This window comes from Leeuwenhoekiella blandensis MED217, assembly GCF_000152985.1.
Taxonomy (GTDB): Bacteria; Bacteroidota; Bacteroidia; order Flavobacteriales; family Flavobacteriaceae; genus Leeuwenhoekiella; species Leeuwenhoekiella blandensis.
Map to the genome: position 1 here is coordinate 400,863 of NZ_CH672395.1, position 115,343 is coordinate 516,205.

The 115,343-nt window shown below is 39.7% G+C and carries 107 protein-coding genes, 2 tRNA genes and 2 riboswitches (2 of these 111 cut by a window edge); of the genes, 63 read left to right on the forward strand and 46 right to left on the reverse strand.

Going from position 1 to position 115,343, the window contains the following annotated elements; genetic code table 11:
• Window positions 1-1,392, reverse strand: partial view of a zinc-dependent metalloprotease gene (locus MED217_RS01690; protein ID WP_009778741.1) — the 5' portion only. It extends 1,044 nt beyond the left edge of the window; only the first 1,392 of its 2,436 coding nucleotides appear in the window; the start codon lies at window positions 1,390-1,392; its stop codon lies off the left edge, out of view.
• A 121-nt stretch (window positions 1,393-1,513) separates the two neighbouring features.
• Here MED217_RS01690 and MED217_RS01700 point away from each other — a divergent pair.
• Window positions 1,514-2,751, forward strand: a protein-coding gene (locus MED217_RS01700; RefSeq protein ID WP_230199225.1) for an IS3 family transposase whose coding sequence is annotated in 2 segments (ribosomal slippage) — window positions 1,514-1,856 and window positions 1,856-2,751 — 1,239 coding nt in all. Because the reading frame shifts where the segments join, the coding sequence is not laid out codon by codon here.
• 37 nt (window positions 2,752-2,788) lie between these two features.
• Here the strand turns inward: MED217_RS01700 and MED217_RS01705 are convergent.
• From MED217_RS01705 to mutS, 4 genes are all read right to left on the reverse strand, one after another.
• A complete protein-coding gene (locus MED217_RS01705; RefSeq protein ID WP_009778744.1) occupies window positions 2,789-3,385 on the reverse strand; it encodes a hypothetical protein in 597 nt (198 codons plus the stop codon).
• Window positions 3,386-3,673: 288 nt separating this feature from the next.
• A tRNA-Leu gene (locus tag MED217_RS01710) sits at window positions 3,674-3,757 on the reverse strand.
• 47 nt (window positions 3,758-3,804) lie between these two features.
• A tRNA-Gly gene (locus MED217_RS01715) sits at window positions 3,805-3,876 on the reverse strand.
• Between the two features lie 91 nt (window positions 3,877-3,967).
• Window positions 3,968-6,595, reverse strand: a complete 2,628-nt coding sequence (gene mutS / locus MED217_RS01720) for a DNA mismatch repair protein MutS (RefSeq protein ID WP_009778745.1) — start codon at window positions 6,593-6,595, stop codon at window positions 3,968-3,970.
• A gap of 236 nt (window positions 6,596-6,831) precedes the next feature.
• Between mutS and MED217_RS01725 the strand changes: the two genes are divergently transcribed.
• Together MED217_RS01725 and MED217_RS19300 are read left to right on the forward strand one after the other, a co-directional pair.
• Complete coding sequence (locus MED217_RS01725) at window positions 6,832-7,371, forward strand: TrmH family RNA methyltransferase (RefSeq protein WP_009778746.1); 540 nt, start codon at window positions 6,832-6,834, stop codon at window positions 7,369-7,371.
• A gap of 128 nt (window positions 7,372-7,499) precedes the next feature.
• Window positions 7,500-7,634, forward strand: a complete 135-nt coding sequence (locus tag MED217_RS19300) for a hypothetical protein (RefSeq protein WP_262494745.1) — start codon at window positions 7,500-7,502, stop codon at window positions 7,632-7,634.
• Here MED217_RS19300 and folK read toward each other — a convergent pair.
• A complete protein-coding gene (folK, locus tag MED217_RS01735; RefSeq protein WP_040532509.1) occupies window positions 7,627-8,760 on the reverse strand; it encodes a 2-amino-4-hydroxy-6-hydroxymethyldihydropteridine diphosphokinase in 1,134 nt (377 codons plus the stop codon). The two genes, MED217_RS19300 and folK, sit on opposite strands and share 8 nt — an antisense overlap.
• 110 nt (window positions 8,761-8,870) lie before the next feature.
• On the opposite strand from folK, the gene MED217_RS01740 reads away from it, so the two are divergent.
• Window positions 8,871-9,590 carry a queuosine precursor transporter gene (locus MED217_RS01740; protein WP_009778749.1) on the forward strand — a complete coding sequence of 240 codons (720 nt, stop codon included), beginning with the start codon at window positions 8,871-8,873 and terminating at the stop codon, window positions 9,588-9,590.
• Window positions 9,591-9,599: 9 nt separating this feature from the next.
• Window positions 9,600-12,275: an AsmA-like C-terminal region-containing protein gene (locus MED217_RS01745; protein WP_009778750.1), complete on the forward strand. Its 2,676-nt coding sequence runs from the start codon at window positions 9,600-9,602 to the stop codon at window positions 12,273-12,275.
• Window positions 12,276-12,437: 162 nt separating this feature from the next.
• Here the strand turns inward: MED217_RS01745 and MED217_RS01750 are convergent, their stop codons facing one another.
• Window positions 12,438-14,399: an OmpA family protein gene (locus tag MED217_RS01750; protein ID WP_009778751.1), complete on the reverse strand. Its 1,962-nt coding sequence runs from the start codon at window positions 14,397-14,399 to the stop codon at window positions 12,438-12,440.
• 261 nt (window positions 14,400-14,660) lie between these two features.
• Here MED217_RS01750 and MED217_RS01755 point away from each other — a divergent pair, with 261 nt between their 5' ends.
• On the forward strand, window positions 14,661-15,227 hold the full coding sequence (locus MED217_RS01755; RefSeq protein WP_272985506.1) for a nitroreductase family protein: 567 nt from the start codon (window positions 14,661-14,663) through the stop codon (window positions 15,225-15,227).
• A 24-nt stretch (window positions 15,228-15,251) separates the two neighbouring features.
• On the opposite strand, the gene MED217_RS01760 is transcribed toward MED217_RS01755, so the two are convergent.
• Both MED217_RS01760 and MED217_RS01765 read right to left on the reverse strand, forming a co-directional pair.
• Complete coding sequence (locus MED217_RS01760) at window positions 15,252-16,523, reverse strand: metal-dependent hydrolase family protein (RefSeq protein WP_009778753.1); 1,272 nt, start codon at window positions 16,521-16,523, stop codon at window positions 15,252-15,254.
• Between the two features lie 12 nt (window positions 16,524-16,535).
• Entirely contained in the window at window positions 16,536-17,669 is a 1,134-nt protein-coding gene (locus MED217_RS01765; protein ID WP_009778754.1) for a DegT/DnrJ/EryC1/StrS family aminotransferase, read from the reverse strand.
• Between the two features lie 208 nt (window positions 17,670-17,877).
• Here MED217_RS01765 and MED217_RS01775 point away from each other — a divergent pair, with 208 nt between their 5' ends.
• Window positions 17,878-19,068: a 3-deoxy-D-manno-octulosonic acid transferase gene (locus MED217_RS01775; protein ID WP_230199226.1), complete on the forward strand. Its 1,191-nt coding sequence runs from the start codon at window positions 17,878-17,880 to the stop codon at window positions 19,066-19,068.
• On the opposite strand, the gene MED217_RS01780 is transcribed toward MED217_RS01775, so the two are convergent.
• Entirely contained in the window at window positions 19,050-19,706 is a 657-nt protein-coding gene (locus MED217_RS01780; RefSeq protein ID WP_009778757.1) for a DUF2461 domain-containing protein, read from the reverse strand. The two genes, MED217_RS01775 and MED217_RS01780, sit on opposite strands and share 19 nt — an antisense overlap.
• Before the next feature lie 154 nt (window positions 19,707-19,860).
• On the opposite strand from MED217_RS01780, the gene MED217_RS01785 reads away from it, so the two are divergent.
• Together MED217_RS01785 and MED217_RS01790 are read left to right on the forward strand one after the other, a co-directional pair.
• Window positions 19,861-20,076: a hypothetical protein gene (locus MED217_RS01785; protein WP_009778758.1), complete on the forward strand. Its 216-nt coding sequence runs from the start codon at window positions 19,861-19,863 to the stop codon at window positions 20,074-20,076.
• A 6-nt stretch (window positions 20,077-20,082) separates the two neighbouring features.
• The gene (locus MED217_RS01790; protein WP_009778759.1) at window positions 20,083-20,319 is read left to right on the forward strand and encodes a hypothetical protein; all 237 of its coding nucleotides are present in this window, start codon (window positions 20,083-20,085) and stop codon (window positions 20,317-20,319) included.
• Window positions 20,320-20,442: 123 nt separating this feature from the next.
• Here MED217_RS01790 and MED217_RS01795 read toward each other — a convergent pair whose 3' ends face one another.
• Complete coding sequence (locus tag MED217_RS01795) at window positions 20,443-21,213, reverse strand: LexA family transcriptional regulator (protein ID WP_009778760.1); 771 nt, start codon at window positions 21,211-21,213, stop codon at window positions 20,443-20,445.
• Window positions 21,214-21,309: 96 nt separating this feature from the next.
• Between MED217_RS01795 and MED217_RS01800 the strand changes: the two genes are divergently transcribed.
• From MED217_RS01800 to MED217_RS01815, 4 genes are all read left to right on the forward strand, one after another.
• Window positions 21,310-22,569, forward strand: a complete 1,260-nt coding sequence (locus tag MED217_RS01800) for a putative DNA modification/repair radical SAM protein (protein ID WP_009778761.1) — start codon at window positions 21,310-21,312, stop codon at window positions 22,567-22,569.
• 1 nt (window position 22,570) lies between these two features.
• Window positions 22,571-23,317, forward strand: a complete 747-nt coding sequence (locus MED217_RS01805) for a TIGR03915 family putative DNA repair protein (protein WP_009778762.1) — start codon at window positions 22,571-22,573, stop codon at window positions 23,315-23,317.
• A gap of 45 nt (window positions 23,318-23,362) precedes the next feature.
• Window positions 23,363-23,566 carry a hypothetical protein gene (locus tag MED217_RS01810; protein ID WP_040533129.1) on the forward strand — a complete coding sequence of 68 codons (204 nt, stop codon included), beginning with the start codon at window positions 23,363-23,365 and terminating at the stop codon, window positions 23,564-23,566.
• Window positions 23,567-23,975: 409 nt separating this feature from the next.
• Window positions 23,976-24,212 (forward strand): hypothetical protein, encoded by a 237-nt coding sequence (locus tag MED217_RS01815; RefSeq protein ID WP_009778764.1) that lies wholly within the window; start codon window positions 23,976-23,978, stop codon window positions 24,210-24,212.
• Window positions 24,213-24,287: 75 nt separating this feature from the next.
• Here the strand turns inward: MED217_RS01815 and fabD are convergent, their stop codons facing one another.
• Window positions 24,288-25,169, reverse strand: a complete 882-nt coding sequence (gene fabD / locus MED217_RS01820) for an ACP S-malonyltransferase (RefSeq protein ID WP_009778765.1) — start codon at window positions 25,167-25,169, stop codon at window positions 24,288-24,290.
• A gap of 127 nt (window positions 25,170-25,296) precedes the next feature.
• Between fabD and MED217_RS01825 the strand changes: the two genes are divergently transcribed.
• Window positions 25,297-25,686, forward strand: a complete 390-nt coding sequence (locus MED217_RS01825) for a hypothetical protein (protein ID WP_154648889.1) — start codon at window positions 25,297-25,299, stop codon at window positions 25,684-25,686.
• Here MED217_RS01825 and MED217_RS01830 read toward each other — a convergent pair.
• From MED217_RS01830 to MED217_RS19165, 3 genes are read right to left on the reverse strand one after another with little or no spacing between them, the layout of a single operon-like run.
• Window positions 25,683-26,531, reverse strand: a complete 849-nt coding sequence (locus MED217_RS01830; protein WP_009778767.1) for a fructosamine kinase family protein — start codon at window positions 26,529-26,531, stop codon at window positions 25,683-25,685. The two genes, MED217_RS01825 and MED217_RS01830, sit on opposite strands and share 4 nt — an antisense overlap.
• Window positions 26,518-27,006: a dihydrofolate reductase gene (locus MED217_RS19160; RefSeq protein ID WP_009778768.1), complete on the reverse strand. Its 489-nt coding sequence runs from the start codon at window positions 27,004-27,006 to the stop codon at window positions 26,518-26,520. Before MED217_RS19160 ends, MED217_RS01830 begins: the two co-directional genes overlap by 14 nt.
• Window positions 27,007-27,009: 3 nt before the next feature.
• Complete coding sequence (locus tag MED217_RS19165; RefSeq protein ID WP_009778769.1) at window positions 27,010-27,438, reverse strand: 2TM domain-containing protein; 429 nt, start codon at window positions 27,436-27,438, stop codon at window positions 27,010-27,012.
• 58 nt (window positions 27,439-27,496) lie between these two features.
• Between MED217_RS19165 and MED217_RS01845 the strand changes: the two genes are divergently transcribed.
• The gene (locus tag MED217_RS01845; RefSeq protein ID WP_009778770.1) at window positions 27,497-28,567 is read left to right on the forward strand and encodes an aminotransferase class V-fold PLP-dependent enzyme; all 1,071 of its coding nucleotides are present in this window, start codon (window positions 27,497-27,499) and stop codon (window positions 28,565-28,567) included.
• A 189-nt stretch (window positions 28,568-28,756) separates the two neighbouring features.
• A complete protein-coding gene (locus MED217_RS01850) occupies window positions 28,757-29,047 on the forward strand; it encodes an isoamylase early set domain-containing protein (RefSeq protein WP_009778771.1) in 291 nt (96 codons plus the stop codon).
• A gap of 21 nt (window positions 29,048-29,068) precedes the next feature.
• On the opposite strand, the gene egtD is transcribed toward MED217_RS01850, so the two are convergent.
• The 4 genes from egtD to MED217_RS01870 form a co-directional block, all read right to left on the reverse strand.
• The gene (egtD, locus tag MED217_RS01855; RefSeq protein ID WP_009778772.1) at window positions 29,069-30,046 is read right to left on the reverse strand and encodes an L-histidine N(alpha)-methyltransferase; all 978 of its coding nucleotides are present in this window, start codon (window positions 30,044-30,046) and stop codon (window positions 29,069-29,071) included.
• A 7-nt stretch (window positions 30,047-30,053) separates the two neighbouring features.
• Window positions 30,054-31,220 carry an ergothioneine biosynthesis protein EgtB gene (egtB, locus tag MED217_RS01860; protein WP_009778773.1) on the reverse strand — a complete coding sequence of 389 codons (1,167 nt, stop codon included), beginning with the start codon at window positions 31,218-31,220 and terminating at the stop codon, window positions 30,054-30,056.
• Between the two features lie 82 nt (window positions 31,221-31,302).
• The gene (locus MED217_RS01865; RefSeq protein ID WP_009778774.1) at window positions 31,303-31,716 is read right to left on the reverse strand and encodes an energy transducer TonB; all 414 of its coding nucleotides are present in this window, start codon (window positions 31,714-31,716) and stop codon (window positions 31,303-31,305) included.
• A gap of 25 nt (window positions 31,717-31,741) precedes the next feature.
• Window positions 31,742-32,593 carry a thymidylate synthase gene (locus MED217_RS01870; protein ID WP_009778775.1) on the reverse strand — a complete coding sequence of 284 codons (852 nt, stop codon included), beginning with the start codon at window positions 32,591-32,593 and terminating at the stop codon, window positions 31,742-31,744.
• Window positions 32,594-32,726: 133 nt separating this feature from the next.
• On the opposite strand from MED217_RS01870, the gene MED217_RS01875 reads away from it, so the two are divergent.
• Window positions 32,727-33,095 carry a hypothetical protein gene (locus MED217_RS01875; RefSeq protein ID WP_009778776.1) on the forward strand — a complete coding sequence of 123 codons (369 nt, stop codon included), beginning with the start codon at window positions 32,727-32,729 and terminating at the stop codon, window positions 33,093-33,095.
• 6 nt (window positions 33,096-33,101) lie between these two features.
• Here the strand turns inward: MED217_RS01875 and MED217_RS01880 are convergent, their stop codons facing one another.
• From MED217_RS01880 to MED217_RS01895, 4 genes are all read right to left on the reverse strand, one after another.
• On the reverse strand, window positions 33,102-34,517 hold the full coding sequence (locus tag MED217_RS01880) for a NupC/NupG family nucleoside CNT transporter (RefSeq protein WP_009778777.1): 1,416 nt from the start codon (window positions 34,515-34,517) through the stop codon (window positions 33,102-33,104).
• A 5-nt stretch (window positions 34,518-34,522) separates the two neighbouring features.
• Window positions 34,523-35,152: a bifunctional nuclease family protein gene (locus MED217_RS01885; RefSeq protein ID WP_009778778.1), complete on the reverse strand. Its 630-nt coding sequence runs from the start codon at window positions 35,150-35,152 to the stop codon at window positions 34,523-34,525.
• 85 nt (window positions 35,153-35,237) lie between these two features.
• Window positions 35,238-36,206, reverse strand: coding sequence for an electron transfer flavoprotein subunit alpha/FixB family protein (locus MED217_RS01890; RefSeq protein ID WP_009778779.1), 969 nt, complete (start codon window positions 36,204-36,206; stop codon window positions 35,238-35,240).
• A gap of 59 nt (window positions 36,207-36,265) precedes the next feature.
• Window positions 36,266-37,012 carry an electron transfer flavoprotein subunit beta/FixA family protein gene (locus MED217_RS01895; protein WP_009778780.1) on the reverse strand — a complete coding sequence of 249 codons (747 nt, stop codon included), beginning with the start codon at window positions 37,010-37,012 and terminating at the stop codon, window positions 36,266-36,268.
• A gap of 196 nt (window positions 37,013-37,208) precedes the next feature.
• Here MED217_RS01895 and MED217_RS01900 point away from each other — a divergent pair, with 196 nt between their 5' ends.
• The 5 genes from MED217_RS01900 to MED217_RS01920 all read left to right on the forward strand — a co-directional run bounded on the left by MED217_RS01900 (window position 37,209) and on the right by MED217_RS01920 (window position 45,175).
• On the forward strand, window positions 37,209-38,186 hold the full coding sequence (locus MED217_RS01900) for a pyruvate dehydrogenase complex E1 component subunit beta (RefSeq protein ID WP_040532517.1): 978 nt from the start codon (window positions 37,209-37,211) through the stop codon (window positions 38,184-38,186).
• Between the two features lie 171 nt (window positions 38,187-38,357).
• Window positions 38,358-40,850: a DUF5686 family protein gene (locus MED217_RS01905; protein WP_040532520.1), complete on the forward strand. Its 2,493-nt coding sequence runs from the start codon at window positions 38,358-38,360 to the stop codon at window positions 40,848-40,850.
• Between the two features lie 171 nt (window positions 40,851-41,021).
• Window positions 41,022-41,549, forward strand: coding sequence for an inorganic diphosphatase (locus MED217_RS01910; RefSeq protein WP_009778783.1), 528 nt, complete (start codon window positions 41,022-41,024; stop codon window positions 41,547-41,549).
• Between the two features lie 138 nt (window positions 41,550-41,687).
• Window positions 41,688-44,078 (forward strand): sodium-translocating pyrophosphatase, encoded by a 2,391-nt coding sequence (locus MED217_RS01915; RefSeq protein WP_009778784.1) that lies wholly within the window; start codon window positions 41,688-41,690, stop codon window positions 44,076-44,078.
• Between the two features lie 68 nt (window positions 44,079-44,146).
• Window positions 44,147-45,175 carry an App1 family protein phosphatidate phosphatase gene (locus tag MED217_RS01920; RefSeq protein WP_009778785.1) on the forward strand — a complete coding sequence of 343 codons (1,029 nt, stop codon included), beginning with the start codon at window positions 44,147-44,149 and terminating at the stop codon, window positions 45,173-45,175.
• Between the two features lie 3 nt (window positions 45,176-45,178).
• Here MED217_RS01920 and MED217_RS01925 read toward each other — a convergent pair whose 3' ends face one another.
• The 8 genes from MED217_RS01925 to MED217_RS01955 form a co-directional block, all read right to left on the reverse strand.
• On the reverse strand, window positions 45,179-46,081 hold the full coding sequence (locus MED217_RS01925) for a M14 family metallopeptidase (RefSeq protein ID WP_009778786.1): 903 nt from the start codon (window positions 46,079-46,081) through the stop codon (window positions 45,179-45,181).
• A 9-nt stretch (window positions 46,082-46,090) separates the two neighbouring features.
• Window positions 46,091-47,143, reverse strand: a complete 1,053-nt coding sequence (locus MED217_RS01930) for an ATP-grasp domain-containing protein (RefSeq protein ID WP_009778787.1) — start codon at window positions 47,141-47,143, stop codon at window positions 46,091-46,093.
• Between the two features lie 2 nt (window positions 47,144-47,145).
• Window positions 47,146-48,969: a peptidase MATCAP family protein gene (locus MED217_RS01935; protein WP_009778788.1), complete on the reverse strand. Its 1,824-nt coding sequence runs from the start codon at window positions 48,967-48,969 to the stop codon at window positions 47,146-47,148.
• A gap of 162 nt (window positions 48,970-49,131) precedes the next feature.
• Window positions 49,132-49,746, reverse strand: coding sequence for a deoxynucleoside kinase (locus MED217_RS01940; protein WP_009778789.1), 615 nt, complete (start codon window positions 49,744-49,746; stop codon window positions 49,132-49,134).
• A gap of 4 nt (window positions 49,747-49,750) precedes the next feature.
• The gene (locus MED217_RS01945; RefSeq protein WP_009778790.1) at window positions 49,751-50,545 is read right to left on the reverse strand and encodes a hypothetical protein; all 795 of its coding nucleotides are present in this window, start codon (window positions 50,543-50,545) and stop codon (window positions 49,751-49,753) included.
• Window positions 50,546-50,596: 51 nt separating this feature from the next.
• Window positions 50,597-50,752 (reverse strand): winged helix-turn-helix domain-containing protein, encoded by a 156-nt coding sequence (locus MED217_RS18690; RefSeq protein WP_394330433.1) that lies wholly within the window; start codon window positions 50,750-50,752, stop codon window positions 50,597-50,599.
• A 48-nt stretch (window positions 50,753-50,800) separates the two neighbouring features.
• Window positions 50,801-51,484, reverse strand: a complete 684-nt coding sequence (locus tag MED217_RS01950) for a response regulator transcription factor (RefSeq protein WP_009778791.1) — start codon at window positions 51,482-51,484, stop codon at window positions 50,801-50,803.
• Complete coding sequence (locus MED217_RS01955; RefSeq protein ID WP_009778792.1) at window positions 51,477-52,964, reverse strand: sensor histidine kinase; 1,488 nt, start codon at window positions 52,962-52,964, stop codon at window positions 51,477-51,479. Before MED217_RS01955 ends, MED217_RS01950 begins: the two co-directional genes overlap by 8 nt.
• A gap of 119 nt (window positions 52,965-53,083) precedes the next feature.
• On the opposite strand from MED217_RS01955, the gene MED217_RS01960 reads away from it, so the two are divergent.
• The 4 genes from MED217_RS01960 (at window position 53,084) to MED217_RS01975 (ending at window position 57,963) form a co-directional block, all read left to right on the forward strand.
• Window positions 53,084-53,473, forward strand: a complete 390-nt coding sequence (locus MED217_RS01960; protein WP_009778793.1) for a hypothetical protein — start codon at window positions 53,084-53,086, stop codon at window positions 53,471-53,473.
• Between the two features lie 21 nt (window positions 53,474-53,494).
• Window positions 53,495-54,316: a GLPGLI family protein gene (locus tag MED217_RS01965; RefSeq protein WP_009778794.1), complete on the forward strand. Its 822-nt coding sequence runs from the start codon at window positions 53,495-53,497 to the stop codon at window positions 54,314-54,316.
• Between the two features lie 64 nt (window positions 54,317-54,380).
• On the forward strand, window positions 54,381-55,217 hold the full coding sequence (locus MED217_RS01970; RefSeq protein ID WP_009778795.1) for a GLPGLI family protein: 837 nt from the start codon (window positions 54,381-54,383) through the stop codon (window positions 55,215-55,217).
• Between the two features lie 46 nt (window positions 55,218-55,263).
• Window positions 55,264-57,963, forward strand: a complete 2,700-nt coding sequence (locus MED217_RS01975; RefSeq protein WP_009778796.1) for a carboxypeptidase-like regulatory domain-containing protein — start codon at window positions 55,264-55,266, stop codon at window positions 57,961-57,963.
• Between the two features lie 75 nt (window positions 57,964-58,038).
• Here MED217_RS01975 and MED217_RS01980 read toward each other — a convergent pair whose 3' ends face one another.
• From MED217_RS01980 to MED217_RS01990, 3 genes are all read right to left on the reverse strand, one after another.
• Window positions 58,039-60,621: a DUF3857 domain-containing protein gene (locus MED217_RS01980; RefSeq protein WP_009778797.1), complete on the reverse strand. Its 2,583-nt coding sequence runs from the start codon at window positions 60,619-60,621 to the stop codon at window positions 58,039-58,041.
• Between the two features lie 181 nt (window positions 60,622-60,802).
• Complete coding sequence (locus MED217_RS01985; protein ID WP_009778798.1) at window positions 60,803-61,045, reverse strand: hypothetical protein; 243 nt, start codon at window positions 61,043-61,045, stop codon at window positions 60,803-60,805.
• Between the two features lie 119 nt (window positions 61,046-61,164).
• On the reverse strand, window positions 61,165-62,091 hold the full coding sequence (locus MED217_RS01990) for a 2-hydroxyacid dehydrogenase (protein ID WP_009778799.1): 927 nt from the start codon (window positions 62,089-62,091) through the stop codon (window positions 61,165-61,167).
• A 96-nt stretch (window positions 62,092-62,187) separates the two neighbouring features.
• Here MED217_RS01990 and MED217_RS01995 point away from each other — a divergent pair, with 96 nt between their 5' ends.
• On the forward strand, window positions 62,188-62,823 hold the full coding sequence (locus tag MED217_RS01995; RefSeq protein ID WP_083777973.1) for a TMEM175 family protein: 636 nt from the start codon (window positions 62,188-62,190) through the stop codon (window positions 62,821-62,823).
• 29 nt (window positions 62,824-62,852) lie between these two features.
• On the opposite strand, the gene metK is transcribed toward MED217_RS01995, so the two are convergent.
• Window positions 62,853-64,106, reverse strand: a complete 1,254-nt coding sequence (gene metK / locus MED217_RS02000) for a methionine adenosyltransferase (protein WP_009778801.1) — start codon at window positions 64,104-64,106, stop codon at window positions 62,853-62,855.
• A gap of 308 nt (window positions 64,107-64,414) precedes the next feature.
• Window positions 64,415-64,519: riboswitch (SAM riboswitch) on the forward strand.
• Window positions 64,520-64,591: 72 nt separating this feature from the next.
• Between metK and thrA the strand changes: the two genes are divergently transcribed.
• The 9 genes from thrA (at window position 64,592) to MED217_RS02045 (ending at window position 75,571) form a co-directional block, all read left to right on the forward strand.
• A complete protein-coding gene (gene thrA / locus MED217_RS02005) occupies window positions 64,592-67,975 on the forward strand; it encodes a bifunctional aspartate kinase/homoserine dehydrogenase I (protein ID WP_009778802.1) in 3,384 nt (1,127 codons plus the stop codon).
• 16 nt (window positions 67,976-67,991) lie between these two features.
• Complete coding sequence (locus tag MED217_RS02010; RefSeq protein WP_009778803.1) at window positions 67,992-68,414, forward strand: OsmC family protein; 423 nt, start codon at window positions 67,992-67,994, stop codon at window positions 68,412-68,414.
• 184 nt (window positions 68,415-68,598) lie between these two features.
• The gene (locus tag MED217_RS02015; RefSeq protein WP_009778804.1) at window positions 68,599-69,765 is read left to right on the forward strand and encodes a trans-sulfuration enzyme family protein; all 1,167 of its coding nucleotides are present in this window, start codon (window positions 68,599-68,601) and stop codon (window positions 69,763-69,765) included.
• Window positions 69,766-69,794: 29 nt separating this feature from the next.
• The gene (locus MED217_RS02020; RefSeq protein WP_009778805.1) at window positions 69,795-70,208 is read left to right on the forward strand and encodes an RrF2 family transcriptional regulator; all 414 of its coding nucleotides are present in this window, start codon (window positions 69,795-69,797) and stop codon (window positions 70,206-70,208) included.
• 135 nt (window positions 70,209-70,343) lie between these two features.
• Entirely contained in the window at window positions 70,344-70,973 is a 630-nt protein-coding gene (locus MED217_RS02025) for a phosphoadenosine phosphosulfate reductase domain-containing protein (RefSeq protein ID WP_009778806.1), read from the forward strand.
• Window positions 70,974-71,041: 68 nt separating this feature from the next.
• A complete protein-coding gene (locus MED217_RS02030; RefSeq protein ID WP_009778807.1) occupies window positions 71,042-73,138 on the forward strand; it encodes a nitrite/sulfite reductase in 2,097 nt (698 codons plus the stop codon).
• On the forward strand, window positions 73,128-73,889 hold the full coding sequence (gene cobA / locus MED217_RS02035; RefSeq protein WP_009778808.1) for a uroporphyrinogen-III C-methyltransferase: 762 nt from the start codon (window positions 73,128-73,130) through the stop codon (window positions 73,887-73,889). The genes MED217_RS02030 and cobA overlap by 11 nt, the downstream gene beginning before the upstream one ends.
• Before the next feature lies 1 nt (window position 73,890).
• Window positions 73,891-74,475, forward strand: a complete 585-nt coding sequence (locus tag MED217_RS02040; protein WP_009778809.1) for a precorrin-2 dehydrogenase/sirohydrochlorin ferrochelatase family protein — start codon at window positions 73,891-73,893, stop codon at window positions 74,473-74,475.
• 43 nt (window positions 74,476-74,518) lie between these two features.
• On the forward strand, window positions 74,519-75,571 hold the full coding sequence (locus MED217_RS02045) for an NAD(P)/FAD-dependent oxidoreductase (protein ID WP_009778810.1): 1,053 nt from the start codon (window positions 74,519-74,521) through the stop codon (window positions 75,569-75,571).
• On the opposite strand, the gene MED217_RS02050 is transcribed toward MED217_RS02045, so the two are convergent.
• Genes MED217_RS02050 through MED217_RS02060 form a run of 3 tightly spaced genes read right to left on the reverse strand, consistent with a single transcriptional unit; the run spans window position 75,568 to window position 77,398 of the window.
• Window positions 75,568-75,951 carry a response regulator gene (locus MED217_RS02050; RefSeq protein WP_009778811.1) on the reverse strand — a complete coding sequence of 128 codons (384 nt, stop codon included), beginning with the start codon at window positions 75,949-75,951 and terminating at the stop codon, window positions 75,568-75,570. The genes MED217_RS02045 and MED217_RS02050 overlap by 4 nt on opposite strands.
• The gene (locus MED217_RS02055) at window positions 75,948-76,799 is read right to left on the reverse strand and encodes a histidine kinase dimerization/phospho-acceptor domain-containing protein (protein WP_009778812.1); all 852 of its coding nucleotides are present in this window, start codon (window positions 76,797-76,799) and stop codon (window positions 75,948-75,950) included. The genes MED217_RS02050 and MED217_RS02055 overlap by 4 nt, the downstream gene beginning before the upstream one ends.
• An 11-nt stretch (window positions 76,800-76,810) precedes the next feature.
• Window positions 76,811-77,398, reverse strand: a complete 588-nt coding sequence (locus MED217_RS02060; protein ID WP_009778813.1) for a carboxymuconolactone decarboxylase family protein — start codon at window positions 77,396-77,398, stop codon at window positions 76,811-76,813.
• A 243-nt stretch (window positions 77,399-77,641) separates the two neighbouring features.
• Window positions 77,642-77,745, forward strand: a riboswitch (SAM riboswitch).
• 107 nt (window positions 77,746-77,852) lie between these two features.
• Here MED217_RS02060 and MED217_RS02065 point away from each other — a divergent pair.
• The 4 genes from MED217_RS02065 (at window position 77,853) to MED217_RS02080 (ending at window position 83,779) form a co-directional block, all read left to right on the forward strand.
• Complete coding sequence (locus MED217_RS02065; RefSeq protein ID WP_050759312.1) at window positions 77,853-78,875, forward strand: homocysteine S-methyltransferase family protein; 1,023 nt, start codon at window positions 77,853-77,855, stop codon at window positions 78,873-78,875.
• 10 nt (window positions 78,876-78,885) lie between these two features.
• The gene (gene metH / locus MED217_RS02070; RefSeq protein ID WP_009778815.1) at window positions 78,886-81,618 is read left to right on the forward strand and encodes a methionine synthase; all 2,733 of its coding nucleotides are present in this window, start codon (window positions 78,886-78,888) and stop codon (window positions 81,616-81,618) included.
• A gap of 67 nt (window positions 81,619-81,685) precedes the next feature.
• The gene (gene metF, locus MED217_RS02075) at window positions 81,686-82,639 is read left to right on the forward strand and encodes a methylenetetrahydrofolate reductase [NAD(P)H] (RefSeq protein ID WP_009778816.1); all 954 of its coding nucleotides are present in this window, start codon (window positions 81,686-81,688) and stop codon (window positions 82,637-82,639) included.
• 48 nt (window positions 82,640-82,687) lie between these two features.
• Window positions 82,688-83,779: an acyloxyacyl hydrolase gene (locus MED217_RS02080; protein WP_009778817.1), complete on the forward strand. Its 1,092-nt coding sequence runs from the start codon at window positions 82,688-82,690 to the stop codon at window positions 83,777-83,779.
• Here MED217_RS02080 and MED217_RS02085 read toward each other — a convergent pair.
• Window positions 83,776-85,404, reverse strand: coding sequence for an ArnT family glycosyltransferase (locus MED217_RS02085; protein ID WP_040532523.1), 1,629 nt, complete (start codon window positions 85,402-85,404; stop codon window positions 83,776-83,778). The genes MED217_RS02080 and MED217_RS02085 overlap by 4 nt on opposite strands.
• A 138-nt stretch (window positions 85,405-85,542) precedes the next feature.
• Here MED217_RS02085 and MED217_RS02090 point away from each other — a divergent pair, with 138 nt between their 5' ends.
• From MED217_RS02090 to MED217_RS02100, 3 genes are all read left to right on the forward strand, one after another.
• On the forward strand, window positions 85,543-86,295 hold the full coding sequence (locus MED217_RS02090; protein WP_009778819.1) for a head GIN domain-containing protein: 753 nt from the start codon (window positions 85,543-85,545) through the stop codon (window positions 86,293-86,295).
• Between the two features lie 7 nt (window positions 86,296-86,302).
• On the forward strand, window positions 86,303-87,409 hold the full coding sequence (locus tag MED217_RS02095; RefSeq protein ID WP_040532525.1) for an acyloxyacyl hydrolase: 1,107 nt from the start codon (window positions 86,303-86,305) through the stop codon (window positions 87,407-87,409).
• Window positions 87,410-87,474: 65 nt separating this feature from the next.
• Complete coding sequence (locus tag MED217_RS02100) at window positions 87,475-87,954, forward strand: hypothetical protein (RefSeq protein ID WP_009778821.1); 480 nt, start codon at window positions 87,475-87,477, stop codon at window positions 87,952-87,954.
• On the opposite strand, the gene MED217_RS02105 is transcribed toward MED217_RS02100, so the two are convergent.
• The gene (locus MED217_RS02105; protein ID WP_009778822.1) at window positions 87,955-89,058 is read right to left on the reverse strand and encodes a glycosyltransferase family 2 protein; all 1,104 of its coding nucleotides are present in this window, start codon (window positions 89,056-89,058) and stop codon (window positions 87,955-87,957) included.
• Window positions 89,059-89,110: 52 nt separating this feature from the next.
• Between MED217_RS02105 and ruvC the strand changes: the two genes are divergently transcribed.
• From ruvC to MED217_RS02165, 12 genes are all read left to right on the forward strand, one after another.
• A complete protein-coding gene (ruvC, locus tag MED217_RS02110; RefSeq protein ID WP_009778823.1) occupies window positions 89,111-89,665 on the forward strand; it encodes a crossover junction endodeoxyribonuclease RuvC in 555 nt (184 codons plus the stop codon).
• Between the two features lie 12 nt (window positions 89,666-89,677).
• On the forward strand, window positions 89,678-90,808 hold the full coding sequence (gene hemW / locus MED217_RS02115) for a radical SAM family heme chaperone HemW (RefSeq protein ID WP_040532527.1): 1,131 nt from the start codon (window positions 89,678-89,680) through the stop codon (window positions 90,806-90,808).
• A 62-nt stretch (window positions 90,809-90,870) separates the two neighbouring features.
• The gene (locus MED217_RS02120; protein WP_009778825.1) at window positions 90,871-91,620 is read left to right on the forward strand and encodes a cyclase family protein; all 750 of its coding nucleotides are present in this window, start codon (window positions 90,871-90,873) and stop codon (window positions 91,618-91,620) included.
• Window positions 91,621-91,622: 2 nt separating this feature from the next.
• Window positions 91,623-91,973: a DUF4260 domain-containing protein gene (locus MED217_RS02125; RefSeq protein WP_009778826.1), complete on the forward strand. Its 351-nt coding sequence runs from the start codon at window positions 91,623-91,625 to the stop codon at window positions 91,971-91,973.
• A 15-nt stretch (window positions 91,974-91,988) separates the two neighbouring features.
• Window positions 91,989-92,618, forward strand: coding sequence for a DUF4230 domain-containing protein (locus MED217_RS02130; RefSeq protein WP_009778827.1), 630 nt, complete (start codon window positions 91,989-91,991; stop codon window positions 92,616-92,618).
• The gene (locus tag MED217_RS02135) at window positions 92,599-93,123 is read left to right on the forward strand and encodes a GNAT family N-acetyltransferase (RefSeq protein WP_009778828.1); all 525 of its coding nucleotides are present in this window, start codon (window positions 92,599-92,601) and stop codon (window positions 93,121-93,123) included. The genes MED217_RS02130 and MED217_RS02135 overlap by 20 nt, the downstream gene beginning before the upstream one ends.
• A 9-nt stretch (window positions 93,124-93,132) precedes the next feature.
• The gene (locus tag MED217_RS02140) at window positions 93,133-93,753 is read left to right on the forward strand and encodes a hypothetical protein (RefSeq protein WP_009778829.1); all 621 of its coding nucleotides are present in this window, start codon (window positions 93,133-93,135) and stop codon (window positions 93,751-93,753) included.
• Between the two features lie 12 nt (window positions 93,754-93,765).
• Window positions 93,766-94,137, forward strand: coding sequence for an MmcQ/YjbR family DNA-binding protein (locus MED217_RS02145; RefSeq protein WP_009778830.1), 372 nt, complete (start codon window positions 93,766-93,768; stop codon window positions 94,135-94,137).
• Window positions 94,138-94,181: 44 nt separating this feature from the next.
• Entirely contained in the window at window positions 94,182-95,957 is a 1,776-nt protein-coding gene (locus tag MED217_RS02150) for a MutS-related protein (RefSeq protein WP_009778831.1), read from the forward strand.
• Complete coding sequence (locus MED217_RS02155; RefSeq protein ID WP_009778832.1) at window positions 95,958-96,959, forward strand: metal-dependent hydrolase; 1,002 nt, start codon at window positions 95,958-95,960, stop codon at window positions 96,957-96,959.
• Window positions 96,960-96,998: 39 nt separating this feature from the next.
• Window positions 96,999-97,316, forward strand: coding sequence for a cupin domain-containing protein (locus tag MED217_RS02160; RefSeq protein WP_009778833.1), 318 nt, complete (start codon window positions 96,999-97,001; stop codon window positions 97,314-97,316).
• 78 nt (window positions 97,317-97,394) lie between these two features.
• Window positions 97,395-98,180 carry an SDR family oxidoreductase gene (locus tag MED217_RS02165; protein ID WP_009778834.1) on the forward strand — a complete coding sequence of 262 codons (786 nt, stop codon included), beginning with the start codon at window positions 97,395-97,397 and terminating at the stop codon, window positions 98,178-98,180.
• Here MED217_RS02165 and MED217_RS18980 read toward each other — a convergent pair.
• Both MED217_RS18980 and MED217_RS02170 read right to left on the reverse strand, forming a co-directional pair.
• Window positions 98,177-98,344 (reverse strand): hypothetical protein, encoded by a 168-nt coding sequence (locus MED217_RS18980; RefSeq protein ID WP_009778835.1) that lies wholly within the window; start codon window positions 98,342-98,344, stop codon window positions 98,177-98,179. The genes MED217_RS02165 and MED217_RS18980 overlap by 4 nt on opposite strands.
• Before the next feature lie 51 nt (window positions 98,345-98,395).
• Window positions 98,396-99,247, reverse strand: a complete 852-nt coding sequence (locus MED217_RS02170; RefSeq protein WP_009778836.1) for a helix-turn-helix transcriptional regulator — start codon at window positions 99,245-99,247, stop codon at window positions 98,396-98,398.
• A 133-nt stretch (window positions 99,248-99,380) separates the two neighbouring features.
• Between MED217_RS02170 and MED217_RS02175 the strand changes: the two genes are divergently transcribed.
• The 6 genes from MED217_RS02175 to MED217_RS02200 all read left to right on the forward strand — a co-directional run bounded on the left by MED217_RS02175 (window position 99,381) and on the right by MED217_RS02200 (window position 108,646).
• Complete coding sequence (locus MED217_RS02175; RefSeq protein WP_009778837.1) at window positions 99,381-100,316, forward strand: dihydrodipicolinate synthase family protein; 936 nt, start codon at window positions 99,381-99,383, stop codon at window positions 100,314-100,316.
• A gap of 279 nt (window positions 100,317-100,595) precedes the next feature.
• On the forward strand, window positions 100,596-102,173 hold the full coding sequence (locus MED217_RS02180; RefSeq protein ID WP_009778838.1) for an aldehyde dehydrogenase (NADP(+)): 1,578 nt from the start codon (window positions 100,596-100,598) through the stop codon (window positions 102,171-102,173).
• Between the two features lie 83 nt (window positions 102,174-102,256).
• The gene (locus MED217_RS02185; protein WP_009778839.1) at window positions 102,257-103,981 is read left to right on the forward strand and encodes a DUF885 domain-containing protein; all 1,725 of its coding nucleotides are present in this window, start codon (window positions 102,257-102,259) and stop codon (window positions 103,979-103,981) included.
• Between the two features lie 24 nt (window positions 103,982-104,005).
• The gene (locus MED217_RS02190) at window positions 104,006-105,013 is read left to right on the forward strand and encodes a 4-hydroxyproline epimerase (RefSeq protein ID WP_009778840.1); all 1,008 of its coding nucleotides are present in this window, start codon (window positions 104,006-104,008) and stop codon (window positions 105,011-105,013) included.
• A 103-nt stretch (window positions 105,014-105,116) separates the two neighbouring features.
• Window positions 105,117-107,393 (forward strand): S9 family peptidase, encoded by a 2,277-nt coding sequence (locus MED217_RS02195; protein ID WP_009778841.1) that lies wholly within the window; start codon window positions 105,117-105,119, stop codon window positions 107,391-107,393.
• Window positions 107,394-107,395: 2 nt separating this feature from the next.
• Window positions 107,396-108,646, forward strand: coding sequence for an NAD(P)/FAD-dependent oxidoreductase (locus MED217_RS02200; protein ID WP_009778842.1), 1,251 nt, complete (start codon window positions 107,396-107,398; stop codon window positions 108,644-108,646).
• Between the two features lie 111 nt (window positions 108,647-108,757).
• Here the strand turns inward: MED217_RS02200 and MED217_RS02205 are convergent, their stop codons facing one another.
• The 4 genes from MED217_RS02205 to MED217_RS02220 form a co-directional block, all read right to left on the reverse strand.
• The gene (locus MED217_RS02205) at window positions 108,758-109,858 is read right to left on the reverse strand and encodes a DUF4407 domain-containing protein (protein ID WP_009778843.1); all 1,101 of its coding nucleotides are present in this window, start codon (window positions 109,856-109,858) and stop codon (window positions 108,758-108,760) included.
• A gap of 209 nt (window positions 109,859-110,067) precedes the next feature.
• Window positions 110,068-112,518 carry a M56 family metallopeptidase gene (locus tag MED217_RS18415; protein WP_009778844.1) on the reverse strand — a complete coding sequence of 817 codons (2,451 nt, stop codon included), beginning with the start codon at window positions 112,516-112,518 and terminating at the stop codon, window positions 110,068-110,070.
• Window positions 112,518-112,886, reverse strand: coding sequence for a BlaI/MecI/CopY family transcriptional regulator (locus MED217_RS02215; protein WP_009778845.1), 369 nt, complete (start codon window positions 112,884-112,886; stop codon window positions 112,518-112,520). Before MED217_RS02215 ends, MED217_RS18415 begins: the two co-directional genes overlap by 1 nt.
• A gap of 183 nt (window positions 112,887-113,069) precedes the next feature.
• On the reverse strand, window positions 113,070-114,314 hold the full coding sequence (locus MED217_RS02220; protein ID WP_009778846.1) for a DoxX family protein: 1,245 nt from the start codon (window positions 114,312-114,314) through the stop codon (window positions 113,070-113,072).
• Between the two features lie 123 nt (window positions 114,315-114,437).
• Between MED217_RS02220 and MED217_RS02225 the strand changes: the two genes are divergently transcribed.
• On the forward strand, window positions 114,438-115,019 hold the full coding sequence (locus MED217_RS02225; protein WP_009778847.1) for a PhnA domain-containing protein: 582 nt from the start codon (window positions 114,438-114,440) through the stop codon (window positions 115,017-115,019).
• Between the two features lie 86 nt (window positions 115,020-115,105).
• Window positions 115,106-115,343, forward strand: partial view of a DUF1206 domain-containing protein gene (locus tag MED217_RS02230; protein WP_230199228.1) — the 5' end (the start) only. It continues 539 nt past the right edge of the window; 238 of the gene's 777 nt are visible here — the first part of the coding sequence; the start codon lies at window positions 115,106-115,108; its stop codon lies off the right edge, out of view.

The following is a 115,343-nucleotide window of genomic DNA, read 5'->3' on the forward strand; positions in this document are numbered from 1 at the left end:
GACACGTAAAGAGTCTGTTGGGTAAGCAGAACTAGCTTTCATATTGTGAGGAAGACCGATCGCGTGACCTACTTCGTGTGCGATTACCATGCGCATCATTTCGCCAATTTCAGCTTCAGGAGTTTCTAAAGTTCTTGCAGCCGGATTCTGAGCACCTGCTTCGATCATAAAGCGGTTGCGATAAGAGCGTAGGTGATTGTGATACCAGATCACATCAGATTCTAAAATCTCACCGGTACGTGGGTCAGATACTGAAGGTCCAACAGCATTTCGGGTGGTACTCGCCACATAGCGAATTACAGAATAGCGCACATCTTCAGGGCTAAATTCTGGATCTTCTTCCGGAGAAGGCGGGTCTTTTGCGATTATGGCATTTTTGAAACCTGCTTTTTCAAAGGCGGCATTCCAATCTTCGATTCCTTGTTTAAAATAAGGTCTCCATTTCATAGGAGTCGCAGGATCTAGATAGTACACGATAGGTTTTACCGGTTCTACGAGCTCGCCACGTTTGTAAGCTTCGATATCTTTAGGGACCAGTCTCCATCTTCTTAAAATGCGATAATCATCAGATTTAAGCGCATCAGAATCGTAATCGTATTTTCTAAGCGTGAACCAACCTACACGCTCATCAGCAAGACGTGGTTGCATCTTATCTTCGGGAAGAAGAATCATCGACTGATTCATTAAAAAAGTAAGCGTACTTGCCTGATCGCGTTGTGGCGGTTCTTCGGCTTCGTAAGTCATTACGTGTTTGATCTCAACATTTTGAGGATAGGCGTGTGCCGATTCGATATAGCTACGATTGTTGTCAAGTCTACGTATTTTATACTGTTTTCTTGATCTTGGTGAAACCGCATTGATTGCCGCGATATCTTGTGTGAATAATTTGGTCACATCAATCACTACACCTGTAGAATCGGGTGTTTTGGTCTCAACCTCTGCACTAAAAAGAATAGGAAAGAAATTATTGGCCTCAACCGATTTGCTGATCGGGCTGTCTTCATCACTTTGGTTCTCAAAACTGATCACACGCGCGTCTACATAATTGCCGCGTTTTGACCATCTAATGACTTGCTCATTTACTTTGGAGCCGGCATTAACGTAGCCTCCACCATAGCCTGAAGGTACTTTTGCGATACGACTCACCAGCAGCATATCTTTACCCATCAAGCTGTCTGGGATGGTAAAATACAGTTTGTCGTCAACCTTGTGGGTGGTAAAAAGACCGGCATCTGATTTTGCTTCGGCAGTAATTACCTTGTTGTAAGGTTTGAATTTGGACTTTTGTTTTGTTGAAGAATCTGCTGTGGAGGTAGTTGCAGCAGTTTTTTGTGTTTTACAGCCGTAAAGTGTGAGTCCGGCAGCAAGCACAAGAGAAAATCGTTTTAGCATCATTAAAAATTTAGATGCTGAATTTACCCATTATTATTGAAAAAAGGCCTTTATTAAAAGGCCTTTAGTAGTTGAATTTATGTCCCGTCCTGAAATAAGTTGACACAAATTCGACTTATTTATGAAAGACTCAGAAGGAGCTGAGAAGAAACGCACTCAGCGTGATTACAATTTAGGCTTTAAATTGGCGGTTGTATCTCAGGTAGAAAAGGGCGAAATGACTTATAAGCAAGCCCAAAAAGCATATGGTATTCAAGGAAGGAGTACTGTTTTGGTTTGGTTACGCAAACACGGTAACTTAGACTGGAGTAAACCAAAGACAAGACTTACCTGTAACACAATGAAAGAAACACCTGCTCAAAAGATCAAGAGGCTTGAAAAAGAGCTATCAGATGAGAAGCTTAAAAATAAGATTCTCAACACGATGATCGACATCTCAGATCAGCAATACGGAACTTCTATTCGAAAAAAGCATTTGCCCAATCAATCCAACGAATCCGGCAAGAACACCGACTAAGCCTGTCACGTTGTTGCAGATTGTTTGGGATAAGCAGACAGGCTGTCTATCAATCAGAAAAGCGAGAACAGATAAGAGCTGATGAACTTGCTTTAATCAAACCGCTGATTTTAAGGGTCCGCCGGCAAATGCCAAGGCTAGGCACTCGTAAACTGTATTATTTACTCAAGGTTGAGTTTCAAAAGATGGGAGTTAAAATAGGCAGAGATGCCCTATTTGACTATCTCAGGTCAGAATCAATGCTTATAAAACAAAAAAAGAATTACACAAGAACAACAGATTCTAGGCATTGGCTAAAAAAACACCCCAACCTGATGAAAGATGTTACGCCCGTAAGACCAGAGCAATACTTTGTAAGCGATATTACTTACATCAAGAGTAGAGAAAGAACTCACTATCTTTCCTTGGTGACAGACGCTTTTAGCAGAAAAATAATGGGCTACCACCTAAGTGATGATATGAGTGCAGAAAATGTAGTTAAAGCAATGAAAATGGCTAATAAAAGTAGAACCACATCAAGCGAGGTAATACACCATTCTGACAGAGGCTTGCAATATTGCTTCTCGTTATATCAAACTCAATTGAAGCGATCAAATGCATTACCATCAATGACAGATGGGTATGACTGCTATCAAAATGCGTTAGCAGAACGAATTAACGGGATATTGAAGGAAGAGTTCTTCATAAACAAATGCAATACAGGTAAAGAACTCAGACTGTTGATTCAGCAGTCAATAAAAACATATAACAATGAAAGACCACATCTAAGCCTTAACTACAAAACACCTAATTTTATACACAACAAAAAATCCGGTGAAGCTAGCTTCACCGGATTGATTTAAACTTTTAAAAACTGTCAACCTATTTTAGGACGACTCATTAATAATAATTTTCTAAGCAGAAGACATATGTTTGGGCAACTTCTCTAAATTTCCTGCTGAATTCTTTATCAAATGAACCTTCAAAATGTTCTTTAGCGGTTTTGATTTTATAGTCGCGAATAGATTTCTTTTGAAAGAATTGCAATTGCTTTTTGTCTATTAATGCGCGTACATTACAAGCATAACCTTTATTTGAAGTTGCTTGTTCTGCTGAAGCTTCAAGGGTTAAACTAATTTCTGAATCATCTTTAAAATGAATACTTAGCGTGTCGCCAGGTTTTACTTTTGATAGGTGTTTACGCGTACCGAGGATAAGGTAGTTTTGATCTCTAATAGTTTGAAAGCCTAAATGTAACTCATCTTTGGGGTCAACATTAAGCTTATTTGATTTTGAGGTTCGAGAACGATTGAAATAAAGACCAATATTTTTTCCTTTCGTTTGTTCTATGGTAACTACGGAGTGACCTCCAAAAATATATTGTGTATTATCATTTACTTTTTGCTCTCTTATAAGGTAGTTGGGGGCGAAAAGTAAATTGCGTTCAAGTTCCTTATCGAGTTTATTCGATTTATTAAAAAATTTTGAAAAAATCATTCTCTAGTAAATAGGGGCAATTATTAAAATTTTAATTTATCAATGACAGTGATTAACCGTAATCGATTACGTATTATCAAAGGCTATGCCTAAATTGGGTCGATTCAACTCTAAGTGTAGGGAGGTGAGCTAAATCGTGTCAAGGATGAGATTAAAAATGCATGCAAAGATAGTTAACATAAAGAGGAAAGCAAGCGGTTGAATATTATTTAACATACTGTATTTTTAATAAAAATATACCTTGCATTTAGAGATAAAAAAAAGCCTCTAGAAGTCTAGAGGCTTTTGTACTCGGGACGGGACTTGAACCCGTACGAACTAATGTTCATTGGATTTTAAGTCCAACGTGTCTACCAATTCCACCACCCGAGCTTGGGTTGTCAATAAAAAACCCCATTGTTAAATGGAGTATTACTTTGAGCGAAAGACGGGATTTGAACCCGCGACCCTCACCTTGGCAAGGTGATGCTCTACCCCTGAGCTACTTTCGCCTTTTGCAACAGACCCTATTGTCTAATGCGGATGCAAATTTACAAGATTTCTTTAATCTGCAAAGCATTTTCTTTAAAAAAATAAAAAGCCTTAATTCACCTTGTTTTTCGTGTTGCGTACCAGCATACGTTTGATCTCGTTGAGCTTCATTAGAGCTTCAACGGGAGTAAGTGTATCTATATCAGTATGAATGATTTCCTCTTTGATTTCTTCCAAAAGCGGGTCGTCAAGATTGAAGAAACTCAGTTGCATTTCATCATCTTCGGCCTGATTAAGGGCTGCTTTTTGTTCTTCTTTTCGGTTTGATTTTTCTAACTGTGCAAGCATTTTATTGGCGCGGTGCAGTACTTGTTGCGGCATCCCGGCCATTTTTGCAACGTGAATTCCAAAGCTATGGGCGCTTCCTCCGGGAATGAGTTTTCTTAAGAATAAAACGTTGTCTTTGAGTTCTTTTACCGAAACATTGTAGTTTTTAATACGCGAGAATGTTTCCCCCATATCGTTGAGTTCATGATAATGCGTGGCAAACAATGTTTTGGGTCTCGCGGGGTGTTCGTGTAGATATTCACTTATGGCCCAAGCGATAGAAATACCATCATAGGTGCTTGTTCCACGGCCTATTTCATCCAGAAGCACCAGGCTTCGTTCTGAAATATTGTTCAAAATGCTCGCAGTTTCGTTCATCTCAACCATAAAAGTTGATTCACCCATCGAGATGTTGTCACTTGCGCCAACGCGTGTAAAAATGCGATCAACAATACCTATGCGTGCAGCTTGTGCCGGAACAAAACTTCCCATTTGAGCCAGAAGCACGATAAGCGCGGTTTGCCTCAAAATAGCCGATTTACCCGACATGTTTGGACCGGTGATCATGATCATTTGCTGGCTGTCTCGGTCAAGATAGGTGTCGTTTGCAATGTAGGGCTCGCTTATAGGTAATTGTTTTTCTATTACAGGATGACGGCCTTCGGTAATTTCAAGTTCAAAAGAGTCGTCTAGTTCAGGGCGGCAATAGTTGTTTTCTTGAGCGAGCGTAGCATAAGAACGCAGGCAATCAAGTTGTGCGATAATGTAAGCATTGGTTTGAACGGGCTCTATAAATTGCGTGATCCAAGTGACCAGTTCTGCAAATAATTGTTGTTCTATGGTTAAAATACGCTCTTCTGCTCCTAATATTTTTGCCTCATATTCTTTGAGTTCGTCAGTGATATAACGCTCGGCGTTGACCAGGGTTTGTTTTCTTATCCAGCTTTCAGGAACCTTATCTTTATGCGTATTGCGCACTTCAATATAATAGCCAAATACATTGTTTGAAGCGATTTTTAAGGAAGTGATTCCGGTTTGTTCGGTCTCACGCTCAAGCATTTTGTCAAGGTAATCTTTACCTGAAGTCGCTAAGTTTCTTAGTTCGTCAAGCTCTTGATTAAAACCGGAAGCAATACTGTTTCCTTTTAAAACATTAACCGGCGCGTCTTCATTTATAGTTTCCTTGATCTTGGTTCTAAGATGCTCCAGATTGTTGATTTTTTCCCCAAGGATTTGCAAGGCTTTATTATCGGCATTTTCAGCAAGACTTTTAACGGGGATCATCGCTTCGAGCGAATTCTTAAGTAAGATAATTTCTCTAGGAGAAACTTTGCCTGTTGCTACTTTAGAGATCAGACGTTCTACATCTCCAATTTTTTTAATGTGAGTGGCTATTTTTTCATGAAAGTCAGTATGATTGATGATAAATTCTACAATCGCATGACGCTCTTTAATCGTTTCTAAAGTTTTTAGCGGAAGAGCCAACCAACGTTTTAAAAGGCGACCACCCATTGGAGAGATCGTTTTGTCTATAACATCTAGCAGCGTAATAGCCTTTGCCGAAGTGCCCTGATACAACTCCAGATTGCGAATGGTAAAGCGATCTAGCCAAACATAAGCATCCTCTGCAATACGACCTATGCTTGAAATATGCTGAAGCTTGTTGTGTTGTGTTTCACTTAAATAGTGCAATGCGGCACCCGCAGCAATGATTCCTTCTTCAAGATGTTCAATGCCAAAACCTTTGAGTGATTTGGTATCAAAATGTTTGTTAAGGCTTTCGTGCGCATAGTCGGGTTTAAACACCCAATCCTCCTGAAAAAACAGATGAAAGTCTGTGCCAAAATCTTCTTTAAAGGCAGTCTTCTGACTTTTGCTTACGAGAAGTTCGCTAGGGTTAAAGTTCTGAAGCAACTTATCTATATACGCTACATCTCCTTGCGTCGTTAAAAATTCGCCAGTAGAAACATCTAAAAAAGAAAGGCCAAGTAAGCGTTTTCCGTAGTGAATAGCACCCAGGAAATTATTGCTTTTAGAATGTAAAACTTCGTCATTGAGGGAAACTCCCGGCGTCACAAGTTCGGTGACGCCACGCTTTACGATGCTCTTTGTTTGTTTAGGATCTTCAAGTTGATCGCAAATCGCCACCCGACATCCGGCTTTTACCAATTTGGGTAAATACGTATTTAAGGAGTGGTGTGGAAACCCTGCAAGTTCCGTGCGTTCACTACCGTTATTCCTGTTGGTAAGAATAATGCCCAAAATACCTGCAGCTTTTACGGCATCTTCACCAAAAGTCTCATAAAAATCACCAACTCTAAACAGCAATAACGCATCAGGATATTTGGCTTTGATGCTGTTATACTGCTTCATCAGTGGTGTTACGCTTTTCTTTTTGGTTGTTTTTGCCATAAATGTGGGCTCTATTTCTGTATTTTGAAAGGCAATTTTGTGCCTTTTTGGGATCTGGATTATTAACTGAACTTGTCCTTACAAACTATTCAGAATGCTCGGGGATAAATTTAGAAAATACCTTGGGTTTGCTTTGCATTAAGTCCTGGCAGTTATCCATTTTTTTCAACAATTAAAATGGCTTGAAGCTGTTTTAAAACTATGGTGTGCATAAGCTTTATGTTTACTTTTGCGCTATGAACAGAAAGTTAAAAAACAGCGAACTTGACCGAAAATCAGTAGACGAATTTAAAACTGCGGCAAAAACTCCGATCGTTGTGGTTTTAGATAATGTCAGAAGTCTTAATAATATAGGTTCGGTTTTTAGAACAGCAGATGCATTTTTGATCGAAGCGATTTATCTCTGCGGAATTTGTGCACAGCCGCCGCATAAGGATATTGCAAAAACCGCTTTAGGCGCCACCGAATCTGTAAACTGGAAGTATTTTGAAAATACGTTAGACGCCGTAGATGCGTTGAAAAAAGAAGGATTTACAATTGCTTCAGTAGAACAGGCAGAAAAGGCAGTGATGTTAAACGACTTTGAGGTAAACGCTGAAACATCGTATGCTATTATTTTTGGTAATGAAGTAAAAGGTGTAAAACAAAAGGTTGTTGATGCTTCAGATATCGTGCTCGAGATCCCGCAAGTAGGTACAAAGCACTCGTTTAACATATCGGTAAGTGTGGGGATTGTACTTTGGGATTTATATTCAAAAATAATAAGTAAGCGTTAGTTTTAACATTTAGGGGCTTTAATATTATTTAAAATCATAAACCTTTGCTAATGTTTTCTAAATTGACATTGAGGTACAATTATTTCCAGAATCTTTACGTTTTAGAAATGAAACAATCCCAACTTATTATGAAAACAAATCATTTTGATTATGCCTCTTACCTACGAGGAATAAAAGATGGTCGCAAATTTGGAGTCACCCTCGGTGTATTAATCGGCGTTGCTATTATGATCGCCGTTTTGAGCGTGATCTATTTTAGCTAATCGCGCTAATTTCGTTTAAAAGCTGAATATAATCCTTCCGGTTTTTTACAAAATCTAATTCTGAAATGTCAATCACTTTGACATTACTTCCCCTTTTATTTTTGATCATATTTAAATAACCCTGATTGATCTCTACAAGATAATCTTCAGAAATATCTTGTTCATAAGAGCGACCACGTTTCTTGATGTTATCCAGCAAACGATCGGTGTTCTGATAGAGATAAATATAAAGATCGGGTCGTGCGATCTCCCGATACATAATACGGTGTAGTTTTTGATAAAGACTATACTCTTCTTCGCTCAAGGTGACTTTTGCAAAAATCAGAGATTTTTGACTGTCATAATCAGCGATCATAAAGTCTTTAAAAAGGTCATATTGCCCAATGTCGTCTAAAAGTTGCTGATATCTGTCGGCTAAAAAAGACATTTCTAATGGGAAGGCATACCGGGATTTATCTTCATAAAACTTGGGTAGAAAAGGATTGTCTTTAAAACGCTCTAAGATGAGTTTTGCGTTAAAATCTTCAGCGATCATTGAAGCTAATGTGGTTTTTCCGGCTCCAATATTTCCTTCAATTGCGATGTAGTTGTTCGTATTTAAGGCAAATTCCTGTTGGGGGTTTTTCAACCATCGGGAGTGTTTCTCAGGAATTTCGGTATCTGGTGTTTCTTGCTTTAATTCTTCAAGATCTTTATTAAACCTGGGATGCTTCAGTTGAGGTGCAATATCGCAAAGCGGAAACAAAACAAAATTGCGTTTGTGCAATTGCGGGTGCGGCACCGTTAGTTTTTCAGAAGTGATTTGCGTTTCGCCATAAAATAAAATATCGATGTCAATCGGGCGGTCTGAATAGCCTGAGCGATTTTGACGAATTCTCCCTAAGTCTTGTTCGATTTTTAAAAGAAGCTTCAGTACTTCTTCAGCATCAAATCTTGAAGTAATACTTACTGCGCAGTTTAGAAAATCGGCACCTTCAAATCCCCAGGCTTTCGTTTTGTAAACCGGTGAGATCTGTTTTATTGCGCCTACTTTTTCAAAAATGCGATTAACGGCTTCCTGAAGGTTTTCAAAAGAATCTCCTTGATTGCTTCCAAGAGATAAGTATATGTTTTGTAGCGGTTTAATACGAGATTGGTGTTAAATATTTTAAGAGCAATTTAAGTAAAAGCCCCGTGTATTCTGCTAATTTTGAGTAAAAGAACCCTAATAACAACTACAGTTTGTCGCAAGCCACAATGAGCCAGAGAGATGCGCTGGCAGCCTATCGCATCTATTTTATTTTGGGAGCATTATTTATATGCTCTCTTGTTGTTTCTAATTTGATCTTTCAGAAGTTTTTTTACTGGGATTTTTTTGGAATTTACACCTTTGAAATTTCTGTGGGGATATTGCCGTATCCCATCACGTTCTTAATCACCGACTTGATCAGTGAAATCTATGGAAAGAAAAAAGCCAATCAGGTGGTTACTGCCGGGATATTTGCCTCAGTATTTTCGTTACTTATTGTGTACACGTCGGCGCTTGTTCCTGCAACCGAATGGTCACCCGTAGACGACGCGCTTTTTGAAAAGGTTTTTGGAGCAACTGTAGTGGCGGTAATGGCATCGATGATGGCCTATTTGTTTGCGCAATACATAGACATTCAACTCTTTCATTTCTGGAAACGTCTTACTAAAGGGAAACACCTCTGGATACGAAACAATTTCTCTACGTTTTTTAGTCAGTTTGTAGATACGGCAACCGTTTTGCTATTGTTATGCACATTCAATAAGATCGAATGGGATTTGTTTGGTACGCTGCTTTTGAGCGGATTTTTGTTTAAAGTGCTGGTCGCATTTTGCGATACACCCTTTTTGTATTTAGGTGTTTTTCTTTTTAGAAAACGCTTTAAGCTGGCTCCCGGAGAAGAATTAGGTCCAGGATTGAATGCCTTTCAGAAAGAAGAAAAAATTTAAAAAAGAAAGATGAAAAAGATATTTAAAATTATAGGAATAGTACTGCTGGTACTTATTGTAGGACTCATCGCTGCGCCTTTTTTATTTAGGGGGCCGTTAGAAGATTTGCTAAAGCGCTCTATTAACGAAAATATTAACGCAACAGTAGCTTGGGAAGATTTTGATCTTACGCTTTTTAGTAGTTTTCCTGATGCGGCTGTTAAGGTGAATAATTTTACTGTTGTAAATAATGCGCCTTTTGCCGGCGATACGCTTGCCAGTGGGGCTGTTTTACAACTTGATATGGGGGTGATGCAGTTGTTTAAGACTTCTTCAGGAGAGCCCATTGCGATAGATGCGATTCGACTTGATGATGCTTATGTAAATATAAAAGTAGACAGTTTAGGAAATGCCAATTATGATATTGCAAAAGAAAATCCCAATGCTACTGCAACGGCAGATACGCTAGCCGATAGTTCAGGCGGATTCCGTTTTGCAGTGCAGCATTATGAGCTGAATAATTCACGCATCAATTATTTAGATGAAAGTACGCAGACTTTCTTGCGTCTTTCTGAAGTTAATCACGAGGGTGACGGTGACTTTTCTGCAGCGATTTCTAACCTGAATACAAAAACGGAAGCACTTGCTTCTTTCGATTTAGACGGGGTGAATTATTTAAACAATAACAAATTATCACTCGATGCTGTTATCGAGATGAATCTTGATGAGCAGCGGTATACGTTTAAAGAAAATGAAGCTTTGGTCAATCAATTGCCGCTTGTTTTTGAAGGTTTTGTTCAAATCAACGAAGCTAATAATGAGCTCGATTTGTCTTTTGAAACACCTACGAGTGATTTCAAAAATTTCTTAGGAGTAATACCAGAAGTCTACGCAAAGAACCTAGATGGTGTGACCACCACAGGTGATTTTAAAGTTATGGGGAGCATTAAAGGGATCGTAGATGAGACGCATATACCAATGCTTGATATCGCGATCAACTCAAATAATGCCTCGTTTAAATATCCTGAGTTACCAAAATCTGTAGAAGATATTATCATCGATGCACAAATAGTAAATGAAACCGGAAATGTTGACGATACCTACTTACGCTTGGGGAATTTGAATTTTAGGATTGATCAGGATGTTTTTAATGCAAAAGGTAGAATAGATCGCTTAACCACAAATCCTCTTGTAGATCTTGCGTTAAAAGGAAAGCTGAATCTGGCGAATCTTGAACAGGCGTATCCGTTAGAATTAGATCAAGATATTAATGGATTGCTTAGCGTTGATATGACTGCAAATTTTGATATGGAAAGTGTGGAGCAAGAGCGTTACCAAAATATCAAAAGTTCGGGAACGGCAAGTTTGAAAGATTTTAAATATGTATCTCCGGAGTTACCTAATGCGCTGAATATGGCTCAGGCTAATGTGACTTTTAATCCGGGGACAATTACTTTAAATACCTTGGAAGCTCAAACCGGACAAACTGATATTTCGGCTAAAGGAAGCATTGAAAATTTGATTCCGTTTGTGCTGTCTAAAGAAGATTTAAAAGGCCGGTTTACGGTAAATTCTAATTTGATTAATCTTGCTGATTTTAGTGTTGTTGAAGATGCAACAGTAACTCAAGATGAAGAAACAGCTACAACTTCAGCTTCAAGTTCAGGTAATGCGGCGATTAAGATTCCTTCTTTTCTGGATGCGGCTCTAGATTTTTCTGCCGGAAAGGTGATTTACGATAATATCACACTGAGCAACGTAAAAGGAAATGTTACGGTTCAAAATGAGACTGCAAGCTTAAATAATATAAGTTCCGATATATTTGGTGGAGCCATCGGTCTTAACGGAAATGTGAGTACAAAGAATACAACTCCAACTTTTGAAATGGCGCTCGACTTGAGCAGTGTTGATATTAGTGAGTCGTTCAATGGATTGGAAATGCTTCAGCAGCTCACTCCAATTGCTAAAGCTCTTCAAGGAAAACTGAATACCAATATTCAGCTTAAAGGAAATCTTACGGATGACTTAACTCCGGTGTTATCCTCTTTAGCGGGTAATGCTTTGGCACAATTGCTTACAGCAGAGGTGAATCCGCAGCAAATGAAATTGCTAAGCGCTTTAGATAGTAAATTAGATTTTATCGATTTACAAAATCTAGATCTTAGTAACTTAAAAACCCAGCTGAGTTTTGACAATGGTCTGGTGACGGTAAAACCTTTTGATTTCAATATCAAAGGGATTAATGTAGGGGTGAGCGGTACGCATAGTCTTGAAAACAGTATGAATTATACCCTCAATTTAAAAGTGCCGGGATCGTATCTTGGGTCTAAAGTAGGGAGTACGTTAGCCAATCTTAGCAATGCCGATCTTGAAAAATACACTGTCGATTTGCCTATTAACTTAACCGGTGATTTTACAAATCCGCAGGTTTCTTTAAATACGCAACAGGCAGTGACCAATTTGACACAACAAATAGTAGCAACGCAAAAGGATAAATTGAAGCAACAAGGGGAAGATAAAGTACGAGATGTACTAGGAGGTCTTTTAGGAGGGAATAAAACAACTACAGATTCTACAGCTACCCAAACTGCAAAAGATTCTACATCAACGACCAATCAATCAACGACAGAAAAAGTAGTTAAGGATGTTCTGGGTGGATTGTTTGGTAAGAAGAAAGCTGCAGACACTACCAAAACGAATAATTGATCTTTGCGAAACACCAATAAAAAAGAGCGCAGGTAGCGCTCTTTTTTATTGGCACCGCCAAAGGGTCAAATACTTCGAGGCTTGCCTCGAAATTGAACATTCGTTTCCAAACGATGCCCCACGGCTTGCTCCGAAATGGTTTACATCATAATGATCTAATTATTAAAAGCTTATTACAATAAACTCAGATCGTCTGTTAAGTTGGTGTTGTTCTTCGGTGCAATCGGCACCATTACCACAATCGTTTATTAATTGGGTTTCCCCAAAACCTTCTCCGGAAATTCGAGAGGGTTCTATACCTCGGTTTACGATCCAGTCTGCTGTAGATTTTGCACGTTTATCAGAAAGGCTGAGGTTGTAAGCATCATTACCGCGACTATCTGTGTGTGATCGTATCTCAACTACCAGGGAAGGGTTAGACTCCATAACGGCTAATACCTTTGTAAGTTCTTCAGCAGCGTCAGGTCTGATATTAAAGCGATCAAAATCAAAATAGATAGGCTTTAACTTAAGAAGATCAGCAAGGTCATCGCCTTCATTAATTTTTGTGATACGCGGCTCTAAATACAAGTCTACCACTTGGTCTCCACCACCTTTAGGTGTGGTGATCAGGGATTCAGAAGAGTAGTATTCGGGTTCATCGGCACGTATGAGTATTTCCTGACCACAAATAGGGCGAAGACTGTATTCTCCATTTTCATTCACTTGCGTTGTTTCTAGAACATTGCCTTCAAGATCAATAACACTCACAGTGGCTGTAGGTATTGGTAAATTGGTTTCTTTATCGCGAATGGTACCTGTAACCAATGACGTACACACGGGAATCACAACAGGTTTGCGTGAAAATCTAAAGATGTCATCGCTTCCCATTCCAAAATACCGGTTTGTTGAAAAATAGCCAATATTGAGGTAGTCATCTACGATAAAGGCAAAATCATCCTGCGGACTGTTCACCGGCTCGCCTAAATTGATCACATAAGCTACATCGCCATTCTTCTTTGTAGCAACCACGTAGATGTCGAGTCCACCCAATCCCGGGCGACCATCTGAAGAAAAATAAAGATTTCCTTTTTTGCTTATAAAGGGAAAGTTTTCACGTCCTTCCGTATTGATAATGGGTCCTAAATTTTTTGGTTCGCTATATTCATTATCACCTATAATATCGACCACCCAAATGTCAGAAAATCCTACAGTTCCCGGCATATCTGAGGCGAAATAGAGTTGTTTGTTGTCAGGACTCAAGGCAGGATGTGAAACAGAATAGCTGTTGTCATTAAATGGTAGTTCAACAGGAGCTCCCCAGCTTCCTCCTTTCTTAACCGATTTGAAGATTTTTAGACGTACGGTTCCGTTTTTATCGGTGCGTTTTACACCATTGCTGAAGTTATTTCGGGTAAAATACATCGTGTTGCCATCACTGGTAAAGGTTGGAGAAGACTCGTGGTAGCGCGTATTGATAGCATCCCCGCCAAATTTTTCAACAACGCCAAGCTCACCGGTTTCAGCATCTATGGGTGCAGCATAGAAATCTAAAAAAGGTTCGTTGTTCCATTTATGGATGTATTTTGATGTAGAGCCCGTATCTCTGGCAGAGGAGAAAATGAGTTTGTTCTCATAAAACATAGGCCCAAAATCAGAGAGTCTTGAGTTGGTTCTGCGTAGATTTTCTACTTCATATTCGCTTTCGCTATAGCTTATTTCTTCTAGGTAATCTGGTTTTTCTTCAAACAATTCGGCACGTGAGTCACCACCTTTTAGCTGGCGAAAGCGCTCCATAATTCTATCAGACTCACTGTATTTTTGAATGCCTTTTAGAGATTGTGCATATCTGAAAAGGTCTTCTGGAGTGAGGGTTTCAGCATACTTATCAAATAGTTTTTGATACCATTTTGCGCTGTCTTCATACAATCCGTTAAAATAATAGCTGTCGCCTAATTTTTTAAAAAGTTCTGCAGATTCATAGCCTTCGCCGGCAAGACGCAGGTAGATCTTTTGAGCATCTATAAATGCATAACTCTCAAATTTCTTGGCTGCTTTATCAAGTTCTTTCTCCTGAGCAAATGAAAAAGTAAACGTGAATAGAAATATAAATTGAAGAAACCGCTTGCCTATAATTGATTGCATAGCTTGTAAGTAAAAGTTTGAAATTAGGATTTAGGGGCTGTGAATATAACTAAAATAAGAGCTGTAAAACGTCTAATCTCACTGATTTATAAAAAATTAGCAGGGGATAAATCCCCTTTTTTTAGATAAACAATTGAGAAATCGTATGTTGAAAAAGTACTTGTATAAGAAAGTGAGTTAATTTCTGAACTCTCAATAGAATTTTCCACTAAAGGAAGTGTTTCTTGTCTTGAGCGGGTTAACTTTATACTTTTGAATAAAATGAAATATATGCTAAGCGATCACATAAAAAACAGAAGATCTGTTTTTCCTAATCAATTTTCAGAAAAACCGGTAAGTGTAGAAGCAATAAAAACACTATTAGAAGCTGCTAATTGGGCGCCAACACACAGAAAAACCCAACCTTGGCGTTTTAAAGTTTTTAGAGAAGAGTCTTTAGATTTGCTGGCAGACTATGTTACTAAAGCATACACAAAGGTTACTCCTGAGGCTAAATTTTCAGCCTTCAAACTCAAAAAAACCTTAGAAAAGGTAACTTCAAGTGCTGCCGTTATCGTGATTTGTATGCAACGTGATCCTAAAGAAAGCGTGCCAGAATGGGAGGAAATAGCAGCCACGGCAATGGCTGTGCAAAATTTATGGTTGATGACCGCAGAGTTAGGGCTTGGAGGTTACTGGAGCACACCAGGCTATATTTCTGAAATGCATTCTGATCTAAAACTTGCCGACGGCGAGCGCTGTTTAGGCTTTTTCTATTTGGGTGCATTTGAAGACGAACCTTTACCAGGCGAGCGCGACGATATTGAAGAAAAAGTCACTTGGTTCTAAAACGAGCTTTTACGTGGTAAAAGACTATTCTTTTACCACTTGTCCTGATTTCATTACAAAAATCACCTCATTAAGCGTGTCTATATTTTTGATAGGATCTTCGTTCACCGCGATAATATCGGCTTTAAATCCGGGAGCGACCTGACCAAGTTTGTCTTCAGCTTTTAAAACTTTGGCACTTTCAATGGTTGCAGATTGAATGGCTTTCATAGCCGGCATTCCTGCTTCCACCATATATCCAAATTCTTTGGCATTATCTCCATGAGGGAATACTCCGGCATCGGTACCAAATGCTATATTCACGCCTTTTTTATAGGCCATCGCAAAGGTTTTTTGCAATTGTGGCCCTATTTCTAAAGCTTTAGGTACAATTATAGCAGGATAATAATCTTTTATTTTTGCTTTTTCTGCAACATATTTTCCGGCGCTAAGCGTTGGTACGTAGTACGTACCGTGTTCAACCATCAGATCTGCAGTTGCTTCACTCATAAGCGTCCCGTGTTCAATGGTTTTTACACCTGCTTTTACAGCGCGTTGCATTCCGTCATCTCCGTGAGCGTGTGCAGCAACTTGTAAATCATAATCTTTTCCGGTGGTTACGATGGCTTCGATCTCTTCCTCTGTAAATTGTGGATTTTGACCATTTTTAGCAACACTTAAAACTCCGCCGGTAGCCGTAATCTTTATCCAGTCTGCACCATTTTTATAGCGTTGTCTTACTGCTTTACGAGCATCGTCAACATTATTAACAACACCTTCTTTAGGTCCCGGATCACCCATAAGATCTTTTCGGTATCCGTTAGTAGGATCTGCATGACCACCGGTGGTTCCAATGGCTTTTTCTGCAGTGTAAATACGAGGCCCTATTACTTTCCCCGTATTGATAGCATTTCGTAAGGATACGTTTACGCCGCTACCTCCAAGGTCGCGTACGGTGGTGAAGCCCGCCATAAGTGTGCGAAACGCAATTTCTTGAGCTTTGTATGCAACATCAGCTTCATTGAGCGTGAATTCCTCTAGATACTGAGTGGGGCTGGTTTCCCCTTCAATATGAACGTGCAAATCGGCAAAGCCGGGAAGGATAACTTTATCTTTTAAATCAATAATTTCACCATCTCCCGATTGGTAACCATCCACGACATCTTCAATCTCATCTCCTGATACTATGATCGTTTTTTCAGTTAAAATTTTTCCGTTTTTGGTGTCTACTAGTTTGCCTACTTGTAAATACGTTTTTTGAGCAAAAGCAGAAAGGCTAACGATCGCCAAGATCAGTGAGAGAAGAGTGGTGCGCATGTCGGTAGTTGTTTAGTCTATAAATTCTAAGATTTTAGTTACAATATACTCAATTTGTTCGTCATCAAGCTCGCTATGCATTGGTAATGAGATAACTTCTTGTACCAGTTTGTTGGTAATAGGAAAATCTGCTTCGTTGTATCTATCATCTGCATAAGCTTTTTGCTTATGTAACGGGATAGGATAATACACACCGCAAGGAATCTCGTTGGCATTGAGGTGTTTTACCAGAGCATCGCGGTCAACGTCCTTGAGTCTAAGAGTATATTGATGGAATACGTGGCAATCGCAAGCTGTACCACAAATCGTAGGTGTTATAATTTTAGGATGATCCTGGAGCTTTTCGGTGTATTTTAAAGCTGAAGCTCTTCTGCGCGCATTATAATCATCAAGATGCGGAAGCTTTGCACGTAAAACAGCGGCTTGAATCGCATCTAACCGTGAATTCACCCCCACGACATCGTGATGGTAGCGCTCGTACATTCCGTGATTTACAATCCCTCTAATGGTATGTGCAAGAGCATCGTCGTTAGTGAAAATGGCCCCACCATCTCCATAACAACCTAAATTTTTAGAAGGAAAGAATGAGGTGCTTCCCACGTGGCCAATAGCTCCCGTTTTTACCTTTTTACCGTCTTTATGGGTGTAATTTGCACCAATAGCTTGCGCATTATCTTCAATCACAAAAAGGTCATGTTCTTCTGCAATTTCAAGAATTGCATCCATATTGGCCGCTTTTCCGAATAAATGTACAGGAACGATTGCCTTAGTCTTAGGAGTGATTGCTTTTTTGATCGCTTCAATATCGATATTAAAGTCAATAGGATCAACATCTACAAGTACCGGTGTAAGTTGTAAAAGTGCAATGACCTCTACAGTTGCAGCAAAGGTGAAATCTGCAGTAATCACTTCGTCTCCAGGTTTTAGGCCTAGCCCCATCATTGCAATTTGCAAAGCATCGGTACCGTTTGCACAAGGGATCACGTGTTTTACATTGAGGTATTCTTCAAGTTCTTTTTGAAATTCGTGAACTTGAGGCCCGTTGATGAAGGCGGTGGTATCAATAACCTCTTGAATACTTTGATTTACTTGCTCTTTTATAGGTTGGTACTGACCTTTAAGGTCAACCATTTGAATTTTTTTCATAAGAATTTTTTATGCCGAAATCGTTCTGATAAACCAAAAAAGTTGAAGTTGTTTTAGGTTTAAAAGCATCCTTTTTCGGTAGTACGAAAGTACGAAATCTACCCGCTATCGCCAATGTATTTTTTAACCGGGAAAAGGCTATTTTTGCGAGGCTATGCGACATCTGTACTCCTTTTATATTGCGTTTTTTAATTTTATACTGCCTGTTTTGGGAATTTTCAGCTCCAAGCTGAAGACATTCAGGGTGGCACGTCGCGGTGTATTTGATGTACTAAAATCAGAAATGGCTAACGGTGATCGGGTGATTTGGCTTCATGCAGCTTCTCTAGGGGAATATGAGCAAGCGGTACCGATTTTAGAACAACTACGAACAGATTATAAAGCGCACAAAATCCTACTCACTTTTTTTTCACCTTCAGGTTATGAGATCAAGAAAAATACTCCTTTAGCAGACGTTGTTACTTATTTGCCTCTAGATACGCAGCGCAATGCCAAGCAATTCATCGGTATTGTAAAACCGGAGTTGGCCATTTTTGTAAAGTATGAATTTTGGCCCAATTACCTTTACGTATTAAAAAAATCAAAGGTGCATACCGTTTTGATTTCAGGCGTGTTTAGAACAAGTCAGCCATTTTTCAAATTTTATGGAAGCTGGATGAAAAAATCGCTCGAGGCATTCAACCATTTTTTTTTACAGAACTACAGTTCGTTAGAAAATTTAAAAAAGCTGGGCTTTGATAATGCTATTGTAAGTGGAGATACCCGATTTGATCGCGTAAGCCGACAACTTTCGTATGATAATACACTTCCATTTATAACTGAATTTAAAAAGCAAGAAACGTTGCTCGTGTGTGGTAGCACGTGGCCTGAGGATATTGACTTATTGGCTGACTTTATCAATAGTTCTAACCAAATGAAAACAGTCATCGCACCGCATAAAATCGATAAGGAGCGTATTGAGGTATTGCAAAATGCGATCACAAATAAAAGTGTTTTATATTCTGAATATCAAAAAGGAGCAACACTTGATGTAGATGTCTTAATTATTGACGCCATCGGATTTTTGACTAAAATTTATGCGTATGCAGATCTTGCCTACGTAGGCGGAGCTGCCGGAACCACCGGATTGCATAATATTTTAGAACCGGCAACTTTTGGAGTTCCTATAATTACCGGTTCTCAAATTTCCAAATTTCCAGAAGCTCAGGATTTAAGAAAGCTTGCAGGTTTGTTTACCGTTTCTTCTCACGAGGAAGCTCACGAAATCTTAAACCAACTGGTAATAGATAAAAGTTTCCGTGAAAAAACAGGAATGATTGCAGGTCATTTCATTTCAGAAAATACAGGAGCTACCCAGCAAATTTGTGACTATCTCAAAAATCAAACGCTTACCGCTTGATTGAGATACTGCCTAAACGGAAGTAATTCTTTATAAACTTCTACTACGTGGTCATCAAAGTCACTGCTTGTAACCAATTTTTGAGTCAAATCATGTTGCACGGCGAATGTCTTTTTACGTAGTAGTTCTATGAATCTGTGGTCTTGAGAAAATCCTTTAGGCGCTGTTTGCAAGCTCTCACCATCATCGATTAAGCCGCCAAACATTTTTTTAAAACTTGGTTTCTCTAGTATATCAACAAATTCTTCACCGTTATAATCAATCGCTTGTCTTATACTTTTAAGCAGCGATGATTTTGGCTTATAAAATCCACCGGCAATAAAACTTTCAGAAGTACCCAGGTGAATGTAGAAATCTCCCTGTTTGGTTTCTTGGTCTAGACCGGCTCCAAAATGATCTTTATAGACAGGTCGGTCAGGATGATAAAGTAAATTATTATTAATGCGGTTAATGGCTTTTTTACCCGTGGTATGCGTGTAATCAGGATCTATTTCAGCAAGTTTTAAATCCATTTGATTGAGCCAGTCTATGTAAAAGTCGCGTACTTCATGATACCATTTTCGGTTGTCATCCATCCATTCTTTAGAATTGTTTTTCTGTAATGCTCTGAGAAATTCATATAAACCTGTAAAGCTCATTTTTTAGCCTAAAGTTACATTTGTACGGTTATAGTACCGCTAGTTTCCTAGGTTTTAACGCCTTGTTTAGAATTTTTAGCAATGATTTATACATTCAGAAAAGAAAGCAATGGGAATTCTATCTAGTTTTGTCCTTCAACCAAATCATTAAATTATGAAAAAAGTAATTGGAATAGTTGTTTTAGGTCTTTTAGCGTTTAATACCTACTCATGTAGAGAGCAGGAAGAGAAAGAGACCGTTGTGGTAAAAGAAGTAGAAGTCGAAGATGATCGTGAGGGCATTTTAGAGCGTACCGCAAAAAAAGTAGATCAAGAGGTCAATAAAGAAATTGACGAAGAAATTGAAAATATCGGAGACGATAATAAATAGAAAATTATGAAAAAGCTAAGTATCATTGCGAGTCTATTACTCGTAGTATCTGTCTCATTTACTTCTTGTCGCGAAAAGAGCGAGAAAGAAAAGTTGGTAGAAGAAATGAAAGAAGAAGGTGCTGAAATAGAAACCAAAACAGATGATGACGGAAATTATAAAATGAAGATGGAGACTGAAGAAAAAGAAGTTAAAATCAAAGAAGACGCTGATGGCAATACCAAAATAAAGGTTGATAACTAGAGCGTTTCTTAAATAAATACCTTCGGCAAGTCTTGGAGTATAATACTCTTTGAGCGGTGCCCATAAAAAGCAAAAGCCACCATTAAAAATGGTGGCTTTATTTTTATAATAAGCTGAAAAATTTTAGTCTCTCAAGGTGCGCATTTGACTCTTCAATTCTTCCATTCCTTGTTGAAGCTCTTTTAATAAATTGCTTTCTGAAGGCGAATCTAAATGAAAAGTAAGCTTACTATTTACTTGCCATAATTCTTGAATGTCACTCACTTGAACTTCAAAAGGTAAATATTCTTGATTTAAAGAAATAAGTAACACTTTAGAAGGATCTGGTAATTTCTGAAGTTTTTTAACCACTACCGCATCAGGAAGAACCACAACATACACTTTGTTGTTGTAGGCTTCATCCATACTTGCAATGGCTTTTCCTAAAACCCAATCGTCAGGCATAAAATTAGGGAGCATACTGTCTCCTTCAATCTGAAATCCACGATAAGTAGCGTTTCGGTATTGCGGTAAAGGAAGATCAAAAGCAGGAAGTTGTTGATACCACTCTACATCTTGTACATTATGAGGATATCCTGCTGCAGCCTTTTGATTTACCATTACAAGATTCTCATTGTCGGCTATATCTACAGTAACTACCTTAGGACTAACGTCGCCTTTACCGGCGTGCAATAATTTTTGATTGCTGTAACCAAATAACCATAACGGGTTAACATTGTAAAGTCGCAAAAGTTCGGTTACGATTTGCCCCGATAATTTGGTGCGCCCGCGTTCAATATCAGCAGTAGAATTTTTAATACCTAAAGCTTCGGCAAACTCAGATTGTGTGAGATTTTGCTCTTCCCGTATTTGTTTAAAACGGCGAATATCGCCAGATACATCATTGATTCCCATAGCGTAAATGTAATATAATTCGGAATAAATCCGATTTAAAGATAGGAAAAAATCCACTAATCGGAAAAATTACATATTTTTGTAAAAATTCCAACTATGAATTTTGAGCGTATTCGAGAAAAATTAAATATCCTGGCCGATGCTGCCAAATATGATGTTTCGTGTTCCAGTAGTGGCAGCAAGCGATCTAATACCGGCAAAGGTCTGGGCGACAGCAGTGGTATGGGAATCTGTCATAGTTATACCGAAGATGGCCGGTGTATCTCGTTGCTCAAGATCTTACTTACAAATCATTGCATTTTTGACTGTGCTTATTGTGTTAGCCGAAAAAGTAATGATATCAAGCGTGCCGGCTTTAAAATTCAAGAGGTGGTAGACTTGACTATCAATTTCTATAGACGTAATTATATCGAAGGTTTATTTTTAAGCAGCGGGATTTTTTCAAGTCCAGATTATACGATGGAGCGTTTGATCGCCGTGGCAAAAAAGTTAAGACTTGAGGAAAACTTTAATGGCTACATTCACTTAAAATCAATCCCCGGTTGCAGTGATGAATTGATGCGGGAAGCCGGTTTGTACGCAGATCGACTGTCTATAAATATTGAAATTCCTACTGTATCCGGACTCAAGCTTTTAGCACCAGAAAAAGATCATAAAGATTTTATCAAGCCGATGGAAAAGGTGAAGAATGAGATCCTGCAGTTTAAAGCTGATAGAAAAGTTTCTAGAAAAACACCGGTGTATGCCCCGGCAGGTCAGAGTACGCAAATGATCGTGGGAGCTACCGGCGAAAGCGATAAAGATATTATGTATTCTGCAGTGCATTATTATAGCACCTATAATATGAAGCGGGTATATTACTCGGGTTATGTCCCGGTTCTTCAGGATGAGCGACTACCGGCTTTGGGAACCGAAGTGCCTATGTTGCGTGAAAACAGATTGTATCAAACCGATTGGCTACTTCGATTTTATGGCTTTGATGTACGCGAAATTTTAAATAAGGAGTATCCCAATCTCGATGTAGATATCGATCCTAAATTGAGTTGGGCTTTGCGTAATATGCATTTGTTTCCGGTTGATGTTAATACTGCAGATAAACGAATGCTTGCACGTATTCCGGGATTGGGGATGAAGTCAATGTACAAGATTCTAAATGCGCGCAAATACAGAAAACTCAATTGGGAACACCTTAAAACCATTGGCGTAGCACTCAATCGAGCCAGGTATTTTATGATTTGCGATTCTAAAACCTGGGAAAAGCGTGACCTCGAGCCACACAGGATCAAAAGTTTAATACTTCAAAGTTCGCAGAGTAAGTATCAAAAAATGTACAACGATCAATTGCGTTTATTTTAAGATGGCTTTACAAAAACTCATTTATGATGGAAGTTTTGAAGGCTTGCTCAACGCTATTTTTATAGTTTATCAAGAGCAACTTGATGATGCCGAAATTCTAGAAGAACGTTTTTATGAGCCCGATTTTTTTGCTGAAGCGCAACAGGTTTATACCGATGATACTAAAGCTACACGCGTATGGGAGGGGTTAAGAAAATTTCCGCAGTTTAGTGCTTCGGTTTACCGCTCGTTTTTAACAGAGCTGCCCGATAAAGAAATCTATATTCTTGATGCGGTACGGTATGTGCTTAAAACCAAAAACGATAAAGATTATGGTCAGCCTTCAGTTCTCAAATTGGCACAATTGACCAAACAAGTAGGCCGTGAAAAACACCGTATGGAAGCTTTTGTACGTTTTAAGCGCACCAAAGACGATTTGTATGTTGCCTTGATCGAACCAGATTTTAATGTGCTTCCGCTTATTGCTAAACATTTTAAAAGCAGATACGCAGATCAACAGTTTTTAATTTTTGATCAAAAACGTAGCTATGGTATTTTCTATGATCTGGAACGGGTTGAGTTTGTTACTTTAGATTTTGATGATCAGCAGTTAAAAGAGGCATTACATCAAGAAGAAAAACACTACGATAAAATGTGGCAGGATTATTTTGTAAGTACAGGGATTAAAAATAGAATCAATAAAAAATTGCACTTACAACACGTTCCCAAACGGTATTGGAAATACTTGAATGAAAAAAATCCGCTTTAGGATTAAATGATTATTTTTAATTATGTAACCAATAAAAATCCAAAGATGAAACGTATTTTTTTAAGTTTAGCAATGATCGCTTTAGTAGGTAGTGTTTATTCGTGTAGAGAGACCACGCAAGAAAAAACAGAAGAAGCTGTAGAAGCGATGGGAGAAGATATTGAAGATGCGGCAGAAGAGGCAGGTGAGGCCATTCAAGAGGGAGCAGATGAACTCAATGACGAGATTCAAGGGAACGACGATAACTAAATAGAATTTCAATCGAATATCGCTAAAGCATTTTAAAAGAAATTTTAAGATGCTTTTTTATTGGCTCCGCCAAAGGGTTTAATATTCCGAGGCTTTCCCTGAGTTAGTTTATTGGTATCGACATAGACTTTGATAATTTGTTTCTATAGCCGTCGGGATGCATCTAAATTGAATTTTTGCTAGCGAATGCTTCAAGAACTTATCCGGGTTAGATTATTTATAGGTCTCTGTACTTTTTTTTTTGAAAAATCCAAAAATTGAAGAGATATTGATAATCAATTTGTTGTGTGGGTTGCGTTATTTTTAGCAAAAACGTAAAATGACAAAATATTTAATAAAATTTAAGAATAAGCGATGTTAATTTATATACATTTGACACTAATTAACGCTAATTAAAATTACATCAATTATGAAAAAATTTATGTTTAGTGCATTTGCACTTTTATTAATGGTTTCTGTTTCTGCTTGTCGCGAAACTACCGAAGAAAAAACTGAAGACGCTATGGAAAGCGCTGCTGACGATATGGGTGATGCTATGGAAGATGCAGGTGATGCTGTAGAAGAAGCTGCAGAAGATACTGAAGCAGCAGTTGAAGAAGGTGCTCAAGAAGTTGAGGACGAAGTTGAAGGAAACGACGACATGTAATCTCAAATTGAGATTTATATAAGAAAGCCCCGAATGAAAATTCGGGGCTTTTTTTATGATTTGTAATACTATAGGTTAAACGCTGGCGCTACTTGTTGCAGCTTGGCGGTCAACTTTTTTAACCAAGCCTTGTAATACTTTTCCGGGACCCACTTCAATAAATTCTGAAGCACCATCGGCTAGCATATTTTTCACACTTTGCGTCCATTTTACCGGTGCTGTCAATTGAAAAAGAAGATTCTTTTTAATTTCAGCAGGATCTGTTACAGCAGTGGTACTTACGTTTTGATAAATAGGACAGGTAGGTTCACTAAAAGTGGTTTTCTCAATTGCGGCAGCAAGCTCCTCTCGAGCAGGTTCCATAAGAGGGGAGTGAAATGCTCCACCCACAGGAAGTACTAAAGCGCGCTTTGCACCACGCTCTTTCAAACGCTCGCAAGCTTCATTTACCGCATCAATTGCTCCAGAAATGATCAATTGTCCCGGGCAATTGTAGTTTGCTGCAACCACCACACCATCAACATCTGCACAAACCGATTCTACAAGTTCGTCTTCAAGCCCTAAAATAGCAGCCATTGTAGAAGGCTCATGGTCACAAGCTTTTTGCATCGCTTGTGCACGCTGCGAGACTAAGCGAAGACCGTCTTCAAAACTCAATACACCATTAGCTACAAGTGCAGAAATTTCACCTAAAGAATGTCCTGCAACCATTTGGGGTACCGCTTCCGCTCCCAAAGCTTTAAATAAAGCAACCGAATGCAAGAAAATCGCCGGTTGTGTTACTTTGGTCTCTTTCAGTTCTTCGGCAGTGCCTTCAAACATAATTTTGGTTATATCAAAGCCAAGGATCTCATTGGCACGCTCAAACAATTCGCGAGCAGTGGCTGAGGCTTCATAAACATCTTTACCCATTCCGGTAAACTGCGCTCCCTGACCGGGAAAAACATATGCTTTCATAAATAGATTTTTCTAAATAGTGCTGCAAAAATACACATACACATATGGATTCAGAAATTATAAATACAAAGTGCGGTATTTATTCTTGTAAAGTTGCTTATTTTGAATGATATAGGAAATGATCTTAATGATGAAACACAATCAATATTTTAAAATACTCGTTTTTTTAGTCTGGGTTTTTTCAACTACTGCTATGTATGCGCAATATGATGCGATCAGTAATCTTCCACTCAAGCAAAATCCTGCATATCAATGGGCTAATGAAAGCAAAAGGGCTTCTATAAAAGAGGCTAAAATGCAGGTTGATTTTTATTTAAAACAGAAAGATGCTGAAAACTACATCTACATTGTTGATGGTCAGGTTTTACCTGTAAATGATTTTAAAGAATATAAAGAAAGCATATTGAAGCAAGCTCGTGCCATCAATTTTGTAAAAAGAATAGACAGTGTTATGGGATATCCCTCTCACCGTAGACGAATGCTTATTTTGATAACCACACAAACCGTTGAAGATTAGCTGTAGATCTTTAGAATCGATATTGCTGTGTTGTAGTAATGCCCCCCAAAAAGGTTCACGTGAACCAGAATGTAATAAAGTTGCCAGAGTTTTATTCGGCTTTGCCAGTCTTCAGCCAGCGGAAATGCTTCATTGTACACGTTAAAAATTTCAGCTTCAAAACCGCCAAAAAGTTGCATCATTGCAAGATCCATCTCCCGGGGCGCGTAACAGGTCGCGGGGTCTATAAGTGCCGGGAAACCTTGTTCATTAATGATATAATTGCCTCCCCATAAATCACCGTGAATCAGGGAAGCCGGCTCAAGCGGGATGAGATCGGTTATCGTGTTATAAAAGCCATCTAGATTTTTGAAAGCATAACCTTGCTCGGAAGCCATTTCAAACTGTGGCAGCAAACGTTGCTCTATATAAAAACTCGCTGCATCCGTTTTTTGCGTATTGTATTGAGGTAGGCTCCCGATGTAATTATCTTCAGCAAACCCAAAAGGAGCAGTAGCTTGATGCATTTTTGCCAAGCTATTGCCAAAAATTTCTGCAAACTTTGGATGTTTCGGTTTGGCATCAATATACTCAAGAATTAAAAAGCTATCTGTGCCGAAGTTTCCAACTTGTATAACTTTCGGGATCTGGAAGCTTTCAGCTTGTCGAAGTTCCTGAAGACCTTTTGCTTCAAGGTCAAACATATTGGGATAGCGTTTTGCATCATTGACTTTGATGACAAAGTGCTTCTCTTCAGTTTTTAATAGGTAAACATTATTAATGTCGCCGCCTGATAAAGGACGTATTTCGGTTAGGGTAGTGTTTAGTGTAGATTCAAGATGGGTTTTGAAATCAGCGTTTAGCATACGTTAGATAGGTAAAAGCATAGTCGTGTTTCTCGTCCTTAGGGTGATAAGATTCTTCAAGCAACTCCCAAGTGTCATCATCAATTTCCGGGAAAAACGCATCAGCTTCAAAAGTGCCGTGAACTCGAGTGAGTTCTATATGCGTGGCAAATTCCATCCCAAGCTTATAAATTTCGCCGCCGCCAATAATGTACGGATTCTCATCATCAACCACAGTTTTAATAGCTTCCTCGATACTATTAACTACAATAATATGTTCTCCGGCATCATAATCGCTTTTTCGTGTGATAACAATGTGCGTTCTATTAGGTAAAGGTTTAGGAAATGATTCAAACGTCTTTCTTCCCATAATGATGTGATGATGCGAAGTCAATTTTTTAAAGCGTTTAAAATCATCAGGCAAGTGCCAAACTAAGTCATTATCCTTTCCTAAAGCATTATTTTCTGCGGCCGCAGCGATCAATGTTATTTTCATTATTTATGGTTCTAAAGGCGTATTAGGTCTGGTGATTTCAGGTTTTGAGGTTGTAGGTAAAGGATGTTCTTTTTCAACTTTTGTTTTTAGTTTTTCAATTTTTGCTTGCTGCTTGGCTACGAGTTTATCAAGCTGCTCATTTTCCCACTTCTTATTCATGAAACTGCTGAACAGAAATACATTCAAAAAATGAATTAAAAAGAAGAAAAACCAAATGAGCGTTGCCCATACAAACCAATCTACCTGTGCAGGTCTAAAATTGACACCAAAATCAAGAAATTTATTCAGAATGATGAACAGTACAGCACCGGCAAGAAAGACAATAAAATGTCTGAAAAGATTCTTTTTTTGTTTGATTCTGTATTGAGCATATTCAATAAGTTCTCGCTGCTCGCGGTCTATTTTTGTCGTTTCCTGCTTTTTTGAGAACATAAGAAAAAGTAAATTGTGTGAGAATCAAATTTACAAGATTTAATCGCTATACTCCCTTATGAAAAACTTAAAAAAGGAATTTCCGGTCACGGCAAATTACACACATCTCAATACTGCAGGTTCAGGCTTGCTTTCAGAAACACTACTGGATTTTAGACAGAATCACGATCTGGATTATCTCGTGATGGGAAGTCTTTTAAAAGATAATCAAGATAAGTTTATTACGAGCGTAAGAAAAGATGTAGGTGCTTTTTTTAAGTGTAATCCTGCTCGTGTGGCACTGGTTTCAAGTTTCTCTATGGGTTTTAATATGATGCTTGAAGCTTTACCTGCAAATAGCAAGGTTTTATTGCTTGCCGAAGATTATCCTTCGATCAACTGGCCTGTTGAAGCGCGTGATTTTGAAGTGTGTTATGCCGAGATCAATACTAATCTTGAGGAAAATATTTTAGAAGCAGTAGCCAAGCATAAGCCTGATGTTTTTTGTCTGAGTCTTGTGCAGTATGTGAGTGGTGTGCAAGTGGATTTTGAATTTCTTAAAGCCTTAAAAAAGGAGTATCCGGATTTATTGATTTGTGGTGATGGAACCCAGTATTGCGGCGTGGAGCCTTTTGATTTTGAAGCTAGCGGACTAGATATTTTGGGGGCAAGTGCTTATAAATGGTTGAATGCGGGTTATGGTAATGGTTTCTTTTTGTTTAAAGAAGGTGTGGAACAAGTGCTAAAACCAAAAGCTGTAGGTTTTGGTTCGGTACGCGGCTTGTACAAAGAAAATGAGCACTCTTTGATTGGTAAATTTGAACCGGGTCACATTGATACGCTTAACTTAGGTAGCTTGCAGGCGGCGCTTCAGTTGGTTAAAAAAGTGGGATATGACACTATTTCAACACAGATCGAGCTTTTGAAACGAAGAGCTATTGAAGAATTTTCTAGCCGTAATTTACTAGATGATGTGGTGCTTGAGCGTAAAATACATTCATCGATCTTTAATATTACGGGAGATCAAAAATTATTTGAAAAGCTTCGGTCACACGATGTCATTTGTTCACAACGTGGATCAGGTATTCGTGTAAGTTTCCATTATTTTAATACGGAAAGTGATTTGGAGAAGCTTCTGAAGTTAATTTAGCATTAAACCAATCGTTCAGGTTGTTAATTATGTGCGATTATTTAAATTGAAATCGTTTTCGTGTTTAAGTATTGATTTTCAAAAGCTTATAAAACTGGATATTCAAAAAAAATTAAGCTAAAATGCTGGTTTAATGAATTTTATCGGATGTTCAGTCTTAAATTTGTTTAAATCGAAAAGAAAATCGTTATGCCTATCACCAAACAATTTTTAAAGTCAAAACCAGAATGTAAAGTAACGTTCACTGTTTTAGATATCGATGCTAATTCGGTAGCTGTGGCCGGTGACTTTAACGAATGGGAAAAAGTAGAATTAAAAAAACTGAAAAACGGTTCTTTTAAAGGTGCTATAAATATTCCTGTTGAAGCTTCTTATGAATTCAAATATGCCGTAGACGGGGAGTGGATGAACGAGCCGGAAGCAGACGGTTACCAATGGAATGACTTTGCAGGTGCCGATAACAGTGTGCTTACGCTTTAATAATTTTAGAGGCGGCTTATTTTACTCGGCTTTTCGTTTAAAAGCATAGTCTGTAAACTGCTTTTGCGTATCGCTGAATTGAGCTGTGATCTCTAGTCCAGCCTCCTGCGCGAGCCATTGCACGACATCATCATCGTATTTCTGGGAAATTTCAGTATGTATGCTTTCCCAAGGGGCAAAATTAACCTCAATGTTGAGTTTTTTGAGTGTGACTTTTTGTTGGGTTGTGCTTACTAGGAAGCTCTTTGCAGTTCCTGTTTCAGGATCATAAACAGGCCAATGTTTAAAGGCTTCCGTATTGAAGTTACTGTCTAATTCGGTATTGATGCGTCTTAGGATGTTCTTATTGAATTCTGCTGTAATCTCCTGGGTGTCGTTGTAAGCATTTAGTATTTGTTGAGGGTCTTTTTTCTGATCTAGTCCCATAAACAGTAAATCTTCCGGTTGCATCGATTTTCTAATATTTACTAGAAAATCTATAGCCTGAGGATGTGTGAGATTACCAATGTTTGAACCTAACACCATAATCACCATTTTGCGTGCTGTATCGCGATTCCCTAGCTTTTTGAGCACGTCAAAGTACATTCCTTGTTCAGTTTGAATGTCGAGTTGTGGCCATTTTTCCTGAATGCTTTCCTCCAGTTCTTCAAGTACACTTGCACTAATGTCGATGGGCCGATAGGTAAAATCTAAATTTTCTTCATAAAATTTTTCAAGAAGAATTTTTGTTTTTTTTCCGTCCCCTGCGCCTAATTCTACCAGATCAAAACCCTGTGGTTCATCAAACAACTTAGCGATTTCTTCCTGATGTTTTTCTATGATGTTGTATTCACAAGAAGTGAGATAGTACTCCGGAAGCTCCATGATTTTCTGAAACAATTTATCTCCCTTTTTATCATAGAACCATTTTGAGGATAAGCGCTTAGGAAAAGCCGTAAGCCCTTCATAAACCTCCTTTTCAAAGGTATTTTGAAATTCAATCTTGGTAGTAGTTTTCATAGTGGTGTTATTGCGCTAGCCGAATTCCTGTGAATTGCCAACGAAGCTGTGGGTGAAAAAAGTTGCGATAGGTGGGTCTGGTATGTTTGTCTGATGTGGCAACAGAACCACCTCTCAGGACTTTTTGGCTCACCATAAATTTACCATTATACTCGCCTAAGGCACCGGGAGCTTTTTGATAATTAGGGTAAGGAAGGTAAGCGCTTTCCGTCCATTCCCAGCGTTGTCCCCATTCTAACTGATCTTGTGAAGCTTCCCATTCAAACTCGGTAGGAAGGCGGCAACCTTTCCATTGTGCATACGCAAAAGCCTCGTAATACGATAGATGTGTTGCGGGGGCTTTTAAGTCTAAGGGCTTTACACCGGCTAGGCCAAAATAAAACCAATTGTCTTCCTGTTTCTGCCAGTATTGAGGCGCCTTGGTAGGAAGACTTTTTACCCATTCCCAGCCTTCACTGTGCCAAAGTAAGACTTGCTCGTAACCACCGTCTTCAATAAATTCTAAATATTCTTTATTAGTGACAAGTTGGTTTGAAATTTTAAAATCATTGAGATATACTTTGTGTCTTCCCAACTCATTGTCATAACAAAAAGAATCGTCATGATGACCAATTTCATAAATACCCGCTTCTTTATGAATCCACTCTTGTTTATGTTGTGAAGGGGTGTATTCTGAAAAATCTGATGTGTACATCGGTTGCAGCGGATTGTTTCCAAGAATGTACTTGATGTCTGTGAGTAACAATTCCTGATGCTGTTTCTCATGATGAATTCCTATTTCTACAAGAGAGTGCAGTTCTTCTGAAGCTTCAGTTTGCTCCAATAATTCTTTAAGATGATGGGTTACGTGTTTACGATACGCATAAACTTCTTCTACAGTAGGGCGTGAGAGATTTCCGCGATCGGTGCGCACCACTCTGGCGCCCATGCTTTCGTAATAACTATTAAAAACAAAAGAGAAATTAGAATTGTACTCTTGATAGTCTGACTTGTGCTTTTTTAAAATAAAATCCTCAAAAAACCATGTAGTGTGCCCTAAATGCCATTTTGGAGGAGAGACATCAACGATAGGTTGTACAACATAATCTTCTATCTGTAAAGGCTTACAGATAGTTTCAGAATGCGTACGAGTTTCTAATAAAAAATCTAGAAGCGTAGTAGAAGTAGCAATCATAATAATGAGATATAACCAGTGGTTATTCTCAAATTTACGAGAATTCCTGCTACGCTTTAGCTTGCAATACGTTAAGCCCTAGTTAAAAGGTAAAAGGCATGCTGTATTTAATGGCTCTTGGTTTGCCTCCAGCCATTCCCGGAGTCATTTTTGGGATAGCCAAAATGTTGCGTTTAGCTTCTTCCTGCAAAACTTTGGTGCCACCTTTTACGCCAAGAATTTGGGGTTTTCCTTCTTCATTAATAACGAAGTCTACAATAACTTTTTCTTTGACACTTCCTTTGGTATAGCCTTCAGGAAATCTAAAATTAGATACGACGTGCTTTACCAATTGCTTTTTAAAGCAAGCTTTCTTTTCGGCAATTGAGCCTTCGCAGCCGGGCCAAACAGGTGGTATTTCTTTGATGGAGATTGCATTGCCAGAAACTGTCACTCCTTCTTGAGCAAAAGTAATCGAGGTTAAAAGTAGGGCGGCAATGAACAGAACTGATTTCATAATAATTGAAGATTTGGGGATTGATTTAAATAGCGACCTTACCCTTAATATGAGGATGTGGGTCATAATTCTCTAGTTTAAAATCATCAAATGAAAAACTAAAAATGTCCTTTACCTCTGGGTTAAGTGTCATTGTGGGTAATTTGCGTATTTCGCGGGTCAATTGCAAATTTAATTGTTCAATATGGTTGTTGTAGATGTGCGCGTCACCAAAGGTGTGAATAAAATCACCAGGTGCATAATCGCATACTTGAGCCATCATCATGGTAAACAATGCATAGGATGCGATATTAAAAGGTACTCCTAAAAATACGTCTGCACTGCGCTGGTAGAGTTGACATGAGAGTTTTGGGCGTTTATCCTCAGCCTCCGGATCGCCCGGTGCAACATAAAATTGAAAAAACGCATGACACGGTGGTAAAGCTGCTTTACCATTGGCTACGTTTTCAGCAAAAGATTTGGAAGTATCTGGCATAACGCTGGGATTCCAGGCGCTTACGAGCATACGTCTACTGTTAGGGTTGTTTTTTAGAGATTCAATCACCTCTTTGATCTGGTCAATTTCTTCACTGTTCCAATTGCGCCATTGATGTCCATAAACAGGACCCAAGTTTCCATCTTCATCTGCCCACTCGTTCCAGATACGAACGCCGTGTTCCTTTAAGTATTCAATATTGGTATCGCCTTTTAAAAACCAAAGTAACTCATAAATAATCGATTTTAAATGTAGTTTTTTGGTGGTGACCATAGGGAAGCCTTCACTTAGATCAAAACGCATTTGATATCCAAAAACGCTTAAGGTCCCTGTGCCGGTGCGGTCGCCTTTTTGTGCGCCGTTGTTTAAAATATGTTTGACGAGATCATGATACTGTTGCATAGCAGCTTATTCGATTTTTGGTAAAAATAAGGGTTTACTGGTGAGCGAAATTGTGAATATGATTTTTTTAATTAATAATTTATTAACTAATAATGACTATTTTCGCCTGTTGTAAAATGCTTATTTTAGTTCGATGCTATTAAAAACAATTCCTTATCCGTTTGGAGAGGCCAAATATTATCCAAGCTTCATACATGTTAAATTTCGTGAAGATTTGGATGTTGTAGAACTTGAATATTCTAAACAGATATTTAAGGATATTGAAGCGTTTTATGAGGGGGCGAAATACGTTGTGATTTCAGAACGCGGTCTTAATACGAGTTTTGACCCCATAAATATGAAATCGCTTAACCTTTCTAAAATGCAAGGACTTGCTGTCGTTTCGCCAGAAGGTGCAGCGCGTCGTGACGAACTCATTGTTGAGCAAGGCTATTATAAAGGTTCTTTTGCTTTTTTTACAACGTATAAGGCTGCTGAAGAATGGGCGCTAACTTTTGAATAAAAGTTCTTAACCAATAATCATTCCGGCGATTGTTGCTGAAAGTAATGACGCAAGGGTTCCTCCCAAAACAGCTTTAAGACCAAATTCTGAAAGTGTTTTTCTTTGTCCGGGTGCTAACGAGCCTATTCCTCCAATTTGAATTCCTATCGAAGCAAAATTGGCAAAACCACATAATAAATAGGTTGCCATTATCACCGATTTTTGATAGGTGAAACTCAATTCGTTAAGTGGGTTTTTAAGTTCAGCAAGCTGAATGTAGCCTACAAATTCACTGGCAGCCAATTTGATACCGAGCAATTGCCCCATAAGCATAATATCTTCTGAGGCAACACCTATAAGCCACATAAGCGGCGCGAAAATGGTTCCCAATACCGCTTCTAAAGAAAAGCTAGAGTAGGGAGTATGCGTTGCAAGAACATCATTTAAAGTAGTTACTTCGCCAATTTTGCCAAGACCGTAGTTGATCATTGCAATAAACGCAACAAAAACAAGGAGCATTGCACCTACGTTGGCGGCAAGTTTTAAACCTTCGGTAGTACCGGTAGCGATAGCATCTAGAATATTAGAGCCTATTTTATCTGAAGAAACTTCAACGCTCGAATCGATAGGCATTTGTTGCGGATACAAAAGTTTTGAGATAACAATGGCTCCCGGCGCTGCCATAACAGATGCAGCCAATAAATGTCGGGCAAATTCAAGCCGAAGTGCAGCATCGTCACCACTTAGAAACCCAATATAAGCTGCTAATACACCACCGGCTACGGTTGCCATTCCCCCTACCATAACGAGAAGGATCTCAGAACGTGTCATACGTTCTAAATAGGCTTTGATCATCAATGGTGCTTCAGTTTGACCCAAAAATATATTTCCCGCAACCGATAAACTTTCGGCACCAGAAATGCCTAAAAGTTTAGTGAGTACCCAGGCCATCCCCTTAACCACGATTTGTACAATACCTAAATAATATAATACCGAAGTTAAGGCCGAGAAGAAAATGATAGTAGGTAACACCTGAAATATAAATATGAAGCCATAGCTGTCGACATCCATCATTCCGCCTAAGAGAAATTCACTACCTGCAGCAGTAAAATCAAGGATCTTTACAAAGATCTTCCCTACAAATTCAAAAGATTTTTGAACAAAAGGAACTTTTAAAACGCCAATGGCCAGTAAGAGCTGTGCTCCAAGACCTATTCCTATGGTTTTCCAATTGATTGCTTTTCGGTTTGTGCTGCACAGGTAAGCAATTACCAGTAAACAAACCATTCCTAAAACACCACGCCACAGGCTGTCAAAAGAAAAACCGGCGTTGGGTATAATAGTTTTGCTTGCTTCTACAGGAAGAATTTCTTGTGCGCTTTGAGCAAAGGTATTTAGACTAGCAGATAGGGTGACAATTAGGAATAAGAGTAATTTTCGCATCTATATTAATTGCGTTTAGATATTTCGTCTCTGATTTTGGCTGCAGCCTCGTAATCTTCGGCAGCCACGGCCTGTTCTAAAAGTGAATTAAGCTCTCCAAGGGATAGTTTTTTGTAATCGCTCGTGCTTGATGTGTTTTGTTCCTCCTCTTCTTCAACAACCAATTGATCTACAAATACATCATCTACATTGTCTTCATCCTCTTCCTGATTTTGCTCGGTACCTTTAAGGTATATTCCTGCTTTATCCAGAATGTTTTTGTAGGTAAAAATAGGAGCGTTAAAACGCAAGGCTAAAGAAATAGCATCACTAGTACGGGCATCAATGATCTCTTCGATATTATCACGCTCACAAATAATACTACTGTAAAAAACACCGTCAACCAGTTTATGGATGATCACTTGCTTGACCTGAATGTCAAAACGATCTGCAAAGTTTTTAAACAAATCGTGAGTAAGAGGTCGAGGTGGCTTGATTTCTTTTTCTAAAGCAATAGCTATAGATTGTGCTTCAAAAGCACCAATGACTATGGGTAGCTTGCGGTCACCATCAACTTCACTTAGTATTAAAGCGTATGCGCCATTTTGTGTCTGGCTATACGATATTCCCTTAATATTCAAACGCACTAAACTCATAAGCTGTAAAAATATAAAAAGGCTGTTTAAAAGAGGACAGATATCCAAATTTAAACAGCCCTTTGAGCGGTCGAAAATACTAAATTTAAGAGTTATTCGCCTTAAACTCTTTTAATTTTTCGTTTAGCTTAGGTACAACTTCGAAAGCATCCCCCACAATACCGTAATCTGCGGCCTTGAAAAAAGGTGCTTCCGGGTCTGTATTGATAACCACTTTGGTCTTAGAAGCGTTAATTCCTGCAAGATGCTGGATGGCTCCAGAAATACCAATTGCGATATATAAATTTGAGGCTACCGGTTTACCGGTTTGTCCTACGTGTTCGCTATGCGGTCTCCAGCCCATATCAGAAACCGGCTTTGAGCAAGCAGTTGCAGCGCCAAGAATATCGGCCATTTCTTCAACCATGCCCCAATTTTCTGGTCCTTTTAATCCGCGACCTCCACTGACTACGATTTCTGCATCGGCGATGGTAACTTTATCTTTTACTTTATCTACAGATTGCACTTCAACCTTAAACTGTGAATCATCAAGGTTCGGCTCAAAAGTTTCTTCAGTAGCATCTTTTTGAGCTTCTTTAAGACCGAAACTGTTTTTAGATAAACCTATGATTTTTACATCGGTGGTGATTTCTGTATGATTAAAGGCTTTATTGGTAAAAGCCGTACGCTTAACTTTAAATGGAGCTTCGCTTTCTGGTAAAGCAACAACATTAGATGCGTAACCTGCTTCAAGATCAACAGCGAGAAGCGGCGCTAAATATTTCGCGTTTGCGCTACTGCTTAAAACAACAACTTTTGAAGCTTCTTTTTTTGCGACCTCTGTTAGTGCAGCAGCATAAGCATTAGCTGTGAATTTACTGAGTTTATCACTCTTTATGTGTACTACTTTATCTGCACCATAAGTACCTAATGATGCGGTTTCTTCAGCGTTCACGGCTACGGCAGTAACGGTGGTGCTCATCATATCTGCAATACCACGCGCATAGCTTACCACCTCGTAAGCGGTCTTTTTAAATTTTCCTTCTTCTGATTCTGTATATACTAAAACTGACATATTTTTTGCTTTTGTTTTTTCGCGTATGCGAAAGAATTAAACTTGAATTTAGGAGCTCTCTAGATTGCTTTTGCTTCGTTATGCAAAAGGTCGATCAGCTCATCTAAATTATCTGGAGAGATAAGTTTTACATCTCCCTTAGGTGCCGGTTTTTCAAAAGAAACTGCACTAGTCTCGGTAGAAGCGCCTTGTGGTTCTTTTACTTCAAGTGGCTTTTTACGTGCCATCATAATCCCACGCATATTTGGGATGCGTAAATCGCTTTCTTCAACGATTCCTTTTTGGCCTCCAACTACTAAAGGTAATTTTGCGGTTACGGTTTCTTTACCTCCGTCAATTTCACGAACAGCGGTAGCTGTGTCGCCATCAACTTCAAGACTTATACATGTGTTTACAAAACTAGCACCTAACAAACTCGCTAACATCCCGGGAACCATTCCTCCATTGTAGTCAATAGACTCACGGCCGGCAATGATCAGGTCGTAGTTTCCTTCTTTTGCAACTGCGCTCAATTCTTTGGCTACTTGAAAACCATCAAGTGCTTCAGTGTTGATGCGAATCGCAGAGTCTGCTCCTATAGCAAGTGCTTTTCTAAGTGTAGGTTCGGTTTCAGGACCACCTACATTTATAATATCTACGGTTGCGCCTTGTTTTTCTTTGAACCACATTGCGCGGGTAAGACCAAATTCATCATTTGGGTTGATCACAAATTGAACGCCGTTGGTGTCAAATTTGGTGTCATTATCTGTAAAATTGATTTTAGAAGTCGTATCAGGTACGTGACTGATGCATACTAATATTTTCATATATCAAACTTTTATCTTGTGAACTATTTCGTTTTCGTTACGAAAATAAGCATTAAAATCGGAAATTTGCTATGCGTGCATAACAAAATTTAGTTAAATCCGATTTCCTAGCGAAGATTTAATTCCTATTTTTGCTGTCCCCGCAAAATTGGGGATTTTACTTGATTTAACAGTACACGTACATCCACTTTTATTTATGAAAACAATACAATTTAGGGAAGCGGTTTGTGAAGCTATGAGTGAAGAAATGCGCCGTGATGAGGCCATTTATCTTATGGGTGAGGAAGTTGCAGAATATAATGGGGCTTACAAAGCGTCAAAAGGTATGCTTGATGAGTTTGGTCCAGATCGTGTAATCGATACTCCTATTTCAGAATTAGGTTTTGCCGGTATTGCCATTGGTAGTGCTATGAACGGTAACCGTCCTATTGTAGAGTATATGACCTTCAACTTTTCGCTTGTAGGTATAGATCAAATTATAAATAACGCGGCAAAAATCCGTCAGATGTCTGGTGGTCAATTTAACTGCCCTATTGTATTTAGAGGACCTACCGCTTCTGCAGGTCAGTTGGGTGCGACGCACTCGCAGGCATTTGAGAGCTGGTTTGCTAATACTCCCGGTCTTAAAGTAATTGTACCTTCAAATCCTGCTGATGCAAAAGGATTATTGAAGTCGGCAATACGTGATGACGATCCGGTTATTTTTATGGAAAGTGAGCAGATGTATGGTGATAAAGGAGAAGTGCCAGAAGGAGAATATTTAATTCCGATTGGTGTGGCCGATGTGAAGCGTGAAGGAAGCGATGTAACTATTGTTTCTTTCGGAAAGATCATCAAAGAGGCTTATGCTGCTGCTGAAGAATTAGAAAAAGACGGAATCTCTTGTGAGATCATCGACTTACGTACTGTAAGACCTTTAGATATTAATACGGTTATCGAATCTGTAAAGAAAACTAACAGATTGGTGATTCTTGAAGAGGCTTGGCCTTTTGGAAATGTATCTACTGAGATCACGTTCCAGGTTCAAGAAAAAGCATTTGATTATCTAGATGCTCCTATTATTAAAATAAACACTGCAGATACTCCTGCACCGTATTCTCCAGTTCTTTTAAAAGAATGGATACCAAACAGCAATGATGTTGTTAAAGCGGTTAAAAAAGTACTGTACAGATAACTAGATACTACTATCTTTGAAGCTTCATTGGTCATCAAATAATTGACTAATGAAGCTTTTTTTGTTAGTAGTCATTTTATTTGCGACGAATACCGTGTTTACGCAGTTCTAGCAATACTAATTCAATAGTTTTTGAGTTAGATTAAAGCGCCAAGATCGTTATCTATTTATATGAGGCAATTCCTATTCCTACTTTTTCTCATTTGTTTCCCAATAATTGTCTTAGGTCAAACCAAAGCAGGTGGTTTGGTATTTGACGCTCAAGGCAACCCCGTTCCTTTTGCAAATGTTGTATTTGCAGGCTCTTCAGAAGGAACGATCACCAATGAAGACGGAAGGTTTTATTTGCAGTCAGACAACACCTACGACGCTTTGAAAGTTACTTTCGTTGGGTTTAAGGCAAAAGAGGTATCGCTTCCGCAGCGCGTAAATTATGATCTTGAGATTACGCTTGAAGAAGAGACCGAAAGTCTTAGCGAGGTGGTGGTGTATAGCGGGAAGCAACCTAAAAAGAATAATCCGGCGATAGATATCCTTCGAAAGATTTGGGCCAATAAACGCTCGAACGGATTGAATCAATTTGACCAATATGCATACGATAAATATGAGAAGGTTGAGTTTGATCTAAACACGATCGATAGTTCGTTGATCAATAGTAAGATCTTCAATAAGATGGAATTCATCTTTGACCAGATGGATACCTCGCGAATAACCGGAAAAACCTATTTACCTATTTTTATCAATGAACGTAGTAGTGAGGTTTTTGGGGATAATATTTTAGACAAAGAGAAAGAAGAATTAAAAGGAAACCGAAATAGTGGTTTTAGCACCAATCAAACCTTGATCGCGTTTATTCAGGAGTTGTATAATGAGTTTAATATTTATGATAACTACCTGAAGTTTTTTGATAAAAGCTTTGTGAGTCCGTTGTCGACTACAGGAATAGACACCTACAATTATGTGCTTGCCGACAGTTCGTACATCAAAGATAAGTGGTGCTATAACATTATTTATTATCCCAGACGCTCTAACGAACTCACATTTAAAGGTGATTTTTGGGTAAATGACACCACTTGGGCGATCAAAGAGATCAATCTTCAGGTTAATAAAAGCGCAAATATTAACTGGGTTAAAGAGATCTATATTGAGCAAGAATATGACGTTCTTAACGATTCAGTTTTCTTAATTACCAGAGATTACTTTTTATCAGATTTCGCTTTGCGGAAAAAAGAAGGAAGTCGCGGCGTTTATGGAAAGCGAACCACGCTTTACGATAACTATGTTTTTGATCAACCAAAGCAGGAAGACTTTTATGATGAGCGCGTAACGCGCTACAATGAGCAAGTATACACACAACCTGATTCTTTCTGGGATGAAAACCGAATGGAGCCTTTAAGTAAAGACGAAAAAGGCGTTTATGTAATGCTCGACTCATTACAGAAAGTTCCCAAATTTCAAGCGTTTTACAATGTGAGCTCAGCGATGGTGAGCGGGTATTATGAGTGGGATAAAGCCAATTTAGATATTGGACCACTATTCTCGGCATTTGGTTTTAATGATGTTGAAGGCTTGCGGTTACGAGGAGGAGCGCGTACCTATTTTGATCAGAACGATCCCTGGCGTTTAGAAGGTTTTGGAGCCTATGGTTTTAAAGATAAAAAGTTTAAGTTTGGACTTTCGGGTAAAGTGTTACTTGATCATAAAGCACGTTTGATCGTTTCCGGAGGTTATCGTCAGGATGTTGAACAAATTGCTGCGAGTTTAACCACTTCAACAGATGTGTTAGGTCGTAACTTAGCATCTTCCTCGTTGGTTACAGTGGGGAATAATGACCAGCTTACGAGCATTAAATTGGCAAATTTTGCTATCGAAGCAGAGTTTTTCAAGAACTTTAAAGTCCGTTCTGATATTTCTTATCGAACCTTAGAATCGGCTTCTCCTACGTTCAACTTAGATTATTACACCGATTTTACACAAACCGAAGTCAAATCTCAAATCAAGCAAACCGAATTGGTTTTAAGCGGAATTTTTGAGCCGGGAAAACATACTTCGGGTTATGGGGTAGAACGCACGGTGACTAACGAGTGGTTTCCTACGATTTATTTTGGCTATACCAAAGGGGTTGAAGGCTTGTTTGACAGTGATTTTGACTATGAGAAATTACAGTTTTCTTACCGTCAACCGTGGCGTATGGGAGGTCTGGGTACGTTCAGTTCAACGATTGAAGCAGGTAAAACCTTTGGCGAAGTGCCGTTGGGATTGTTGAGTGTCGTTCCCGGGAACCAAAACTTATTTTCAATATATGGTACGTTTCCGCAGTTGAATTACTACGAGTTTGTGACCGATACGTATGCGACCTTGCATCTTGAGCATAATTTTGGCGGCCGACTTTTTGGACGTATTCCATTCTTGAGAAAGCTCAATCTTAGAGAGATCATTGGCTTTCGCGGAGCTTGGGGTTCAATTTCTGAAGAAAACCAATTGATCAATGCTTCCAATATTGATTATATCGCGCCCAATGAAGAGCCTTATTATGAATATAGTGTTGGTGTGGGGAACATTTTAAAAGTCTTACGTATCGATTTTAACTTCAGAGGAAACTACCTTGATACCCCAGACGCCAGAAGTTTTGGAGTCACAGGCGCGTTAGAGTTTTCATTTTAAGGGATTTAATTTCGTTTGTTAACTGAAATTAGAGATTATTAAACGAAAACGTTATATGTTTTGTAGTTTACTTCTTTTCAATGCTTTTTCTTGTGGTAGCTTGACATTTAGAGTATTTTTGTTGCCCAAAATAGGTTAAAAAGCAATAGAAAATATAAAGCCAGAACAACTATGACAGCAGATAGCATTTCAACATTTGATGTTTTAATTGAAATCCCAAAGGGAAGTCGTAATAAGTATGAGTACGATTTTAAATTGAAGAAAATTAGATACGACCGTATGATCTTTTCTTCAATGATGTACCCGGCAGACTATGGGTTCATTCCTGAAACTTTAGCCCTTGACGGTGATCCTCTTGATGTTTTGGTATTGGTTACAGAGCCTACTTTCCCGGGTTGTGTTATGGAAGTAAAACCAATTGGTGTTTTCCATATGACCGATGAGAAAGGTCCAGATGAAAAAATTATCTGTGTGCCGGTAAGTGATCCTATTGCAAGTAGAATTACAGATCTAAGCGAATTAAATCCACATTTGATCAAAGAGATCGGTCATTTTTTCCAAGTTTATAAAGATCTAGAAAAGAAAAAAGTAGATGTAGGTGGTTTTGGTGACGTAAATGAAGCCAAAGAGATCATCAAACAATGTATCGACCGTTATACCAATAGCGATGTTCCTAAAGAGGAAGTAAGTATCGACTAATTGATAAGGTTTATAAAGATTATTTAAAAGACTGCTAATGAGCAGTCTTTTTTTATGGATTATTTTCTGTAATTTGAGGATATAATTGTATTCATATCAATTTCAATACATTAGTACGACTTAATAAATTCACTTTTTATGGAATCAAACATTATTTATGTGCCAATTGTTCTGGCAGTATTAGGCTTGCTTTTTATGTTCATTAAAATGGCGTGGGTTAAGAAACAACCTGCCGGAAACGATAAAATGCAAAGCATTTCAAAAAGTATTAAAGAAGGTGCATTGGCTTTTCTGGCTGCAGAATATAGGTTACTTCTTGTTTTTGTAGTTATTGCTTCTGTTCTTTTATATGTTATCTCAAACGTTGTAGCTACGACAAGTTGGTTAATTGTACCCGCTTTTATCATCGGGGCGTTCTTTTCGGCGCTAGCCGGAAACATCGGTATGCGTATCGCAACAGATGCGAATGCACGTACTGCCGAAGCTGCAAAAACGAGTTTACCTAATGCCCTCAAAGTAAGTTTTGGTGGCGGTACCGTAATGGGACTCGGTGTAGCCGGGCTCGCCGTTCTTGGACTCAGTTTGATCTTCCTGTTTTTGATGGGAAGTTTTCTTACCGAAGGAGGAAATTTTTATAATGAAATGACCATCGTACTCGAGACGCTCGCAGGCTTCTCATTGGGAGCGGAATCTATTGCCTTATTTGCGCGCGTAGGTGGCGGAATTTACACTAAAGCCGCCGATGTGGGCGCCGACCTTGTGGGGAAAGTAGAAGCTGGTATTCCTGAAGATGATCCTCGCAATCCCGCGACGATTGCAGATAATGTTGGAGACAATGTGGGTGATGTTGCCGGTATGGGTGCTGATCTTTTTGGGAGCTACGTTGCAACGGTATTAGCAGCTATGGTGCTGGGGAATTACCTCGTACAAGATATGTCTCAAGGAGCTCAATTTACCGATGCGTTTAACAATATGGGACCTATTTTGCTGCCTGTGGTTATTGCTGGGGTTGGTATTTTAGCTTCGATCATCGGGACTTTTTTAGTGAGTATTAAAAGTAATGAAGCCAAAGAGTCTCAGGTGCAAAAAGCCCTGGATATGGGGAATTGGGTGGCGATCATTTTAACTTTGATAGCGAGTTATTTTCTCATCGACTGGATGCTGCCCGAGGTGATGTCGATGCAATTTTTTGGAGAAGGCTATAAAGACATCGCTTCTATAAATGTGTTCTGGTCGGCTTGTATTGGTCTTGCGGTGGGAGCGCTTATTTCTGTTGTGACCGCACACTATACAAGTTTAGGAAAAGGTCCTGTGCTGGATATTGTGAAGAACTCTTCAACCGGGGCAGCGACCAATATTATCGCAGGTCTCGCAGTAGGAATGAAATCAACGTTTCTTTCGGTTTTGTTATTTGCTGCGGCGATCTACGGTTCGTATGAACTGGCAGGGTTTTATGGTGTAGCGCTTGCTGCTTCGGCAATGATGGCAACCACCGCGATGCAGCTGGCGATAGACGCTTTTGGCCCCATCGCAGATAATGCAGGAGGTGTTGCCGAAATGAGCGAACTCGAAGATCACGTTCGCGAACGTACCGATATTTTAGATTCTGTTGGGAATACAACGGCTGCGGTGGGTAAAGGTTTTGCGATTGCTTCAGCAGCTTTGACGGCTTTGGCCCTTTTTGCGGCTTATGTGACATTTACAGGAATTGACGGAATCAATATTTTTAAAGCAGATGTGCTTGCTGCGCTTTTTGTGGGCGGAATGATCCCCGTGATCTTTTCAGCATTAGCCATGCAATCGGTGGGGAAAGCTGCCATGCAAATGGTGCAGGAAGTCCGTCGTCAGTTTAAAGAAATTCCCGGAATTTTAGAAGGAACCGGTAAACCAGAATACGGTAAATGTGTCGCGATTTCTACTCAGGCGGCCTTACGTGAAATGATTCTGCCGGGATTGATCACCATAATTGTACCCATCATCATCGGTCTTCTTTTTGGCGCTGAACCTCTTGGCGGATATATGGCTGGTGTTTGTGTTTCTGGTGTGATGTGGGCGATCTTTCAGAATAATGCCGGGGGTGCCTGGGACAATGCAAAGAAGTCTTTTGAAGCCGGTGTTGAAATTAACGGAAAAGTAGAATATAAGGGAAGCGATGCACACAAAGCAGCTGTTACCGGAGACACCGTGGGAGATCCATTCAAAGATACTTCAGGACCTTCTATGAATATTCTGATCAAACTTACGTGTCTGGTGGGTCTTGTGATTGCTCCGATTTTAGGAGGTCATTCTGAAGGTTTGGCTACAAATCAAGAAATAAAGCTTGAAGTGCAAATGCAAGAGGAGTCTAACGGACTTTTCAGCGCTCTGGTTACCGAAACCACCACTGTAGATGGAAAAATTCAGGTTACTGAAAAGCGTTTAGAAGGCACTGAAGCAGAAGTTAAACAAGAACTTGAAAAGTATAATGCTTCTGAAAATGCTGAAGAAAAACATGTCATCAAGGAGGTGAAGTTTGAAGAAAAAGAATAACGTATCCTTAAGACAACTTTATCATTTAAAATCCCGGTGACTTCATCGGGATTTTCTAATTTAAAGATATGCTGAAGGACGTTCTACAAAAATTAAGATTACACCCTAAAGATCCGTTACAAATTCACGGGTACCAGACCTATGGTACCTCAAATCATTTGTATATGATGGGGCGAGCCCTCGAGGATGAAGGAGTTGATCTTGATAAAACAGGTTTTGCCAGTGCTTTTAAAAATGCATACAAACAATTTAAAAGTGATGAACTGGCCGATGCTAAACTTAAAATTAGGTTGCCAGATGATCGGGTGTTTTATGCGGTGACAGATAAAGAAGGCTATTTTAAGATCGATAAACGCGTAGAAAATCTTGGAGCATTAACAAACGAGGAAGGTTGGTTGCAGCTCGAGTTGGGTTATGACGATGCCAATCAAAAACGTTTCATTAAAAACAACAATCGCTTTTCTGGGCAAATGTTGATTCCTTCAAAAAAAGCAGAATATGGCGTTATTAGCGATATTGATGATACGATCTTAAAAACAGGAGTTACTTCAATCTTAAAATGGCGGGTGATTTTTAATACATTGTTTACCAATGTTGGTAATCGAACGCCTTTTAAAGGAGCATCTTCGTTTTATAACAAATTGCATTTGGGACGCAGTGGAACCGCCGCCAACCCGATGTTTTATGTAAGTAATAGTCCGTGGAATTTATACCATTACCTGCAAGCCTTCATCAAACATAATAACTTTCCCAAAGGAGCGATTCTTTTAAGGGATTTCAGGACCCCTTTTGATCGAACTCCAAAACCTGAAAAGCCACACAAGCAGCGTGAAATTCGTAATATTTTAAAGACCTATCCAGATTTACAATTTGTACTTATTGGCGATAGTGGTGAACACGATGCCGATATCTATATTGAAATTGCCGAAGAGTTTCCTGAGCGTATTAAAGCGATTTATTTACGCAGTGTAAACCACGAGAAACGGGCATTTCGCGTACGTGGCTTACTTGAGCGTTTTGAAGTAACGCCAGCACTATTGGTAAAAGACAGTACTGCAGCTTTAGAACACGCCAGAGATTTAGAACTTATTAAATAAGACTTAGACTTCGCGTACCACAAAGAAACCATCATTACCTTGATCCTGATACAGTGGCATAAAAATAAAAGCATCCCATTCACTTCTAATTTCAGAGCCATTGTGTTTGGCTAGAAGTTCTCCTTTTTTAATAGGCTGAAAGTTCTCATAACCGGATTCCATTTTAAACGAATCTCCGTCTTTAATTTCGTGTCGATATTCGATCTCAAAGGTTTTTTGCTTATCACGCATGGCTTCCATATAACTAGCTGCTTCGGGATAATGTTTTAAACCGTTTAGATCTAAATCACATGCCTTTGACAAAGCAAGCCAGATCATTCCCTCGTGATGTTTTACCGCATCGGGGCTGGTATGTTGACCGCCTTCAAAAACAAAACCGGTGACGCCAATTCGGCTCAAATAATGATCGATACAACCATAAACAATGTCTGAAAAGCCTCTTATAATATAAGGCGGGAAGCGGTGTGCCCAAGCGTCATTATCGTTAACTTCTTGTACCGAAATATAAGGTTTACTGGCAGAGGAGGTGGTGTGGCAATCGAGAAAATAGCGTTTTTCAAAATCAGCTTCCGGAAACTGTTCTAAAACTTCGATGATCGAGAACATTTCTTTCTTCTCGTGAGTGTCTTGTTTTTTGCTTGTTATGTTTTCTTCCGTCCAGGTTCGGTTGAGGTCCTCATCAATAAAGCGCACATCTTCCTGTAATGCTTTATGATTTCCTGAAACAGCTACTACTGTACCTTTTATGTTTGGTTGTTCTAATTCTAATTGGGCAAACACTTTTTGCAAAGCTTGAACACCGCTGGGTTCATTACCGTGAACACCACCACTTATAAAAAGTAATGGTCCGGGTTTGTTACATGTATATTGGCCCAAAATTCTGGGATATTTTTTTTCTAAAGACATAATTTCAGTTTAATGCATAGAAGCTAATTCACGATTTGAAAAACCGTGATTGTAATGCTCCTTGTAAGCTACTTTTCGCTCGATCGCTTCGATCACAGGATCTGTAAATTCTGGTAAACCTATGGCTTCACAATAATCCAGTCCTCCGGGGCTTAGTACATTGATTTCAATGAGTTTATCGTCTACTACATCTAGACCTACAAAGAAGAAGCCATCTTTGATCAATTTAGGTGCTGTAATCTCTACGATACGCTCCATTGCTTTGGTAAGTTTGGCAGGTTTAGCTGTGGCACCCAGAGACAGGTTACTTCTAAATTCTGCCTTGTCTTTATTAACGCGTCGTATAACCGCAAGCTCTCCTTTTTCTTCAAGAATGCGGCCATTTACCAGAATGATGCGCACATCACCCTTGCTCACTTCTGGTAAGAATTCTTGTGCGATAACATAGCCCAGTTCCGTTAAGCTTGTGACGATCTGATTGAAGTTCTTTTTTTCTTCATCGATTAAATAAACATTCTGCCCTCCCGAACCTTCAAGTGGCTTGAGAACCATCTTTTTATCACACTTTTTCCAGAATTTTAAGAGTTCGTCTTTGTCCCGTGTGATCAAACTTTTAGGTTTTATAGAAGGAGGCAGTTCTTCAAAATACAGCTTGTCTATAAACGCATTAGACATGGCATTGGCATCATTCAAGACGAGAACGCCTTGCTCTTGAAGCATACGCCCAAAGGCAATACCAGAATGTTCTGCCCAATGCCTGTCATCGGTTTCTTCAGTAGGATTATTTCTAAGGAATACCACATCAATTTTTGAAGAATCGGCTTTGGTCCAAGCCAACTGTTCATCTTGAACCTGTTCCCAGAATTCTTGAGGTGTTTTATACTTTAGATCTTCAGGTATTTTTTTACAGGTAAGTTTAATCGGGGCACCCTGATAAAAATTAAAGCCGCCAACGTTCATAACGTAAACTTCGTGGCCGCGCTGGTGCGCTTTCCGCATTAAAACTACAGATGTCCCTACCGGTTCAGTAGCAACATCGCTTATTACAAAACATATTTTCATGATTAGATCATTTTAGATAGTGTGATGCCTTCTTTAAAGGCGTTCAGTTTGGTTGTAAAATTGTCGTTGTTAAAATATCTAGGGATGATTTTTGGTGAACTCAGCAGTTCGCGCTGGGTAAGATCATTGATGATATCTACGTGTTTAAGTGCAAATTTCCCCGCGAGTAGAGGCTTCAGGTCACCACCGCTTCCCAGATAATCCCTAAGCTCAACAAGACCTTTGAGGTAAATAATATCTTTTAGAAAACCACCGCCTTGAAACATTCTTGAGGTGATGTTGAAGGCGCGCTCTTTAGTAAAACCGTAATCGGTGTAGAGGTGATGAAAAACCGATTTAAAATCGGCACCGTTCATCAAATCTTCGCCGGCAACTACGCGACCGGCTAATATTCTCAACCGGTTACCGGTTAAACCGCCTCCCAGATATTCTGAAAGTACAGCAATACCTTCCTGTGTAGCATCATAATCGGCAAAGCCCGCAGACAGCTGACTCAACGGCTGCTGGCTGCCGTTAAAATGCGTGAGCGCGTGTGTTCCCAGTTCGTGCTGAATTAATGCCTGCGCCTCAATTTTGGTCATTTTATAATCTGCAGGTAAATACAATTCACCGTTAGAAACCATAATAATATTTACATCTTCACGAATGTGAATGCTACTTTCAAAATGCGGTGCTTGCTCTTTGAAGTAATCAAATTCTACCTTAGCAAGTTCTTTGAATTGATGCGCATCAATGGTTTTGTCTGCGTGCTCTTCATGATTTTCTGGAATAGTCTCTAGAATGAGTTTTGCTTCGGCTAAAACATTTCTGGGAACCCCTTGATACAATCTGATGCTGCTGTAAAAGAAATTTTTAGAACCCCGCTCTTTGAGCATGGTGAGTTCCTTATCTAACTCTTCCCGCTTTTCGTTATATAAATACGACAGTGAAGGGTCATCGATCTCATCTATGCGCAGATTATAAAGCTCTCTCTTTAATAGATCTGGATCTACCGGAAGCAAGCGATAGTGATAGGTGTCGATTTCTTCAAAATTGGTTTTAAAGAATTTGTGCCGTAATGCCTGAATATTTACCGGAGCTACCAACAACAAGAATTGATATCTCGATTGAATTTCGGTAATCTGTCGGTCAATTTTTAAAACTTCTTTATGTATTCGGCGACGCCCCAAGGTGTGATAACTATGAATGTCTGAAGTAGTCTGTACACGTATAAATTCATAGATCGTTTTCTGAATGGCTTTTGCTAATTTATCTCGGAACATTCTAAAATACAGCGGAAACATTTTACCGCTTTTATTACAATATACCGGAGGCAATTCTAGTCCCAAAAGCGTCCCGCGGGCAGCTTTAAGATCATCAAGATCAAACAAGGCTTCATCACCGGATTTTTGTCTGTTTTTGGTGTGTTTAATGTTTGCGCCTAGCTTCAGATTGTACCTGCGGCTGTCTATTGCAGAAAGCTCTTCAGAAAGGGTTTCAAGAGATGCCGGTAATTTATGAGATGGTCCTTTGATGATAAAATCGGTACTTCCCGGTTCGCCTTTGTAGAGTTCGACCAAAATAAAAGAACCAAAACGTTCTGCCATTTTAGTCGTCAGTTGGGTGATAAACTCCCGGAAATATTCAAAATGAGAATCACCAATAATCAGATAAGAAGCGCCTGTTCTTGCCAAGCGCAAGGTCGCCTTGTCGTTTGGTTTTTTACGATATATCAGTAAAGCGGGGACATCATGTTCAAGCACCAAAAATCCGCCGTGTGGTAAATCGCTCATCGTGCGTTTACCCGGTTCTAAATCAGCTAAAAGTTCTTCGGTTTGACCAATCATGGTTTGCGTTCTACATCAATTGACGCATCAAATTAGCAGAAAGAAGAACGGCGAGCAAACGTTTGCGTAGGAATGCATCAAGGTTTAAGAGAACTTTGGCAGGATGCGATAGCGCTTTAACACCGCCTTAGCGAAGTTGGCTGAAATAGGCTATCAGAATTTTTAGAAAAGCCCGTTGATCTCAGCATCGATCTTGTTGATGATGCCTCCCAGGTCTTCAGGATTATCTACAAAGTTGATGTTGTCTACATCTATGATAAGCAAGTTGCCTTTGTTATAGTCGTGAATCCAGGCCTCATAACGCTCATTCAGTCGGCTTAAATAATCGATAGAAATCGAGTTTTCGTATTCTCTGCCGCGTTTGTGAATTTGTGCTACCAGATTAGGAATACTGCTGCGTAAATAGATAAGCAAATCCGGACCTTGAACTACGCTTTCCATAAGTTCAAAAAGTGAGGCGTAGTTGTGAAAATCACGATTGGTAAGCAAACCCATCGCGTGCAAGTTAGGCGCAAAAATGTGCGCATCTTCATAAATCGTACGATCTTGAATAATGTCTTTACCACTTTCCTGAATCTCTAAGAGCTGTCTAAATCGGCTGTTTAAAAAGTAAACTTGCAGGTTAAAAGACCAGCGTTCCATCTCGTTGTAGAAATCATCAAGATAAGGGTTGTCTACTACATCCTCAAATTGCGGTTGCCAGTTATAATGCTTTGCTAGAAGTTTTGTAAGTGTGGTTTTTCCGGCGCCAATATTGCCTGCAATCGCGATGTGCATGAGATTAGGATTTAGGTAGCTTTAATTTGTAGATTGAGATTAATTCAGAACGGTAAAGATACAGGTTTCCTGCTTTCAAATAAAACGCTTTGGCACCTTGCGGAAGGTTTTTTACCTCTTGCCAGAAGGTCTTGGTTTTCGATTTTATATAAAGCTTTTCATTCTGAATGCTCAAGAGCTTTTCATCATATACAGCAAGGCTTTCAATTGCTCCTGACGGAAGCTTTTCAAGTAAACTTCCGTATTGATTGTAGTGATATAAGTTGTCTTCTGTAAGTACCCAACACGTATTAAAATCACTTGCAAGTTCTAAAGCAATATCCGGTTGCGGAGTAAAATTGCTAACTACACGATTGTTTTGATAATCAAAAAGCTCCAGACGCTGCAAATCGGTGTTGAAGATCCAGAGTCGGCGATCGCTTGCCGTGCGAGCATGACTTACATTTCTGAAGTTTTTGATGGCGTTAAAATTAACTCGGGTAATTTCATTCAAGGTGTTGTCAAGAATCACAGCAGTATTCGTTTCGGCATAAAAAACCGTGATGCGTAACGGATTTAAAAGATCTACAGAACTGATCGTACCCAGTCGCAAATCACTAAACTGAATGGTTTTGTCTTGACTCTTTTTATAAAGCGCGCGACCATTTACGTAATAGAGATTGTTATACGAATCAACACCAATAAAAGTTTCTGCTTTAAGCGATATAACCGTGTCTAAAGGCGATGCTGAAACCTCAAGACTGTCTTGAGCCTGTAACGTACAAGCGCAAAAGAAAATAAAAAATATAAGGCTTCGCATTCTTGAAAAATACAAAATAAAGCCGTTTTAGAAAGGGCTATAACTTGCAATTCAACATGTAAGTTTATACCCAAAACCTCGCACGTTTATGATTTGAATATGCTCGTCTTTTGCTAGTTTTTTGCGCAGTTTGGAGATAAAAACATCCATACTGCGTGCCGCAAAGAAGCATATATTTTGAGACGCAAAGTTTTTCAAAATTTCAATAAAAAGTTAGAAATTTTGAAAAACAACCACCAAGGCAAACTTTTGAATTCAATAGGTAAGTTTATATCCAAAACCTCGCACGTTTATGATTTGAATATGCTCGTCTTTTGCTAGTTTTTTACGCAGTTTGGAGATGAACACATCCATACTGCGTGCCGCAAAGAAATCGTCTGAATTCCAAAGTTTGTTGAGAATCAGACTTCGATCGAGTACTTGATTTTTGTTTTTAATAAGGTGAAATAACAAATGCGCTTCCCTGTGGGTTAGTAAAATCGCTTCTTCGGCTTGAAACTGTAAAGTTTGTTTTGGGAAATTAAATTTATAATCACCTAAGCTTAGCACTTCAGATTGCGATTGGAGTTTTTTACGCGCGACCAGATTGTGAATGCGCACGATCAATTCTTCCATACTGAAGGGTTTTTTAAGATAATCATTTCCGCCTATGCTAAAGCCTTCTACAACATCGCTGGTCTGTGATTTTGCTGTGAGAAATATAATAGGAATGCTGTCATCTTTTGCCCGGATCTCTTTTGCGAGCGTAAAACCATCTTTCTTGGGCATCATCACATCGAGTACTAACGCGTCATAGCTTTTTTGCTCAAAAAGTTTTAACGCTTTTTCTCCATCTTCGGCAAGGTCTACTGTGAATTTGCGCGTTTCCAGACTCTCTTTTACGATTTGTCCCAGTGCAGCTTCGTCTTCGGCTAAAAGTAAATGAGTTGTATTAGGCATTGGGCAATTCGATTTTAAAAGTGGTTTGAGAAGTTACAGAAACATCGATGCTTCCGCCATGTTTTTCAATTATTTTCTGAGTGTAATAGAGTCCGATCCCGAAGCCTTTCACGTCGTGCGTATTCCCTTTAGGAACACGATAGAACTTCTCAAAGATTTGTTTTGCTTCAGCTTTGCTTAGCGAAGTACCAGAATCTGAAACCAGAATGCTGTATGATCCGTTGCGGGAATTCAGGGTGACTTCGATGGTATCTCCGCCATATTTTACGGCATTATCCAGTAAATTGTTCAAGGCGTTATCCAGATGAAAAGCATCACCCAAAATCCAATTGTTTTCTCGTAACGCTGTAAAACGAATGCTTTTTTCAGGCGCAAGGGTTTGATGCTTTTGAACCAAATTTTCCAGGATCTCGTTTAGGTTGATTTCTTCCTTGTTAAGTGCAAGATCGTCACCGTCTAAGGTTGCGGTTTCTAAAAGTTTTTCGACCATCATAGTGAGTTTGTCGAGTTGGGCGGTGGAGGTATTTACATAATTACCCGTTTTAATTGGATCATTTTCACGATTGAAATTTTTGATTCCCTCGAGGGCGACACTTATGGTCGCGATAGGCGTTTTGAACTCGTGTGTAATGTTGCTGATGAGGTCGTTTTTAACTTCGGCAAGTTGTTTTTGGCGGTTGATGATCTTAAGTAAAAACAGGAGGCACGCGATGACAGCAATCATTAACAAGGCAGACAGCAATATCCCTAAGAGATTGCGTTTCCAAACTTCCTGTTCAATATTGTCGTAGAATAATGTGAATGTGCTCTTGTTGGGTAAGTAGCCTGATTTTGCTTCAGCATTTAGCTTTGTGGTGTCTAATTGTGAGAGATTATAAGACTGTTCAAGTCCTTTTTTGTTTAAAAAACGATATCCAAAATCTACATCTAAGTTTTTCTGATGAAGCTGTTCTTGAATGTAGTTGTTCATTTGCGGTATTTCGATAGAATCTGTACTTATCGAAATAATAATGCGATTGGCTAAGGCAAATTTGCCTTTAAGACTGTCTGTATTACGTGGGTTTAAAAAGGATTTTACAACATCTCTCCGCTCATCTGAGGTGATACTCAATTCTGAAACGAGCGTGTCCATGTTAAGTGCTTGAATACCTTTAAAAATTTTGATGTCGTGAATGTCTTGCGGGTTCAAGCTATCAAGGCCTTTAAAACCTTGAGAAGAAATATCAATACGTTTGGTAATGGTATCCAGACCTTGATTTTCTAATATATTTCCTTCATAGGCTAGACCAATTGTGTTTTTCTCAGCCAAATCGATGTAGTAATTATCAATCGCAAAATCAAGACTGGTTTGAATTTCGTTGATGAGTTGCTGTCTTGAGGCTTGATAGTTTTTAAAATTCCAATAGATCTGTATTGCAAGTGTAACGGCGATCACAGCTGCTATAAAATAGATGAGGTAGGAATACTTTCGATTTTGCATATTTCAAAAATAGAGCGAAAAATTGACAGCTGGTTTTTCGGTTAACACTCGTTAACAGTGGTTAACGCTTTTAGTTTATTTTGATGCGCATCTTTGTTTTGAATTTAAAATCAAGAATTATGAAAACGCTTACTTTATTTAGCCTGTGCCTAATTTCTCTATCAGTATTTGCTCAGAAAGAAGAGGTAGTATTGAAGAAGATAGAGTTTAATAAGTCAAATGAAGAGGCTGTACAAGCTACTGGGCTTAGCGTTTCTACTGATGATATAAAAGAACTTCAAAATTTAGACTGGGATTTGATGCTGTCTGCTTTTAAACCAAATGAATCTGAGCAAGAAATTAAGATTTCAGTTGAATATAAGGAGAAAGATTCAGTGCCAGATGCTGTTGGCTCAAAAGCTATTTCCTTTTCCGTCAGCGGAAAATCCCACGAGATAAATGAACTTAAAGAAAAGCTTAAGAAGCTCACACAAAGAATAATTGCTTCTGTAGAACAATGGAATAAGTAATCAATCACAAATCAAACCGTTATGAACATTAAATTTTTAACTATCGTTGTCTTTTTTCTCGCTTTCGCGGAAGCAGTAATGGCACAGGACTTTCAAGGTGTTGCGACGTATAAAAGCAGACGCAAGGTCGATCTTAAAATGGAAAGTGAGAATATGACCGATGCGATGCGGGAGCAAATCGCCGCCCAATTAAAAAAGCAATTCGAAAAAACCTACACGCTTACCTTTAACCGTAATGAGTCCTTGTATAAAGAGGATGAGAAACTGGCCACGCCAGATGTTGCATCCTCTAGCGGCATACAGATCAAAATAAGTCAGAGTCGGGACATTCTTTACAAAAACACTGGAGCGCAACGTTACGAACGTCAGGAAGATGTGCTGGGAAAAATCTTTTTGGTAAAAGACAGCTTGTCAAAACCGGAGTGGAAACTGGAAAAGGAAACAAAATCTATTGGTGATTATACCTGTTTTAAAGCCACGCGCACCGAAGACGTGGTATCACAAACCTTTTCTTCAGAGACTATGAAAACGGTAGATACAGCGTTTACTAAAACTGTTACGGTGTGGTACACGCCGCAAATCCCGGTAAACCACGGGCCCGGGATGAACTGGGGATTGCCGGGCTTAATTTTAGAAGTGCAAGACGGAGATCAAACAATTTTATGCAGTCAGATCGTGCTCAATCCCGAAGAAAAAATCGAGATCAAAGCTCCTGAAAACGGTAAAGTAGTAGGCGAAGCCGAAATGAAAACCATTCAAGATGAGAAGATGAAAGAGTGGATCGAACGCAACAGCAGCAACCGGGAAGATGGTCAAACTTTTACGATAAAAATAGGCGGATAATATTTTAAAGACCGTTAAACCTTTGAAGCGCAATGAAGTCAAAAAGCGATAAACTATTTGACTTATGAAACTTCAATCTTTATTTCTGGTTCTGGCGTTAAGCTTTGGCACCTGTGTTGTTAATGCGCAACAATTTGATGGAGGAGTAGCGACCTACTTTTCTAAAACTTCATTCGATTTTGAAAACTTTGGTGGTCGCGAGATGAGCGAGCAAATGAAAAAGCAGTTTGCCGAGCGCATGAAAAGCCGTTTAGAAAAAACCTTCACGCTTACGTTTACTAAAGACGAGTCTATCTACGAGGAAGAAGAAAAACTCGATGCTCCCGGAGCCGGAGGTGGTATGCGTTTTATGGGAGGTGGTTTTGCACAAGGCGGAATCTACAAAAACATAGCAGAAGATACCTATGCCCGTGAGAATGACCTGATGGGAAAATCTTTTCTGGTAAAAGACACCTTGAATAAACTGGACTGGAAATTAGAGAAAGAAAGCAAAATGATAGGCCAGTATGCAGCGTTTAAAGCTACTGCCGTTCGAAAAATAGATGAAAATCCATTTGAAGCTATGCGCCGTCGCCGCGATCAAGATGCCGATTCTACCGCAGTTGCAGCGCCAAAGGAAGAAGTGATCACCGCTTGGTACACGCCGCAAATCCCCGTAAGTCAAGGTCCTGATGAATATTGGGGGCTACCCGGTTTAATACTTGAAGTAAGTGCCGGCCGCACGGTGATCTTGTGTAATAAAATCGTGATCAATCCTAAAGAAGGTCTCGAGATTGAAAAGCCTAAGAAAGGGGATGAGGTCTCTCGTGAAGAATATGAGGCGATCGTGGTCGAGAAAACTAAAGAAATGGCAGAGCGCTTTGGTAATGGCAGACGTCGTGGCCCAGGAGGTAGAGGCTAAGCCCACAGCGGCATTCTGTATTAAAACAACCAACAACTAAAATTTTATGAAAAACCTTTTTGTTCTTTTTTTACTCTTCAGTCTTGCTACGACTGCTCAGAGTATAAAAGTAAGCGGTGTGGTCAAAGACAGTATTGGCACTCCGCTTGAACTAGCCAATGTGATCGCTACCCGCACCGATACCGGAGAGATGGAATCGTATGCGATCTCCAACACACAAGGGCGTTATCAATTCAACCTTCCTACAGGGGCAAAATATTCGTTGGTAGCGAGTTTTTTGGGACTGGCGCCTACTACGCAAGAACTTGATATTGCACCCGGAGCCGACGATATTTCGTTAGACTTTGTGTTGCTTCCGGCAGAAAATCAGTTGGATGATGTAGAGATCGTTTATGAAATGCCGGTCGTGGTTCGTGGCGATACCATTGTTTATAATACCGATAGTTTTACTAACGGAACCGAGCAAAAATTGGGAGATGTTCTTAAGAAACTTCCCGGAGTTACCGTGACCGATGATGGTGAGATCGAAGTTGAAGGGCAAACCGTTTCTAAAGTAATGATCGAGGGGAAAGACTTTTTTGACGGCGATTCTAAATTGGCTACCAAAAACATTCCTGCAGATGCTTTGAAAAAGGTTGAAGTGCTTAAAAATTATAACGAAGTAGATCAAATGCGCGGTTTGGGTAATGATCAAGATAATATCGCGATCAACCTAAAGCTGAAAGAAGGTAAAAAGAATTTTTGGTTTGGGGAGTTGCAAGGCGGAATCGGAGATGGTGAACAAACGCGCTATTTGGGTAGTGCCAAATTGTTTTACTACAGCCCTAGAGGAAGCATCAACTTGATCGGGAATTCTAACAATACCGGCGATGTGCCGTTTACCTTTAGGGATTACTTCAATTTTACCGGTGGATTCAGAAATTTCAATTCGCGTGGCGGGACTTCGTTTAATATTTCAGACAGCGGACTCGGATTTTTGGTTTCTCAAAACAATAGAGCTAACGAGATCAAAACCAATTTTGGCGCGGCAAACTTCAGTTATGAAGCTTCAGATGCGTTGGATTTAAGCGGGTTTTTACTCTTCAGTGATAATTCAACCGATTTTATTCAGCGCAGCTTACGTAACTATATTGCTACAGGTGCGACCGAGGTAAATACTCAAAACAGTAACCAGAGTAATCAATTGGGAATGGCAAAATTCAGCGCTATTTACAAGCCTAGTGATAAGCTTCAGTTGGATTATGATGTGCTTGCAAAAAAATCTCAGCAAGAAGAAATGACCGATGCACTCTCTGTTTTTACAGATGAGAATGGCGTGACCAACAACCCGATCGACGAGAATAAAGACAACAATCCGTTCAGTTTAAATCAAAACCTTAACGCGTATTACACGCTGAATGAGAAGAATATTTTTGCCGGTTTTGTGCAGCATTTGTATCAAAAAGAAGATCCGTTTTATCAGGCGATCGTGACGCAGCAACCTTTTGCACAGATTCTTCCTTTAAATACCGATCAGGATCGATTCAATATCAATCAGGATAAAATGATCGAGACCAATAAACTGGATAGTAAGATTGATTATTATTACGTGATTAACGACAAAAGTAACCTGAACCTAACTTTAGGAACTACCCAAAGTCGCCAGGATTTCAACTCGGCTATCTTTCAGATTCTTGATAACGGGAATCAAAATGAGTTCACCGATGAAAGCTTGAATAACGATGTTGTCTATCGCTTTAGCGATGTGTTTTTAGGAGCACACTACAAGTTTAAAACCGGGATTTTCACCTTTACACCAGGAGTGACTTTGCACAACTACAATGTAGCTTCTGAGCAATTAGGGATTGAAACCAGCGAGAATGAGTGGAAACTGTTACCCGATCTTTATGCGATCGCCGAGTTTAAGCAGAGCGAAAGTTTGCGCCTCAACTATCAGATGACTGCAGATTATACAGATGTCAATAATTTTGCTGAAGGTTATGTGTTTAACAACTACAATCAGATGTTTCGCGGTAACCGAAATATTGAGAATGCGATCTTTCATACCGCTCGGTTGAATTATTTCAATTTTAATATGTTCAACTTCACCAATCTAAATGGGGGCTTGAGTTACACCAAGCGTGTAGATGCGATCAAAACGAGCACCGCGATAGACCAGATCAACCAGGCTTCGTCGCCTATCAATAGCAATTTTGTAGATGAGGTGTTGAGTGCTAACGGGCGTTTTCAAAAAACCTTTAGAAAGTGGAAGGCCAACTTGAGTGCGAATGTTTCGTACAGCGAATTGAATAACATCATCAATGCACAGCCTACTCTTTCACAAAACTTCACACAGAATTATCAAGGAAGCGTGGAAACCAATTTTAAAAACGCACCCAATTTTGAAGTAGGTTATAACCGAAGCATCAATAATTATCAAAACGGAAACAGCGATCGCGTGTTCTACACAGACCGCCCGTTTGCCAATATGGATGTGAAATTCTTAAACGGATTTACGTTTACTGCAGATTGGAGTTATTACAATTATCAGGACAAAGATGATACGGTGCAAAACGAATATTCCTTTTTTGAGGCCAGCTTACGCTATCAAAAACCGGAAAGTAAATGGGAATTTAGATTGGATGGAACCAACTTATTCAATGTAGATTCTTTAAATAATGACAGTTTTAATGAAACCTTCAGTACTACTACAGAGTATTTTGTGATGCCGCGTATTGTGATGTTTTCTGTTAAGTATAATTTATAGCGGAAGCTATTTTGTTTATTGTGTTTAAAACAAAACCCGAAGCTGTAAGGCTTCGGGTTTTTAGTTTAATCTTACTTAAGAAGAACTCATTTCTGGCTCAGAGACGTTAACAAATTCTTGTTTGTTTTCTTGTTGATGAAGCGTTTTTACAAAAGTGTGTTTTACCCTTTCTGAAAGTGAAAAATATAAGATTACAATCAAGCCTCTTACTGCATTAACGCCTATTTCAAGAAAAGCTTGCTGTTTAGCAGGGGCAGTAGCTAATTCTTCATTGAATTCTAAAATAAGGAGGCTGTCTATAGCAAAGAATATTATTGCAACGGTATTCATAATTATGATCATGCGTGGAGCAATACTGCGCTTCTTAAAAAAGAGAATAGCTACAAAAAGGGAGAAAACAAAATAGATAGAATTATAAAGAACTTCCAAAACTCCAAGTATTCCATAACCCAAATTATTAGAGAATAGTAATTCCCATTCGGATGAAGTTAAATGTAGGTCCTGATTAAAAATTAAAGTACTTAGCAAAATTATTGGTGTAAGCACTATTCCTATGCCAAAAAAGGCGACCCATCCACCAATAGGTTGATGCCAGCGTTCCTTTACATTGCAGGGCACATCATAAGTGCTAAATAGAAACCAGCATACAATAGCACTTAATAGAATTCCGAAAATTATTATTGAAATTGTTAAAGTGTACCCTGCATTGGCAACTTTTGATAAGTCTAAGGCCGAACGGTCATAGGTAAGTTGATAGTTGATTTGATTTTGAATCTTTTTATGGGCTTCAAGGTATTTTGAGACTTGATTAGGTTCTAGATAGTCTTTTTTACCCTCGTAGTTATGAATGATCTCTAAAGCAGCATTTTTATATTTTATATCATAAGAATAACTGAAACCTGGGTTGTGTATATTAAAAGATTCATTTTTAATATTCCAAGATTCTGGAAAATAGACTTTTGTCTTGTGCTCAAAATTGGCTGTTTCATTAACTAGATAAGGCATTGTACGATTTGATGTAGTCACCGGATAGAGCATATTCTCGAGAGTTGATGGATAAAAGCTCGTAGAAATAATTTGTTCGTTATCTAGTAAGGGTTGCCATAGGCTATCTATTTTGTAGTTTTCGACAACCTTAATCATATTGTTTTTACGATCGTCAAAGATTTCTACTTCTTTATTTACTTTAATATTGGGATAGAGTTTACTGTAAAATTCGGTGTAATCTTTCTGTATCGATGCCGTGCTATTCGTAGATAGATAAGGGCGCATATCATCAGCATCGCCCCCATAATAAACGGTTTCTATATCGAGTACTGCGCCGCCTCCTATTTGGTCTAGGGAGAATGTTTCGATAAGTGAGGTTTTAGGTTTTTTAGCTTTTTCTAGTTTAGTGAGGGTTGTTGTGCTTTCGTCTAATACTAAGCCATAGTAATAGTTTGGATAATAGATGGTTTGTAGATCGCCTCCTTGATCACTTATAGTAGGGTCAATATAAGCGTACTTACCTTGTTCAGTTTTGTATTGTACTATGCAGTGATCAAATGCAAAGGGCGAAGGTAATTTTTCATCAATATTTTTTCCATAAGTGCTGTTGACTAAAATGGGATTAGCGGCTATGCCATAGCTCTGCAATAATGTTGATAACAAAAGGGCTTTGTCTTTACAATCACCAAAACGCCGTTTGAGAACTTCAATGGGTTTACTTGGTTTAAATGAATTGAGGCCATTCTCAAACCCTAAATAACGAATATCATCCTGCACAAATCGGATTAAAGCTGTTAGGCTATCAGATCTAGTTTGAGCATCCTTAATTAAGTGATTTGCTTCTCTTTTAATGTTAGAACGTTCTTGCGAAGAAATTTTATAAAAACTATTGTAGTGCTTTGCAACAGCCGCCCAGCTTTTAAAGGTAGATAACTCAACTGTTGCTGCAGGAAAATACCATATAGGTGTATTAGATTCATATAAAATAGCTTCAGTATTGGTTGCAGACCAGCTATATCGAGTATGATCCTTAATTTGATTGATCTTTGGCTGTGGAGCGCCATTTTTAGTTTTATAATCCAAAAAATAATCTTTGGGTTTAAAAATGGCTAAGTGAATTTGAGCAATAGGTACTGTATGTTGCAAGTAAAATGTAGTCCCAAAATTACCTTTGTGTATTGGGTTGCGGCCTATTGTGGTGTATGCATAGTCGATTATATCTCCTTCTCGTATGTCATAGAGATGATTTATGGCAGTAACACGACCATTATAAAGGTGGCGTTCAAGATCTTCTTCCCTTTGAATAATCTTAAAGTCATCTATGATAAGCTTATTGATGATTTTACCATTACGTATGACATTGAGCTTATGAACTATAACTCGTTGATATTCGGGATCAAACTCTATAGAGATGTCACTCATTTCTTGTATCCCTGCTTTTGCAGTGATTTTATAGGCGTATCTTTCATAATAAGCCTCTTCGCCTGCGTGATATTGATCATCGAGAAGTAGGTAATAAAACCCTGATGATTCTTGACCGTTAGCCGTAGCAGAATAGTCTGGTGTAATAGGTGCTACCCAATCAGGTGTAGCTTTTTGATAAAAATTTTGTGCAGTAATTTGGAAAAAGGAAAGAAAAAATAAGAACCTAACAAGTAATTGTTTAAGCATAATCTAATATTGAATTAATCCTTAAATAAACGCTTTTAAGAATTAATTAACAACGTTTTTGAATTATAATTACTGTTTGGTAATATTGAAAGTTATATTCTATAATTGCTTTTAGCATTTAAAACAAAAACCCGAAGCTGTAAGGCTTCGGGTTTTTTAATTATTCAATTTCTTCGAATGTTTACGCTTGTTCGAGTTTATTCATTTTCATTTCATATTCTTCAGTCGCTTCTGCGATTTTGTCCACATTGTCTGATGCTTTTTGATGTGCATCTTCCATCGCTTTTTCTAAATCCTTATCCGGATTTTGGAAAAGATCTGTGATTACGTGGTTAATTTTATCGATGATGCTTTCTTGGCTGTTCTTAATATCTTCCAATTTATGAAGCATCGTTTCCATTTGATCATACTTTGCTTGATCCATAATTTTTGATTTTTAGTGAATACAAGGTACCGGCAAGTAGGTCTGAAAACGAGGTTTTTAACCCGATTTTAATGGAATTTTGCAGCTTTTAACGGAAAAATCCTTGATTTAAGAGTTTATTAGTACCCCTTTTTAGCCTGAACTTGATTCAATAATTGCTCCCCATTTTGCATACGCTGATAGTTTTCTGCCACTTGACCAGATACTGAAGCCGCATTGCTCATACTTGCAATATGCGGGGTGATAATAATATTTTCGGTTTGCCAAAAAGGATGTTCTTCAGGCAAAGGTTCGGTATGAAAAACATCTAGCGCAGCACCGCTTAAGTGCTCGCTGTTTAAAGCTTCGATCAAGTCATCATCTACAAGATGACCGCCGCGTGCAACATTGATGAGGTAAGCACCTTGTGGTAGTTTATTAAATAATTCTTCATTCAAGATTCCTTTGGTGTTTTCTGTTAATGGAAGCAAACACACCAGAATTTCAGATTTTGAAAGGAAAGTGTTGAGTTCATCTTCAGTATAGCTTTTTATCCCTTCAACGTTTTTCTCTGAAGAAGACCAGCCGATTACATTAAAGCCGATTGCTTTTAGCATAGTTCCTACGGCTTGCCCTAAAGTGCCGAAGCCTAAAATTCCTGCGGTAACATCTTTCGCGCGCTTGTAATCGGTAGGTTTCCAAGTATTCTCTTGCTGTAACCGGGCGTAGGTTTTTAAATTCCTGATGTGATTGAGGCATAACGCAGCGACAAACTCTTGCATATCGCTCGCCAGTTTCTCGTCTACCACACGGGTAAGAATGACATCTTCAGGTAGCGACTCGTCTTCAAAAAGATGATCAACACCGGCGCCCATAGAACCGATTACTTTTAAGTTGGGATACTTGGCATAACTGCCTTTTGGTGCTTTCCAGGTAATCGCCATCGTCGCATCTTCCGGGTCCTTAATAGTTTCCGGGGTGACTACTTCAATAGTGGGATCTGCTTTTTGTAAAGCGTCTATCCAGGGTTGATACTCTTTATTATTTCTGATTAGTAAAAGTGCCATAAAATACAATTGAGCGACCAAATTAGCTATTTCGGTTATAATATGGGAACCGCTTGCGCTTTCTAACGTATTTTTAATACCATCAAAACCTCAATTATGATGTTGCTTACATTTCCCAAAAAAAGAATACTGGCTTTTAATGATGCGATCTTTTCCATCGCGATCACTTTACTTGTGCTCGATATTGAAATACCAGACACCGCAGCGATAAGAACAGATGGAATTTGGCAGGTGTTGGGTAATCTTATACCCAACTTTATAGGCTTTTTTGTGAGTTTTTTGGTTATTTCCCTGTATTGGATTTCACATTTAAAGTTTTCTAAATACATTAAACTTTACGATAACCGGCTGCTTTGGTTGAATCTTTTACTTCTCCTATTTATCGTACTGTTACCGTTTTCTACTGCTTTTTATGTAAACAGTTTTAATGAGGATAGTGCTTTTCAAGTTTATTGTATCAACTTGATTTTTTTAGGAATATTCAATTTTTTAATGATTCGTCACGTTGCAAAGTTGAATACCAAAATGCCTAAATTAGTAAGCAGATGGCTCAAGTTTAGGTCGCTCAATGTGAATTTGATTTGGGTGTTATCGCTGGCTTTAGCAACCGTTTTGCCTGATTTAATCTCTCGATTATTGTTTGTGCTGATTTTTGTATTTCAGTTTTGGGGAGATCGTTATTTTAAGAACAAGGGACTGCTGAAGAAACTGCATAAAAAAAGCACCACGTGATGCGGTGCTTTTTATGAATTTAAAAATTTCTATAAACCGAAGGCTTCCTTAACCTGATCTACATAATCTAGTTTTTCCCAAGTAAAGAGTTCAACCTCTTTCTCAATGCGCCCGCTATACGGACTTTCAAAAATCTTGGTAATTACTTGAGGATCTTTACCCATGTGACCGTAGGCTGCCGTTTCTCTATAAATAGGATTGCGCAATTTCAAGCGGTCTTCAATCGCTGCAGGACGCATATCAAATAGTTCGCGCACTTTAGCTGCAATTTGCCCATTGCTCAATTCAACTTTAGAAGTTCCGTAGGTGTCAACGAATATTGAAGTAGGCTCTACCACTCCAATTGCATAAGAAACCTGAACTAAAACTTCGTCAGCAACACCGGCAGCGACAAGATTCTTAGCAATATGTCTTGATGCGTATGCCGCAGAACGGTCTACTTTACTAGGATCTTTTCCTGAAAATGCACCACCGCCGTGAGCACCTTTTCCGCCATACGTGTCAACAATGATCTTACGTCCGGTAAGTCCGGCATCTCCGTGAGGACCACCAATTACAAACTTTCCGGTTGGGTTAATGTGGTAAATAATATCGTCATTAAAAAGCTTGGCAAGCTCCGGGTGTAGATCATTTTTCACACGCGGAATCAAAATCGAAATAATATCTTCTTTGATCTTAGCCAGCATTTTTTCATCCTCATCAAACTCATCGTGTTGCGTAGAAACTACAATAGCAACGATTTTTTGAGGCACGTTATCATCAGAATATTCTATCGTTACCTGTGCTTTTGCATCAGGTCGTAGATAAGTGATGTCTTTATTTTCTCTGCGCAGCTTAGCCAATTCGATCATAATGCGATGCGAAATGTCAAGCGCCAACGGCATATAATTTTCCGTTTCCTTGGTCGCATAACCAAACATCATCCCTTGATCGCCGGCACCTTGCTCTTCTTTAGAAGCACGGTCAACCCCTTGATTGATATCTTGTGATTGCTCGTGAATTAATGAGATAACACCACAGCTATCACCACTAAATTGATACGCGCCTTTAGTGTAGCCAATATCGTTGATCACGCCACGCGCAATGTTTTGCACATCGATATACGTGTCGCTTTTTACTTCTCCCGCAAGCACCACTTGCCCAGTTGTAACAAGGGTTTCGCAAGCAACTTTTGATTCAGGGTCAAAAGCTAAAAAGTTATCGAGTAAGGTATCGCTTATTTGATCTGCGATTTTATCAGGGTGCCCTTCAGACACACTTTCTGATGTAAATAAGTAAGCCATTTCAGCATTTTTTTATTCCCGCCAGTGGGATGAAACTTAAAAACAAAAGGGATTTGACGAATGCCTGATAAATGGTAGTAAGTACTGCCTTTAGCATTTTTTTACGCCGATGTTTCAGCATAAGAGGTTGCAATCAGTCAAATCTTTCCTCTTTTGAGATGGCAAATGTATAAATTTAGCAGCTATTACAAAACGGGTTTTGAAATCTTATGATTTTTTATGATCTGTTAAAAATTGATAGGTTTTACTTGCATATCTGTAAAACGTTTTGCAATCTTTGCGCTCACAAAGTTCAAACACGTACTGAAATGTTATCAAGAAAGGCGGAGGGAATAGACCCTATGAAGCCTTAGCAACCCTTTCTCCCGAAAGAAGGTGCTACATTCTATCTGTTTTTGCAGAATAGATAACGCAAAAGGAATTCTTCCTCACTACTTTCTTGCTTTCATTTTTCAGTTTTGCGGCTAAAGCCACAATAGATTATTATGTTACAAAAACTGAAAATAGAAAATTTTACAACTCAATCGGGTTATCAATTGGATTTACCATTGAGCTATGAGACCTTTGGTCAGCAATTGGGTGAAGCTCCCGTAATTCTAGTGAATCACGCTTTAACAGGTAATTCTCACGTAAGCGGCCCAGATGGCTGGTGGAATGAGATCATAGGCGATGATAAGTGTATTGACACGCGAAAATACAGCATACTTTCCTTCAATATACCCGGTAATGGTTATGATGGTTTTTTGATCGAAAACTATAAAGAATTTGTTGCGCAAGATGTTGCACGTGCATTCTTAAGAGGATTGGAGCTTCTTGAGGTCGAATCACTTTTTGCAATTATTGGCGGTTCCCTGGGAGGCGGAATTGGTTGGGAAATGCTTACGCTTCAGCCGGCAATCACCGCGCATTTTATTCCTGTGGCTTCCGATTGGAAATCTACAGATTGGCTTATTGCAAACTGCCAGATTCAAGAACAAATATTGAATAATTCCTCACAGCCAGTTCACGATGCGCGTATGCACGCGATGCTATGTTACCGCACGCCGGAATCGTTTAAGAATAAATTTCAGCGCAGCACCAATGAAGATCTCAATATTTTTAATGTTGAGAGTTGGTTGGATCATCACGGCCATAAACTGAAAGATCGCTTTCAAGTTTCTGCTTATAAGTTGATGAATCAGCTTTTAAAGACGATTGATGTGACGCGTGGTCGTGAAGGCTTCAATGAAATTCTGAGTACAGTTGAGGCTAATATTCACATCATTGGTGTGGATTCTGATTTGTTTTTTACGCCTGCGGAAAACAGAGAAACCTACAAGCAACTGGCGCAACATAAAAACAATGTGACCTATGGCGAGATTCATTCGGTGCACGGTCACGATGCTTTTTTGATCGAATTTGAGCAACTCGAGCAGCTGTTGTATCCGGTGTTTAGAGAAGATACGGCAAAGCTGAAGATCTTGAAATTCGGTGGAAAATCTCTCGCAAACGGAAAAGGTCTAGACACGGTTTTAAATATTATTAAATCGAAAGTAGCCAACGGCGAACATATCGCTGCTGTGCTTTCTGCGCGTGGTGGCGCTACCGATGAATTAGAAGCAATTCTCGAAGCAGCAGCTTCAGGACAAGCGTATAAACATCAGATCGAAGCATTCAAGTCGTATCAACAAAGTGATTTTGATGTTGACCTTTCTGAAGAATTTTCAGAACTGCAACGTCTTTTTGATGGCGTCGCACTTTTAGGCGATTACAGTAAAAAAGTGAAAGATGAGGTGCTGTCTTTTGGGGAGTTGATCTCGGTAAAAACAGTGACGCATTTATTGCAAAAAGCTGGTATAAAAGCGCAGTTTACAGATTCGCGTAAGCTTATAAAAACCAACGGCGTTTTTGGTAATGCGCAGCCTAACGACAAGCTTTCTAAAGAGCAAGTGGTAAAACACTTCACTAAATATAACGGCGATACGGTAAATATTGTAACCGGTTTTATCGCTAGTGATGATAATAATCAAACCACCACGTTGGGCCGTAACGGAAGCAATTATACCGCTTCTTTGCTTGCTAATTATTTAGATGCCGGCGAACTTCAAAATTACACGCACGTTGATGGGATTTTCACAGCAAATCCAGACTTGGTTCCGGGAGCGCAGAAGATCGAACGATTGACGTATAGTGAGGCAAACGAACTCGCAAATTTTGGTACTTCGGTATTGCATGCGAAGACGATTATTCCGCTAATTGAAAAGAATATTCCGCTACGTATTTTAAATACGTTCAATGCTGATGACAGCGGAACTTTGATCACCGCTCAAGAAGAAAAAGAAGGAATTAAATCGCTTTCTGTTTTAAGCGAAATGGCGTTGATCAACCTGGAAGGACGCGGACTCCTTGGAAAAGTGGGTGTTGATGCGCGTATTTTCAGAGCTCTTGGAAACAGCGGAGTGAGTGTAAGCATCATTGCGCAGGGGTCTTCTGAGCGAGGCATTGGTCTTGTGGTTGAAGCAAAACAAGCGCAATTGGCGATTTCCGCTTTGCGTTTTGAGTTTGAAGCTGATTTTCACAATCAGGATGTGAACCGTATCGAAATTATTGACGAAGTAGCGGTGATCTCGATTGTAGGGCAGGATTTGAGCAGTTTCCATAAACCGTATAGCGAACTTATCAAAAACGGAATTGTGCCGTTGTTATTCAACAACACCGTGACCGGTAAAAACGTGAGTGTGGTGGTGCGCAAACCGCAGTTGACCAAAGCTTTAAACGTGGTGCACGGTGAGATTTTTGGGATTGCTAAAAAGATCAATATTGCGATTTTCGGTCACGGCTTGGTTGGCGGAACTTTGATAGATCAGATCGTTGCTTCGGCGGCAGCAATTCAAGATCGTAAGGGCATCGCGCTGAATATTTTTGCGGTAGCCAATTCAAAGAAAATTTTGTTCGACAAAGACGGCGTTTCAGAATCCTGGAAAACCGATTTTGATGCTCAAGCTTCAGAAGGCGGTATTCACGAAGTTATCGCTTTCGCGAAAGCAAATCATCTGGCCAACTTGATCGCGATCGATAATACGGCGAGTGCAACTTTTATCAAAAATTATATTGATCTGGCCAAAAATGGTTTTGATCTGGTTTCGTCAAACAAGATTGCCAATACGGTCGAGTTTGACTTTTACCAAAAACTGCGTCGGGTGTTGGATGAAAATAACAAGCGCTATTTGTATGAGACCAACGTAGGTGCCGGACTTCCTTTGATTGACACGATTAGGTTGTTGCATCTTTCCGGAGATAATATTACCCGCATTAAGGGAGTGTTTAGTGGTTCGTTGAGTTATTTATTCAACACCTTTTCTGTGGAAGATAAATCTTTTTCAGAGGTGCTTCAGGAAGCGATTGACAAAGGATTTACAGAGCCTGATCCGCGTGAAGATTTGGGCGGAAATGATGTAGGACGTAAATTATTGATCTTGGCTCGGGAACTAGACTTGCATAAAGAATTTAGCGATGTGCAGATCGAAAATTTAATTCCAGAGCCGTTGCGTGAAGGAGCTGCTTCAGATTTCTTAGGAAGATTAAAAGAGTTAGATCCGGTTTTTGAAGCACGTAAAAAAGCCTTAAAAGAAGGCGAAGTTCTGCGTTATGTTGGCGACCTTTACGGTGATTTATCTCAGGAAGACGGCGGTGCGCTCGAAGTAAAATTGGTGACCGTTTCAAAAAACTCCGCTTTAGGCCAGGTAAAAGGCAGCGACAGTATTTTTGAGATTTACACTGAATCTTATGGCGAAAATCCGCTAGTGATTCAAGGAGCCGGAGCCGGTGCGGCAGTTACAGCACGAGGGGTTTTTGGAGATATTTTAAAACTCGCAGAACGAAATAGTTAGTAAAAATTATAAAAAGATGAAAGTAACACTCGAACGTAAAAACAACGATTATTTGTTTGAAGCTAAAGGTGCTTCGGGTAACTCGGTAATGATCGATAACAAAACTGTAGATGAAGTAAAAGGCAGCAGCCCTATGGAGCTTTTGTTGATGGGTGTTGGCGGCTGCAGTGCGATCGATATTATTTCGATTTTGAAAAAGCAAAAACTCGAGATCGACTCGTATAAAGTGGAGGTTGAAGGAGACCGAAAAGAGGTAGGTCAGGCAAAGCCGTTTAGTGCGATGCGAGTACATGTGTATCTTGAGGGGGATATTCCGCCGGCAAAAGCTTTACGCGCAGCTCAACTTAGTTTTGAAAAATACTGTTCTGTTTCTATCACACTCCAGGCAGGTGTTGAAGTGACTTACAAAGTGTTTTTAAACGGGGAAGAAGTGGAATAGATCTGAGATCTAAGACTTGAGATTTTAGAATAAAGAAATAAGAATAGAGAGGAAAGAAGTGTATGATAGCGATACAGCTTTGAACCTCTCAATAATTAAGAAAATAATTCCAGATTTTAAACAACGCATTTGAGCATAAAAGTACATCTCAAATCTATCGTCTAAAGTCTAACATCTAAATGCAATGAGTAAACATTTTGAAACCGAAGCGATACGTACGCAATTGAACCGAAGCGAATTTTTGGAGCATTCTGTGCCACTTTATTTGACTTCAAGTTTTGTATTTGAAGATGCTGAAGATATGCGTGCTTCCTTCACAGAAGAAAAGGAGCGTAATATTTACAGCCGTTTTACCAATCCTAACACCAGCGAATTTGTAGACAAAATTTGCAAGATGGAAGGAGCTGAAAGCGGTTATGCATTTGCGACTGGTATGGCAGCGGTTTTTTCAACCTTTGCGGCACTTTTAAATAGTGGAGATCACGTGGTTTCAGCACGTTCGGTTTTTGGGTCTACACATGCGTTATTCACTAAATTTCTCCCAAAATGGAATATTGAAACCTCGTATTTCAAAGTGGATGAAGTCGATCAAGTAGAAAGCTTAATTAAACCGGAAACCAAAATTCTTTACGTAGAATCGCCTACAAACCCTGGTTGTGATGTTTTAGATCTTGAGCATTTAGGAAATCTTGCCAAGAAGCACACCCTTATTTTTGTGGTGGATAACTGTTTTGCGACACCGTATTTGCAACAACCAATCAAATTTGGAGCAGATATTGTGATCCATTCAGCTACAAAAATGATCGATGGGCAAGGGCGTGTACTTGGAGGTGTAAGTGTAGGCCGTGCCGATTTGATCAGAGAGATCTATTTGTTTGCACGTAACACAGGACCGGCGATGTCTCCTTTTAACGCTTGGGTACTTTCAAAAAGTTTGGAAACACTACACGTTAGAGCAGATCGCCACTGTGAGAATGCATTAAAAGTAGCCGAATTTTTAGAAGGTCACGATAAAGTGAATTTGGTGAAATATCCATTCTTAAAGTCACATCCTCAGTATGAAGTCGCTAAAAAGCAAATGCGCCACGGAGGAAACATCGTTGCTTTTAAAGTAAAAGGCGGAATCGATGCTGGGCGCAAGTTTTTAAATGCGATAAAAATGTGTTCGCTTTCTGCAAACTTAGGCGACACGCGTACGATTGTGACGCACCCTGCATCTACAACACACAGTAAATTGGCTGAAGAAGACAGGCTTGAAGTTGGGATCACAGATGGTCTGGTGCGTTGTTCGGTTGGTCTAGAGCACGTAGAAGATGTGATCGCAGACCTTGACCAAGCATTGAACGCTTAGAATTATAACTTTTTGCATACATTTAGCCCGTGTTATCTAAGAAAACAAAATACGGTCTTAAGGCGCTTGCCTATGTTGCAAAGCACAAAGGGGAAGATCCTGTGCAGATAGGAGCCATTGCCAAAAGCGAAAATATCTCTCAGAAATTTCTCGAGAGTATTATGCTCACCTTGCGTAAAGCCGGTTTTTTAGGTAGCAAAAAAGGTAAAGGTGGCGGTTACTATCTGCGCAGACAACCTGAAGAAATCAAGATGGTTGAGGTCATGCGTATACTGGAAGGGCCGGTTTCTATGGTGCCTTGTGTAAGTCTTAATTTCTATGAAAAATGTGATGATTGCCCTGATGAAACGACGTGTTCGGTACACAGTCTTATGGTGCAATTAAGAGACAGTAATCTGGCAGTTTTAAATAAAAACACGCTAGCCGACCTTATTGCTGAGTAATTCAGAAGATTTGGCTTAAATGCTGAAAATCACTTAAAAATTTCAAAAAACTAAGAAAAGATTTGGTCGGGAAGTATGGTAAGTATACTTTTGCTTTATAATCCTAGTATTCCGATAGGATTTAAATAATAAATTATGACAGACGATCAACTTTTATATATCAAGGCTCATTTAGATGAATATAATGAGATGCTAAGAGATAAAGGTCCTGAACATATTATTAGGTTCATTTTGAGTAGTTCAAAAAGACCTATTTTGACAAGCAATTTTGGTCCATACTCCGCAAGTTTGATTCACGCTGTGTCAAAACAAAGGAATGGTATACCACTTATTTGGTGCGATACAGGTTTTAATACGCAGCAAACTTTAAATTTTGCTAAACGTATAGAACAATCATTACCCATTGATCTAAAAAGGTATAAGCCAAGTAAAAAATATAGTGAAAGTGAGTTACCCTCAGAATCTGGAGAGGCTTTTCAAAATTTCGTTAATGATGTAAAGTTGGAGCCTTTTAAACGAGCGTTGGCAGAACATAATCCAGATGTTTGGTTTACAAACATCCGGAGAGGTCAAACTGCTTATCGGGATACGTTAGATATATTGAGTCTTACCAGTGATGGGATTTTAAAGGTTAGTCCATTTTATTTTTGGACTGATACAGAATTGAGAGGTTATTTAAGTCAATTTAATTTACCCAATGAGTTTATCTACTTTGATCCAACGAAACCAAAGTCAAACTTGGAATGTGGTATACAGTTTAAATAATTTTTTATCTATAAATCCTATTTTTCCGATAGGATTAAAATGAATTAGAATTTTAAAAAATAAAAGCTATGCAAAGCTTCAGAACAGAAATAGAGAATCCGGTTGTAGAACGCGACATTATCGAGCTTGAGAAAAAAATCAAACTCTTTAAGGATGGGAAGGTTGATGAGGAACGTTTTAGAAGTCTACGTTTGGCGCGTGGAGTTTACGGTCAGCGTCAGGAAGGTGTTCAAATGATACGTATCAAGTTGCCTTATGGTAAAGTAACCAGCGATCAGCTTTTGCGTATAGCAGACGTTTCTGATGAGTATTCTCGAGGCAAATTGCACATTACTACACGTCAGGATATTCAAATTCACTATGTGAGTCTCGATCGTACTCCAGAGTTATGGGCCGAGTTAGAGAAAAGTGATGTAACCCTTCGTGAAGCCTGTGGAAATACCGTGCGTAACGTTACAGCGAGCCCAGACGCCGGGATACATCCCGATGAAGCTTTTGATGCGACACCTTACGCGCACGCCACATTTCAGTTTTTCTTGCGTAATCCTATTTGCCAGGAAATGGGTAGAAAGTTTAAAATGTCTTTTTCATCAACAGATGATGATTCGGCATTGGCTTTCATTCACGATTTAGGATTCATCCCAAAAATCAAAGATGGCGAAAAAGGTTTCAAAGTTATGCTGGGTGGTGGCTTGGGTTCACAACCGCGTCACGCCGATGTGTTGACCGATTTTCTTCCGGTGAACGAGCTTATTCCAACTATAGAAGGAGTGTTGCGAGTGTTTGATCGCCACGGGGAACGTAATCGCAGATTGAAGGCGCGTATGAAATTCCTCATCAAAGATTTAGGTCTTGACGGATTTATGGCTTTGGTGGACGAAGAGAAAAAAGCGCTTTCTTATAAAACCTATGAGATTGATACTTCAGAATATGAAAAGCCAATTACTGCGCCTGTAACCGAAGCACCGCAAGTTGAAATCGAAGATGCTAAAGCTTTTGAAGCTTGGAAGGCGACTAACGTATTTCAGCAAAAACAAGATGGCTTGTATGCGATTGGAATTAAAGTGCGTTTAGGAGATTTTTCTACGGAAAAAGCACGTGCTTTAGCAGGCTTGATCAAGAAATACGGAGGAGACGAATTGCGTCTAACGCTGCGTCAAAATATTCTGCTAAGACATATACCGGAAGGGGCAATTCCATTTTTCTACTCACAACTAGCCAACCTAGGTTTTGCCCGCCCGGGATATGAAACGACAACAGACATTACTGCGTGTCCCGGTACTGATACCTGTAACTTAGGGATTGCAAGTAGTACCGGTATCGCAGATAAATTAGAAGATGTTCTGGTTGAAGAATATCCAGAATATCTGAATAATAAAGAAGTGACCATAAAGATCAGTGGGTGTATGAATGCCTGCGGACAGCATAATATGGCTCATATTGGTTTTCAAGGGATGTCTGTGCGCACGCCAGAAAAATTGGTAGCTCCTGCGCTTCAGGTGCTCTTGGGCGGTGGTGTTTTAGGTAATGGCGACGGGCGTTTTGCCGATAAAGTAATCAAAATACCTAGTAAACGTGGTCCACAAGCCTTACGTGCAATTCTAGATGATTACAAGGCAAATGCCGGAGATTTGGACTTCCTAAGCTATTATGATGAAAAAGGACAGCGTTATTTTTATGATTTCCTAAAGCCACTTTCTGAAACTGATAATCTAGTAGAATCTGACTTTGTAGACTGGGGGAATGACGAGAAATACATTCAGGAAGTAGGCGTTGGTGAGTGTGCCGGAGTCGTGATCGACTTGGTACAAACCTTACTTCTTGAAGCAAAGGATAAAGTTGGTAGCGCTATCGAAGCTTTTGAAGAACAGAAATGGGCAGATAGTATTTATCATACCTATGCAGGTTTTGTAAATGGCGCAAAGGCGATTTTACTTTCAGAAAATGTGAAGACCAATACACAAGCCAACATTATAGCAGAGTTTGATAAAACCTTTGGCGAAGATGCAGCCCTTAAAACGGAAACTTCATTTGCCGACTTAGTGTATCAAATTCAAAACAATGAACCTACACAAGAATTTGCAGAAGCGTATTTAGCAGATGCAAATGCCTTTTTTACGCGTGTAGATGCCTTCAGAAAAAAACAATTAGCAGATGCCAATTAATAATCCAAAATTAACAGTAGTAGGAGCGGGACCCGGAGATGTAGAGCTGTTTACTTTGAAAGGCATTCGTGCTTTAGAAAGCGCAGATGTGGTGTTGTATGACGCTTTAGTAAACCCGGAATTATTAGAATACGCGACCAATGCAGAATTGATCTTCGTCGGAAAGCGCAAAGGCTGCTATGCCTATCAACAAGAGCAAATCAACGATTTGATTATTGCTCGCGCTAAAAGTCACGGTCACGTAGTGCGTTTAAAAGGAGGAGATCCATTTATTTTTGGTCGTGGTGCCGAAGAGATGCAAGTCGCAGCAGCGGCAGGCCTTGAAGTAGCAGTGGTACCGGGAATTTCTTCTTCTTTGGCGGTTCCTGCATATCAAAATATTCCGCTTACAAAGCGTGGAAGTTCAGAGAGTTTTTGGGTGATCACAGGGACTACAAAAGCGCATAAGATTTCGAATGATATCAAGCTGGCGGCGCAGTCTTCAGCAACCGTGGTGATCCTTATGGGAATGAGTAAACTTGCTGAGATTACAGCACTTTTTCGCGAAAGCGGAAAAAAAGATACTCCTGTAGCCATCATACAAGATGGGACCACTTCAAAAGAGCGTATTGGCGTAGGCACTGTAGATACGATTGAAACTGTAGTTCAAGAGTTAAAACTTACTAACCCATCAATTATTGTGATAGGAGAAGTGGTAAAACATCGGGAGCAATTGCTTAATTTGCAGTTAGAAATTGCGCAAAACGCTTAAAATGGCAGCCGAAACAAACACACTTTACCCTGTATTTTTAAAAGTGCGTAACCTACAAGTTCTTATTGTAGGTGGAGGGAATGTGGCTTTGGAGAAGCTTACATTTCTTACAAAATCAAGTCCTGATGCGGTTGTAGAAATGGTGGCACCGTTCTTTAGAGAAGAGACCTTGGAGATGGCGCGTAAGTTTAATGTAAAAATCACCAAGAAACGCTTCACCCGTTCTATGCTCAAAAAGCGCCACATCGTGATCGCCACGACAGACAGTTCTGCCGTAAATCAACGCGTATATAGAGCCGCGCGCAAGCGATATTTGCTGTGCAATATTGCAGATGTACCGGAGCTTTGTGACTTTTATATGGGCGGAATTGTGACTAAGGGTAATGTGAAGATCGCGATCTCGACTAACGGAAAGTCGCCTACTACGGCAAAGCGTTTACGACAGTTTTTTGAAGAGGTAATACCAGAAAATATAGATGATCTCGTTCAGAATTTGAATGAGTACAGAAAAACAATAAAAGGGGATTTTGAAGAAAAGGTTGAAACCCTAAACGAATTTACAAAAGGATTGATTTCCAAAAACTAAAGCTAAAGTTGAATGATGAGCTTCGGCTCAAAGAATAAAGAAGATGATAAAGACAGACATACTCATTATTGGAGCAGGACCTACTGGTTTATTCACAGTTTTTGAAGCTGGTTTATTAAAGCTGAAATGCCACATTATTGATGCATTGGCGCAGCCTGGAGGTCAGTTAGCAGAAATCTATCCTAAAAAACCTATCTATGACATTCCTGGTTTTCCTGAAGTGGGCGCCGGTGAATTGGTAGACAATCTTTTAGAACAAGGAAAACAATTTCAGCCAGGATTTACCTTAGGGGAGCGTGCTGAAACTATAGAGAAGCAAGAAGACGGAAGTTTCATTGTAACCACTAATAAAGGTACACAGCATCAGGCACCGGTAGTTGCCATTGCAGGAGGCTTAGGAAGTTTTGAGCCCCGTAAGCCTGTTATACCTAATATTCACGAGTTTGAAGATAAAGGTGTAGCCTATATGATCAAAGATCCTGAAGTGTATCGCGACAAAAAAGTGGTGATCGCGGGTGGAGGAGATTCTGCTTTAGACTGGAGTATTTACTTGGCCGATATTGCAAAGGAAGTAACTCTTGTGCATCGTAGAAATGAATTTAGAGGAGCACTTGATTCCGTTGAAAAAGTTCGTGAATTAAAAATGCTGGGTAAAATTAATTTAATCACTCCTGCAGAAGTTGTAGGTCTTGGAGGTGTTGATGAGCTTAAGGAGGTTGTGATCGAAAAGAATAAAGAGCAGTTTTCGGTAGAAGCAGATGCATTTATTCCATTGTTTGGTCTTTCTCCTAAACTTGGGCCTATTGCAAATTGGGGATTGGAAATTGAGAAAAATGCGATCAAAGTAGATAACACATTAGATTATCAAACCAATATTCCGGGAGTTTTTGCAATTGGAGATGTGAATACTTATCCGGGCAAATTGAAATTGATTCTTTGTGGTTTTCACGAAGCAACAATGATGTGTCAATCAGCCTATAAAATCATCAATCCTGGTAAACGTTATGTAATGAAGTATACCACCGTAAGTGGAATTGACGGTTTTGATGGTTCGAGAAAAGAAGCTGAAAAAGCAGTTATACAAGCTATAGACTAGCCCGCGAGGTCTAGTTTAGATTTAAGGCTCAGAATGGTGTTCTTGGTCAATGGCTTTTCAAGAAAGTCTATTACCTGAGCATACTTCTGAGCCTTTTCTTTGTCGTGTATGCTGGTACTTGAGGTGACGATAACCACTTGAGTTTGATTTTGCTTTTCAGTCAAAACTTCAAGAAATTGCCATCCATTAACTTCTGGCATGTTTAGGTCTAAAAAGATCAAATCTGGGTTGGTGTTGCTTAAATCTAAAAGCGCTTCTTGAGGGACTGTATAATCAACTACTTCAGTAGAAAAACCTGTTACTTCAATCAGCTTTCTAGTGATGAAGTTGGCCATCTTCTGGTCATCTACAAGCATTACTTTGATTGGCTTAAGGTTCATGCTTTTAAATCGATGTTTGAATTAATTTCTGCTTCGCTTTGTCTTACGACTCTTTTAATAACTTCATCAAGCTGCTCTGCAGATTCTTTGATTTGAGGTAGAATGGCCTCCCGTATATCGGTGTCAGGCAGGTCTGAAGTAATTTCTAAAAGTCCTAGTACCCTGCTAAGCGGTTCTCTCAAGTCGTGCGCATTTAAGTGAGATAGTTCAAAAAGTTTTTTGTTTTTTGAATGTAACTCTCGAGTGCGCAATTCTATCAGGTTTTGTTGATTGCTGTTTATTCCTTCGATCTCTTTATTTTTTAGTTCTATTTCGGCAACCAATCGTTCAAGATCATTGTTGTTTTCTATCAGTTTTTGGCTTAAGTAAATCTGTCTGTATTTTGAACCAACACTATCTATAAGAAGATGTAAAATTTCAGCATCACTATGATTAAAAACTTCATCATCATCAGAGATTATTGAGGCGCAAACCTGATACTTGCCGTAGTTGGAAAACCAGCCCCAAAGTTTACCTTGATTTAGATATAAATGAGCAAGGTATTCCGGCAGGTCTGCGGTTTTTAAATCTTCTACAAACGGAATTTGATTTGCTAATAATTTGAGCTCGTGCGGTGCAAGATCTTTTGCAAGAGAGTGCTGAGTGTATTTACCCTTAGTGAAAGTGTATCCGTTAAGCTCACCATCGTGTACCAGCATTATCCTGAAAGCCTTAAAATTAAATAAGTACTTCAGATGTCGGTTGATGGTTTTTCCTAGATCTTCCAGAGTTTCTGCCTTGCCTAAACTGCTAGAAAATTTAGAGAAAGCCTCGTAGGTTATTCTATACTTAGCACTAGAAAGATTCACAGCCTTTTTGCTTAGGCCTGAGCCTCCATAAGTTCGTTATCCAACTTGATGCCCGAAATGTCAGCCAGCGTATTAAGCATATTAACTAAATCTGCTTGTGCCATAAGCTCTTGTATTTCCTCTTCATCAAAACCTGCCTTTTCAAGAAGATCAAAATCTTCTTCGGTAATTTGACTTGAGTTTAAAGCAGCTTTAGACACCACACTAATTGCGGTTCTGTAACTTTCTGGGATAATTGGGCTATCGAGATTTTCGGTAACTCTAAAGTTAGGATTGTCACTAATCATAGCGCTCATGCTATCTGCAAAGATCCCGTGAGCTTGCGCGCAATATTCGCAGTTTCGCTCTTTTGAAACATTGTAAATGATGAGTTGTTTTAAAACGTTAGGAACATTACCCATCATCAAAGTCGATTTGAGTTTATTCCAATTTCCGCTAAGTAGTGTTGCATTTGAACCTTGGCATTTAATCCAATTCAAAACAAACGGGATTTGTAAGGTGCGTTTTGTGTCGTCGTAAATCGCTTGCACTTCAGGAGTTGCGTCTTCGTAATTTACAATTTTAAAGCGTTTAGCTTTTGAAGTAGAGGTGTTATTCATGTGTTCAATTTAGGAAGGTACAAATTAACAATTTTCTGTTAAGATGTGTGACTTAAAGTTTCGTTAATATATGTTTGAAAAACAGCTACTTGTATTTTTCCTTTGTAAAAGTGTAAAAAAAGCACGTAATCAAAAAAATCGTTTTACCTGCTCCTGTTTTTCTCAGGGAAAATATTCGTGCTCCAAAAGTTGTATTTTCTCCTCTTGTTTTACAATATTTGCAACGCAGTTCATTTTTTAATGCAGTTATCAAGAAAGGCAGAGGGATTAGACCCTGTGAAGCCTTAGCAACCCTCCGCCTGGAGAAGGTGCTACGTTCTACTCTAATTAAATGAGATAGATAACAAAACAAGTCACAGAGACTTCTCTTTTACTTTCTTAATAGCTTAATTTTGCCAATTGCCCTGATTATTTGGGTGACATTTGTGATGTTGAATATTTGAGAAGTTTGATTATGAAAACGACGATACACGACGAACTTAGAAAACGTATTTTGGTCCTGGACGGAGCCATGGGCACTATGCTTCAGCGGTATAAATTTACAGAGGAAGACTTTAGAGGGGAAAAGTTTAAAGACTGGTCCTCTCCGGTTCAAGGTAATAATGATATGTTGAGTATCACTCAGCCTGAGGCTATTGCAGAAGTGCATGCCAATTATTTTGAAGCTGGAGCCGATATTGTTGAGACCAATACCTTTAGTGGAACCACAATCGCCATGGCCGATTATGGGATGGAGGATTATGTCTACGAGCTTAATTATGAGTCTGCAAAAATCGCCAAAAAAGTCGCTCAAGAATTCACCGAAAAAGAACCCGAGAAACCACGATTTGTTGCCGGAGCGATGGGGCCTACCAATAAGACGGCAAGTATGTCGCCAGATGTAAACGATCCCGGTTTTAGAGCGATTTCTTTTGATGAGCTGCGCACAGCATACAAGCAACAGGCTAAAGCGCTGCTTGACGGTGGTGTAGATTTACTTTTGGTAGAAACTATTTTTGATACCTTGAATGCTAAAGCTGCATTATTTGCGATCGAAGAGATCAAAGAAGAGCGCAATATTGAAATTCCGGTGATGGTGAGCGGCACAATTACCGATGCTTCCGGGCGTACACTCTCAGGACAAACGGCTGAAGCTTTCCTCATCTCGGTAGAGCATATGCCTTTACTTTCTGTAGGCTTCAATTGTGCGCTTGGTGCAAAGCAATTAACGCCGTATTTAGAAGTGGTTTCTGGTAAATCAAATTTTGCAGTGTCGGCTTATCCTAATGCGGGCTTACCTAATGCTTTTGGGGAATATGATGAGACTGCAGATGAGATGGCAGCTCAGATTAAAACGTATCTCGATAAGCAATTGATAAATATTGTAGGCGGTTGCTGTGGGACCACTCCAGAGCATATACACGCTATTGCCAAGTTGGTTGAGGGCTATGCTCCCCGACCTTTGCCAGAATTAAAGAAAACCGAAGCAGCTTTATAGATTTTTGATTATGGAAACCGGTTTAAAAGAAACCTCTTCTATTACAGACTTCAGGCCTTTGAAACTTAGTGGACTCGAACCACTGGTGATCACGCCTGAAAGTAATTTTGTAAATGTTGGTGAACGAACCAACGTTGCAGGATCTCGTAAATTTTTGAGACTCATCAATGAAGAAAAATTTGATGAAGCACTCGACATCGCTCGCGATCAGGTTGAAGGTGGCGCGCAGATCATTGATATCAATATGGACGACGGACTTATTGACGGAAAGAAGGCGATGGTCACGTTCCTAAATCTTATCGCTGCAGAGCCAGATATTTCCCGAGTGCCTATTATGATCGATAGTTCAAAATGGGAGATTATCGAAGCGGGGCTGCAAGTCGTGCAAGGCAAGTGTGTTGTGAATTCGATCAGTTTAAAAGAAGGGGAAGCCGAATTTATAGACCACGCTAAAAAGATTAAACGCTACGGAGCTGCCGTGATCGTTATGGCTTTTGACGAAGTTGGTCAGGCCGATAATTACGAGCGCCGTATTGAGATTGTAAAACGCAGTTATGATATTCTCGTAGATCAGGTAGGTTTTCCGCCTGAAGATATCATTTTTGACTTGAATATTTTCCCGGTCGCCACCGGTATGGAAGAGCACCGCCTTAATGCTTTAGACTTTATTAGAGCTACAAAATGGGTGAAAGAAAATCTTCCGTACGCCCATGTAAGCGGTGGTGTGAGTAATGTATCTTTCAGTTTTAGAGGGAATAATGTGGTGCGCGAGGCGATGCACTCGGTGTTTTTGTATCACGCGATTAAAGCCGGGATGAATATTGGTATTGTGAACCCAACAATGCTTGAGGTTTATGACGATATCCCAAAAGATCTTTTAGAGCACGTTGAAGACGTGATCCTCGACCGTCGTGACGATGCAACAGAGCGTCTTCTTGATTTTGCCGAAAGCGTAAAGGGAACGGCCAAAGAAAAAACGGTTGACCTCTCTTGGCGTGAAGAGCCTTTGCAAGATCGTATCACGCGGGCTCTGGTAAAAGGGATTGACGCGTATATTCTTGAAGATGTAGAAGAGGCGCGTTTGGCTTCAGAAAAACCATTACATGTGATCGAGGGACACTTAATGACCGGTATGAACGTCGTGGGTGATCTTTTTGGAGATGGAAAAATGTTCCTTCCGCAGGTGGTAAAATCGGCGCGTGTGATGAAAAAAGCGGTGGCGTATTTGCTTCCGTATATCGAAGAAGAGAAGTTGAAAAATCCGCCACCGGCTTCAGAAAAAGAGAAGTCTAATCTTGTGTTGATGGCGACTGTTAAGGGCGATGTGCACGATATAGGTAAAAACATAGTAAGCGTGGTTTTGGCGTGTAACAACTATGAGATCATAGACCTTGGAGTTATGGTTCCGCCGGAAAAGATCATAGCTACTGCAAAAGAGAAAAATGTCGATATCATAGGCTTAAGTGGCTTGATCACTCCTTCGCTTGATGAGATGGTTTTCCTCGCAAAAGAGATGAAACGTCAAGATTTTAAAGTGCCCTTACTCATTGGTGGTGCGACCACAAGTAAAGCGCATACCGCTGTTAAGATCGATCCGGAATATCCGGAGTCTGTAGTTCATGTAAATGATGCTTCGCGAGCAGTAACGGTGGTGGGTGATTTGCTCAATCCGGATTCTTCGGTACAATACAAAGCCGGGATTAAAGAAGAATATGCCTTGTTTAGAGAGCGCTTCTTGACCCGTGGGAAAAAGCGCGAGTTTCTTTCCATTGAGCAAGCACGAGAAAATAAGTGGAAGTTAGATTGGGATACTTTTGAAGCAGTTAAACCCAACGAATTAGGAGTTCAGGTAATTGAAGAATTTGATCTTGAAAAACTTGTTGATTATATAGATTGGTCGCCGTTTTTCCGCAGTTGGGATTTGCACGGAAAATATCCTGATATACTTGAGGATGAAGTAGTGGGGGCTCAAGCAAAGGAATTGTTTGCAGATGCTAAAGTTATCTTGAAAAAGATTTTAGACGAAAAATTGCTGAAAGCTAAAGCGATCTTTGGACTGTTCCCTGCCAATACGGTTAACGACGACGATATCGAGATTGTCACTTCGGGCGGAGGTGAGAACGAAGAAAAATTCATCTTCAGAACCTTGAGACAACAAAGTAAAAAGGCATCCGGAAAACCCAATATTGCACTTTCAGATTTCATCGCGCCTAAAGAAAGCGGAAAGCAGGATTATATGGGCTGTTTTTGTGTTACTGCCGGTTTTGGAACACAAGAATTGGCTGAAAAGTATGAAGCAGATCACGATGATTATAACAGCATTATGGTAAAAGCACTGGCCGATCGTTTTGCTGAAGCCTTTGCTGAATATCTGCACGAACGCGTGCGTAAAGAACACTGGGGTTATGCCAGTGAGGAAAGCTTGAGTAATGATGCGTTGATCAAAGAAGAATACAAAGGAATTCGCCCTGCGCCGGGTTATCCCGCGTGTCCAGACCACCTAGAGAAATTGACTATTTGGGATGTTCTTAAGGTAAAAGAAAACATCGGGGTAGAACTTACCGAAAGTCTCGCGATGTGGCCTGCAGCTTCGGTAAGTGGATATTATTTTGCGAATCCGCAGGCGCGTTATTTCGGATTAGGAAAAATTAAAATGGATCAAGTTACCGATTTTGCAAAGCGTAAAAATATAGAAACGCGACTTGCAGAAAAATGGCTCAATCCCAACATTTCTGACCAATAAAAGAAAACAACCAATCAAAATAAAAACCTAAATGGTTCTCTAGATAGAACCTTCATGGTATCAGATTATGAAAATTACAGATCACATAAAAAACGCAAACGGAAAGACCTTATTTTCTTTTGAATTGATCCCGCCTAAAAAAGGAAAAAGTATTCAAGAGCTTTATAATAATATAGATCCGTTGATGGAGTTTAAACCTCCGTTTATTGATGTTACTACTTCGCGCGAGGAGTTTGTGTATATCGAGAAAGACGGTCTTCTTGATAAGAAGGTAACGCGTATGCGCCCGGGAACTATTGGTATTTGCGCCTCTATAAAGCATAAATACAATGTAGATACCGTGCCTCACGTGCTATGTGGTGGTTTTACGAAAGAGGAAACCGAATATATGCTGGTTGATTGTCATTATTTGGGCATTCACAACCTGATGGCGTTACGTGGCGATGCGATGCGCGAAGAGCAATATTTTAAGCCTACACCTGGCGGTCACGAGTATGCTTTGGGTTTGGTGGAGCAAGTTGCAGAAATGAATAAAGGGCGTTACTTGAACGGGATGGTTGAAACTTCAGATTGTTCTGATTTTTGTATCGGAGTTGCCGGTTATCCTGAAAAGCATTTGGAAGCTCCTTCTTTAAAAACCGATCTGAAACGCCTGAAACAAAAGGTTGAAGCCGGCGCAGATTATGTGGTGACTCAAATGTTTTTTGACAATAAAAAGTATTTTGAATTTGTAGACCTTGTACGTGCAGAAGGAATCGATATTCCAATTATTCCAGGGATTAAGCCTATTGCGGTAAAACGTCATTTACAATTGCTTCCGCAGGTGTTTAAAATAGACCTACCGCAGGATTTGATCGATTCGGTAGAAGCGTGTAAAACCAATGCAGATGTTCGTCAGGTGGGGGTAGAATGGGCAATTCAGCAATCAAAAGAGTTGATGGAAGGCGGCGCGCCGGTACTGCATTATTATTCTATGGGGAAAAGCGATAATGTTAAAGCGATCGCTTCAGAATTGTTTTAAGTACATTACTCATAATATTTGATACATTTGCGGGATATCTTTTAGAGAATGAAGTATACGTTTTTTGTTGCCTTTTTGTGTTTTGTTTCGGTATATGGCCAGGAAGAAGTAAAACCCTACAGTTTTGATCTTAATTATACGTACGGAACCATTCTCGAGCATAATAAAGATATCTCGCATTTGATTACTGGGCATCCCACGGGTTTTATTTTATCCTACAACCGAAGAACCTACGGATTCAACGATTGGGAAGCGCGTTACAATTATCCTGATTACGGATTTTCATTTGTGTCTCAAGATCAAAAGAACCCGTATCTGGGAGAAAATTACGGACTTTACGGGCATTTTAATTTCTATGCGTTAAATCGGCATTTGATGGTGCGTATTGCGCAAGGTGTTGCCTTCACGACTAAGCCTTTTGATATTGACGATAACTTTAGGAATAATGCTTATGGCTCAACATTGTTGAGTTCGACCTATGTAATGGTCAATTACACGCAGCCTAATATTATTGATCGTATTGGCTTGCAAACAGGTATTACGTTGGTGCATTATTCTAACGCGAATGTGCGGGCTCCTAATGCAAGTACCAATTCGTTTACCTTCAATTTAGGGTTGAACTATCAGCTGGATGATGAGGAGTTTCCAGAGTATATTCCAAAAGTGAAAAGCCGTTATACCGAACCTATCAAGTGGAATTTTGTAGTGCGGTCTGGTGCTAATGAGAGCGATTATATAGGATTGGGGCGCAGAGCTTTCTTGGTGCTTTCTTCATTTTTAGATAAGCGCATTACGCATAAAAGCAGTTTACAAGTAGGAGCCGATTTCTTTTTGAGTCCGTTTTTAAAAGATCAGATCGAGTATGAGTCTATTGCTTTTGCAAATCAATACGGTACCACAGGAGATGAAGATTGGAAGCGTGCCGGGCTGTTTGTAGGGCATGAGTTACACTTCAATAAAAACTCCTTTGTGACCCAGTTTGGGTATTATGCATATTACGACTATGATTTTGAAGGACGCGTTTATTTTAGAGGTGGTTTAAAACGCCGTTTTACCAAGAATATTTTTGGAGCCATTACCTTGAAATCCCACGGAGCAAAAGCTGAAGCTGTTGAATTTGGTATAGGTGTAAGACTTTAATAGTGTACACGCCAATCACCAAATTCTTCAACCTTAAATTTCTTGGTTAGATGATCTAAACTATCTGGGATGGGTCTTCGATCTTTAGTTATGATAATATTGTTAGGATCTTTTAAAAGAGCTTCGAATTTCGGGTAATTTTTAGGATTTCTCAGATCAATATACGATCTGGTCCAGCTTGAATCTTTTTCAAAACGTGTGTCGCGTAAAGATTCGTAATTGGTATTGCTTACTGTAATGATGCGGTCTCCCAAGTAAAATTCAGCAGAAGGTAATCGGTAATCATAAACGATCACCTTATACTCTTTCAGATCTTTACGTTGTTCTTTTATAAAAGAAAATTGAGGCTTAAAGCTGCGCATCAGCAATTCATTCTGAGGAGCAAAGCTGAAATACAAGAGTAACAAAATACACGTTGCTCCTGTGCTTAACCCAAAAAGGCGTGTGCTTTTTGAAGCATTGGCTTTAAAATTCCACCAGTAGAAATAACTTCCTATTACGGCTAGCGCAAGTATGCTTAACCAAATTTTGTATTCAAATGCGGGAATGCAAAGCAAAGCGATTGCCATCCCGGTTAAAATTCCAAAGCCTACTTTATAGGTGAGTATAAAATAGCCTTTTTCCTTTTCTAACAGTTGCCTGTAAATGCCTGCAAAGAACAATGCGAGCAAGGGATATAATGGCAAAATGTAAAAAATGAGTTTTGACGAGAACAGAGAGAATACCACCAAAATGGCCAAACACGTAAAGCCCAAAACTTTTAGTTGTAGTGTGAATTTTAAATGGTTTCGTTTAGCAATAAGCACATAAACAAAGGGCACGGTCCACGGAAGGCAAAGCAATGGCGCAAAAACAAGATAGTACCACAGTGGTTTGCTGCGTTTAAATTGAGAAGCGTCAACACTGCGTTTTATGATTTGATCTTCAATAAAATGATCAAGTAGATTGGGTTTTTCTAAAACAATAGCGATAAACCACGACGCTGAAATCAACAGCAATAAAACAATGCCTAAGACGGTATGCTTTGAAGGTTTGACAGGCTCTTTATTGATGATTTTATAGCAAATCATAAATAAGGCTACTGGTAAAAAAGCAACAGGACCTTTGACCAAAAAAGCAATTCCTAGCAATACATAACCCAAGTATAAGAAAGAGGTATTCTTTTTAAGTTTTGCGTATAAAAAGCAATAAATACTTGATAGAATAAAGGTGTTGAGAAAGGCGTCTGTAGTGAGGTTTAGCACACTGGCTAGTGCGATTGGGAAGGTGAAATAAATGAGCGCAGCATAGATGCCGGTTTTGCGATCGTCAAACCATAATTTACCCATTTTATAGACCAGCAGTAGCTGAATAATTAAAGCTACAGCCAGAAAAAAGCGGGCTCCAAATTCGTTATAACCAAAGAGTTTATAGCCTAAAGCAGTAATCGCATAAGTGACCGGGGGTTTGTGGTAATGCCCGATGCCCAGCATACGCGGGTGAAGAAAATCGTTGCTCAGCGCCATTTCCCGACCAATTTCTGCATAGCGGGCTTCACTGCTTTCTGTAAGTCCGCCTTGACTGATACCACACAGCATCAAGATAAAAATCAAACCTAAGACGAAGTAGAATTTTTTTGTTAGCATTTAAAAAATTTACACTGCCAAATTTCAATAAATCTGCTAAAAGGGAATCTTGAATTGTGAATTTATTTTTAGCGCGATAATATAATTGCGGGTTCTGCTTCTTTTTGCCGTAATTTGCTATCAAAAGTTGTTGTATACATGCAAAGAATAGTTATTGCACTTTTTCTAGTGCTTGTTTCTTGTAATTCAGAAAATGCAGAGGATTGCTTTCAGACTTCTGGAGAGACCGTAGAGGTTGAATACGAAGTGCCAAATTTCACCAGACTTAGAGCGGAAACAGAAGTTATCGTTCATATCAAGCAAGGAGAGGAGCATAAAGTTGTCCTTCGAACTGGGAAAAACTTGGTTAATGAAGCTTTGATCGAAGTTCAAAACGATGTCTTGGTGTTGCGTAATGACAACCGCTGTAATCTCGTGCGTGAGTACGGGAATTTTGAAGTGTTTGTAACGGTGCCTAACCTTACAGAAATCCGTCATAATTCTTCAAGAGAAATTTACAGCGACGGTACCTTGGTATTTCCTGAACTGTATTTAGTGAGCAACACTTCTATTGGTATCGATGTGATTTTGCGTAAAAACGGTGAATTTTATTTGGATCTTGACACCGAAAACCTTCGTGTAGATGCCAATGGTAAAAGTGTTTTTTATATTACCGGCGAAGCCGAGAATATGGATTTAGGTTTTCAAAATGAGAACCCACGTTTTGAGGGTCGGGATTTTGTGGTTCAGAATATTGATATTTACCATCGAGCACCTAACAAAATGATCATTAATCCGCAGCAAAGTTTAACCGGAGTCATCACGGGAACCGGTGATGTGATTGCAGTAAATCGTCCACCGGTTGTAGATGTTGAAGAACGCTATACGGGTAGATTAATTTTTGAAGATTAAACCGCTTATGAGATTTCTTTTTCTTGCCTTATTGACGTTTACCTTCAGCTTAAATGCGCAAGAGATAGAATTTGCTAAAGAACAAAAACCAGTCTCACTTGACGCTTCTTTTTTCTACGGAAGCATACTCGAGCACAACCCTGATATCAATCACCTTATTACTGGGCATCCAACAGGTTTTATCTTAAGTTATAACCGAAAGACCTACGGATTCAATGAGTGGGAGCGTCGCTATAATTATCCCGACTGGGGATTCTCTATGGCCTATCAAGATATGCACAATGAATATTTAGGCGAGAATATAAGCTTCTACGGCCACTTTAATTTCTACTTTTTAAACCGAAACGCATATTTCAGAATTGGTCAGGGTGTAGCAATTGCCGGTAGTCCGTATGATCCCGAAACCAACTACATCAACAACGCATATGGGACCAAGTTGTTAAGTTCGACCTACATAGCACTTCAATATAATAAACAGAATTTATACAAGGGTTTTGGTTTAAATACAGGGTTTACGATCATTCACTACAGTAATGCAAACTTGCGCGCGCCTAACAACAGTACCAATACGTTTGCTTTTAATGTTGGAGTAAACTACAACTTGGATTATGAGAATTTTCCTGATTATATTCCCGAGGGTGAACGTACTAAATTCACCGAGCCGATTCATTATAATCTAGTTTTACGCGGCGGTGCTAATGAAAGTGATATCGTAGGGCAAGGACAGTTTCCGTTTTTCGTGGTTTCAGCATTTGCAGATAAACGCATCAATCATAAGAGTACGCTGGTCGCCGGTACAGATGTGTTTTTCGCTTATTTCTTTAAAGAATTGATCAAACTTCAGGCAGCTTCTTTCCCGGAGTTGGGTGTACGTGGCGATGAAGATTGGAAGCGTGTCGGGCTATTTATTGGGCACGAGTTGCGCTTTAATAAGATCGCTTTTGTCTCGCATTTGGGGTATTATATTTATTATCCCTATGAATTTGAAAACCGATTGTATAACCGACTGGGTTTAAAGCGTTATTTTACCGAGGATATTTTTGCGGCTGTAACCGTAAAAGCCCACGGAGCAAAAGCTGAAGGCGTAGAATTTAGCTTGGGTTATCGCTTTTAAATTGACTAATGTGTAGTTTTATTCGGTGCGATTTTACATCTTTGTTAAAGATTTTGAGTTACTAAATGTTCAGATTTTCAGTTCTTTTGGCGTTTGCCCTTTGCTTAACAGGCTGTAAAGACCTTGAGACCAAAAAAGTGTCTTCAGAGGTTTTGGCAGAAGAAGAGCTCAAAGCGATCAATATGAACGAAGTTGATGAGTATCCTTCGTTTGCTACCTGCGATAGTATTGAAGCTCAAGAGGCGCGCTATCAATGTTTTAAAACCGAATTGGCGCTCAATTTTCAAAGGCAACTTTCAAACAAAACCATTATCGTAGAATCTGAATTGAATGATACGATCTGGTTGTATTTGAGTATTACCGAGCTGGGAGATCTCAGCATCGACAGAACCGAAATTCCCGACACCATTGCTGTTCAGCTACCCGAATTAGAACGTTGGTTAAAAGATAGTCTTGATTCTTTACCTCAAATTTCTGCGGCTAACAAGCGCGGTATTCCTGTAAAAACGGCCTTTAAAATGCCGGTGATCGTGAAAGTTGATTGATCATTTTTTAAAGCTTCTTCCTTTCCACTCAAAAGATTTTAATTGGCTGGTGAGTGCTATATATACCGTGATAAAAGGATAGAGCAGTGCGACCCAAACATAATTTTTCAGCGTGCCGGTCTGGTTAAAAAGACGCGCCGTAAGATAGATCAGTACAAAGTCGACTGCTAGTTTTAATACAACAAGCGGGCCTAATTCAGCCCAATAAAAAACACTGAGGATCGTACTGAGATTTCCAAAAAACACCAAGAATGCAGTAGAAAGTGCAAAATAGGAGGTGTACGCCGATGCTTTTGCTGCCCAGCGTTTGCGTTGATTGAATAAATGTTTCCAGCTGGATTGTGCCTGAGTAAGAATCAATGCCTCTTTTTGCTTTAAATAAGCGACACGATCGGGATATGCTTTGAGAAATTTCTGTAATAAAAAAACATCATCACCACTCGCCAAATGATCGTTTTGAGCATATCCTTTTAGTTCTAAAAACTCAGTTTTAGCAAAAGCGAGGTTGGCGCCGTTACACATAAAGGCTTGCTTAAGACCAAAACTACCCAGAGTTGCTCCTTGTAAACTTAAAAAGTCGAGTTGCTGAAAGCGGTATAGCAAGCCTTGTTGCGTAAAAAAGCTTACGGGTCCTGCGATAAAAAGCGGTTGCTCTTTCTGTATTTTCTGATCAAAACAATGCAGCCAATTTTCAGGAACGACGCAGTCGGCATCAGTGGTGACGATCCATTCATAGCTTGCGTTCTTAATACCTGCATTTAAAGCATCTTTTTTAGGGGAAGCAGATTCCCGTCTATTTTCAATAATGCGCAGTTGAAGCTGTGTGTGCTGTCGAAATGCCTCAATGATTTGAACCGAAGCATCACTTGATTCGTCATCTATGAGAAGTACTTCAAAATGCGTTTTAGGATAGTACAACTGCTCAATGGAATGAAGCAATCGCGGTAGATTTTCAGCTTCATTTCTAAAGGGGATCAAAACAGAAAAATGGGTGTGTGCTGAGTTTTCAGAGCGCGTAGATGCTCCTTTCAGTATTAAAAACCCGTAAATATGAGCTAGAATGAGCAGCACATACAGTACTATAAAAACAGCGATGAGGGTCACACTTTTAATGTTTAGCTTTGCGAAAGCTTCAAAGATGTAAAAAAATTAGCGCTTGAAATCAGAAAAAATCATTTTAGGAATCGATCCCGGTACGACCATTATGGGTTTTGGCCTCATCAAGGTGGTTGATAAAAAGATGCAGTTTATGCAGCTTAACGAGTTGATGCTTAAAAAGTATGACGATCCTTATGTGAAGCTGAAACTTATTTTTGAGCGTACGGTTGAGCTTATTGATACCTATCATCCTGATGAGATGGCCATCGAAGCGCCCTTTTTTGGAAAAAACGTACAATCTATGTTGAAGTTAGGCCGCGCGCAAGGTGTGGCGATGGCAGCAGGGTTGTCGCGTGAAATCCCGGTGACCGAATATCTCCCAAAAAAAATAAAAATGGCCATTACCGGCAACGGAAATGCCAGCAAAGAACAGGTGGCCAAAATGCTTCAAAGCCTTTTAGGCTTAAAAACACTTCCTAAAAATCTGGATAGTACTGATGGTCTGGCCGCTGCGGTTTGTCATCATTTTAACTCGGGTAAAACGGTTGTGGGTAAGAGTTATACCGGCTGGGAGGCTTTTGTAAAGCAGAATGAAAAGCGCGTAAAAAAGTAGTAATTGACAGTTATGGCGGGGCTTTACATTCATATTCCTTTTTGCAAACAGGCGTGTCACTATTGTGATTTTCATTTTTCGACTTCCTTGAAAAAGAAGAGCGCACTCGTCAATGCGTTATGCAAAGAAATGATCCTGCGGAAGGATGAAATCCCCGGGCCATTGCAAACTATTTATTTTGGTGGGGGTACGCCAAGTTTACTAGATGCTGAAGATCTTCAGCAAATTTTTAAAACCATAGATAGTCATTTTGAAGTAACTGAAGCTCCAGAGATTACCTTAGAAGCTAACCCGGATGACCTGACCGAAGCTAAACTTAAAATGCTTGCAGAGTCGCGAATCAACCGCCTTAGTATAGGTGTACAGTCTTTTTTTGAAGAAGATCTCAAGTTGATGAATCGTGCGCACGATGCTGGCGAGGCATTAGCGTGTCTTCTGCTTGCAAAGCAGTATTTCGATAATATTTCAATAGATCTCATCTACGGAATGCCCGATATGAGCGATGCACGTTGGCAAGAGAATCTCGATCAAGCTATTGCGCTTGATATTCCGCATATATCGAGTTATGCATTGACGGTAGAGCCCAATACGGCGCTCCAAAAGTTTATAGAGAAAGGGGTGGTAAAACCTATGGACGATGCTGTTGCTCAAAAGCACTTTGAGATTTTACTGGCACATATGGAGAAAGCCGGTTTTGAGAATTATGAGTTTTCCAATTTTGGTAAGCCCGGCTATTTCTCTCAGAACAACACAGCGTATTGGACGGGAAAACCCTATTTAGGAATTGGTCCTTCTGCGCACAGCTTCGATGGTAATACGCGCAGCTGGAATATCAATAATAACCCAAAATACATTAAGGCAATCGAGGCAAATGTGCTTCCGATAGAGCGGGAAAACTTGTCCACCACAGATAAGTATAATGAGTATGTAATGACCGGTTTGCGCACGATTTGGGGGATTTCGCTAGAAAAGATCGAACAGGATTTTGGTCTAAAATTTAAGGAATACGCGCTGCAGCAAGCGCAAAAGCATATTGAGGAGCACCTTTTATTTCTAGATGATCACCGTATTGTAGTTACCAAAAAAGGCAAGTTTTTAAGCGATGGCCTGGCGAGTGATTTATTTCTTCTGAATCTTTCCTAAGATTTTACTGTAACAATTCGCAAAATTGTTAACTTATTAAGGTGAACCAGCCAGAGAAGCCTATGCAAGCGAAAATTACTATTGACCAAATTGAATATTCCGTAGATTTTACAAAGCCCATAGACCTGAGTATTCCTGTGGTGAGCAGCGAGCAAAACCCTGTGGCTTGGTATTTGGATGCACCCAAGATCGAACCGGTTAAAGAGGGTAAATGGGTGGCAGCTGTAGCTCAGGGATCTGTGGTTAATTTTAATAATGTGTATCTCAATCCGCATGCGCACGGCACACACACGGAGTGCGTAGGTCATATTACTGAAAAAGTTTACAGCATCAATGAGCATTTAAAAAACTTCATGTTCAAAGCTCAAGTAATCACGCTAGTACCAGAATCTTACGCAGATGATTTAGCATTTACTAAAAAACAAGTTGAAAAAGCATTGGGAACAGCTCGCCCCGAAGCGGTAGTCATACGCACATTACCCAACACAAGTAGTAAAAAAAGCAGAAAGTGGTCTAATACCAATTGGCCCTATCTCATGGCAGATGCGACGGCGTACCTTAGAGAATGCGGAGTGAAACACTTGCTTATTGATCTTCCGAGCGTAGATAGAGAACGCGATGAAGGAGTCTTGGCAAGTCATAAAGCTTGGTGGAATACCGAAGGAAAAATTCGCTTTGACGCCACAATTACCGAAATGATCTTTGTGCCTCATACGGTGAAAGACGGTCTATACCTGCTTAATCTACAGATCGCCTCTTTTGAGAACGATGCAGCACCTAGTAAACCCATACTTTATACCTTAGAAAATTAACTATGAAGACACTTCTTAAACTCGAAGAACTAGGCGCACTGCTTTTGGGTGTTTACCTTTTTTCTACTTTAGGTCTTAGCTGGTGGTGGTTTATCGGATTATTTTTTTTACCAGATATCGGGATGTTAGGATATTTGGTGAATCCTAAAGTGGGAGCCTGGTCTTACAACCTGTTTCATCTCAAAAGTTTAGGTGTTGTTTTATTTTTAGCAGGTCTGTTTTTAGAACTTCAGTATCTGGAACTGGTTGGGATTGTTCTTTTTGCACATGCCGCTTTTGATCGCATTGTAGGCTATGGTCTTAAGTATGAGCGTGGTTTTAAGTTTACGCATTTGGGTGAGATTGGCAACTAGCCTTATCTTTGTTTTATGGAGTATTTATTCATTGGTTTAGCAATAGGAAGTGTTGTAGCCTATTTTATTTTCACGCGATTCAACAAAACAAAAAAGCAGCAAAATGCTCAGGAGCAGTCAGTGGTTTTGATGGAAAAAATACGCAGCGTCTGTAAATTCATTACGGTGGAAGGTGATTTCTCTGAGATCTATCATTACCAGAATGTAAAAGATAAATGGCTCAATCTCTTTTTAGGAAGCAAAAAAGCTTTAGTACTTATCGATGCGAAAGCCTACGTAGGTTTTGATCTGACCAAAATCAAAATGCAGCCCGATATCAAAAACAGGACCATCATTCTTACCGATTTTCCCCAGCCGGAATTGCTCAGCATTGAAACAGATTTTAAATATTACGACAAGAAAGAAGGTTGGGCAAACCCCTTTACGTCCACAGATCTTACCGAAATCAACCGTGAGGCCAAACAGCATATTGTAGATAAAGTTCCGCAAAGCGGCTTGTTTGGTGAAGCTTCAAATCAAGCGCTAAGCACGGTTGCTTTGATGGAAAATCTAGTGCAAACCATCGGTTGGAAATTAGACTATAAAGCGCTGGAGACGGCTGCGCAACCTCAATTAAAAGATAAGAATGAGTCCAAAGCAGTTTAGTGTAAAAGAGGTTCAAGAAAAAGATTGGCCGCTTTTGAAGCAATTGGTTGATGAGGTTTGGCCGGCAACCTTTAAAGATATTCTTTCTTCAGCACAAATAAGTTATATGATGGAGATGATGTACAGCGTTTCTTCATTGAGAAAACAAACCGAAACCGGCAGCAAATTTTATATTCTTTACAATAACGATAGGGCTTGTGGGTATCTGGCGATCATTCCGCAGTATACAAATGAAAAACTTACTACCAAAGGTACAGTCACTAAAGTAGATAAGATCTATGTGTTACCCAAAACACAAGGAACCGGAGCAGGAAGATTTTTGATGGATTTTGCTTTCGCGGAAGCTAAAAAAGCGGGAGCCCTTGGTGTAACGCTTAACGTAAATCGCGATAATAATGCTACTTCATTCTATGAATACTACGGTTTCAAGAATATGTATTCCGAAGATTTTGATATCGGTAAGGGTTACCTAATGGAAGATCATATTATGTATTATCCATTTTAAAAGTATTTTATGGGAGGAGAGGGCAGTATGAAGGCAATGATCGATAGCCTGAGAAATAACAGAAAATTGCTCAGGAATAAGTCCCGCTTTACAAAGGAGCGAAGCTTTCTCAACCTTAAAGAAACTTATTTAAAAGGAGCATCTGGAAAACCCAGATTTAAGCCCTACTCCAAAGAAGCCATAAAAAAAATAAAGGCAGGATTTCAAAGAAAGCACAAACAGGAAAAAGTTCTTTTTGCTTTTCTTGGACTATTGTTTTTTTTACTTTTTATATTCTTAGGAACATTCTTGATAAAAGAAGTCCTGCAAGAGCAAAACGATCGAAAACAGTTAAATATTCAGAAACAGGAGCAAGCTTATTTGAAACATATCGCATTTGGCGACCGTTGGTTTTCAGAATCAAATTGGCACAATGCTATTTATTATTACAAAAAGGCTTTGGAGTTATATCCAAACGATTATGATAGTAGTTATAGGCTTCTGCAGGCATACGGGCAAAATTGTGAGAAAGCGTTAGAGGATTGCGCAAATGCGAAAGATTTGCTCGACGAATTGTTGATGAAGTTTCCTGATAAGAAATCAGAATTGATACAGCTCAAAGAAGTCTTGAATTACGAATACGGAATTTAAAACGAAGCGTTTATGAATATCGAAAGCTATAGAGAATATTGCTTACAGAAACCCGGAACTACAGAGCATTTTCCGTTTAATGAAGATACGCTGGTTTTTAAAGTGATGGGGAAAATGTATGCGCTTAGCAGTTTGATGAGTTGGGAAAATGGTGAGCCGCGTATCAACCTTAAATGCGATCCTGAAGAAGCTATTTTTCTGCGAGAAAAATACCCTGAAAGTGTTTTGCCGGGATACCATATGAATAAGCAATTATGGAATACGGTAGTGCTTAATGGTGAACTGACGCCCATACAAGTACTACAGTTTATAGACGACAGCTATACGCTTATCGTAAACAGTCTTACCAAAAAGCTAAAAGAAGAATTAAAAAGGCTGGATTGATTCTGAATATATAGCTTTACAAAAATTATTTTTCAATCAAACGCATGCAGGATCCCAGAGCCCACTATACCTCAAAAATCACCACCTATCAAGAGCAGTTAAAAAAGATGCAAGCCCTACTGCTTTCGAGCAGTATGATACGGCTTGTGGTATTTTTAATAGGTGTGGCAGCTATTTATTTCTTATGGGGAAACACGCGTGTCATCCTTGCAATAGTAGTAGCTGAGATCGCTTTGTTTCTGTTTTTGGTCTCAAGGCATTCCCGGCTTAAATACAAACGAGATTTTCTACAGGAAATGATCGCTATCAATAAAACCGAACTCCAAGTACTCGATCGTGATTATTATGATTTGCCAGATGGTGACACGTTTAAAAATCCGGTGCATGAGTTCAGTCAGGATATTGATCTTTTTGGGCGAGGATCTTTCTTTCAATATTTAAACAGAACCGGTTTAGCCAGTGGAGCGCAAAAATTGGCAGATTTACTTACTGCCAATAGTATTGAAGATATTCCGCAGAAACAGGAAGCGGTACAAGAACTCGCAGCACAATCAGACTGGCGGCAGGAGTTTAGAGCCACGGCGCGCTTGGTAAAAGCGAATTATGACACGCGGCATATTTTAAATTGGCTTAAAGGCTATACCAATTTTGTGCCCAAAATCATGCAATGGCTACCCAATGTTTTTACCGGTATTTCACTGGTTCTTTTTGTGCTGGCGTATCTTGATCTCGTTCCCGGGAGTGTGGTACTGTATTGGTTTTTTGCCGGACTTATCCTCAACGGATTTTTCGTAAAAAAAGTAAATGACCTTTGGGACAAAGCCGGTAAAACGCAAACCACTTTTGAGCAGTATTTCAAATTGATGCTCTTGTTAGAAGAGCAAGAGTTTACGTCAGTTTATCTAAAAAAGGAACAGGATAAGATCAAGTCTCAAAAGGCTAAAGCTTCGGCGGTAATTGAGCAATTTTCAAAAATGCTGGGCATTCTCGATCAGCGCTCTAATATGTTAGTAGGCGTATTTATCAATTCCTTTTTTCTTTCAGATTTAAGGCAATCGTATCGCATAGAACGCTGGATTGCATTGAATGCAGATGAGGTTGCCAACTGGTTTGAAGTGATCGCTTTTTTTGATGCGCAAAACAGCCTGGCCAATTTCAGTTTTAATCATCCCGATTACGCTTTCGCGGAAATCAAAAAAGGAAAGCATACGCTTACTGCAAAAGCCTTGGCGCATCCGTTACTCGATCCTAAGAAGGCGGTTGCTAATGATTTTGATATTGATAGCGAACAGTTTTTTATCATCACCGGCGCCAACATGGCGGGTAAGAGTACCTTTTTACGCACGGTGTCTTTGAGTATTGTGATGAGCAATGCAGGGCTTCCTATTTGTGCCAAAGAAGCGGTTTATGATCCTATAAAATTGATCACCAGTATGCGCACCAGCGACTCGCTTACCGATGATGAATCGTATTTCTTTTCAGAATTGAAACGCTTGCAGTTTATCGTAAACGCCATAAAAACGGATACTTATTTTATCATTCTAGACGAGATTTTAAAAGGAACCAACAGTACCGACAAGGCCATTGGCTCCCGAAAATTCATCGAGAAATTGGTGGCTTCAAATTCCACTGGAATCATCGCTACGCACGACTTGAGTTTGTGTGAAGCGGCAGACGAACTTGAAGAGGTCAAGAACTATTATTTTGATGCGCAGATCATCAACGACGAGTTGTTTTTTGACTACACCTTTAAAAAAGGGATTTGCCAGAATATGAACGCCTCTTTCTTACTCAGAAAGATGCAAATTATAGATGCCTAGATGGATTCGTTAACGCAAATCGTTCTGGGCGCTGCGGTGGGAGAAGCCGTTTTAGGGAAAAAAGTGGGCAACAAAGCGATGTTGTACGGTGCAATCGCCGGTACAATTCCTGATCTAGATACCATTGTAGGTAAATTTCTTGATCCACTTACCGCTATCGAAATTCACAGAGGAATAAGTCATTCTATCGTTTTTAGTATTGTGATGGCGCCCATTTTGGGTTGGCTCGTGGCGCAACTTCATAAAAAGGCACAAGCCAGTTGGAAGGATTGGTCTTGGCTCTTTTTCTGGGGTTTGGTGACGCATCCGCTTTTGGACGCGCACACGACATGGGGAACGCAGCTGTTCTGGCCATTAGATCTCAGGTTGGCGTACCAAAATATTTTTGTCATCGATCCGCTTTATACCTTGCCGTTTTTAGTCTTTTTGATCCTAGCGATGCGTTTACCAAAAGCTTCCAAAAAACGCCGAAAGTGGAATAATCTCGGACTTATAGTAAGTTCAGCGTATATGGTACTGACTTTAGTTTTAAAAGGAATCAGTTATCAGAAATTCACCGAAGCCTTAGCAAACGAAAAGATTGAATATACACAAATCGATACGCGGCCGGCAGCATTTAATACGATTTTGTGGTACGCTAATATTGATGTAGGCGACGCGTATTTGCTAGGGGATTATTCGTTTTTTGATAGTAAGCCTATTCGTTTCAAATATGTACCGAAGGATCGTCAACTGCTGGGCGATTATCGAGATTCTGAAACGATAAAGCGACTCAATAAAATTTCAAACGGATGGTATGCGGTTGAAAAGCGCGATAGCGATTTGTATTACAATGATCTTCGGTTTGGAGTTTACGATTTGGATGCAAAAGATTTACGCTTTGTTTTCAGTTATCAATTGATTCCTGATGGTGAAACTTTAGAAATAGAAGAAGCTAAAAGAGATCCCGAAGCGATGAAGCAGGTTTTAAAGAGCTTGTGGGACAGGATTTGGGGAAATTAATTGGACTTTTAATAGAGAGAAATATAACACCAACATATTATGCAGTATAAACTTTCAGAAATAGAACCTAAAGAAATTATGCCGGGATATTACGGCAAACTGGTGCATACTCAAAATACATCACTCGCGTTTTGGGAAGTTGAAGAGGGCGCTCAAGTACCTGAGCATAGCCATATGAACGAACAAATCATGCACGTGATTGAGGGAGAATTCGAGTTTACCCTTGACGGAACTACCAAAGTGTATCATCCTGGAGATATTGTGGTGATCGCTCCGCATCTTTCGCATAGCGGAAAAGCCTTGACGCCTTGTAAATTACTTGATGTGTTTAGTCCGACGCGAGAAGAGTATAAGTAGAATTTGACCTGTCAGGTCGAGCACAGTCGAGACCAGTTATATCGACAGCTGTAAAGTAACACAACTAATTGTAATACTATGAATATTGATTTAAGCGGAAAAAAAGCACTTGTTGGTGCGAGCACTTCAGGGATAGGTAAAGCGATCGCTAAGCAGTTGGCGGCGAGTGGTGCGACGGTTACGTTGATGTCGCGCTCGTTAGAAAAATTAGAAAGCGTTAAGCAAAGCCTTTCGACTGAAAACAGTCAGCAACATCAACTGCTTCAGGTAGATTTTACAGATTATGCTGCGTTCAAATCGATCATTACAAGCTATTTTGAAAAGAATTCAGTAGATATTCTTGTGAATAACACGCAAGGCCCGCCACCGGGTACAGCGCTTCAAAAGGAGGTTGAAGACTATCAGCAGGCTTTTGACCTGTTGTTTAAAACGGTAGTGCTTACAACAGAATTGGCTTTGGCTGCAATGAAAGAAAAGGAATGGGGTCGCGTGATCAACGTAGCTTCAGTATCGGTGAAAGAGCCGCTTTCTTATTTGGTGCTATCAAATTCCATACGGGCAGCAGTCGTGACTTGGGCAAAAAGTCTGGCTACAGAGGCTGGTGCTTTCGGCATTACTGTAAATAGTATTTTAACCGGCTACTTCAATACCGAACGTATCACTTCACTAAATGCTAAAAAAGCAAAAGAGCAAGGTGTTTCTGAAGAAGAAATTTTAAAACAAATGGAAGCTTCGGTTCCTGTAAAACGTATAGGTGATCCTGCCGAATATGGCTATTTGGTTGCCTTTTTAGCTTCAGACCATGCGGCCTATATTACCGGCACACAAATACCAATTGATGGTGGTAGTTTGAGCAGTCTTTAATTGGCCTTCTTTGTAAATCGCGTGATTCCAAATAAAATAAGACCAATGCTTAAGCCTATTAATAGTCCGTATAGAAAATCGGGTATAGGATAAAAATGATTTACGATCTGATTACTTGCGAGTAGCATACAACCTGTAATTAACGCGATAACACCTTTGTTCATATAACTCTAGATTTTTTAATAAGTAGCAGCTCCCGCAGATGTGTTACAAACTTATTGCGTTTCTGTGGTTTTGTAAGTTCGCGGACTTACCCCTTTTTGCTTTTTGAAATATCTATTAAAATTAGAAACCGAGTTAAAACCGCAGGTATATGCAATACTCGAGATGGCTTCTTGGTTGTCTGGAGTGCGCAACAACTGGCAAGCGTGCTCAATGCGCAGTTCTAATAAAAACTGATTAAACGTTTTGTTAGTACGTTCTTTAAAGAAACGGCAAAATGCCGTAGGACTCATCACAGCGATCTCGGCGATCTCATCGAGCGTGATGCGCTCTTTAAAGTGACTCAGGCAATAGTCAAATACATTACTCATGCGTTGACCTTCGGTATCGGTGTAATTGGTTTTGTTTGTAAAATTAGAAAGCAACTCTTTACTCGTATTATGAATTTCGTAGAGTAGTTTGATAAAACTCATAAAACGCTCCAGATTGGCCAAACTGCGTAAGCGAATGAATTCACGCTTAAAGCGCGCATCAACATCTGCAATCCTAAATCCGGATGATGCTTGTTTAAAAAAGAGGTCCAATTCTTTTAATTCTTCGGTTTCAAAAAAGTCATGGCCAAAACCTTCCCGGTTAAAAAATAGGGTAAGCATGTGACACAAACCTTGATGATTAGCATCACTCCTAAAAACGTGCGGAAGATTTTCTCCAAAGACCAAAACATCTCCGGGTTTAAATCGGCTTACAGTATCACCCACGAGTAAAGTACCAGAACCCGACAGAATATAGCTCATTTGTATTTCTGCATGCTGATGTAACTTATCATAAAATATAGGTTCTAGGTCTTCTTGAAAAATCAAGGCATGATTACTAGACTTTGGTATTTTAAATGGAAGTACCTTCAATGGTTAGAATTTGACGTGGTTTTTCAATAAAAATATTGGATTGTGCTAAAATATGCAAAGTTTTGGTTAAATACTACAAAACGCCGTGGTTTTGAGCCTACTACATTTGTATCTCAATACTAAACATAAAATTATGCAGATCAATTGGGAAGGCGTTATGCCCGCAGTAACCACAAAGTTTACCGCAGAAGATAAACTGGACCTTGATTTATTTGAGGTAAATATCAAAGCTCAGCTTGATGCCGGAGTTCACGGGATCGTCTTAGGTGGAACTTTGGGAGAGGCGAGTACTTTAACCGATGAAGAGAAAAGTACTTTGACTCGTAAAACTGTAGAAATTGTTGCGGGTTCAGTACCGGTAATGATGAACATTGCAGAGCAAACTACAAAAGGTGCAATTGCAGCAGCAAAGCAAGCAGAAGAAGATGGAGCCGCGGGATTGATGATGTTACCTCCTATGCGATACAAAGCGAGTGATCGTGAGGTTGTAGCTTATTTCAAGGCGGTTGCACAAAGCACTTCACTACCTATTATGGTTTATAACAACCCGGTTGATTATAAAATTGAAGTAACCCTTGACATGTTTGAAGAGTTACTTGAAGAGCCTAATATCCAAGCGGTAAAAGAGTCTACACGAGACATTTCTAATGTAACCCGTATTAAAAACCGTTTTGGTGATCGTTTAAAAATTATGACCGGTGTAGATACTTTAGCCTTAGAAAGCTTATTGATGGGTGCAGACGGTTGGGTAGCAGGTTTGGTTTGTGCATTCCCTGCTGAAACTGTTGCGATCTACGAACTACAAAAAGCGGGTCGCATTGATGAGGCCTTAGCGATCTATCGCTGGTTCTTACCCCTTTTAGAATTAGATATCGACGCACAACTTGTACAAAATATCAAGCTTGCAGAAGTGTATACCAAAATTGGTTCAGAACACGTGAGAGCACCACGCTTACCATTGGCAGGAGCGCGTCGCGAAGAAGTAATAAAAATTATTGAAGAAGGTTTGGCAAGCAGACCTACTTTACCTGAATATAAAGGATTGAATACGCAGAAGGAATTGGCTTAAGCCTGTCTTTCGTAGTAAGTTCAAAGCATAATTGGTGGATGAAATGAGTCGGAGGCGGAGTTCGTTTAATATTAGATTTAAAGTTTAGCTGTTTACGGTTTGGCAATTTTCAAGGCTTAACAAAAATGCTGACGGCTCATTTTTTTAGACTTCAAAAGAAGTCTGAATACCAAAGAAAACAAGTTTAATTAAAAGCACCGCAACTGTGGTGCTTTTGGCGTAAACAAGCTTAGCTACTGCCTCAAGTGGCTTAAGTGATTAAAAAAGAAATTGATACAAATGATTACAGGAAAGAATTATATAGGAAGTAAAATTTCTGCAGAAGGAAAAACAACATACACAACGATCAACCCAAAGCTCAATATTGAGAATGAGTGGCAATTTACTGAAGCTACCGAGAGCGAAGTAGATGCTGCTGCACAATTAGCTGCGGAAGCTTTTGAAGTGTACAAACACAAATCAGATAAAGAACGCGCAGCATTTTTAAGAGCAATTGGAGAAGAGATCGAAGCTTTAGGTCAGCAATTGATCGATACCTACACCACCGAATCTGGCCTTCCTGAAGGTCGTGCAATGGGAGAGCGCGGCAGAACAATTGGTCAACTCAATGCGTTTGCTTCCCTGTTAGAGCAAGGAGATTGGGTGCAAGCTACCATAGATCACGGTAATCCCGAGCGTACTCCTGCACCAAAACCAGATTTGCGTAAAATGCAAATCGCGACCGGACCTGTTGCTGTTTTTGGAGCTAGTAACTTTCCGTTTGCGTTCTCAACCGCCGGAGGAGATACCGCTAGTGCACTTGCAGCCGGTTGTCCGGTTGTTGTAAAAAGTCACCCAATGCACGCAGCGACTGGCGAATTGGTTTCTTCAGCAATCATCAAAGCGGCGCAGAAAACAGGAATGCCTGACGGCGTTTTTTCTAACTTGAACAGTAAAGGAATTGCAGTAGGAGAGCAGTTGGTTAAGCATCCTGCGATCAAAGGTGTTGGTTTTACCGGAAGCATAAAAGCGGGGAAAGCCTTAGTCGCTCTAGGAGCCAACAGAGAAGAACCCATCCCGGTTTATGCCGAAATGGGAAGTATAAACCCTGTTGTGATCCTTCCGGAGGCCTTAAAAGTCAATGGTGAAAGCTGGGCGCAAAAATATGCGGGAAGTATCAATCTTGGCGCGGGACAATTTTGTACCAATCCCGGGTTGATCTTAGGAATTGAAGGAGAAGAATTAGAAACTTTTGGTAAGAATCTGGCTACGCATTTAGGCGAGCAACCTGCGCATTGCATGTTGCATCCTAATATTCAGTCGGCTTACGAAAGCGGAAAACAAACAATGCTCGATGCGGCAGGAACCGAAGTGCTTGCAGTCACCTTAGAAGCAGAAGGAGCAAATGATGGTAAACCGGCATTGGTAAAAGTTACAGGAGATAATTTTCTTGCGAATACCAAACTGCACGCAGAAGTTTTTGGACCGTTTTCAATGTTGGTAAGCTGTACTTCAAAGGCACAACTGCTTGAGGTTTTAAATGCATTAGAAGGCCAACTTACCGGTTCGCTTATCGCAGAAACTTCAGAAGTTGCTACTTATACAGATGTGATTGACGCTTTGCGTTCGCGTGTGGGTAGAATTTTATTTAATGGTGTTCCTACCGGTGTTGAGGTTTGTCCTGCAATGCACCACGGTGGGCCATTTCCATCATCGTCTGATGCCAAATTTACTTCGGTAGGTAACGACGCGATTTACCGTTGGGTGCGTCCGGTTTCTTATCAGGACTGGCCGCAAGAATTACTTCCAGATGCTTTAAAAGAAGAGAATCCGTTAGGAATTCTGCGTAAAGTAGACGGGAAGTTTACACAGGACTAAATGACTTTAGACTGTTAGGAGTTAAAAATAGGTGCAGTATTTTGACACTTAATACTGCACTTTAAAATCAAATAATTAAACGTATGAAACACTATTTACTTCTTTTTATTATTTCAAGTTTAACTCTTTCAGTTTCAGCTCAGGATGCTGTTTCCCTAGATAGCATCATTGCTGAATATCAAAATCAGCGCGATTATAACTGGCGCGATTATCCTTTGGGACGCTATGATGAAGAGCTGCCCAAGGCACGTGCAGAAGCTGCTCAAGATTTATTAAAAAAGCTGGAAGGTGTAGAGACCTCTACTTTGAATGAGAGTGAGCTTATTTCCTATAAACTGCTCAATTTTGTCTTGCAGGATCGCGTAGATCACTACAAGTACAAGATGTATCTCAATCCTCTGCAGGCCGATCAGGGATTTCATTTGAATCTCAATTATCAGGTGCGACCTATCAACAGCTATCAGCAGGCTGTGGGTTATTTAAACCGGTTAAAAGCCATTCCTTATTTTACTGAAAGTCAATTTGCGCTGATGCGAAAAGGCTTAAAAGAAGGTGTCAATCAGCCTAAAATTATTTTCAATGGCTACGAGTCTACCTACAATACGCATATTGTTGAAGATCCTACCGAAAGCTATTTTTACTCGCCGTTTCTTGCCTTACCGGAAAGTATTTCCGCAGCGCGAAAAGATTCGCTTTTAAACGCGGCGCAGCAAGTGATCGCAGATAGTGTGATTCCGAGTTTTAAAAAGATCAAGACCTTTTTTGAAACCGAATATTTACCGCAAACCCGAGACGAAATTGGTGTTTCTTCACGTCCCGGCGGAAAGGAATTCTATCAGAATAGAATCGATTTTTACACAACTTCAAAAGATTACACCGCACGGTCTATTCACGAACTGGGATTGAAAGAAGTTGCGCGTATCAAAGCTGAGATGGAAAAGATCATCAAAGAAGTAGATTTTGAGGGTTCCTTTGCAGACTTTTTAGCGTTTTTACGCACCGATGATCAGTTTTTTGTAACTACCGAAGATGCGTTGTTGATGCACGCCAGAGATATTGCCAAGCGGGTAGATAATGAGTTACCGGCATTTTTCTCCAAGTTACCCAGACAACCTTACGGAGTGATCAAAGTTCCTGACGCTATCGCCCCAAAATACACCGGCGGAAGATATTCTGGCAGTAGTATAAACGGGACACAGGCGGGGCATTATTTGGTAAATACCTACAAATTAGACAGTCGTACGTTGTACACGCTTCCGGCGTTAACGGCGCACGAGGCAGCACCGGGACATCATATTCAAGGAGCGCTCAACCAGGAGTTGAGTGATAGCATTCCGCAGTTTAGACGCAATTTATACTTATCTGCTTACGGTGAAGGTTGGGGCTTGTATGCAGAATACCTCGCTGATGAGATGGGAATTTATCGCACGCCTTACGAGAAATTTGGGCAGCTTACCTATGAGATGTGGCGGGCTTGTCGCTTGGTGGTAGACACCGGCATTCACGCCATGGGTTGGTCGCGCCAGGAGGTGGTAGATTATATGTCACAAAATACTGCGCTTTCGATCCACGAGATCAATACGGAGACCGATCGTTATATCGGTTGGCCGGGGCAGGCGTTGAGTTATAAAATAGGCGAACTCAAAATACGCGAGCTACGCAAAAAAGCAAAAAACGAATTGGGAGAAGACTTTGATATACGTGCCTTTCACGAAGTGATTTTAGGTGAAGGCACGGTGACTTTACCCATTTTAGAAGAACAGGTTAATGCGTACATAAGCAAAGCAAAAGAAGCATTAGCAAAATAGAAAATATAATACGTGAATTAAAGAATGGCTGTACACACTTTTGAATGTATAGATGCGCACACTTGTGGTAACCCTGTGCGTGTGGTAAAGACGGGTGGTCCTGCGTTAGAGGGCAAAACCATGAGCGAGAAACGCCAGCATTTTCTGAAAGAATATGACTGGATTCGCACCGGATTAATGTTTGAGCCGCGTGGTCACGATATGATGAGCGGCAGCATTTTGTTTCCGCCGCACGACCCTGCAAATGACTTTGCGATTCTGTTTATTGAAACCAGCGGTTGTCTCCCCATGTGCGGGCACGGAACCATAGGAACCATTACTATCGCCATTGAAGAAGGTTTGGTGACTCCTAAAACTCCCGGTAAAATCAGAATGGAAGCTCCCGCCGGATTGGTAGAGATTGAATATCAACAAACCGGTAAAAAGGTAGATTGGGTAAAACTGACCAATGTGAGAAGCTATCTGGCTGCTCGTGATTTGACCATAGATTGTGATGAGCTGGGCACCTTGAAGTTTGATGTTTCTTACGGTGGAAACTATTATGCGATCGTTGATCCGCAGGAGAATTTTAGTGGTGTGCACGATTATAATGCTTCAAAGATCATCAGCCTGAGCAAGATTTTACGAGAAAAGATCAATGCAAAATATAAAGATCATTTTGTGCATCCTGAAAATGAAACCATTCGTGATGTAAGCCATATGTTGTGGACGGGCAACCCGCTAGATCCTTCTTCTTCAGGGCGTAATGCAGTTTTTTATGGAGATAAAGCGATCGATCGTTCTCCTTGCGGAACGGGAACTTCAGCGCGCATTGCACAATTGCATGCTAAAGGGATCATTCAGCCGCATACCGATTTTATTCACGAGAGTTTTATAGGTTCAAAATTTACAGGTCGGGTAGAAGAAGTCACCCGGGTAGGGGATTTTGAAGCGGTGATCCCGAGTATAAAAGGTTGGGCCAGAGTGTATGGTCACAATACGATGACTATTGATACTGAAGACCCTTACGCATTCGGTTTTCAGGTTTTATAAAACGAGGTCTAAGGTAAACCCACGGGGCACGCTTTACGAATCTGTTTTTAATCAAGTCTCAAGGATAGTATTTCCTTTGGAGGCGCCAATAAATATTCAGTTTATGAAGTTTTTCAAGTCAAGATTATTCCCTGTTGCCGGACTATTGTTCAGCAGCTTTTTTGCTCTGGCACAAGAGCAAATGACCTTAGCCGATTATCAGCAGGCTGCAGATTATGCATATAGTAATCTATGGAATAAAAAAGTTTTTAATGTATCAACCGCGGTACACGAGTTTGAAGGTCATTCAGGGATTTGGTTTGTGAACTATACCGAATCAGGTAAGGAATATAAAACGGTTTCTTTTAAAGATTCAGAAGTAAAACCGCTTTTTGATCAGTCAAAATTGGCAGAAGCTTTAAGTGAAATCTTGAATGAGGATCAGGCTGCAGATCAGCTTTCGGTCTCAAAAATTGAAAAAACGAATGATGGCTTAAGCTTTGAATTTGAGAATACACGCTTCACTTGGGATGGAACATCTTTAGAGAAGAATAAAGAAAAAACAACAAGGAATTCTCGTGATTGGCGCAATCAAATGGAGTCGACTTCACCAGATAAAAAGTGGATCGCTTTTACCCGAGATCATAATTTATTTGTTCGTGATGCTGAAACAGATGAGGAAATTCAGTTAACGACCGATGGTCAAAAAGGTTATGATTATGCGAGTAGCATCGGCTGGTTTGATATCATAGAAGGTGAAGGAACCGAGCGTCCCAAGCATTTTGGTGTGCAATGGTCGCCCGACTCTAAATATCTGGTGACGCAAGTCGTAGATACGCGCAATGCAGAAAAAATGTATCTGCTGGATTACAGCATAGACAGTTTATACAAACCCAAATTATTAAGTTACTACCGCGGTTCTCCGGGAGACACGACGATGGTGACGTATAAACCGGTATTTTTTGATGTAGAGAGCCAAAAACAACTGGCAATCGATCTTCCCAAAAAAGTGCACATCAATGGGATCTGGTTGAAATTTCAAGATAAGGAGCCGCATAAAATGATCGCTTCTTATCGTTCACGCGGTTACAAAGAGCAGTTTTTAAAAGTGGTTGATCTTGATGAAGAAACTGTGCAGCCGCTTTATGAGGAATCTACCCAAACCAGTATTGATAATTTCAACTATCGCGAGATCGAAGGCTGGGATGATCTGGTGGTTCTTTCAGAACGTAGTGGATGGAAGCAGTTGTATTTAGTCAATAAGAATAGCGGTAAAATCACCCCGTTGACGAATGGCGAATTTGTAGTGAACGATATTGTGCACATCGATGAAAAAGACAAAGTGATCTATTACACCGCTTCGGGGGTTGATGCAACGATGAATCCGTACCATCAGAAATTGTATCGGGTTTCTTTAAAAGGAAAAATAAACGAACTAACCCCGGAAAATGCCAATCACGAGATCACATTTTTTGAGGATGCTGATTATTTTGTAGATGCGATCTCCAAAGTAGATCAACCTACAAAAACGGTATTGCGCAGCAAGAAGAATGGAAAGATCACAGCGACTCTAACCACAGCCAATACAGCACAAATTGAAGCTGAAGGCTGGCAGATGCCTGAAGTATTTACACTAACCGGTAAAGATGATAAAACCCCAATTTACGGCGCCTTTTGGAAGCCGGTAAACTTTGACAGTTCAAAAAAATATCCGGTTATCGATGCGACGTATACCGGCCCGCATACGCAGCGTTTTCCGCGGACTTTCAGTCAGGCGTTGAGCAATCAGGCGATGGCTAATTTAGGCTTTATCGTGGTGGCTATTGATGGCTTGGGAACAGCAGGGAGATCTAAAGCTTTTCGGGATGTTTCTTATATGAATATGGGAGATAACCTGCGCGATCACGTGAGCGCTATTAACTATTTAGGTGAAAAATATGCCTATGTAGACGCTGAGCGTGTGGGTATTTTTGGGCATTCGGCAGGTGGTTTTGATGCAGCGCATGCAGTGTTGGCTTTTCCTGATTTTTATAAAGTGGCAGTAGCCAGTAGCGGAGATCACGATTTTAGAATGGAAAAAGCCTGGTGGCCGGAAATGTATATGGGCTATCCTGTTGATGAGCGCTACGAGGAAGTGTCAAACATCACGATGGCGCCTAATTTAAAAGGCAAGTTATTGCTGGTTCATGGCGGGATCGATGATAACGTAAATCCTTCGGCGACATTTAAATTGGCTGAAGCCTTGATCAAAGCCGATAAGCAATTTGATATGTTGATCATTCCGAGTCAGCGACACGGTTATACCGGGAAATACAATACTTATTTTCAGAAAAAAAGATGGAATTATTTCATCGAGAACTTACTAGACAAACAAACCCTTTGGGACTTTAATCTGGACTAACTATGAGCAAAAAATGTGTGATTATTGGAGGTGGAATTATAGGCTTATCTTCGGCTTATTATCTTCAAAAAGCGGGGCACGAAGTAACAGTGGTCGACCAAGGAAGTATGGATTCTGGTGCATCCTATGTGAATGCAGGTTACCTCACGCCAAGTCATATTATTCCGTTAGCGGCTCCCGGTGTGATGCAGCAAGGCATCAAATGGATGTTCAGTAGTAAGAGTCCGTTGTATATTAAACCGCGCTTAAACGCCGATTTTCTTAAGTGGACGATGGCGTTTAACAATTCGTGTTCAGAAAAAAATGTCTCTAAAGCCATTCCGGCGATTCGTGATATCAATTTGTTGTCGCGTGACTTGTATTCAGATATTAGAGCCGAAGAACATTTCAATTTTCAGCTTAAGAAAGACGGTTTGCTTATGATGTGTAAAACCGAACATATGCTCGAAGAAGAGGCACATGTTTTGGCTTTAGCCAATAAAGAAGGCTTGCCGGCGCGTATGCTTTCTGCGGAAGAAGTTCAGCAAAAAATGCCTAAAGCCGATTTGGATATCAAAGGTGCGGCATTTTATGAATGCGATCATCATACCACTCCGGGCGAATTTATGGAAGAGCTGAAAACACTTTTGCAAGCTAAAGGAGTTCAGTTTGTTAAGAACGAAAAAGTAACCGATTTTGATACGTCAAGCGTTACGCTTTCTAATGTAAAAACCGCATCAGGAAAGACTTTTGTTGCTGATGAAGTGATTTTGGCAACCGGAGCTTGGGCCGGCGAGTTGAACAAAAAATTAGGATTGAAAATTTTAATGCAGGCGGGTAAAGGCTACCGCATAAACTCTGAAACCGAAACCGGAATCACTTTACCTTCGATCTTGTGCGAAGCAAAAGTTGCGGTAACGCCTATGAATGGTTTTACGCGTTTTGCAGGAACCATGGAGATCGCCGGAATCAATCACAATATTAATAAAGCCCGTGTTGAAGCGATCGCTGAGGCGGTGCCGCGGTATTTTAATAATGTGGTGATCTCTGAGCAGGAAAAGGATGAAGCTCAATGCGGTTTGAGACCGGTAACTCCAGATGGATTGCCGTACATAGGTAGACCTTCAAAATGGAAAAACTTAACCATTGCCGCAGGTCATGCGATGATGGGATGGAGTTTAGGGCCGGGAACCGGACTCTTGGTTTCAGAAATCATTGATGGCAAAAAACCTTCTTTAGATCTAGGCGTTTATAACCCTGATCGCAGATTCTAGTTCTCGATACATTTCCACAATGCTAGGGCATTGTAGAAATACTCGAACTGACAACAATTATTGAAATGCTGAATTTGTTTCAGCATTTCAATAGTTATGATTTCAAAAAAGCTACAACAACTTACTCTGCCGCTTGTAAAAAGCATCTTGTTGTTTCTGCATCAGATCCCGAGCCATTTTCTTTTTGTAATTGTAGAGTTCGTCTTCTTCAGTAAGATCGCCGTAGACTTTATCATTAATGACGTTGTCTGCATCAATTAGATTTTTACGTTGATTCGCTTTTTGTGTCGTCCACGACTTGAGTTCGCCCTCAGCATCTGCTAGCTTAAGATCGTATTCTCCTTTTGGAGAAATGAGCTTGGCGAAAATCGGGGTGGTTTCAATGGCTAGAAACAGTAAAAAGATAAAAAATGAAGGGAGCCAAGGCAAGGTTTCTAAAGCGTCAATACGCGCCATTAAACCATCAAAATTATCAATAATAGGTTGGGTTTCAGAAACACGTGTTTCGTAGTCTGAAGCTAAAGAAGCTTTCTCCAGTTCGAGTGCAGCGATCTTTTCAGAATTGGTTTGTTTCAGCTGTTGCAGTTCTGCCAGAGCAGCATCGTGTTTTTCTCGTTTCTCTTTATAAACAGGTCCTTTGCCTAGTTTTCCGGTGCCAGAGGTACCTTCGGCCTCTGTAATATAAATGTCATAAAGCGCATTCACTTCTGTTTCTTTGGTAACGACTTCAGATTTCAAGTTTTCAATTTCGGTATCTAATGCAGCAACGGCCGGAGTAAATTGATCGGCGATCTGATTTTGATTGGCGAGCGTTAGATCGTTTTTCTGTTCTAACAACACGCGATCAATTTCCTTTTCAAAAATTTTAAGTTCAAGCGGTTTTGAAATTACTACTGCGATAATCACAGCAAGAATCAAACGCGGCAAGGCTTGGAGAAATTCGTCTAAGAAATTATCCCGTTTTTTAATGGTGGAAACAATAAAGCGGTCCAAATTGAAAATGAGTAATCCCCAGACAAAGCCGAAACCTATCGCCATTGGGATCGAGTCAAAAACGGTATATAACGCATAGCCCGAAGCGATAAAGGCCATTAACGCAGTAAAAAATACGGTAGCGCCAATCCCGGCATACTTATTTTGCTCGCCGGGAGCACAAGAATCTAGAAGCACATGGTCTGCTCCTGAGCAAAGAATAAAAAATTTTTTAAGCATAATATGATGATTGATGAATATCAAATGTCGCGATTAAAAGATTACGCACAAAAGAAATCGTTAAGTGCTAAAACGCTGAAATAGTGAAAAGTATTGCGATAAAAAAACGCATCATAAAGAATGATGCGTTTTTTGATAAAATTTGAGGTCTTGCAAAAGCTTTACTCGATAATCCAGCTCTAATTCTGGACTTACTTCGAGGTGGTTTTTTATTTATCCTTGATGATCAATACATAACTGCCCTTGCTAGAATTAAGTAAGATATCGTACTGCTCTTTCTTCTTCATAAGTTCTCGGGCTTTTTCAGCCGAAATCTTTTTGTTGTTGTAGTAAATATTGTCTTTAGCTAAACGTACCATTTCTTCAGGAGCAGGTGGTGGTGGAGGTGGCAGTAATTCTGAATCAGCGCCTTCCTTTTTCAACTGAAAGCCATTGATATGAAAATCCTGAATTTCTTTGTAGGCTTTATGTGCTTGACTTTCAGCCACGCCTTTGGGTAAATTAAAAATAACGCCGCGTCTTTTTTCTGTGGTGTTTTGAACCCAGTCTTGAAAATTCTTTTCAATGAATGTTTTAAGCGCTGTAATTGTGGTTGCTTTTCCTTCTACCTCAATAGCTTTGGTGTTAGACAGCTTAATATTCAATAGGTTGTAGTTGTTTTCAGTAAATGATTCAGGTTTTACTGGAGCCGGTGGTGGTGGCGGTGGTGGCAGCGTCTGTGCTGTTGGAGGAGTTGGCGCCGGAGGCGGTGCAGGGATTGAACTTGCTTTTGGTGGTGCCGGAGCCGGTGGAGGTGGCGGTGGTATCAATCTTTTTGGATTGGCTTTATAAAGCGCTTTGGTTTCAAAATAAAGCGCTGTGGTTTCAAAAGCTTCTTGTAATCCTTTCCAAACACCTTTGTCGGGGTTCGAACTTCTCACATGGATGTTGAAGTTTTTCTTTTCGTTTAGCGTCCAGTTTTTACTCAAAGCATCAAGGTCTTTAGCAAAATTTTCAACAGAAGTTTCCTCGTCGTTAAGCCATACTCGTGATCCTGCAACCGTAAGTTTTAGTACTTTTTCTTCTTGCGCGCTATCGCTAATGCGCTGTTTAATTGAAGCGGTTTGGCCAATTGCAATTATCGGGTTGTTCTTTTTTTGCTCCTGAGCCGTCGTCGTAATCACCTTTAAAATTCCTCGTTGACGAAATAGCTCTTTTACATCGGTCATAATACCCATCGGAAGATTTTCATCAACTTTTAATCGAAGTGTGATATCTTCCGGTTGCGTGTTTTTAAGAATTGTTTTTAATATAGTTTCAATCTTTGCATCTAAATCTTCTACAGCTACTTGAGCATTGTTGAAATAGATATTTTGGTTTTTATCGATGGCTACATCAATAACGTGAACGATTCCGCTCTCTTTTCCATTTACACTGGCTTGAGCCATTCTGTAAGAATCATTGTATTCTTCTAAGGTTTGATTGTAATTTTTAATCTCTTTTTTAGAAGCGTTGTGTGGAATTGGAAAAGGTTCAGCAATAATATCTATTTTTTTGACACCATAAGCTTCTAGTGCGTCGGTGATAAGGCTAACTGTTTTTGTCTTTGTGATTGGTGGGATGAAAATTGAAGAGATAATATTCTTTTTACGTTCATTTTTAGAAAAACTCATATTGTGGAGCGCTAATTCTGAATCTAAGTTTTCAAAGCTTGTTGGTGAGCCATTGACGTATAAGTTTCTTTCTTGATCAAGAAAAACTTCTATGTTTTCAAATACGGTTTTTACTTCATTTTGAACTCCTATAGGCTTTGCCACAATTTCCTGATTAAAGAAATAAATACAACAAGCGAGTACGGGCACAAAGAGTGCAAGACGGGTGGCCAGCTTTTTGACCGAGCGGGTTTTTGATAACATAAGAATTCGTTTTTTAGTTAATGAATAATTGATCGGGCTACTTAACGCAGTGTGATGAGCACCTCCCGAATAGTTAAATAAAAGATTGGTATAGTTAGTAATGTTGTTTTCTTGTTGTAATGCGGCTTGATCTGCCAAGAATTCGTGATTGAGCGCTACACTTTTCTTAAGTAAGATCAAAAGTGGGTTGAACCAAAAAACCACCTGTAAGAATTCGATAAAAAGGATATCCCAACTGTGTTTTTGAATTACGTGCGCTTGTTCGTGCTGCAAAACTTCGGCAGGAAGGGCGTTATTTTTAAAGTCGGTCTTGGGTAGAAAAATATACTTGAGAAACGAGTGCGGAATCACGTGTTCTACCAGCAACACATTGATGTGTGAAGTCGCTTTTACGTGTTCGTTATGGCGCACTTTTTCGCGTAAGTGTAACAGATTGCGTAAAAACCGGAAACCAAATAGTAGAACGCCAGCACCGTAAATTATGCCTGAACTAATGAGTAGCCAATTTGTAGATTCAGCTACTGGCTTAGCAACCGGAGCATCTTTAAATTCGGCTGGTGCCATAAAGTTCTCTGTGTTCACGGGCTGTGGAGCAACTTCAACCGTATAAGAAAACGTAATCAAGGGTAATGCAAGTGCGATTGCCAGGCTTCCCAGTAAATAGAAGCGTTTAAATTGATGAGCTGCAGTTTGCTCTAGAGCGATTTTGTAAAAGCCCCAAAGAACCAACAAGCACAAAATGGATTTGATGAGGTAGGCAGTCATTACTTTTGAGATTTTAGGCGTTCATCAATCAATTTTTTGAGCTCCTCCAATTCTTTCTGACTCAGGTCGGTTTCTTGCGTAAAGAACGAAGCAAACTGCGCAGCCGAATCATTAAAGAAGTTTTTGATCATTCCGTTCACTTGTTTTGAGAAATAACTGTTCTTCTTTACTAACGGAAAGTATTCTCGTGATCTCCCGTACTGCACATAGTCTACAAAACCTTTATCCTGCATACGTTTGAGTAAGGTTGCAATTGTAGTTGTGGCTGGTTTGGGTTCGGGATACGCATCGATGAGGTCTTTCATAAATGCTTTTTCTAGTTTCCACAAAATTTGCATCAATTGTTCTTCGGCATTAGAAAGGCTCATAGTTCTATGTTTTTAGAATGTATTCTACAAATGTAGAAATAAATTTCAATTCTACAAGTGTAGAGTTAAATATTTTATTGAATACTAGAACATTTGCTTCTGTGATTTACAGAAAATTAAGAAGTGGCGGGCGGTCTAATTGGAAGCGGAAGGCTTTTCATTTCAATCCCTAACGCTGAAGATTTAACGATTAAAAGGATATTCATTAATCCAGTGAAAGCCACGATTAGGTAAGCGCATTTCGTTAAGATCTTTAGCTTTCATTTTAATCTTCAGTGTGTCGCGACCTAATGTTCCTTCTATAGTTAAGCGATCTGCTTCTTTAGAAAAGGAGAAGTTATTGTACTGTTCATAATCATACTCGTAGATTGATAGTTTTGATTGACTGGTGTCGATTTCCAGATTGAGCCATTTGACCTCATCATCCATATACATTACACTGCATCGATCCTTATAATCAATAACCAGATAACGCCAGCGTTGCTCGTTAGTAAGCAAAGGTGCAACGAGACTGTCGTTTATATGCATGGTTTCTACCTCCCAGATTCCGTATAGTGGTGGTTTTGCTCGTTTGTCCCCATATTCGCGCTCACCAGAGTAGCCTTGCCAGACTGAGATACCAATAAACAGAAACAGGGCTGTAAGCTTTAGACCTCTTTTAATCTTTTCGTAAATCCTGTTTTTTACAGGATTGTATTCTACTATACGGGCTGTAGATTGATTGCTAAAGAATAATCTGTAAAGTCTTTTCCAATCAGTAGCAGCCAGTACCAAAGCCATCGCCAAGAGATGCATAGAAAGTAGTTTTACCGGGATGTCATAAGTAAAGTTCATCACGACGACGTGGCTCATCACTCCGGCAACAAGCAAAGCTCCTAAGGTTGTGGTTCTACGCCATATCAATAGCAATCCGCCCAAGACTTCGAGCATTCCTGTGTACATATTATACGCTTCGCTAAAACCCATATAGGTCCAGGCCAATCCCATAGGTGAAAAGCTTCCTAAGGGCTGTAATAAACGGATGAGTGAAGGTTCGGGAAACTGAGTTTTATATACTTTGGCAAAACCATAGCTCAATAGCATCATAGCCAAGAATAAACGCAAAACCACCAGAAACCAATAAAACAGCGTGTTGTAAGATGTTCGTTTTCGGTCAACTACCGTCCATATTATTACACCCAATAGCGTGAGAACAAAATTCACAAACAACAGCACATACGCATAGGTCGAGTCGCCGCTACCGGTGGCAAAAAAATGTAATTCTTTTTCAATACCAAGGATGAGATGTCCTGCTAAACGCACCAGCGGTTCTGCAGGCTGAGACAAAAATTGCAACAGAATATAGAGTGCGAAATACAGAAACAGAAAACGGAAAACGATTTTTTCTGCAGCAGTCCAATGTGGATGATATGCTCTGGAGAAGTTCATAAACAGAAGATTTGATCGATGTTGGCTTAAGTTAGTACTTTCCTAAATACAGTACTTTTTTTCGCCTGTTGCAAAAAGGCAGATTTTCTAATAAGACTATCTTTACAGGCTAAACAAAAAACCATGAGCTTAGAGCAAGACTTAAGAGACCGCAGCGGTAACGTATGTGAATTGAGTGGAAGCACCGAAGATCTCGATATATATGCAGTTCCTAACTCGCCAGATTTACCCGAGGCAGAAACCCATATTTTTATTTCAGAAACCTGTCGCAAGCAATTAGAAGATAAGGCAACCGCAGATCCTAATCATTGGCGCTGTTTAAACGATAGTATGTGGAGCACGGTGCCTGCGGTTCAAGTTGTAGCCTATCGTATGCTGCATCACCTCAAAGCAGAAGGCTGGCCGCAAGATTTGCTAGATATGATGTATATGGAAGAAGAGGTTAAAGCCTGGGCAAAAGCCGGGATTTCTGAAGAAACAGAAACTAAAGGTTTGGTGCATCGTGACAGTAACGGTGTTGTTTTAGAAGCAGGCGATTCTGTGGTACTGATTAAAGATCTTAAGGTGAAAGGCAGCAGTATGGTGGCTAAACAAGGTACTGCGGTACGCCGAATTTCTCTAGATCACGAGAATGAAAAATATATTGAAGGCAAAGTAGACGGGCAGCAAATCGTTCTGGTAACCGACTATGTGAAGAAGATTTAGCACTTCCTTTAGTTTATTATAACATCAGATTGGGAACGAATGTTTTTGATTATCAATAACTTGAGATCAACTAACTAATTTCCAAAATGATGAGTAATAAAAAAGAAAAATTAGCCCGCGCGGGTATGGTGGCAAAAGGTGCGGTTTATGCCATAATAGGAACATTAACCGCAATGGCCGCTTTTAATTTAGGCGGTACCAAAAGTGGAAAAGATAATGCATTGCAGTTTCTTGCAGGTCAACCCTTTGGTCAGGTTTTATTAGGTGCTTTAGCCATAGGTTTATTTGGCTATGCCTTTTACCGTTTTTATGAGGCGATCAATG

Bases quoted from the DNA above. Each gene is read 5' to 3' on its own strand.
- MED217_RS01705 (WP_009778744.1), bottom strand. From the start codon at position 3,385: ATGATTTTTTCAAAATTTTTTAATAAATCGAATAAACTCGATAAGGAA.
- mutS (WP_009778745.1), bottom strand. From the start codon at position 6,595: ATGGCAAAAACAACCAAAAAGAAAAGCGTAACACCACTGATGAAGCAG.
- MED217_RS01725 (WP_009778746.1), top strand. From the start codon at position 6,832: ATGAACAGAAAGTTAAAAAACAGCGAACTTGACCGAAAATCAGTAGAC.
- MED217_RS19300 (WP_262494745.1), top strand. From the start codon at position 7,500: ATGAAAACAAATCATTTTGATTATGCCTCTTACCTACGAGGAATAAAA.
- MED217_RS01740 (WP_009778749.1), top strand. From the start codon at position 8,871: ATGAGCCAGAGAGATGCGCTGGCAGCCTATCGCATCTATTTTATTTTG.
- MED217_RS01745 (WP_009778750.1), top strand. From the start codon at position 9,600: ATGAAAAAGATATTTAAAATTATAGGAATAGTACTGCTGGTACTTATT.
- MED217_RS01750 (WP_009778751.1), bottom strand. From the start codon at position 14,399: ATGCAATCAATTATAGGCAAGCGGTTTCTTCAATTTATATTTCTATTC.
- MED217_RS01755 (WP_272985506.1), top strand. From the start codon at position 14,661: ATGAAATATATGCTAAGCGATCACATAAAAAACAGAAGATCTGTTTTT.
- MED217_RS01760 (WP_009778753.1), bottom strand. From the start codon at position 16,523: ATGCGCACCACTCTTCTCTCACTGATCTTGGCGATCGTTAGCCTTTCT.
- MED217_RS01765 (WP_009778754.1), bottom strand. From the start codon at position 17,669: ATGAAAAAAATTCAAATGGTTGACCTTAAAGGTCAGTACCAACCTATA.
- MED217_RS01780 (WP_009778757.1), bottom strand. From the start codon at position 19,706: ATGAGCTTTACAGGTTTATATGAATTTCTCAGAGCATTACAGAAAAAC.
- MED217_RS01785 (WP_009778758.1), top strand. From the start codon at position 19,861: ATGAAAAAAGTAATTGGAATAGTTGTTTTAGGTCTTTTAGCGTTTAAT.
- MED217_RS01790 (WP_009778759.1), top strand. From the start codon at position 20,083: ATGAAAAAGCTAAGTATCATTGCGAGTCTATTACTCGTAGTATCTGTC.
- MED217_RS01795 (WP_009778760.1), bottom strand. From the start codon at position 21,213: ATGGGAATCAATGATGTATCTGGCGATATTCGCCGTTTTAAACAAATA.
- MED217_RS01800 (WP_009778761.1), top strand. From the start codon at position 21,310: ATGAATTTTGAGCGTATTCGAGAAAAATTAAATATCCTGGCCGATGCT.
- MED217_RS01805 (WP_009778762.1), top strand. From the start codon at position 22,571: ATGGCTTTACAAAAACTCATTTATGATGGAAGTTTTGAAGGCTTGCTC.
- MED217_RS01810 (WP_040533129.1), top strand. From the start codon at position 23,363: ATGAAACGTATTTTTTTAAGTTTAGCAATGATCGCTTTAGTAGGTAGT.
- MED217_RS01815 (WP_009778764.1), top strand. From the start codon at position 23,976: ATGAAAAAATTTATGTTTAGTGCATTTGCACTTTTATTAATGGTTTCT.
- fabD (WP_009778765.1), bottom strand. From the start codon at position 25,169: ATGAAAGCATATGTTTTTCCCGGTCAGGGAGCGCAGTTTACCGGAATG.
- MED217_RS01825 (WP_154648889.1), top strand. From the start codon at position 25,297: ATGATGAAACACAATCAATATTTTAAAATACTCGTTTTTTTAGTCTGG.
- MED217_RS01830 (WP_009778767.1), bottom strand. From the start codon at position 26,531: ATGCTAAACGCTGATTTCAAAACCCATCTTGAATCTACACTAAACACT.
- MED217_RS19160 (WP_009778768.1), bottom strand. From the start codon at position 27,006: ATGAAAATAACATTGATCGCTGCGGCCGCAGAAAATAATGCTTTAGGA.
- MED217_RS19165 (WP_009778769.1), bottom strand. From the start codon at position 27,438: ATGTTCTCAAAAAAGCAGGAAACGACAAAAATAGACCGCGAGCAGCGA.
- MED217_RS01845 (WP_009778770.1), top strand. From the start codon at position 27,497: ATGAAAAACTTAAAAAAGGAATTTCCGGTCACGGCAAATTACACACAT.
- MED217_RS01850 (WP_009778771.1), top strand. From the start codon at position 28,757: ATGCCTATCACCAAACAATTTTTAAAGTCAAAACCAGAATGTAAAGTA.
- egtD (WP_009778772.1), bottom strand. From the start codon at position 30,046: ATGAAAACTACTACCAAGATTGAATTTCAAAATACCTTTGAAAAGGAG.
- egtB (WP_009778773.1), bottom strand. From the start codon at position 31,220: ATGATTGCTACTTCTACTACGCTTCTAGATTTTTTATTAGAAACTCGT.
- MED217_RS01865 (WP_009778774.1), bottom strand. From the start codon at position 31,716: ATGAAATCAGTTCTGTTCATTGCCGCCCTACTTTTAACCTCGATTACT.
- MED217_RS01870 (WP_009778775.1), bottom strand. From the start codon at position 32,593: ATGCAACAGTATCATGATCTCGTCAAACATATTTTAAACAACGGCGCA.
- MED217_RS01875 (WP_009778776.1), top strand. From the start codon at position 32,727: ATGCTATTAAAAACAATTCCTTATCCGTTTGGAGAGGCCAAATATTAT.
- MED217_RS01880 (WP_009778777.1), bottom strand. From the start codon at position 34,517: ATGCGAAAATTACTCTTATTCCTAATTGTCACCCTATCTGCTAGTCTA.
- MED217_RS01885 (WP_009778778.1), bottom strand. From the start codon at position 35,152: ATGAGTTTAGTGCGTTTGAATATTAAGGGAATATCGTATAGCCAGACA.
- MED217_RS01890 (WP_009778779.1), bottom strand. From the start codon at position 36,206: ATGTCAGTTTTAGTATATACAGAATCAGAAGAAGGAAAATTTAAAAAG.
- MED217_RS01895 (WP_009778780.1), bottom strand. From the start codon at position 37,012: ATGAAAATATTAGTATGCATCAGTCACGTACCTGATACGACTTCTAAA.
- MED217_RS01900 (WP_040532517.1), top strand. From the start codon at position 37,209: ATGAAAACAATACAATTTAGGGAAGCGGTTTGTGAAGCTATGAGTGAA.
- MED217_RS01905 (WP_040532520.1), top strand. From the start codon at position 38,358: ATGAGGCAATTCCTATTCCTACTTTTTCTCATTTGTTTCCCAATAATT.
- MED217_RS01910 (WP_009778783.1), top strand. From the start codon at position 41,022: ATGACAGCAGATAGCATTTCAACATTTGATGTTTTAATTGAAATCCCA.
- MED217_RS01915 (WP_009778784.1), top strand. From the start codon at position 41,688: ATGGAATCAAACATTATTTATGTGCCAATTGTTCTGGCAGTATTAGGC.
- MED217_RS01920 (WP_009778785.1), top strand. From the start codon at position 44,147: ATGCTGAAGGACGTTCTACAAAAATTAAGATTACACCCTAAAGATCCG.
- MED217_RS01925 (WP_009778786.1), bottom strand. From the start codon at position 46,081: ATGTCTTTAGAAAAAAAATATCCCAGAATTTTGGGCCAATATACATGT.
- MED217_RS01930 (WP_009778787.1), bottom strand. From the start codon at position 47,143: ATGAAAATATGTTTTGTAATAAGCGATGTTGCTACTGAACCGGTAGGG.
- MED217_RS01935 (WP_009778788.1), bottom strand. From the start codon at position 48,969: ATGATTGGTCAAACCGAAGAACTTTTAGCTGATTTAGAACCGGGTAAA.
- MED217_RS01940 (WP_009778789.1), bottom strand. From the start codon at position 49,746: ATGCACATCGCGATTGCAGGCAATATTGGCGCCGGAAAAACCACACTT.
- MED217_RS01945 (WP_009778790.1), bottom strand. From the start codon at position 50,545: ATGCGAAGCCTTATATTTTTTATTTTCTTTTGCGCTTGTACGTTACAG.
- MED217_RS01950 (WP_009778791.1), bottom strand. From the start codon at position 51,484: ATGCCTAATACAACTCATTTACTTTTAGCCGAAGACGAAGCTGCACTG.
- MED217_RS01955 (WP_009778792.1), bottom strand. From the start codon at position 52,964: ATGCAAAATCGAAAGTATTCCTACCTCATCTATTTTATAGCAGCTGTG.
- MED217_RS01960 (WP_009778793.1), top strand. From the start codon at position 53,084: ATGAAAACGCTTACTTTATTTAGCCTGTGCCTAATTTCTCTATCAGTA.
- MED217_RS01965 (WP_009778794.1), top strand. From the start codon at position 53,495: ATGAACATTAAATTTTTAACTATCGTTGTCTTTTTTCTCGCTTTCGCG.
- MED217_RS01970 (WP_009778795.1), top strand. From the start codon at position 54,381: ATGAAACTTCAATCTTTATTTCTGGTTCTGGCGTTAAGCTTTGGCACC.
- MED217_RS01975 (WP_009778796.1), top strand. From the start codon at position 55,264: ATGAAAAACCTTTTTGTTCTTTTTTTACTCTTCAGTCTTGCTACGACT.
- MED217_RS01980 (WP_009778797.1), bottom strand. From the start codon at position 60,621: ATGCTTAAACAATTACTTGTTAGGTTCTTATTTTTTCTTTCCTTTTTC.
- MED217_RS01985 (WP_009778798.1), bottom strand. From the start codon at position 61,045: ATGGATCAAGCAAAGTATGATCAAATGGAAACGATGCTTCATAAATTG.
- MED217_RS01990 (WP_009778799.1), bottom strand. From the start codon at position 62,091: ATGGCACTTTTACTAATCAGAAATAATAAAGAGTATCAACCCTGGATA.
- MED217_RS01995 (WP_083777973.1), top strand. From the start codon at position 62,188: ATGATGTTGCTTACATTTCCCAAAAAAAGAATACTGGCTTTTAATGAT.
- metK (WP_009778801.1), bottom strand. From the start codon at position 64,106: ATGGCTTACTTATTTACATCAGAAAGTGTGTCTGAAGGGCACCCTGAT.
- thrA (WP_009778802.1), top strand. From the start codon at position 64,592: ATGTTACAAAAACTGAAAATAGAAAATTTTACAACTCAATCGGGTTAT.
- MED217_RS02010 (WP_009778803.1), top strand. From the start codon at position 67,992: ATGAAAGTAACACTCGAACGTAAAAACAACGATTATTTGTTTGAAGCT.
- MED217_RS02015 (WP_009778804.1), top strand. From the start codon at position 68,599: ATGAGTAAACATTTTGAAACCGAAGCGATACGTACGCAATTGAACCGA.
- MED217_RS02025 (WP_009778806.1), top strand. From the start codon at position 70,344: ATGACAGACGATCAACTTTTATATATCAAGGCTCATTTAGATGAATAT.
- MED217_RS02030 (WP_009778807.1), top strand. From the start codon at position 71,042: ATGCAAAGCTTCAGAACAGAAATAGAGAATCCGGTTGTAGAACGCGAC.
- cobA (WP_009778808.1), top strand. From the start codon at position 73,128: ATGCCAATTAATAATCCAAAATTAACAGTAGTAGGAGCGGGACCCGGA.
- MED217_RS02040 (WP_009778809.1), top strand. From the start codon at position 73,891: ATGGCAGCCGAAACAAACACACTTTACCCTGTATTTTTAAAAGTGCGT.
- MED217_RS02045 (WP_009778810.1), top strand. From the start codon at position 74,519: ATGATAAAGACAGACATACTCATTATTGGAGCAGGACCTACTGGTTTA.
- MED217_RS02050 (WP_009778811.1), bottom strand. From the start codon at position 75,951: ATGAACCTTAAGCCAATCAAAGTAATGCTTGTAGATGACCAGAAGATG.
- MED217_RS02060 (WP_009778813.1), bottom strand. From the start codon at position 77,398: ATGAATAACACCTCTACTTCAAAAGCTAAACGCTTTAAAATTGTAAAT.
- MED217_RS02065 (WP_050759312.1), top strand. From the start codon at position 77,853: ATGAAAACGACGATACACGACGAACTTAGAAAACGTATTTTGGTCCTG.
- metH (WP_009778815.1), top strand. From the start codon at position 78,886: ATGGAAACCGGTTTAAAAGAAACCTCTTCTATTACAGACTTCAGGCCT.
- metF (WP_009778816.1), top strand. From the start codon at position 81,686: ATGAAAATTACAGATCACATAAAAAACGCAAACGGAAAGACCTTATTT.
- MED217_RS02080 (WP_009778817.1), top strand. From the start codon at position 82,688: ATGAAGTATACGTTTTTTGTTGCCTTTTTGTGTTTTGTTTCGGTATAT.
- MED217_RS02085 (WP_040532523.1), bottom strand. From the start codon at position 85,404: ATGCTAACAAAAAAATTCTACTTCGTCTTAGGTTTGATTTTTATCTTG.
- MED217_RS02090 (WP_009778819.1), top strand. From the start codon at position 85,543: ATGCAAAGAATAGTTATTGCACTTTTTCTAGTGCTTGTTTCTTGTAAT.
- MED217_RS02095 (WP_040532525.1), top strand. From the start codon at position 86,303: ATGAGATTTCTTTTTCTTGCCTTATTGACGTTTACCTTCAGCTTAAAT.
- MED217_RS02100 (WP_009778821.1), top strand. From the start codon at position 87,475: ATGTTCAGATTTTCAGTTCTTTTGGCGTTTGCCCTTTGCTTAACAGGC.
- hemW (WP_040532527.1), top strand. From the start codon at position 89,678: ATGGCGGGGCTTTACATTCATATTCCTTTTTGCAAACAGGCGTGTCAC.
- MED217_RS02120 (WP_009778825.1), top strand. From the start codon at position 90,871: ATGCAAGCGAAAATTACTATTGACCAAATTGAATATTCCGTAGATTTT.
- MED217_RS02125 (WP_009778826.1), top strand. From the start codon at position 91,623: ATGAAGACACTTCTTAAACTCGAAGAACTAGGCGCACTGCTTTTGGGT.
- MED217_RS02130 (WP_009778827.1), top strand. From the start codon at position 91,989: ATGGAGTATTTATTCATTGGTTTAGCAATAGGAAGTGTTGTAGCCTAT.
- MED217_RS02135 (WP_009778828.1), top strand. From the start codon at position 92,599: ATGAGTCCAAAGCAGTTTAGTGTAAAAGAGGTTCAAGAAAAAGATTGG.
- MED217_RS02140 (WP_009778829.1), top strand. From the start codon at position 93,133: ATGGGAGGAGAGGGCAGTATGAAGGCAATGATCGATAGCCTGAGAAAT.
- MED217_RS02145 (WP_009778830.1), top strand. From the start codon at position 93,766: ATGAATATCGAAAGCTATAGAGAATATTGCTTACAGAAACCCGGAACT.
- MED217_RS02150 (WP_009778831.1), top strand. From the start codon at position 94,182: ATGCAGGATCCCAGAGCCCACTATACCTCAAAAATCACCACCTATCAA.
- MED217_RS02155 (WP_009778832.1), top strand. From the start codon at position 95,958: ATGGATTCGTTAACGCAAATCGTTCTGGGCGCTGCGGTGGGAGAAGCC.
- MED217_RS02160 (WP_009778833.1), top strand. From the start codon at position 96,999: ATGCAGTATAAACTTTCAGAAATAGAACCTAAAGAAATTATGCCGGGA.
- MED217_RS02165 (WP_009778834.1), top strand. From the start codon at position 97,395: ATGAATATTGATTTAAGCGGAAAAAAAGCACTTGTTGGTGCGAGCACT.
- MED217_RS18980 (WP_009778835.1), bottom strand. From the start codon at position 98,344: ATGAACAAAGGTGTTATCGCGTTAATTACAGGTTGTATGCTACTCGCA.
- MED217_RS02175 (WP_009778837.1), top strand. From the start codon at position 99,381: ATGCAGATCAATTGGGAAGGCGTTATGCCCGCAGTAACCACAAAGTTT.
- MED217_RS02180 (WP_009778838.1), top strand. From the start codon at position 100,596: ATGATTACAGGAAAGAATTATATAGGAAGTAAAATTTCTGCAGAAGGA.
- MED217_RS02185 (WP_009778839.1), top strand. From the start codon at position 102,257: ATGAAACACTATTTACTTCTTTTTATTATTTCAAGTTTAACTCTTTCA.
- MED217_RS02190 (WP_009778840.1), top strand. From the start codon at position 104,006: ATGGCTGTACACACTTTTGAATGTATAGATGCGCACACTTGTGGTAAC.
- MED217_RS02195 (WP_009778841.1), top strand. From the start codon at position 105,117: ATGAAGTTTTTCAAGTCAAGATTATTCCCTGTTGCCGGACTATTGTTC.
- MED217_RS02200 (WP_009778842.1), top strand. From the start codon at position 107,396: ATGAGCAAAAAATGTGTGATTATTGGAGGTGGAATTATAGGCTTATCT.
- MED217_RS02205 (WP_009778843.1), bottom strand. From the start codon at position 109,858: ATGCTTAAAAAATTTTTTATTCTTTGCTCAGGAGCAGACCATGTGCTT.
- MED217_RS18415 (WP_009778844.1), bottom strand. From the start codon at position 112,518: ATGACTGCCTACCTCATCAAATCCATTTTGTGCTTGTTGGTTCTTTGG.
- MED217_RS02215 (WP_009778845.1), bottom strand. From the start codon at position 112,886: ATGAGCCTTTCTAATGCCGAAGAACAATTGATGCAAATTTTGTGGAAA.
- MED217_RS02220 (WP_009778846.1), bottom strand. From the start codon at position 114,314: ATGAACTTCTCCAGAGCATATCATCCACATTGGACTGCTGCAGAAAAA.
- MED217_RS02225 (WP_009778847.1), top strand. From the start codon at position 114,438: ATGAGCTTAGAGCAAGACTTAAGAGACCGCAGCGGTAACGTATGTGAA.